The sequence below is a fragment of the Serratia sp. X10 genome (assembly GCF_017811775.1).
Lineage (GTDB): Bacteria > Pseudomonadota > Gammaproteobacteria > Enterobacterales > Enterobacteriaceae > Serratia > Serratia ureilytica.
Genome location: NZ_JAEIOH010000001.1, coordinates 788,045 through 903,387, shown reverse-complemented (window position 1 = coordinate 903,387; position 115,343 = coordinate 788,045). Strand labels below are relative to the sequence as shown.

General features: G+C 59.5%; 98 protein-coding genes (2 of these 98 running past the window's edge). 52 read left to right on the top strand and 46 right to left on the bottom strand.

Features of this window, described 5'->3' with window-relative positions; all coding sequences use genetic code 11:
* Positions 1 to 546: the 5' portion of a TonB-dependent siderophore receptor gene (locus J9788_RS04515; RefSeq protein WP_182264446.1), read on the bottom strand. 1,644 nt of this gene lie to the left of the window's left edge; only the first 546 of its 2,190 coding nucleotides appear in the window; its start codon is at positions 544 to 546; its stop codon lies beyond the left edge, outside the window.
* Positions 547 to 748: 202 nt separating this feature from the next.
* Between J9788_RS04515 and fes the strand changes: the two genes are divergently transcribed.
* Genes fes through entS form a run of 4 tightly spaced genes read left to right on the top strand, consistent with a single transcriptional unit; the run spans position 749 to position 12,213 of the window.
* Positions 749 to 2,056, top strand: coding sequence for an enterochelin esterase (fes, locus tag J9788_RS04510; RefSeq protein WP_241427812.1), 1,308 nt, complete (start codon positions 749 to 751; stop codon positions 2,054 to 2,056).
* A gap of 29 nt (positions 2,057 to 2,085) precedes the next feature.
* The gene (locus J9788_RS04505; protein WP_033643114.1) at positions 2,086 to 2,310 is read left to right on the top strand and encodes an MbtH family protein; all 225 of its coding nucleotides are present in this window, start codon (positions 2,086 to 2,088) and stop codon (positions 2,308 to 2,310) included.
* Positions 2,311 to 2,361: 51 nt separating this feature from the next.
* Positions 2,362 to 10,872, top strand: coding sequence for a non-ribosomal peptide synthetase (locus tag J9788_RS04500; protein WP_182264447.1), 8,511 nt, complete (start codon positions 2,362 to 2,364; stop codon positions 10,870 to 10,872).
* A 57-nt stretch (positions 10,873 to 10,929) separates the two neighbouring features.
* A complete protein-coding gene (entS, locus tag J9788_RS04495; RefSeq protein ID WP_182264448.1) occupies positions 10,930 to 12,213 on the top strand; it encodes an enterobactin transporter EntS in 1,284 nt (427 codons plus the stop codon).
* Between the two features lie 4 nt (positions 12,214 to 12,217).
* On the opposite strand, the gene J9788_RS04490 is transcribed toward entS, so the two are convergent.
* A complete protein-coding gene (locus J9788_RS04490; protein ID WP_182264449.1) occupies positions 12,218 to 12,577 on the bottom strand; it encodes a helix-turn-helix domain-containing protein in 360 nt (119 codons plus the stop codon).
* Positions 12,578 to 12,678: 101 nt separating this feature from the next.
* Between J9788_RS04490 and J9788_RS04485 the strand changes: the two genes are divergently transcribed.
* On the top strand, positions 12,679 to 13,233 hold the full coding sequence (locus J9788_RS04485) for an NAD(P)H-dependent oxidoreductase (protein ID WP_182264450.1): 555 nt from the start codon (positions 12,679 to 12,681) through the stop codon (positions 13,231 to 13,233).
* Between the two features lie 269 nt (positions 13,234 to 13,502).
* Here the strand turns inward: J9788_RS04485 and J9788_RS04480 are convergent, their stop codons facing one another.
* From J9788_RS04480 to J9788_RS04470, 3 genes are all read right to left on the bottom strand, one after another.
* Positions 13,503 to 13,664, bottom strand: coding sequence for a hypothetical protein (locus J9788_RS04480; RefSeq protein WP_171403660.1), 162 nt, complete (start codon positions 13,662 to 13,664; stop codon positions 13,503 to 13,505).
* Positions 13,665 to 13,951: 287 nt separating this feature from the next.
* Entirely contained in the window at positions 13,952 to 15,229 is a 1,278-nt protein-coding gene (locus J9788_RS04475) for a citrate:proton symporter (protein WP_351131544.1), read from the bottom strand.
* Positions 15,230 to 15,534: 305 nt separating this feature from the next.
* Positions 15,535 to 16,341 (bottom strand): SMP-30/gluconolactonase/LRE family protein, encoded by an 807-nt coding sequence (locus tag J9788_RS04470; protein WP_209333051.1) that lies wholly within the window; start codon positions 16,339 to 16,341, stop codon positions 15,535 to 15,537.
* A 236-nt stretch (positions 16,342 to 16,577) separates the two neighbouring features.
* On the opposite strand from J9788_RS04470, the gene J9788_RS04465 reads away from it, so the two are divergent.
* The 4 genes from J9788_RS04465 (at position 16,578) to J9788_RS04450 (ending at position 20,286) form a co-directional block, all read left to right on the top strand.
* The gene (locus J9788_RS04465) at positions 16,578 to 17,516 is read left to right on the top strand and encodes a hydroxymethylglutaryl-CoA lyase (RefSeq protein WP_182264451.1); all 939 of its coding nucleotides are present in this window, start codon (positions 16,578 to 16,580) and stop codon (positions 17,514 to 17,516) included.
* Complete coding sequence (locus J9788_RS04460) at positions 17,516 to 18,721, top strand: CaiB/BaiF CoA-transferase family protein (RefSeq protein ID WP_182264452.1); 1,206 nt, start codon at positions 17,516 to 17,518, stop codon at positions 18,719 to 18,721. Before J9788_RS04465 ends, J9788_RS04460 begins: the two co-directional genes overlap by 1 nt.
* A 214-nt stretch (positions 18,722 to 18,935) precedes the next feature.
* On the top strand, positions 18,936 to 19,382 hold the full coding sequence (locus tag J9788_RS04455) for a hypothetical protein (RefSeq protein ID WP_182264453.1): 447 nt from the start codon (positions 18,936 to 18,938) through the stop codon (positions 19,380 to 19,382).
* Between the two features lie 130 nt (positions 19,383 to 19,512).
* Positions 19,513 to 20,286, top strand: coding sequence for an IclR family transcriptional regulator (locus J9788_RS04450; RefSeq protein ID WP_182264454.1), 774 nt, complete (start codon positions 19,513 to 19,515; stop codon positions 20,284 to 20,286).
* A gap of 139 nt (positions 20,287 to 20,425) precedes the next feature.
* Here J9788_RS04450 and J9788_RS04445 read toward each other — a convergent pair whose 3' ends face one another.
* The 4 genes from J9788_RS04445 to J9788_RS04430 form a co-directional block, all read right to left on the bottom strand.
* The gene (locus tag J9788_RS04445) at positions 20,426 to 22,492 is read right to left on the bottom strand and encodes a TonB-dependent copper receptor (RefSeq protein ID WP_094142572.1); all 2,067 of its coding nucleotides are present in this window, start codon (positions 22,490 to 22,492) and stop codon (positions 20,426 to 20,428) included.
* A 223-nt stretch (positions 22,493 to 22,715) separates the two neighbouring features.
* Entirely contained in the window at positions 22,716 to 23,117 is a 402-nt protein-coding gene (locus tag J9788_RS04440; RefSeq protein WP_182264455.1) for a DUF2946 domain-containing protein, read from the bottom strand.
* Positions 23,118 to 23,454: 337 nt separating this feature from the next.
* Positions 23,455 to 24,756, bottom strand: coding sequence for a sorbosone dehydrogenase family protein (locus J9788_RS04435; protein ID WP_182264456.1), 1,302 nt, complete (start codon positions 24,754 to 24,756; stop codon positions 23,455 to 23,457).
* A gap of 10 nt (positions 24,757 to 24,766) precedes the next feature.
* Entirely contained in the window at positions 24,767 to 25,192 is a 426-nt protein-coding gene (locus J9788_RS04430; protein WP_033650381.1) for a DUF2231 domain-containing protein, read from the bottom strand.
* 168 nt (positions 25,193 to 25,360) lie between these two features.
* On the opposite strand from J9788_RS04430, the gene J9788_RS04425 reads away from it, so the two are divergent.
* Complete coding sequence (locus tag J9788_RS04425; RefSeq protein WP_182264457.1) at positions 25,361 to 25,819, top strand: YbaK/EbsC family protein; 459 nt, start codon at positions 25,361 to 25,363, stop codon at positions 25,817 to 25,819.
* A 78-nt stretch (positions 25,820 to 25,897) separates the two neighbouring features.
* Here J9788_RS04425 and J9788_RS04420 read toward each other — a convergent pair whose 3' ends face one another.
* Positions 25,898 to 26,275 (bottom strand): VOC family protein, encoded by a 378-nt coding sequence (locus J9788_RS04420; RefSeq protein ID WP_182264458.1) that lies wholly within the window; start codon positions 26,273 to 26,275, stop codon positions 25,898 to 25,900.
* 24 nt (positions 26,276 to 26,299) lie between these two features.
* Between J9788_RS04420 and J9788_RS04415 the strand changes: the two genes are divergently transcribed.
* A complete protein-coding gene (locus J9788_RS04415) occupies positions 26,300 to 26,515 on the top strand; it encodes a hypothetical protein (protein WP_182264459.1) in 216 nt (71 codons plus the stop codon).
* A gap of 137 nt (positions 26,516 to 26,652) precedes the next feature.
* Here J9788_RS04415 and J9788_RS04410 read toward each other — a convergent pair whose 3' ends face one another.
* The 8 genes from J9788_RS04410 to opgC all read right to left on the bottom strand — a co-directional run bounded on the left by J9788_RS04410 (position 26,653) and on the right by opgC (position 33,094).
* Positions 26,653 to 27,090, bottom strand: a complete 438-nt coding sequence (locus J9788_RS04410; protein WP_182264460.1) for a hypothetical protein — start codon at positions 27,088 to 27,090, stop codon at positions 26,653 to 26,655.
* 6 nt (positions 27,091 to 27,096) lie between these two features.
* Entirely contained in the window at positions 27,097 to 27,477 is a 381-nt protein-coding gene (locus tag J9788_RS04405) for a DUF4440 domain-containing protein (protein ID WP_182264461.1), read from the bottom strand.
* Positions 27,478 to 27,882: 405 nt separating this feature from the next.
* Positions 27,883 to 28,209 carry a hypothetical protein gene (locus J9788_RS04400; RefSeq protein WP_227414465.1) on the bottom strand — a complete coding sequence of 109 codons (327 nt, stop codon included), beginning with the start codon at positions 28,207 to 28,209 and terminating at the stop codon, positions 27,883 to 27,885.
* A gap of 37 nt (positions 28,210 to 28,246) precedes the next feature.
* Entirely contained in the window at positions 28,247 to 29,782 is a 1,536-nt protein-coding gene (locus J9788_RS04395) for a phospholipase D family protein (protein ID WP_046898347.1), read from the bottom strand.
* 86 nt (positions 29,783 to 29,868) lie between these two features.
* The gene (locus tag J9788_RS04390) at positions 29,869 to 30,660 is read right to left on the bottom strand and encodes a helix-turn-helix domain-containing protein (protein ID WP_033650400.1); all 792 of its coding nucleotides are present in this window, start codon (positions 30,658 to 30,660) and stop codon (positions 29,869 to 29,871) included.
* Between the two features lie 356 nt (positions 30,661 to 31,016).
* Positions 31,017 to 31,334: a cupin domain-containing protein gene (locus tag J9788_RS04385; protein ID WP_033643078.1), complete on the bottom strand. Its 318-nt coding sequence runs from the start codon at positions 31,332 to 31,334 to the stop codon at positions 31,017 to 31,019.
* Positions 31,335 to 31,736: 402 nt separating this feature from the next.
* Positions 31,737 to 31,877: a hypothetical protein gene (locus tag J9788_RS04380; RefSeq protein ID WP_162488771.1), complete on the bottom strand. Its 141-nt coding sequence runs from the start codon at positions 31,875 to 31,877 to the stop codon at positions 31,737 to 31,739.
* A 14-nt stretch (positions 31,878 to 31,891) separates the two neighbouring features.
* Positions 31,892 to 33,094 carry an OpgC domain-containing protein gene (gene opgC, locus J9788_RS04375; protein ID WP_182264462.1) on the bottom strand — a complete coding sequence of 401 codons (1,203 nt, stop codon included), beginning with the start codon at positions 33,092 to 33,094 and terminating at the stop codon, positions 31,892 to 31,894.
* Between the two features lie 305 nt (positions 33,095 to 33,399).
* On the opposite strand from opgC, the gene J9788_RS04370 reads away from it, so the two are divergent.
* The 7 genes from J9788_RS04370 to J9788_RS04340 are packed head-to-tail and all read left to right on the top strand — an operon-like array spanning position 33,400 to position 44,875.
* Positions 33,400 to 35,232, top strand: coding sequence for a glycosyltransferase (locus J9788_RS04370; RefSeq protein ID WP_182264463.1), 1,833 nt, complete (start codon positions 33,400 to 33,402; stop codon positions 35,230 to 35,232).
* A gap of 2 nt (positions 35,233 to 35,234) precedes the next feature.
* The gene (locus tag J9788_RS04365) at positions 35,235 to 36,599 is read left to right on the top strand and encodes a DUF3131 domain-containing protein (protein WP_182264464.1); all 1,365 of its coding nucleotides are present in this window, start codon (positions 35,235 to 35,237) and stop codon (positions 36,597 to 36,599) included.
* Positions 36,600 to 36,618: 19 nt separating this feature from the next.
* Positions 36,619 to 38,187 carry a DUF3131 domain-containing protein gene (locus J9788_RS04360; protein ID WP_182264465.1) on the top strand — a complete coding sequence of 523 codons (1,569 nt, stop codon included), beginning with the start codon at positions 36,619 to 36,621 and terminating at the stop codon, positions 38,185 to 38,187.
* A complete protein-coding gene (locus tag J9788_RS04355) occupies positions 38,172 to 39,554 on the top strand; it encodes a DUF3131 domain-containing protein (protein ID WP_182264466.1) in 1,383 nt (460 codons plus the stop codon). Before J9788_RS04360 ends, J9788_RS04355 begins: the two co-directional genes overlap by 16 nt.
* 1 nt (position 39,555) lies before the next feature.
* Complete coding sequence (locus J9788_RS04350; RefSeq protein WP_046898354.1) at positions 39,556 to 40,008, top strand: hypothetical protein; 453 nt, start codon at positions 39,556 to 39,558, stop codon at positions 40,006 to 40,008.
* Positions 40,005 to 42,695 carry a response regulator gene (locus J9788_RS04345; protein ID WP_046898355.1) on the top strand — a complete coding sequence of 897 codons (2,691 nt, stop codon included), beginning with the start codon at positions 40,005 to 40,007 and terminating at the stop codon, positions 42,693 to 42,695. Before J9788_RS04350 ends, J9788_RS04345 begins: the two co-directional genes overlap by 4 nt.
* Positions 42,692 to 44,875 carry a sugar-binding domain-containing protein gene (locus tag J9788_RS04340; RefSeq protein ID WP_182264467.1) on the top strand — a complete coding sequence of 728 codons (2,184 nt, stop codon included), beginning with the start codon at positions 42,692 to 42,694 and terminating at the stop codon, positions 44,873 to 44,875. Before J9788_RS04345 ends, J9788_RS04340 begins: the two co-directional genes overlap by 4 nt.
* 11 nt (positions 44,876 to 44,886) lie before the next feature.
* Here J9788_RS04340 and J9788_RS04335 read toward each other — a convergent pair whose 3' ends face one another.
* The 8 genes from J9788_RS04335 to J9788_RS04300 form a co-directional block, all read right to left on the bottom strand.
* On the bottom strand, positions 44,887 to 46,665 hold the full coding sequence (locus J9788_RS04335; RefSeq protein ID WP_182264468.1) for a sensor domain-containing phosphodiesterase: 1,779 nt from the start codon (positions 46,663 to 46,665) through the stop codon (positions 44,887 to 44,889).
* 4 nt (positions 46,666 to 46,669) lie between these two features.
* Positions 46,670 to 48,550, bottom strand: coding sequence for a diguanylate cyclase domain-containing protein (locus J9788_RS04330; protein ID WP_182264469.1), 1,881 nt, complete (start codon positions 48,548 to 48,550; stop codon positions 46,670 to 46,672).
* Between the two features lie 40 nt (positions 48,551 to 48,590).
* Positions 48,591 to 49,043: an ATP-binding protein gene (locus J9788_RS04325; protein WP_046898358.1), complete on the bottom strand. Its 453-nt coding sequence runs from the start codon at positions 49,041 to 49,043 to the stop codon at positions 48,591 to 48,593.
* Between the two features lie 25 nt (positions 49,044 to 49,068).
* Complete coding sequence (locus tag J9788_RS04320; protein ID WP_089194747.1) at positions 49,069 to 49,410, bottom strand: STAS domain-containing protein; 342 nt, start codon at positions 49,408 to 49,410, stop codon at positions 49,069 to 49,071.
* 27 nt (positions 49,411 to 49,437) lie between these two features.
* A complete protein-coding gene (locus tag J9788_RS04315; RefSeq protein ID WP_046898360.1) occupies positions 49,438 to 50,673 on the bottom strand; it encodes a PP2C family protein-serine/threonine phosphatase in 1,236 nt (411 codons plus the stop codon).
* Positions 50,674 to 50,685: 12 nt separating this feature from the next.
* Complete coding sequence (locus J9788_RS04310) at positions 50,686 to 51,573, bottom strand: hypothetical protein (RefSeq protein WP_227414466.1); 888 nt, start codon at positions 51,571 to 51,573, stop codon at positions 50,686 to 50,688.
* A gap of 1 nt (position 51,574) precedes the next feature.
* Complete coding sequence (locus J9788_RS04305; protein WP_046898361.1) at positions 51,575 to 54,016, bottom strand: glycogen/starch/alpha-glucan phosphorylase; 2,442 nt, start codon at positions 54,014 to 54,016, stop codon at positions 51,575 to 51,577.
* A 302-nt stretch (positions 54,017 to 54,318) separates the two neighbouring features.
* Positions 54,319 to 54,726: a MerR family transcriptional regulator gene (locus J9788_RS04300; protein ID WP_046898362.1), complete on the bottom strand. Its 408-nt coding sequence runs from the start codon at positions 54,724 to 54,726 to the stop codon at positions 54,319 to 54,321.
* 70 nt (positions 54,727 to 54,796) lie between these two features.
* On the opposite strand from J9788_RS04300, the gene J9788_RS04295 reads away from it, so the two are divergent.
* From J9788_RS04295 to J9788_RS04280, 4 genes are all read left to right on the top strand, one after another.
* The gene (locus J9788_RS04295; RefSeq protein WP_182264470.1) at positions 54,797 to 56,017 is read left to right on the top strand and encodes an NADH:flavin oxidoreductase/NADH oxidase family protein; all 1,221 of its coding nucleotides are present in this window, start codon (positions 54,797 to 54,799) and stop codon (positions 56,015 to 56,017) included.
* Positions 56,018 to 56,522: 505 nt separating this feature from the next.
* The gene (locus tag J9788_RS04290) at positions 56,523 to 57,905 is read left to right on the top strand and encodes a diaminobutyrate--2-oxoglutarate transaminase (RefSeq protein WP_004937838.1); all 1,383 of its coding nucleotides are present in this window, start codon (positions 56,523 to 56,525) and stop codon (positions 57,903 to 57,905) included.
* Positions 57,906 to 57,923: 18 nt separating this feature from the next.
* Positions 57,924 to 59,393 (top strand): aspartate aminotransferase family protein, encoded by a 1,470-nt coding sequence (locus J9788_RS04285; protein WP_042785705.1) that lies wholly within the window; start codon positions 57,924 to 57,926, stop codon positions 59,391 to 59,393.
* A gap of 139 nt (positions 59,394 to 59,532) precedes the next feature.
* A complete protein-coding gene (locus tag J9788_RS04280; RefSeq protein WP_182264471.1) occupies positions 59,533 to 60,438 on the top strand; it encodes a LysR family transcriptional regulator in 906 nt (301 codons plus the stop codon).
* A 40-nt stretch (positions 60,439 to 60,478) separates the two neighbouring features.
* Here J9788_RS04280 and J9788_RS04275 read toward each other — a convergent pair whose 3' ends face one another.
* Complete coding sequence (locus tag J9788_RS04275; RefSeq protein WP_182264472.1) at positions 60,479 to 61,120, bottom strand: TetR family transcriptional regulator; 642 nt, start codon at positions 61,118 to 61,120, stop codon at positions 60,479 to 60,481.
* 94 nt (positions 61,121 to 61,214) lie between these two features.
* On the opposite strand from J9788_RS04275, the gene J9788_RS04270 reads away from it, so the two are divergent.
* The 9 genes from J9788_RS04270 to J9788_RS04230 all read left to right on the top strand — a co-directional run bounded on the left by J9788_RS04270 (position 61,215) and on the right by J9788_RS04230 (position 71,242).
* Positions 61,215 to 61,877 carry an O-methyltransferase gene (locus J9788_RS04270; RefSeq protein ID WP_182264473.1) on the top strand — a complete coding sequence of 221 codons (663 nt, stop codon included), beginning with the start codon at positions 61,215 to 61,217 and terminating at the stop codon, positions 61,875 to 61,877.
* An 81-nt stretch (positions 61,878 to 61,958) separates the two neighbouring features.
* A complete protein-coding gene (locus tag J9788_RS04265; protein ID WP_182264474.1) occupies positions 61,959 to 63,008 on the top strand; it encodes a dipeptidase in 1,050 nt (349 codons plus the stop codon).
* Between the two features lie 117 nt (positions 63,009 to 63,125).
* Positions 63,126 to 63,203 carry a pyrroloquinoline quinone precursor peptide PqqA gene (pqqA, locus tag J9788_RS04260; protein ID WP_004937827.1) on the top strand — a complete coding sequence of 26 codons (78 nt, stop codon included), beginning with the start codon at positions 63,126 to 63,128 and terminating at the stop codon, positions 63,201 to 63,203.
* A gap of 58 nt (positions 63,204 to 63,261) precedes the next feature.
* Positions 63,262 to 64,173, top strand: coding sequence for a pyrroloquinoline quinone biosynthesis protein PqqB (gene pqqB, locus J9788_RS04255; protein ID WP_182264475.1), 912 nt, complete (start codon positions 63,262 to 63,264; stop codon positions 64,171 to 64,173).
* Positions 64,174 to 64,182: 9 nt separating this feature from the next.
* Positions 64,183 to 64,938, top strand: coding sequence for a pyrroloquinoline-quinone synthase PqqC (pqqC, locus tag J9788_RS04250; RefSeq protein ID WP_182264476.1), 756 nt, complete (start codon positions 64,183 to 64,185; stop codon positions 64,936 to 64,938).
* Entirely contained in the window at positions 64,938 to 65,216 is a 279-nt protein-coding gene (pqqD, locus tag J9788_RS04245; protein WP_033643059.1) for a pyrroloquinoline quinone biosynthesis peptide chaperone PqqD, read from the top strand. Before pqqC ends, pqqD begins: the two co-directional genes overlap by 1 nt.
* Complete coding sequence (gene pqqE / locus J9788_RS04240; protein WP_033643058.1) at positions 65,209 to 66,345, top strand: pyrroloquinoline quinone biosynthesis protein PqqE; 1,137 nt, start codon at positions 65,209 to 65,211, stop codon at positions 66,343 to 66,345. Before pqqD ends, pqqE begins: the two co-directional genes overlap by 8 nt.
* A gap of 2 nt (positions 66,346 to 66,347) precedes the next feature.
* Positions 66,348 to 68,657: a pyrroloquinoline quinone biosynthesis protein PqqF gene (gene pqqF, locus J9788_RS04235; protein ID WP_182264477.1), complete on the top strand. Its 2,310-nt coding sequence runs from the start codon at positions 66,348 to 66,350 to the stop codon at positions 68,655 to 68,657.
* A gap of 149 nt (positions 68,658 to 68,806) precedes the next feature.
* Positions 68,807 to 71,242, top strand: coding sequence for a glucose/quinate/shikimate family membrane-bound PQQ-dependent dehydrogenase (locus J9788_RS04230; RefSeq protein ID WP_182264478.1), 2,436 nt, complete (start codon positions 68,807 to 68,809; stop codon positions 71,240 to 71,242).
* A gap of 445 nt (positions 71,243 to 71,687) precedes the next feature.
* Here the strand turns inward: J9788_RS04230 and J9788_RS04225 are convergent, their stop codons facing one another.
* Both J9788_RS04225 and J9788_RS04220 read right to left on the bottom strand, forming a co-directional pair.
* The gene (locus J9788_RS04225; RefSeq protein WP_257713109.1) at positions 71,688 to 74,618 is read right to left on the bottom strand and encodes an autotransporter domain-containing protein; all 2,931 of its coding nucleotides are present in this window, start codon (positions 74,616 to 74,618) and stop codon (positions 71,688 to 71,690) included.
* Positions 74,619 to 75,187: 569 nt separating this feature from the next.
* Positions 75,188 to 75,400 (bottom strand): hypothetical protein, encoded by a 213-nt coding sequence (locus J9788_RS04220; RefSeq protein WP_209333050.1) that lies wholly within the window; start codon positions 75,398 to 75,400, stop codon positions 75,188 to 75,190.
* Positions 75,401 to 75,642: 242 nt separating this feature from the next.
* Between J9788_RS04220 and J9788_RS04215 the strand changes: the two genes are divergently transcribed.
* The 7 genes from J9788_RS04215 to J9788_RS04185 all read left to right on the top strand — a co-directional run bounded on the left by J9788_RS04215 (position 75,643) and on the right by J9788_RS04185 (position 85,020).
* Complete coding sequence (locus J9788_RS04215) at positions 75,643 to 77,748, top strand: bifunctional diguanylate cyclase/phosphodiesterase (protein WP_047026120.1); 2,106 nt, start codon at positions 75,643 to 75,645, stop codon at positions 77,746 to 77,748.
* A 276-nt stretch (positions 77,749 to 78,024) separates the two neighbouring features.
* On the top strand, positions 78,025 to 79,401 hold the full coding sequence (locus tag J9788_RS04210; RefSeq protein WP_182264480.1) for a glycosyl transferase family 2: 1,377 nt from the start codon (positions 78,025 to 78,027) through the stop codon (positions 79,399 to 79,401).
* A gap of 76 nt (positions 79,402 to 79,477) precedes the next feature.
* Positions 79,478 to 80,755 (top strand): glycosyltransferase family 2 protein, encoded by a 1,278-nt coding sequence (locus tag J9788_RS04205; RefSeq protein WP_046898373.1) that lies wholly within the window; start codon positions 79,478 to 79,480, stop codon positions 80,753 to 80,755.
* Positions 80,755 to 82,203 carry a radical SAM protein gene (locus J9788_RS04200; protein WP_182264481.1) on the top strand — a complete coding sequence of 483 codons (1,449 nt, stop codon included), beginning with the start codon at positions 80,755 to 80,757 and terminating at the stop codon, positions 82,201 to 82,203. The genes J9788_RS04205 and J9788_RS04200 overlap by 1 nt, the downstream gene beginning before the upstream one ends.
* Positions 82,204 to 82,206: 3 nt before the next feature.
* Positions 82,207 to 83,016 (top strand): hypothetical protein, encoded by an 810-nt coding sequence (locus J9788_RS04195; protein WP_046898375.1) that lies wholly within the window; start codon positions 82,207 to 82,209, stop codon positions 83,014 to 83,016.
* Entirely contained in the window at positions 83,013 to 84,185 is a 1,173-nt protein-coding gene (locus tag J9788_RS04190) for an MFS transporter (RefSeq protein ID WP_182264482.1), read from the top strand. Before J9788_RS04195 ends, J9788_RS04190 begins: the two co-directional genes overlap by 4 nt.
* Before the next feature lie 22 nt (positions 84,186 to 84,207).
* Positions 84,208 to 85,020, top strand: coding sequence for a hypothetical protein (locus J9788_RS04185; protein WP_046898377.1), 813 nt, complete (start codon positions 84,208 to 84,210; stop codon positions 85,018 to 85,020).
* 30 nt (positions 85,021 to 85,050) lie between these two features.
* On the opposite strand, the gene J9788_RS04180 is transcribed toward J9788_RS04185, so the two are convergent.
* Entirely contained in the window at positions 85,051 to 86,244 is a 1,194-nt protein-coding gene (locus tag J9788_RS04180; RefSeq protein WP_182264483.1) for an MFS transporter, read from the bottom strand.
* Between the two features lie 149 nt (positions 86,245 to 86,393).
* Here J9788_RS04180 and J9788_RS04175 point away from each other — a divergent pair, with 149 nt between their 5' ends.
* Entirely contained in the window at positions 86,394 to 87,311 is a 918-nt protein-coding gene (locus tag J9788_RS04175; protein ID WP_139285524.1) for an ABC transporter substrate-binding protein, read from the top strand.
* 52 nt (positions 87,312 to 87,363) lie between these two features.
* On the opposite strand, the gene J9788_RS04170 is transcribed toward J9788_RS04175, so the two are convergent.
* Positions 87,364 to 89,139 carry a sigma-54-dependent Fis family transcriptional regulator gene (locus tag J9788_RS04170; protein ID WP_182264484.1) on the bottom strand — a complete coding sequence of 592 codons (1,776 nt, stop codon included), beginning with the start codon at positions 89,137 to 89,139 and terminating at the stop codon, positions 87,364 to 87,366.
* Positions 89,140 to 89,415: 276 nt separating this feature from the next.
* Here J9788_RS04170 and J9788_RS04165 point away from each other — a divergent pair, with 276 nt between their 5' ends.
* Positions 89,416 to 90,936, top strand: a complete 1,521-nt coding sequence (locus tag J9788_RS04165; RefSeq protein WP_046898381.1) for an aldehyde dehydrogenase family protein — start codon at positions 89,416 to 89,418, stop codon at positions 90,934 to 90,936.
* A gap of 60 nt (positions 90,937 to 90,996) precedes the next feature.
* Here J9788_RS04165 and adhP read toward each other — a convergent pair whose 3' ends face one another.
* The 3 genes from adhP to J9788_RS04150 all read right to left on the bottom strand — a co-directional run bounded on the left by adhP (position 90,997) and on the right by J9788_RS04150 (position 94,302).
* A complete protein-coding gene (gene adhP, locus J9788_RS04160) occupies positions 90,997 to 92,013 on the bottom strand; it encodes an alcohol dehydrogenase AdhP (protein ID WP_182264485.1) in 1,017 nt (338 codons plus the stop codon).
* Between the two features lie 197 nt (positions 92,014 to 92,210).
* Positions 92,211 to 93,500: a bifunctional sulfur transferase/dioxygenase Blh gene (blh, locus tag J9788_RS04155; protein WP_182264486.1), complete on the bottom strand. Its 1,290-nt coding sequence runs from the start codon at positions 93,498 to 93,500 to the stop codon at positions 92,211 to 92,213.
* A 16-nt stretch (positions 93,501 to 93,516) separates the two neighbouring features.
* Positions 93,517 to 94,302, bottom strand: a complete 786-nt coding sequence (locus J9788_RS04150; protein ID WP_182264487.1) for a sulfite exporter TauE/SafE family protein — start codon at positions 94,300 to 94,302, stop codon at positions 93,517 to 93,519.
* Between the two features lie 191 nt (positions 94,303 to 94,493).
* Here J9788_RS04150 and J9788_RS04145 point away from each other — a divergent pair, with 191 nt between their 5' ends.
* Complete coding sequence (locus J9788_RS04145) at positions 94,494 to 95,729, top strand: FAD/NAD(P)-binding oxidoreductase (protein ID WP_182264488.1); 1,236 nt, start codon at positions 94,494 to 94,496, stop codon at positions 95,727 to 95,729.
* Positions 95,730 to 95,863: 134 nt separating this feature from the next.
* The gene (locus J9788_RS04140) at positions 95,864 to 96,157 is read left to right on the top strand and encodes a SelT/SelW/SelH family protein (RefSeq protein WP_025159743.1); all 294 of its coding nucleotides are present in this window, start codon (positions 95,864 to 95,866) and stop codon (positions 96,155 to 96,157) included.
* A 6-nt stretch (positions 96,158 to 96,163) separates the two neighbouring features.
* Here J9788_RS04140 and J9788_RS04135 read toward each other — a convergent pair whose 3' ends face one another.
* Positions 96,164 to 97,105, bottom strand: a complete 942-nt coding sequence (locus J9788_RS04135; protein ID WP_046898385.1) for a LysR family transcriptional regulator — start codon at positions 97,103 to 97,105, stop codon at positions 96,164 to 96,166.
* 97 nt (positions 97,106 to 97,202) lie between these two features.
* On the opposite strand from J9788_RS04135, the gene J9788_RS04130 reads away from it, so the two are divergent.
* The 7 genes from J9788_RS04130 to J9788_RS04100 all read left to right on the top strand — a co-directional run bounded on the left by J9788_RS04130 (position 97,203) and on the right by J9788_RS04100 (position 101,816).
* The gene (locus tag J9788_RS04130) at positions 97,203 to 98,402 is read left to right on the top strand and encodes an MFS transporter (protein WP_046898386.1); all 1,200 of its coding nucleotides are present in this window, start codon (positions 97,203 to 97,205) and stop codon (positions 98,400 to 98,402) included.
* Between the two features lie 94 nt (positions 98,403 to 98,496).
* On the top strand, positions 98,497 to 98,991 hold the full coding sequence (locus J9788_RS04125; protein ID WP_004928561.1) for a TIGR00645 family protein: 495 nt from the start codon (positions 98,497 to 98,499) through the stop codon (positions 98,989 to 98,991).
* Between the two features lie 186 nt (positions 98,992 to 99,177).
* Positions 99,178 to 99,633, top strand: coding sequence for a 3-hydroxyacyl-ACP dehydratase FabZ (gene fabZ / locus J9788_RS04120; protein ID WP_182264489.1), 456 nt, complete (start codon positions 99,178 to 99,180; stop codon positions 99,631 to 99,633).
* A 34-nt stretch (positions 99,634 to 99,667) separates the two neighbouring features.
* On the top strand, positions 99,668 to 100,456 hold the full coding sequence (locus J9788_RS04115; protein ID WP_182264490.1) for a spermidine synthase: 789 nt from the start codon (positions 99,668 to 99,670) through the stop codon (positions 100,454 to 100,456).
* A gap of 80 nt (positions 100,457 to 100,536) precedes the next feature.
* A complete protein-coding gene (locus J9788_RS04110) occupies positions 100,537 to 100,731 on the top strand; it encodes a ribbon-helix-helix protein, CopG family (RefSeq protein WP_004928567.1) in 195 nt (64 codons plus the stop codon).
* Positions 100,732 to 100,878: 147 nt separating this feature from the next.
* A complete protein-coding gene (locus J9788_RS04105; RefSeq protein ID WP_182264491.1) occupies positions 100,879 to 101,280 on the top strand; it encodes a VOC family protein in 402 nt (133 codons plus the stop codon).
* Positions 101,280 to 101,816 (top strand): dihydrofolate reductase family protein, encoded by a 537-nt coding sequence (locus tag J9788_RS04100; protein WP_182264492.1) that lies wholly within the window; start codon positions 101,280 to 101,282, stop codon positions 101,814 to 101,816. The genes J9788_RS04105 and J9788_RS04100 overlap by 1 nt, the downstream gene beginning before the upstream one ends.
* Here J9788_RS04100 and J9788_RS04095 read toward each other — a convergent pair.
* From J9788_RS04095 to J9788_RS04085, 3 genes are all read right to left on the bottom strand, one after another.
* The gene (locus J9788_RS04095) at positions 101,801 to 103,195 is read right to left on the bottom strand and encodes an MFS transporter (RefSeq protein WP_182264493.1); all 1,395 of its coding nucleotides are present in this window, start codon (positions 103,193 to 103,195) and stop codon (positions 101,801 to 101,803) included. The two genes, J9788_RS04100 and J9788_RS04095, sit on opposite strands and share 16 nt — an antisense overlap.
* A gap of 113 nt (positions 103,196 to 103,308) precedes the next feature.
* Entirely contained in the window at positions 103,309 to 104,376 is a 1,068-nt protein-coding gene (locus tag J9788_RS04090; RefSeq protein WP_182264494.1) for an oxidoreductase, read from the bottom strand.
* 12 nt (positions 104,377 to 104,388) lie between these two features.
* Positions 104,389 to 105,138 (bottom strand): DeoR/GlpR family DNA-binding transcription regulator, encoded by a 750-nt coding sequence (locus J9788_RS04085; RefSeq protein WP_046898392.1) that lies wholly within the window; start codon positions 105,136 to 105,138, stop codon positions 104,389 to 104,391.
* 150 nt (positions 105,139 to 105,288) lie between these two features.
* Here J9788_RS04085 and J9788_RS04080 point away from each other — a divergent pair, with 150 nt between their 5' ends.
* Entirely contained in the window at positions 105,289 to 106,164 is an 876-nt protein-coding gene (locus tag J9788_RS04080; RefSeq protein WP_182264495.1) for an alpha/beta hydrolase, read from the top strand.
* Here the strand turns inward: J9788_RS04080 and J9788_RS04075 are convergent.
* Positions 106,091 to 107,308 carry an MFS transporter gene (locus J9788_RS04075; protein WP_182264496.1) on the bottom strand — a complete coding sequence of 406 codons (1,218 nt, stop codon included), beginning with the start codon at positions 107,306 to 107,308 and terminating at the stop codon, positions 106,091 to 106,093. The two genes, J9788_RS04080 and J9788_RS04075, sit on opposite strands and share 74 nt — an antisense overlap.
* Positions 107,299 to 108,465 (bottom strand): serine hydrolase, encoded by a 1,167-nt coding sequence (locus J9788_RS04070; RefSeq protein ID WP_182264497.1) that lies wholly within the window; start codon positions 108,463 to 108,465, stop codon positions 107,299 to 107,301. The genes J9788_RS04075 and J9788_RS04070 overlap by 10 nt, the downstream gene beginning before the upstream one ends.
* A 121-nt stretch (positions 108,466 to 108,586) precedes the next feature.
* Here J9788_RS04070 and J9788_RS04065 point away from each other — a divergent pair, with 121 nt between their 5' ends.
* Positions 108,587 to 109,471, top strand: a complete 885-nt coding sequence (locus J9788_RS04065) for a LysR family transcriptional regulator (RefSeq protein WP_182264498.1) — start codon at positions 108,587 to 108,589, stop codon at positions 109,469 to 109,471.
* 84 nt (positions 109,472 to 109,555) lie between these two features.
* On the opposite strand, the gene J9788_RS04060 is transcribed toward J9788_RS04065, so the two are convergent.
* The 3 genes from J9788_RS04060 to J9788_RS04050 form a co-directional block, all read right to left on the bottom strand.
* Positions 109,556 to 109,690, bottom strand: a complete 135-nt coding sequence (locus tag J9788_RS04060) for an AcrZ family multidrug efflux pump-associated protein (RefSeq protein WP_033643027.1) — start codon at positions 109,688 to 109,690, stop codon at positions 109,556 to 109,558.
* Positions 109,691 to 109,883: 193 nt separating this feature from the next.
* A complete protein-coding gene (locus J9788_RS04055) occupies positions 109,884 to 110,354 on the bottom strand; it encodes an Rrf2 family transcriptional regulator (RefSeq protein WP_046898394.1) in 471 nt (156 codons plus the stop codon).
* A gap of 131 nt (positions 110,355 to 110,485) precedes the next feature.
* Positions 110,486 to 110,881: a DUF427 domain-containing protein gene (locus tag J9788_RS04050; RefSeq protein WP_182264499.1), complete on the bottom strand. Its 396-nt coding sequence runs from the start codon at positions 110,879 to 110,881 to the stop codon at positions 110,486 to 110,488.
* 231 nt (positions 110,882 to 111,112) lie between these two features.
* On the opposite strand from J9788_RS04050, the gene osmB reads away from it, so the two are divergent.
* The gene (gene osmB / locus J9788_RS04045; protein ID WP_004940700.1) at positions 111,113 to 111,325 is read left to right on the top strand and encodes an osmotically-inducible lipoprotein OsmB; all 213 of its coding nucleotides are present in this window, start codon (positions 111,113 to 111,115) and stop codon (positions 111,323 to 111,325) included.
* A gap of 155 nt (positions 111,326 to 111,480) precedes the next feature.
* Here the strand turns inward: osmB and J9788_RS04040 are convergent, their stop codons facing one another.
* From J9788_RS04040 to mrdA, 3 genes are all read right to left on the bottom strand, one after another.
* On the bottom strand, positions 111,481 to 113,106 hold the full coding sequence (locus J9788_RS04040; protein WP_046898396.1) for a methyl-accepting chemotaxis protein: 1,626 nt from the start codon (positions 113,104 to 113,106) through the stop codon (positions 111,481 to 111,483).
* A 333-nt stretch (positions 113,107 to 113,439) separates the two neighbouring features.
* Positions 113,440 to 115,158, bottom strand: a complete 1,719-nt coding sequence (locus J9788_RS04035; RefSeq protein WP_046898397.1) for a penicillin-binding transpeptidase domain-containing protein — start codon at positions 115,156 to 115,158, stop codon at positions 113,440 to 113,442.
* A gap of 107 nt (positions 115,159 to 115,265) precedes the next feature.
* A protein-coding gene (mrdA, locus tag J9788_RS04030) for a penicillin-binding protein 2 (RefSeq protein WP_046898398.1) crosses the window boundary here: on the bottom strand, positions 115,266 to 115,343 show its 3' end. 1,848 nt of this gene lie beyond the right edge of the window; only the last 78 of its 1,926 coding nucleotides appear in the window; the start codon falls outside the window, past its right edge; the stop codon is at positions 115,266 to 115,268.

Genomic DNA, 115,343 nt, shown 5'->3' with positions numbered 1-115,343 from the left:
CATCACCACCACGCCGCCGGGGCTGACCTGGCCGTAAAGCACGCCGGCTGGGCCGTGCACCATTTCCACGCGCTCCAGCAACCAGGGATCGATCTGCCCGGCGCCGCCGTTTTGGCTCGAGAGGCCAAAGTGCAGGCCGTCGAGCAGCTTGGGCGCGTAGCGGAAGCCGCGGCTGATCACTTCGTCATTGCGGTTGGAATTGCCGCGATAGGTGGTGATCACCCCGCTGGTGTAGTTCAAGGCGTCGGCGACCGACGCCGGTTCCTGATCGTTCATTTGCTCGCGCGTCACCACCGAGATGGACTGCGGGGTTTTGCTCAGCGGGGCGGCGGTTTTGGTGCCGGCGGCGCTCTCTTTGGCGACGATCCCTTTGACGGGCGCGGTCACGCTGCTCTGCGCGTCGGCGGTCACCACCATCGTCTCGTCCGCCGCGGCAAAAGCGTTTTGCGCGAAGGGCAGTAGCGCCAGCGTCGCCCCCAGCAACAGCCGGTTGGCGGACATCGCCTCTGCGCTATCGTTTTCTATCCCTTTGTTTCTAATATTCATTATCTCTCCTGCATGCCTACTTTTGTGTGTAATGCCACCCTGATAAACCCCGCAATGCCGATGAATACGCTTTCCCTCGTCGACGCGGAGACGTCGCGTTTGCACGACGGCAAAAATCCGACAAATAGTATTGAAAATGATAATGAGTATCAATACGATTGTCAGGTTTTGTAAAAGTCACGCACGTTATGTAAGGGGCGCTATGGAGTTTTTGCCGGAAAAGAGGCCAGAACACGGCCATGAGGGATTGGCGGCGCACTGGCTGCGTGAGGCGACGGCGGGGCAACCCGCATGGTGGCAGAAGGTTGCCGCTCATGGCACGCCTGTCGTCGACGCGCACGATGAACAGCACGTCAGAATGACCTGGCTATGGCGCGATCCTGCCGGCGACGAGCGGCACTCGCCGATATGCCGGGTCTATGCCGATATCAACGGCATTACCGACCATCACAGCACGACCCCCAGCAGCCTGAAAAGACTCCCCGGCACCGACGTTTGGTACGGCGCGGCCGTTGTCGATCGCCGCTGGCGCGGCAGTTACAGCCTGATCCCGATTACGGCGCGGGATCTTCCTCCCGTCTTCAGCGACGACGAAACGTTGCGCGATCGCCAGCAGCGCGCCTGGTGGGTATCGCTGTTCCCGTTGGCGATCGCCGATCCGCTGAATCGCACCTCGCTGGGGCCGGCTTATCGCCCGCGCGCCGTTTCCCTGGCTCAGGGGCCGGACGCGGACGACCAAAGCGCCTGGCAGGCCGCCGATCGGCCGTTGGATGAAGCGCGGCTCCAGCTTTTTCACTGGCACAGCGAACGGCTGGGCACCCGGCGGCGCGTGTGGCTGTATGCCGGCGGCGAGGCGGCGGACAACGCGAACCGCCCGCTGGTGCTGCTGCTCGACGGCCAGAACTGGATCGAAAGGCACGCATTGCTGCCGGTGATTGAGAACGAGACCGCAAAAGGGCATCTGCCGCCCGCGTGCTGGCTGCTGATCGATGCGATCGATGGCGAACACCGGGAAAACGAGCTGCCTTGCAACGCCGCCTTTTGGCAGGCGGTGATCGACGAACTGCTGCCGCAGGCGCAGCGGCGCGAACCGTTCAGCGAAGAGGGGGCGCGCACCGTGGTCGCCGGCCAGAGCTACGGCGGGCTGGCGGCGTTATACGCCGGCCTGCACTGGCCCGAGCGCTTCGGCCATGTGCTGAGCCAGTCCGGCTCCTTCTGGTGGCCCACGGTGCAATTCGTTACCCAGTTTGAAAAACGCCACGAGTTGGAGGAAGGCTGGTTGATACGCCAGGTTCGGCAGCGCGGCGCGACCGCGCCGACGCTCACCGTGATTCAGCAAGCCGGCGATCGGGAGGCGGACATCGAATTCGTCAATCGCCAGATGCACCAGGCGCTGACGGCGGCCGGGCACCGTGCCGACTACCGCGTGTATTCCGGCGGACATGACGCGCTCTGCTGGCGCGGCGGTCTGGTGGACGGCGTGCGCCGGCTGCTTTCCGCAATGAAGTAATCCCACATTTTGACAGACAGGTAAGGCAAATGACTCAGGAACAACAAAACCCGTTCGATGACGAAAGTCTCCGTTTCTCCGTGTTGGTCAACGCGCAACAGCAGTATTCGCTGTGGCCGCAGTTTGCCGATACGCCGCCGGGATGGCGCGTGTTGATGGGGCCGGCGTCGCGCGGTGAATGTATCGACTATATCGAAGCGCACTGGCAGGACATGCGGCCGGCGTCGTTGAAAGCGGCGGATGCGCCGCGTTAATCGCCGCACAGCCACATCGCTACATTCCGTTTGAGGAAAAGGACAGACACCATGTCAGAAACGCTTTCATTGCCCGATACTCAGGTCGAGTATCGGGATTATCCGCTGGTTGCGGCGCAACCGGGGATCTGGATTGCCGACCAAATCGCGCTGCGGCGCAACAGCTTCGCCGTGGCGCACTACACCGAACTGCACGGCGATATCGATCGTTCGGCGCTGGAGCGCGCGATTCGCCAGGGGCTGGCGGAAGCGGATACGGTTCAGGCGCGCTTCTTTGAGGCGCAGGACGGCCAGCCGGTGCAACGTTTACCGCTGAACGCGGATCCCGCGCGGGTGCTGGCGCCAGAGTGGTTTGACTTCAGCGCGCGGCCAGACGCCGAGCAGGCGGCGCTGGCGCTGATGCACGACGATCTGGCGCAGGATCTGCCCGCGGACGGCGAGCGCCCGCTCTATCGCCATGCGGTGATCCGCATCAGCGCCGATCGCTGGTTCTGGTACCAGCGCTTTCATCATCTGACCCTGGACGGCTTCAGCTTCGAGGCCATCACCCGCCGGATCGCCGATATCTACCGCGCGCTGCGCCACGGGCTGTCGCCGGCGGCCTCGCCGTTTACCCCGTTCGGCAAGGTGGTGGAAGAGTTTCAGCAATGGCAAACGTCGCCCGCACGCCAGCGGGCGGCCGAATTCTGGCGGCAGCATCTGCGCGATCTGCCGTCGCCGCTGTCATTGGCGACGGAAAACCGCGAGGTCGAACCGGACGCTCGCCCGCTCAAACAGGCGCTGGTGCTGCCGGAGTCGCTGTTTGACGAAGCGCTGCGCGATGCGGCGCTGCAGTCGTTGCAACCGGCCGATATCGTCACGGCGGCGCTGGCGATGTATCTGGCGCGCATGAGCGGCGAAACCCGGTTCTCCATCGGTTTTCCTTTCATGCGCCGCATGGGCTCGCAGGCGCTGGCGGCGGTCGGCCCGGTGGTTAACGTACTGCCGCTGCTGCTGAACGTGACGCCGGAGATGTCGCTGGCGGACGTCTGCCAGGCCACCGCGGCGGAAATCAAACAGGTGCGCCGCCATCAACGCTATGAGGCGGAGCAGATCAAACGCGATCTCGGCCTGGTCGGCGGCCATCAGGAGCTGTACGGCCCGGTGGTCAACGTCAAGGTTTACCACAGCGCCTTGTCCTTCGACGGTCAAGCGGCCGTTACCCATACGCTGGCGATGGGGCCGGTCGACGACCTCGAGTTTGAGATCGGTTTTCGAAGCGGCGTGCTGACGCTGTCGTTGGTGGCCAACCCGGCCAAATACTCGCCGCGTACATTACACTGTCACGCAAAGCGCATCGGCCATTGGCTGCAGCAGCTGGCGCGGCGGCCGCATCAGCCGAACGGTCAACTGGCGCTGGTCAGCGAAGGGGAGCTGCGCCAACTCGCGACCTGGGGGCGCGGCGCTGAGCTGACGCCGCCGGCGGGCATGGTGTCGATCATGGACGCTTTCCAGCGTCAGGTTGAGCGACAGCCCGAGGCGTTGGCGGTGACCTGCGGCGATGTGCGCCTCAGCTACCGTCAACTCAGTGAACGGGTGATGCAACTGGGGCGCGTGCTGATCGAAAGCGGCATCGGCGCCGAAGACGTGGTCGCCATCGGCATTCCGCGCTCGGTGGACACGCTGGTCGCGCTGTTTGGCGTGTTGGCCAGCGGCGCGGCCTACATGCCGCTCGATCTGGATTATCCGCGTGAACGTCTGGCGCTGATGTGCGACGACGCGCGGCCGGTGATGCTGCTGACCCACAGCGACACGCGGGCCAACATGCCGGATCTGCCGCAGGTATTGTGCCTGGACGACGCATCGTGCCTGGCGCGCTGCGCGGCCGCCGAAGCCACGCCGATATCGGACGAAGAGCGGCGTGCGCCGCTGAATGAAGCGCATCTCGCCTACATGATTTACACCTCCGGTTCAACCGGCAAACCCAAGGGCGTGATGTCCACGCACCGCGGGCTGCTGAACCTGTTCTTGTCGCATCAGGCCTCGCTGTTCGGCCCGGCGATTGAAAAATTCCAGGCTCGCCGCGGGCGGCGTCTGCGCGCCGGGCATACCGCTTCGTTCTCTTTCGACTCCTCCTGGGAGCCGCTGTTCTGCATGATGATGGGCAGCGAACTGGTTATCTTCGATGAAGAGCTGCGCCGCGACCCCTGGGCGCTGCTCGAACAAACCCAACAGACCCCGATCGATCTGCTGGACATCACGCCGTCGTTCCTCTCGCAGTTGGTGGATTGCGGCCTGCTGAAGGGACAGTTCCCGCTGCCGGCGTTTGTGATGATCGGCGGCGAGGCGGCGACGCCGACGCTGTGGAACCTTATGCGGCAGCATCCGGAAGTCGAGATCCATAACTATTACGGCCCGTCCGAATACACCGTCGATACCCTCGGCGCGCCGGTCACGGCCGCAGACCAGCCGGTGATCGGGCGCCCTCTGGCCAATACCGAAGTCTGGCTGCTCGACAGTCGCCTGCAGCCGGTGCCGATCGGCGCGGCGGGGGAACTGTACATTTCAGGCAAGGGCATCGCGCGCGGTTACCTGCGCCGTCCGGATCTGACGGCGGCGCGCTTTGTCGCCAATCCGTTCGCCGACGGCGAGGTGATGTACCGCAGCGGCGATCTGATGCGTTGGAGCGCGGACGGCCAGCTGGTGTTCATTGGCCGTACCGATCACCAAATTAAAGTGCGCGGCTTCCGCGTCGAACTGGGTGAAGTGGAGAGCGCACTGGCTGCCTTGCCGGACGTGGGGCGGGCGGTGGTGATCGCCGAGCGGATCGGCGCTACCTATCGCCTGATCGGTTACTGCTCGGTGCAGGATGACGCGCGGCGCGCCTCACCCGCGCTGCAAAACGAACTGCTGGCGCAGTTGGCGCAGCGTCTGCCGGATTACATGGTGCCGGCGATCCTGGTGGTGATGCCGGAGCTGCCGCTTAACGTTAACGGCAAGATTGACCGTCAGGCGCTGCCCAAACCGCAGGAGACGCTGGCGCAAAGCCTGCGCGAGCCGGCCACCGAACAGGAAAGGCTGATTTGCCGCGCCATGGCGCAGCTGTTGGGGATGGAGCGCGTCGGCGCCGACGACGATTTCTTCGCGCTCGGCGGCGACAGCATCTCGGCGATGGGGCTGGGCACCGCCCTGCGGCGCAACGGGTATCTGCTGCGGCCGCGTGAGATCTTCGCGCTGCACACCCCCGCGCGCATGGCGCAGGCGATGCAGCCGCTGGCCGTTGGATCTCAGGCCGCGCGCAGCGTGCAGCAAGGCCCGATCGACGGGCTGCCGATCCTGCACTGGTTTGCCGAGACGGGCGACATGCATCGTCGCTTCGCGCACGGCGTTTTCCTGCGCGTGCCTGCCGAATTGCAACCGGCACAGCTGCGTGATGCGTTGGAACAGCTGCGTACGGCACACCCGGCGCTGGGCGCGCGGATCCACGACGGCCAGTTGGTGGTTGAAACCGCCGCCGCCGGTGAATTGATGCAGCCTCATCCCGTATCCGGCGATCTGGAAACCGCGGCGGAACAGGCGTTTGATGCCGCGCTGGCGCGCCTCAATCCGGCCGAGGGCAGCATGATGCAGGCCATCTTGTTGCAGCGTGACGGGCAGAGCCTCGGGCTGGTGCTGGCGATCCACCACCTGGTGGTTGACGGCGTTTCCTGGCGCATCCTGCTCGACGAACTGCGGCAAGCGGCCGACAGCGCCATGCAGGGGCAGCCGATCGCGCTGCCGCCGGAGGAAACCTCACTCTATGAGTGGTCCGCGCGTTTACGGGCCGACGCCGAACGCCGGGAAACCGAGCTGCCGTTCTGGCGGCAGATGCTGGCGGACGGCGTGCCGCGCTTGGGGCGACGCGCGCTGGATCCGCAGACCGATCGTCTCGCTTCGGTGAGCGAACGGCGCACGCTGCTCGACAGCCGGCTGACCGCCGCGCTGCTGGGCGCCTTGCCGCAGGGATACCGCGCTCAGGTCGAAGAGATCATGCTGTGCGCGCTGGCGCTGGCCTGCCGGCGTCATTTCCAGGCCGCTTCACTGCGTTTTTCGCTGGAGTCGCACGGCCGCGCCGAACTGGACGATAGCCTCGATCTGGCGCGCACCGTCGGCTGGCTGACGGCGGAGTACCCGCTGTGCATCGAACTGCATGACGCCGAACACCACGAGGCCGTGCGCGCGGTGAAACGGGTGACGCGCGCGGTGGCCGATCGCGGCATCGGCTATGGTCAACTGCGCTATTTGCATCCGCAGCGTGACGAACTGGCCGCGCTGGCGCAGCGCAATGCGCCGGAGATTTTGTTCAACTATCTCGGGCGCTTCGGCCAGGATGAGGGACACTGGACGCCGCAGCGCAGCCGGACCCGTTTCCGCGACGCCTTCGCCGTGGCGCAGGATGCGCAGCAGGCGCTGTGTTACGGGCTGGAAGTGAACATCTTTGTCGAAGAGCGGCGCGACGGCGCGTGTCTGGCGATCAACTGGAGCTGGCTGGAGGGGATTTTCAGCGCGAGCGACATCGAGGCGTTGCATAGGGGCATCGAGCAGGCCGTGCGTGCGCTGTGCGAGTTTGCCGAACGGCATCCCGAACGCGCAGCGGCAACGTTGACGGCGGCCGAGATCGCCCAACCGAACGTCGACGATGAAACGCTGCGCGCCTGGGAGCGGGAGTATGGGCCGTTGGCCGATGCGCTACCGCTGTTGCCTTTGCAGCACGGCCTGCTGTTCCATGCCCAGACGGCGCAGCAGGGCGGCAGTTATAACTCGCTGACGCGCCTGAGCCTGTGCGGCGAACTGGATGCGCCACGGCTCCAGCAGGCGCTGGATGCGGTGATCCGCCGCCATCCGCAGCTGGCCGCCCGGTTCAACCGCGAGGGCGAACCGCTGCAGCTGATACCGCAGGAAAGCCATTGGCCACTGGACAGCCACAGGCTGCCGCCGCTGTCCGCCGAACAAGAAATGCAGGCGCTGAATGAGCTGGAGCAGAAAGAGCTGCAGCGCGATCTGTTTAACCAGCCGGGCGCGATGCTGCATGCGCTGTGGGTCAAACACGGCGAGAGCGAACGCTGCACGCTGTTCCTCAATGCCCACCACCTGATCGTCGATGGCTGGTCGACGCCGGTGGTGCTCAACGATCTGATGCTCGCATTGCGTGAAGGGATAACGGCGTTGCCGCCGCTGCGTTCGAACTATGCCGATATCGTGCGCCGCCTGGCCGCGCGGGATGCCGACGCCTCGCGCCGCATCTGGCGCGAGACGCTGCAGGACGTGCGGCCAACGCTGCTGTTTGGCGAGACGCAGGACGACCGCGTGTTTGAGCTGGAAATGACGCTGCCGCCGGCGGAGGAACAGCGTTTGCTGACCCTGTGCCGCGAACGCGGGCTGACGCTCAATACCGTGATGCAGGGCATCTGGGCGCTGCAGCTGGCCGGCTGTTGCGGCCATCAGGACGTGGTGTTCGGCTCGCCGGTTTCCGGGCGGTTTGGCCAGATCGACGGTGTGGAAGAGCACGTTGGCCTGTTCAGCAACACGCTGCCGGTACGCGTACGGCTAGAAAACGGCCGGCCGTTGACGGAACAGCTGACCGCTCTGCAACACCGGCAGATTGAACTGCTGGAGCACGACGATTTGGGATTGGGTGAGATCCAGCACCTGGCCGGCGCGGGCACGCTGTTCGATACGCTGTTGGTGGTGGAGAACTACCCGGACAACGACGCCTTGCTCGGCGGCACAGGTTCCCTGCGCTGCGACGCCATCCGCAACAAAGGCTATACCCACTATCCGCTGACGTTGCTGGTGCTGCCGGGCGAGCGTCTGCGTCTGCTGATGGAGTATCGTGACTCGGTGCCGCAGCCTGAACGCTTCGCCGCGCGGCTGATGGCGCTGCTGCAACAATGGATTGCGCAACCGGATCTGCCGTTGCCGCGCTGGCAATTGCAAACCCCGCAGGAACAGGCGTTGATCGCGGCGGTCAACCGCACCGCCCAGGCGGTAGCGGACACCACCTTGCATCAGGCGATCGCCGATCAAGCGCGGCGCACGCCCGAACGCATCGCATTGCAGGATGCCGGGCACAGCCTCAGCTACCGTGACATGCAGCGCCAGGCCGCGCTGTTGGCCGAACGGCTGACCGCGGCGGGCATTCAGCCGGGCGATATCGTCGCGGTGGCGTTGCCGCGTTCCGTGCGCCTCAGCCTGGCGCTGACGGCGATTGTGCAAACCGGCGCCGCCTGGCTGCCGCTGGATACCGGTTACCCGGATGAGCGTTTGGCCTACATGGTGGCAGACGCCAAGCCACGGCTGATTATCACCGAGAGCGCCCTGGATGCCCGTTTTGCCGCGCTGGCGCCGACGTTGCGGTTCGATGCGCTGGACGACAGCGGGCGCGAACCGATGCAGCGCGCACCGGCGGGGAACGGCGATTATCCCGCCTACGTGCTGTATACCTCGGGCTCTACCGGGCGGCCGAAAGGGGTGGTGGTGAACCACCGGGCGATCGTCAACCGTCTGTTCTGGATGCAGCATGAGTATTCGCTCGATGCGCAGGACGTGGTATTGCAGAAAACGCCGTGCAGCTTCGACGTTTCCGTCTGGGAGTTCTTCTGGCCGCTGATGGTCGGCGCGCGTCTGGTGATGGCGCCGCCGGAGGCGCACCGCGATCCGCAGGCGCTGACGACGTTGATCGACGACTATGGCGTAACCACGCTGCATTTCGTTCCGTCCATGTTGGCTATCTGGGTTGAAGCGCTGAACGAACGTGCGCCGCAGCGCGCCGCCGCCAGCCTGAAGCGCGTGTTCTGCAGCGGTGAGGCGTTGTCGTGTGAACTGGCATCCCGCTACCAGGCGTTGGTCGCCGCGCCGCTGCATAACCTGTATGGCCCGACGGAGGCGGCGGTCGATGTCACCTATCAACCGGCGTCCGGCGAGGCATTGGCGGCGGTGAGCGGCGCCGGCGTGCCGATCGGCAAACCGGTCTGGAACACCCAACTGAGCATTCTCGACGCCATGCTGCGGCCGGTGCCCGTCGGCTGCGCCGGCGATCTCTACCTGCGCGGCATTCAGCTGGCCGACGGCTATCTGCATCGGCCGGGATTGACGGCACAGCGGTTTGTCGCCGATCCCGCCGGCAACGGGGCGCGCATGTATCGCACCGGCGATATCGCCCGTTGGCTGGAAGACGGCAGCGTCGAGTATTTGGGGCGCAGCGACGATCAGCTGAAGATCCGTGGCCAGCGCATCGAACTGGGCGAAATCGAACAGGCGCTGCTGGCGCAGCCGGGAGTAGCGCAGGCGGCGGTCCACGCCATCGAACTGGGTGAGGGCGCGACGGGGCTGGGCGGCGCCGATATGCGGCAGTTGGTTGCCTGGCTGATCGCCCAGCCGGGCGTGACGCTGGATACCGCCGTCCTGCATCAGGCGCTGGAGGCGCGTTTGCCGGCGCACATGATGCCGGTCAGCTATGTCATGACCGACAGCTTCCCGCTCAGCGCCAGCGGCAAGCTGGATCGCAAGGCGTTGCCTCGGCCGCAGCTGAGCCCGCAGAGCGGCCGCGTGCCGCATAGCGACAGCGAGCGCCTGCTGGCGGCGCTGTTCAGCGAACTGCTGGGGCGCGAGACGGTGTATGCCGACGACGACTTCTTCGCGTTGGGCGGCCACTCGCTGCTGGCGATGCGCCTGGCGGCGGAGCTGCGTCGGCGCGTCACCCGGCCGCTGAGCGTTGGGCAGATCATGTTCGCCCGCAGTCTGGAGAAAATGGCGCACCTGCTCGATGACGCGCAGGCCGCCGACTCGGCCGAGAGCCGCGGCGTCGGTGAGTGCCTGCAGCTGCGGGCGGGCCAAGGCCCGGCGCTGTTCTGCCTGCATCCGGCTTCCGGTTTCGCCTGGCAGTACTCGGGGCTGAGCCGGTATCTGCCGGGGAGTTACCCGATCATCGGTCTGCAGTCGCCAAGACCGGACGGCGTCATCGCCACCTGTGAGGACATTGAGCAGATGGTCGATCGTCATCTCGCCACTCTGCGCCGCCTGCAGCCGCAGGGGCCTTACTACCTGCTGGGCTATTCGCTCGGCGGCACGCTGGCGCATTCGATGGCCGCGCGTCTGCAGCAGCAGGGTGAAGAGGTGGCTTTCCTCGGCATGCTGGATACCTATCCGCCGGAAGGCCAGGACTGGACCGGCCCCACCGAGGAAGAGGCGCAGAAGGAGGTGGCGCAGGAACAGGCCGAGTTTATGGCGGAAGATCATGGCGATCCGGCGCTGATGGCGGAGAAGGCGGCGATGTTCGACAGCATCGTCGCCAACTATCGCGACGCGGTGCGCCTTCTGTCTCAGGCGCGCAGCCGGCGTTTCCACGGCACGGCAACGCTGTTTGTCGCCGACCGGACGCTGCCGCCATTGATGGATATCAACGCCGTGTGGGCGCCGTATCTGGATCGGCTGATCTGTCATCACCAAGGCTGCGAGCACGCGGACATTCTGTCGCCGGTCTCGCTGGAGACGCTCGGGCCGCTATTGCATTCGCTGCTGACGCGGCAATACGGGTTGGTATAACGCAACCGGGCCGGGCGTGCGCCACGGCCCGTACTAAAACATGATATGCAGGACACTATGGCCAGACCTTCTTTTTTTCTTGATTTCAGTTTGCTGAGAAGCAATGCGCATTTTCGCGCGATTTTCTGCGCCCGCATGCTGTCGGTGTTTTCACTCGGCATGCTGGCGGTGGGGGTGCCGATTCAGATCCAGGCGATGACCGGCTCCACGTTGCAGGTGGGCGTGGCGGTGGCGCTGGACGGCGCAGGCATGTTTATCGGCCTGATGTTGGGCGGGGTGCTCGCCGATCGCTACGATCGCCGCAAGCTGATCCTGTTCGCGCGCGGCACCTGCGGACTGGGCTTTGTCGCCCTGAGTCTGAACGCCTTCGCGCCGGCCCCGTCGCTGTGGGCGCTCTATCTGCTGGCGGCGTGGGACGGGTTTTTCGGCGCGCTCGGCATGACGGCGCTGATGGCGGTGATCCCGCTGCTGGTCGGGCGCGAAAACCTGGCGGCGGCGGGGGCCTTGAGCATGGTGACGGTGCGCATCGGCGCGATCCTGGCGCCGGCGCTGGGGGGGATCATCATCGTGTTCGGCGGCGTCGGTCTCGCTTTCGCCGTCGCGGCGGCCGGGACGCTGGGCACCCTGGTCCCGCTGGTGCGCTTGCCGACGCTGCTGCCGCAGCAGCAGGAGCCGGAACACCCGCTGCGAGCGCTCGCCAGCGGCTTCCAGTTTGTCTGGCGCAATAAGGTGGTCGGCTCGGTGGTGTTGCTGGGGATGTTGATGAGCATCGTCGGCGCCGTCAGGATACTGTTTCCGGCGCTGGCGCAGGACGCTTACCACGTCGGCGCGTCCTCTATTGGCCTGATGTACTCCGCAGTGCCGCTCGGTGCGATGCTGGGCGCGCTGACCAGCGGCTGGGTGGGGCGTTTCCCTCGCCCTGGCGTGCTGATCCTGATCGCCGCTATCGTCGCGTTCACCGCCATCGCGTCACTGGGGCTGTTCAGCCACCTGGCGCCGGCGCTGCTGGCGCTGGTGTGCTACGGCTACGCCAATGCCATCGCCTCGCTCTTGCAGTTCATGCTGATCCAGAGCAACACGCCGGATCATCTGCTGGGGCGGGTTAACAGCCTCGGCACCGCGCAGGACGTGACCGGCGATTCGATTGGCGCGCTGGGGCTCGGCGTACTGGGCAGGGTGTTCACCCCATTGATGAGCGTGCTGTCGTTTGGCGCATTCGCCGCAGTGCTCGGCGTGCTGGTGGCCTTCAGCGTGCGCACGCTGCGCCAGTGCCGGCCGGCGGACGCGCTGGTTGAGCACGATGAACCCGCGCCGGCAACCTCAGCGGCGGCGGACAACTAACCCCTCACGGCACCGGCGATTCCGGCCGGTGCCGCTCCCCCCAGTCGCACATCATGTCGATCACCGGGATCAGCGAACGCCCGCACTCGGACAGGCTGTACTCCACCTTGGGCGGGATCTGCGGATACTCCTTTCTCACCACCAACCGATCTTTTTCCAGCTCTTTCAGCGTCGAGCTCAGCGTCTTGTACGAAATGGTGCCGATGCAGCGCTGCAGTTCGTTGAACCGCAATACCGGCTTATACAACGCCAGCCAGTAGAGAATAATCATTTTGTATTTGCCGTTGATCACCGACAGGGTGTAGCCATAGCCGGTGTCTTCAAGGCTGATGCCCGTAGGGCTGCAGTGGGATTCGGCGGTCATTTACACTTTCTCCAGGGTAAGTATGTATCGTGAGTGTACGTATTTTACATTCTGTCAGCATACCCTAAGATGCGTCGAAACACCTGACTGGAGAGATCAGTATGAAAACGTTGGTGATAGTGACCCATCCCGATATGGCGAACTCGGTGGTCAACAAACGTTGGCTGGAGGAACTGCGCCGCTATCCGGAGCGCTATACCGTGCACGAACTGCATCAGGCCTATCCGGACTGGCAGATAGACGTCGCCAAAGAACAGCAGTTGATTGAAGCGCATGACAACATCGTGCTGCAGTTCCCGATTTACTGGTTCAGCAGCCCGCCGCTGCTGAAAAAATGGCTGGACGACGTGCTCACCTACGGCTGGGCCTACGGTTCCCGCAGCGGCTATAAGATGCAGAACAAGAAACTGGCGCTGGCGGTCACGGCGGGCGTGCGCGCAGAAGATTACGCGCGTGAAGGGCGTTATCGCTACTCGCTGGAGGAAATCTTCCGGCCGTTTGAAGTGACCGCCGATTATGTGCGGGCCGACTATGCTTCGTTCTTTGCCTTTTACGGCAAGGAAGCTGCTTCGGACGGGACGGCAGAGCAGGTTCAGCAACACGAGTTGGACAGCAGCGCGCAGGACTATCGGGCATTTCTCGCCGCTCTGAATTAAAGAGACTCTCCGGATGCGCCAGGGAGTGCGCATCCGGTTACTTGATGTGAACGCCGAAACCGTCTTGCCCCGGCGCGAGATGCGCTTTCAGGGGCAGCTGATTAAACGGAAAAGCGCTTTTTGATTCTGTCGACCGGCGTGCCATCGCTGAGCGGCACCTGCAGCAGACGATCGTAATCGCGAAAGCCCATTTTTTGATGAAAGAAGATAGACGCAGGCGCCAGGTAATGAAATACCGGAACGTGCGGGACAAAAAACAGCGCGGGAAATTACATGAACAGGAAGCGGTCGGCCAGCGGAACGCCACGCTCGAGGCGCGGTGGCAACGCGTCGTCGCGATCGTCAGGCTGAGCAGCCTGCGGCGCGGTGTCTTCGGCTTTTTCGATCATCAGCTCGCCGAGCAGGGCCAGAAAACGAGTGAGCTTTTGCATATTCCCTCCGGATCGTTGATTACGTTGAGGGTGATAGTAATCGCCGCTAAACCGAATGGGAAAAACTTAAAACTCATATCCTAAGAACCGGATCGCATATCGCGTAACCGGGCGACGGTTGCCCATCGCCCGGTGGATGGCTTAGAAAGGGTCCGCTTGGAAAACGGAAAATATCCTACGTTAAGCCTGTTTTTTGAGCCGGCATAACGGGCAGGTATGAGCAAAAGCGTGCCCTCATAATGATGAGGGCAGCGCTAGATCATCGAAAATTAATTAACGGGTGCAGATCAGCTGTGTAGCGGCAATGTGCCAAGCACGATAGCGCCTGACAGCATGCACAATACTGTTCCCACCGCCCATTTAAGGCTTGCACGCTGATTCAGCCCGTAATCCAGATTAAGAATACCGACAAGAAGGTACGTTGACGCAACAAGCGGGCTGAGCAGATGTACAGGCTGTCCAATCAATGAAGCAACAGCCATCTGCATAGGTGAGATTCCGTAGCTGGCCGCTGTCTGCGCAAGAATGGGTAAAACTCCAAAGTAGAAAGCATCATTTGTCATGAAGAAGGTAAACGGCATGCTGATTACCGCCGTAAGAATGCCGAGCCAGGGGCCAGCTGAGGCAGGCAGTGAATTTACAAGACTGTTAGACATGGCATCTACCATACCGGTGCCGGACAGGATGCCGGTAAAAATACCTGCTGCAAAAATGAGAGAAACAATGGCAAGCACGTTCTCAGCATGTTTTGCAAGGAGGTCTTTCTGACACTTCAGGTCAGGAAAATTCACCAGCATCGCCAGCGCAAAGGCGATCATAAACAGTGTTGCCATAGGAAGAATGCCCAGAATTAACATAACCAGCAGGGCAATAGTCAGCGCTGAATTAAAAAGATAACGATAATTAGTTACAGAAGTAAGTTGTCCGGTCTCTTCACTGAGATCGATTTTAATTACCCCAAGCCGGCGACGTTCGCGCAGTCCAAAAATAACGGCAACCAGCACGACCCAGATAAGCCCACAAATCATAATGGGCAGAAGCAGCATAAAGAGCTCTCCAACGTCTACTTTCATAGCGCTCGCAGCGCGCGCCGTAGGTCCACCCCACGGGAGCATGTTCATTACGCCGATTGAAAGCAGCAGTACGGTGGCCATGTACTGAAGCTTTATTCCGAGCCGACGATAGAGTGGAAGAAGTGCAGCTGTACAGATGAGATAGGTAGTGGCACCGTCGCCGTCGAGTGCCACGCTGATACCAAGGATAGCGGTACCAATCATTACTTTAAGCGGATCGCCTTTTACAATGCGGACAATGAGGCGGATAAACGGATCAAAAAGCCCGGCGTCGGTCATGACACAGAAATAAAGAATGGCAAAAGTCAGCATGACGCCCGTCGGGGCAAGCAGCTTAATTCCGTCCATCATCATTTTGCCGAGTTCAGTATGGAAGCCTGCTACCAGGGCGAAAAACAGCGGCACGAGGATTAACGCAAGCAGGGCGGACAGTCTGCGAGTTATGATCAGGAACATGAACACGCCTATCATGAGGTAGCTCAATATTGTCACAGTTGCACCTTCTTAGTTATCATTATAATTCCGCCAGACAGAACGGCATTTCATTTAATCGATGCTAACTTTTGCGGTGAAGAGAGTGAGGCGTCAAGAAAGTATGTAAACAGGATGTGAAATTATTGAGCCAGATCGAATTTATGATGGATTTGTGAGCATGCTCATATCGGCATGCTCCGGGTTTCAGATGTGAGAAAATAATCTGCGGCCAGGTGCCAGAGCGGGAAATTGCTGGATGGTTCCGGTAGAAGAGTCCGTTACGAACGCGGTGGCGTTTTCCTGGCCGCCAAATGCGATATTGGTCAGGGTACGGCCCCGGTGCAGCTGTCATAGCGGAAAAGCGGCACGCCATAGCGGCTGAAAATCCAAACACATCCATGTCCCGCATCACATACGTAGACGTTACCGTCTGCATCAAGCCCCATACCATCTGCACCGCTGATGCCCCCTGCCATGGCCGTGAAAATGCCCACTTTAGAAGAGGGCCCATGTTCAGTAACAGGCAGCCGCCAGACGGCATTTCCGCGGGTCATGGCGACCAGCAGCGCCTTTCCGTCAAGGTCCAGAAGCAGTCCGTTCGGGCTGGGGCCATTTGATAACAGACATTCAATCGTGTTTTCCTCAGGTGCATAGCGATAAACCCGCCCGGTTGGGTCCTGCATGCCCGTCTGCCCCTGATCGGTAAAATAAAGCCGCCCGGACTCATCAAAAAACAGGTCATTCACACCTTTGAAACTCTCGCTTCGTATGTGCGTCAGTATGGGACACATATCAGTTAAGGACGGATCGAGTGCTAGTATGCACCGCCTGTAGTCTGCGACAAAAAGGCGTCCATCCCGATGAAACGCCAGACCATTCGGCCATCCGTCGTATTCAGTTACAAGGGACCACCCGCCCTGTTTATCAACTTTGAAAATCCTGCCATAGGGAATGTCCGTGACATAAAGCTCCCCGTTCCGGTCAAATGCGGGCCCTTCAATAAATGACGTTATCTGCTGCCCGGGCTTATTTGCGCGTACCCAGTCTGAATCACCGTCACGATAAAACTGTTCAGGCATTGTGCTGAAAATGCTGCATTTTTTTGGCGTTGGCGCCGCAAACAGGCTCATTAATTTTAATCCTTAAAAATATATGTTGCTGAATAAGGTATTGATCCCCCCCCCCCTTGAATCATCCCAGCGCACATGTTTATGAATGTGATTTAACTCGCAGTAATGCATCGCGGGGTTAAACGCTGGTTGACTCCTGTTCAAATTACAACAAAATTATAACAGAACAACGTTTCGTCAGGCAGAACAAACAAATCTGTGATGCAGGTTCACCTGACCGTACCGGAGCAGAGGCAATGAGTCATAACAGCAATATTGATATTCTTATCAGTGAAGTGGGCCCGCGAGATGGACTACAGAGCGTTTCTGCGGTCATGCCGACCGACCTGAAAAAGCAGTGGGTTAGTGATTTAGCCTCCGCGGGGTTAAAGGAAATAGAGGTCGGCTCGTTTGTGTCACCAAAGCTTCTGCCTCAGATGGCCGATACAGGCGAACTCGTCGGATATGCGCGCACGCTGCCGGATCTGTTTGTCACCGCGCTGGTCCCCAATCTGCGCGGCGCAGAGACGGCATTCAAAGCAGGCGTACAGAAAGTCACCATCCCGGTTTCAGTCAGCGAACCTCACTCGCTTGCAAACGTCAATAAAACCCATAACCAGATTTTTGCTGAGGTGGGGAAAATCATCGCATTTCGCAATGAATACTATCCCGGAGTAGAAGTCGAAGCAGGCCTTTCCACCGTGTTTGGCTGCACCATCCAGGGCGTGGTGCACGAAGATGACGTTATCAGTATGGCCAGCATGATGGCTGAACTAGGCGTTAATGAAGTCGGACTGGCTGACACCGTTGGTTACGGGACGCCGGTACAGGTAAAGCGCCTTTTCCTCAGGCTGAAAGAAGAGGTCGGCGAACTGGCCGGCAGCGCGCATTTTCACAATACCCGGGGACAGGGTCTGGCAAATGTTCTTGCTGCTCTGGATGCCGGAGTAACCACATTTGATGCTTCGCTCGGTGGTATTGGTGGCTGCCCGTATGCGCCTGGCGCTTCGGGCAACATTGTTACGGAAGACCTCGTCTATCTGCTCGAATCAATGGGGCTTCGTACCGGCGTCAATATAGACAGGCTGCTGATGGCCCGTGAAACGCTTAAACGCGGTTTACCCGGGGAGCCACTCTATGGCTTTATTCCCGATGCCGGAGTTGGAAAAAACTTTCACTATGCAGGTAGAAAATAATGTCCGTTCAGAATGAGAAAAAACTTCCCCTTGAAGGCGTCCGCGTCATTGAGTTTGTCCACATGGTGATGGGGCCGACCTGCGGTCTGCTGCTGGCTGATCTGGGTGCAGAAGTTATTAAGATTGAGCCAGCACCAAAAGGAGATAATACCCGGCGTCTGACGGGATCAGGCGCGGGCTACTGGATGACCTATAACCGGAACAAGAAAAGCCTGGCTATTGATATTAAAACTGCAGAAGGTCTGGAAGCTGTTAAAAAGCTGATTGCCACGGCCGATGTATTTACTGAAAATTTCCGTCCGGGTGCCATGGAAAAAATCGGTCTCGGCTACGATGCCGTAAAAGCCATTAAGCCCGATATCATTTACAGCTCAATGAAAGGCTTTCTGCCGGGGCCGTATGAAAACCGGACGGCACTGGATGAAGTGGTGCAGATGATGACCGGACTGGCCTATATGACCGGACCGGAGGGACGCCCGCTGCGGGCGGGTGCCTCGGTAAATGATGTCATGGGCGGAATGTTCAGTGCAATAACCGTACTGGCAGCCCTTCTTCAGCGCGGACAGAACGGACAGGGACAGTTTGTGCAGACAGGGCTCTATGAGAACTCTGCCTTCCTGGTGGCCCAGCATATGATGCAGAAGGCCGTAACAGGTAAATCAGCCGCACCGATGCCCAGCCGGCTGTCTGCCTGGGCCGTCTATGACGTATTCACCACCCGCGAAAATGAGCAGGTTTTCATTGGAGTGGTGAGTGATACGCAGTGGACGGTATTCTGCGAAGCCTTTGGCATGCATGATTTTGCAGTGGATGAAAGCCTTGCCACGAATAACCAGCGCGTGCAGGCCCGGGACCGGATTTTGCCGGTTATCAGAGAACATCTCCTGTCGATGCCAAAGCAGGACATCATGGAACTGTGTGAGCGATTCGGCCTGCCGTTTTCTCCAATTCGTCGCCCGGACGATCTTTTTGAAGATGTACATCTTACAAAGTCCGGCGGGATGACAGGGGTCATGCTGCAGGATGGAACCAGTGTCAGTATCCCCATGCTGCCTTTTGAGATGGACGGACATCGTTTCGGCACCCGAATCAATGTGCCTGATATTGGCCGCGACTCGGCATCAATCCTTGAAGAGCTGGGTTACTCATCAGAATCGATAGCACGCCTGGAAGAATGCGGCGTCATTTCCTGTCCGGCCAGATAATAATTCAGCCTGCATCTGCAGGCAAACCCCCGGCTTCTGTATCTACATTGAGGCACTGTATGTCAGCTACATCATACTCAGCAGTGAATTTGCGGAGCGGCCTCATGCCGCTTACTGCCGAAGAGCATCGGGTATTAGTAAAAGCCGCATGGCGGCTTATACCGCTGCTGGGCCTGGCTTATTTTTTCAACTACCTTGACCGCACAAGTGTGGGATGGTCCCTTATTTCTTTTCAACCATTGGGCTTATTTACTGGGCGCGTTTGGTCGATAAATCGGGACGGGGCGTGCTTCACCTCATCTGCGCGCTGATGCTGGCTGCGGTCTCGCTAATGCTGTCTCTGTACATAAACAGCCTGCTGCCCGCAATGCTGGGGATCACACTTGCCCTTGTTGGCACCATCTCAGCTAAAACAATTTTTTATACACTGCCCGGCAAGTTTCTGAGTGGTAAGGCGGCCGCAGGCGGGATTGCCCTCATTAACTCGATTGGCGCTTTTGGTGGGTTTGCCGGGCCTTTCCTGATGGGCATGGCAAAAGAAATGACGCACTCGTTCACTGCGGGGATGATGCTTATGGGATGCATTATCATGTTTGCGGCATTTCTGGCTCTCCTGCTTATGTTTATGATAAACAACAGGCATGTGACGAGCGGCATTTAGTACGCCGACTGATAACAGTTTTTCTAATCAAGCACCTCAAGTATGGCCTTGTAATTCCTTATTGTGTTCATTAAGTTATGAACCATTCGCCCCGGCTTACAGGGGCTTTCTTTTATCTGATGAGGCCTGCATGTCAAGCGATAACGGTGTACCGGAAAAAAATCCGGCTGGAAAGAAACCGGCAGCTGAAAACGGCGCTGCGGCTGTGGATCGGGCATTTGCCATTCTCGCCGTATTTGATAAAGATGCCTTCCAGCTTACGCTTGCAGAAATAGCCCGGCGCACCGGCTTTTATAAAAGTACGATTCTCCGACTGTTAAACTCACTTGAAAAAGCAGGTTTTATACGCAAATCCGCAGATGGACGGTATTGTATCGGACCTGAGCCGCTGAGACTGTCATCCCTTTATCAGGCGTCATTCCGCTTACGGGATGTATTGCTGCCACATCTGGAACACCTTTCAGACCTCAGCGGAGAAACGTCATCATTTTACATTGCAGACAACGACTGGCGGGTGATTCTATATCGTGTAGAACCTCAACGTGCAGTGCGTGTTTCAATACGTGAAGGCGATCGTTTTTCTGTTAAATACGGCGCGTCCGGGAAAATACTTAGTGCGTTTACCTATACTGATGACTCTGTTTTTGATGAAATCCGGAAAAAATTATGGGCAGAATCTTACGGTGAGCGAGATCCTGAAACCGCTTCAGTATCAGTGCCAGTTTTCGGAGTAGGCGGGGTCTTACTGGGGGCTATTACACTTTCAGGCCCCAGGGAGAGGTTTACCCCACAAAGCATCAGAAGCATTCTGGGTACCCTTTTCCAGAGTGCTATTCATTCGACAAAAGAACTGGGTGGAGATTATTCCCGACTGGTTGAAGCCCGTCAGATACTTGAAGAATAAAACGGGAAAAATACCGTTCGTTACGCTCAGTAGATAGCGGCCTGTACAAAAAACAGGCTTGGCGTAGGGTGTTGTCCGTTTTCCAAGCGAACCCCTATCGCGTAACCGGGCGACGGTTGCCCATCGCCCGGTGGATGGCTTAGAAGGTGACGTTAACCTTGGCCCACAGGGTGCGGCCCGGTTCATTCACCGCGCTGTTGGCCGAATAGCCGAAGGCGCTGTTGCCCGCCAGGTTGAGGTGCTCGCTGTAGGTCTTGTTCAGGATATTATCCAGACCGGCGCTCAGCTTGACGTTTTTATTCACCTTGTAGGCGGCGTTGGCGGAGAGCACGCCGAAGCCGGCGCTTTCGGCAAAGTCTTTGCCCACCACGTTGCCTTCGTTGATCGCCACGCGGTGCTGGCTGCTGACCAGACGCCACAGGCCGGTGCCGCTCCAGTCGCCGTACTCATAGGTCAGCCCCAAGCGTGCCTCCAGCGGCGGGATCTGCGGCAGCGGGCGACCGTCGCTGGTGTTTTTCCCCCAGGAGTAAGCCAGGCTGGCATCGGTTTTCCAGTGTTCGCTCAGTTGATAACCCATGCCCATTTCGCCGCCCATGATGTTGGCGTTGACGTTATCGGCCTGGCTGAGACGCGCATTGTGCGGATCGTATTTGAACAGGATGAAATCATCGACGCGGCCCACATACGCGGAGACCCAGCCGTTGAAGCGTTTGCCATTGTACTGCGCGCCGATGTCGAGCTGCGTGGTTTTCTCGCTCTTGACGCTGGAGAACGGATCCTTGCTGCCGTTCGGGCCAAGCTTCGGCGAGAACAGCTCCCAGTAATCCGGGAAGCGCTCGGTATAACCGACGCCGGCATACAGCATCAGCGGCAGCTCGGCCAGCGTATGCTCCAGACGCATAAAGCCGCTCGGCAGGGTGTCTGAACGTTCCACATCGCTGCCGCTGCGGAAGTTCTCCACCAGGGTGCGATCGAGACGCGCGCCGCCGATCAGTTTATCCTGATCGCTGGTGGACCACGTCAGCTCGCCGAAGGCGCCGTAGCTGTTGAACTGGGCGTCTTTTTCCCAGCTGCCGCGGCTCATGCTGCGGTGGGTGTTGGTTTGGGTGTCCAGGCCGCTTTCAAGCTTCACGTCCTGCCACTGCCAGGTGCCCATCACGCGGCCGCCGACGGTGCGGCGATCGAGCTGCATCGTCATGCCGGAGGACATCATATGCCCGCCGTGGCCGCCCATGCTCATGCCGCCATGGCCACCGTGGCCGCCCATGCCGCCGCTGCCCGGCGAGCGCAGGGTCACGTTGTCCATCACGTGGTTGGCGTAGTTGTAGTAGACCTGCGCTTCCAGCTTATCCAGCACCTCGCCGATGTTGGATTTTTCCACCCGCATGCCCAGGCTTTCGCGCTTGAACTGCGAACCGTCCATGCTGCGGCCAGCATAGCGCGCTTCGCCGTTGCCGCGGCCCATGGTCACTTCCAGCAGCGTATCGTTGTCCGGCGTCCAGCCGAGCGCCAGATCGCCGTTCCATTTATCCCAGCGCGACGGCACGCGCGTATTGGTGCCGTCCTGATAATCGTTGGAACGAGATTTGTTGGCCATCACCCGCAGATAGCCTTGCTCGGCGCCGAGGCTGGCGTCGATATTCTCGTCCCAGCGGCCATTGGAGCCGGTCAGCACGCTGGCGTTGCCCTTGATGCCCGGCTTGTCGAAGCGCGGACGTTCACGTTCGAAACGCACCGTGCCCGCCGACGAACCCGGCCCCCACAGCACCGTCTGCGGCCCTTTGGTGATGGTCAGCAGATCGAAGCTTTCCGGCGAGATGTAAGAGGTGGGCGCATCCATTCTCGATGGGCAGGCGCCGAGCATCTCCGAACCGTCAGTGAGAATTTTCAGCCGTGAACCGAACATGCCGCGAAATACCGGATCGCCGTTGGTGCCGCCGTTGCGGATCTGCGAAAAACCGGGGATGGTTTTCAGATAGTCCGAACCGTCGCTGGCGGGCACCGGCTGACGCGGGGTTTTCGGTGACGTCACGATGGTCAGCGGAGAGTAGAGCGGTGCGGTGACGGTGATCACGTCGCCATCATTAACCTGTGCGTCGGTAGGGTGCTGATGCGCCTGCGCCGCGTGGCCGGCCAGCAGGAACAGCGGCATGGCGGTGGTGATTGCGCGGGTGACGGCGTTCTTTTTATAAGCGGGTTTAAACATCATCTTTCCTTAAGCTAACTTTTTTCCATTATTCTCCGGCGATTTATTCAGGCGTGGGGATGCCTGGCGAAAATCACCATCGGAAAATACGGGGGTTAATTCCCTCAACGTGGAAATAACCGGGCTAATAATGTCGTCTCGATGCATAACCATTGGGCGAATTAATTCCGCCATGTTGAAACGATCAACGGCAATACAGAAACGGCAATGGGGTATTGTTAAATCAGAGGAGAGAGACGGGCGGCGCGCGCGGTTGTAATTCGGTATGAACGACGTGGGCAAACAGGGGAACGAGATAATGAGTCGGCGGCGGGCGCGAGGCCAGAGATTGAGACCAGAACAGCGGGGCGTGGCTCACGTCCAGCAGCGGCGCGTGCAGCAACAGCACGCAGTAGCCGCAGGCGCTGTCGTCCATCATCATCGCCATGTTGTGGTGGCCGCCGCCGTGCTGCATCAGCGGCGCTGCGGCCTTTTCCGGCGCGGCCGGCGGCGAATGCATCTCATGATGCATTGGCATCGCCATGCCGCAGTCCGCCATGACGGTCGTTTCAGCACTTCCGGCGCGCGCATGCTCCAGGGATCGCGAGACCACCGGCGCAATGAACAACATCAGAATGGCGAACATCCCTAACCAGGCGGCGGCCCGGTTACGTGATGCAGGGGGCTGAATTAACGACACAATCAACCTAAAAAAGGGTTAACACAAGGGAGGGAATTGTACTGGTTTATGTCGAAATGTTAAAACCTTTTATTTCTGGTCAACGCCCTGTTGATGAATATATTATCGGATAAGCGCTTTAATTCTGACCAAAGGCTATTTTCTTACGCCAATACCGTGACGGGGACAATATTAATGACGGAAAAACTGGCGAGCACGATTATTCCGCTTTATGACGATCTGGCTGGCGCAGAGGGGTGAGTGACAATGTCACGGGCGAGCTCATCGGAACCCGCCCGTAACCTTACTTCGCGCTGACGCGCCAGACAGTGTTGCCGACGTCATCCGCAACCAGCAAAGCGCCGGTCTTGTCGACAGCCAGCCCCACAGGGGCGCCATAGAGTTCCTTCTCATCACCGGAGACAAAACCTGTTACCACGGCCTTGAGCTTGCCGACCGGTTTGCCTTGCTCAAACGCCACATAGCTGACCCGGTAGCCGTTCAGCGGCGAACGATCCCAACTGCCGTGTTCGCTGATAAAGGCGCCGCCGCGATAGTCGGCCGGCAAAGCGCTCGCGGTGTAGAACAGCAGCCCCAGCGGCGCGACGTGCGAGCTGAGCGCGTAATCCGGCTTGATGGCTTTCGCCACCCGATCCGGCCGCGGCGGCTGTACCCGCCGATCGACATGCTGGCCGAAATAGCTGTAAGGCCAGCCGTAGAAACCGCCGTCCTGCACCGAGGTCAGGTAATCCGGCACCAGATCGGCGCCGATTTCGTCACGCTCGTTGACAATAGCCCACAGCTTGCCGCTTTGCGGCTCCCACTGCAGCCCGGTCGGGTTGCGCAGGCCGCTGGCGAAGATGCGGCTGGCGCCGGAGGCGGTGTCCACTTCCAGCACAGCGGCGCGCCGGTACTCTACGGCCAGGCCGTTTTCGGTGATGTTGCTGTTGGAACCGACGCCGACATACAGCTTTTTCCCGTCCGGGCTGGCCAGCAGGGCCTTGGTCCAGTGATGGTTGATAGTGTCCGGCAGATCGGCCAGTTCTTTGCCCGCATCACTGATGCGCGTTTCGCCTGGCTGATAGGTGTACTGCATGATATTGCCGGTATTGGCCACGTACAGCGTATTGCCAATCAGCTGGACGCCGAACGGGGAATCGAGCCCCTCGAGGAAGACGTGCTTTTCCCAGTTGCCGCCAGCGGTTGGGCGCAGCAGGGTGATGCGATTGCCCCCTTTGCCGCCTTTACCGGACTGGCCTTTCACCAGGCCGGCGATCAGCTGCTTGGGCGTGCTCACCGCTTCGGTGCCCGGCCCATTGGCCTCCACGACCAACACATCGCCATTGGGCAGCGTGAGCAACTGACGCGGATGAAGCAAATCGTCCGCCACCTTATCGATTTTCAAGCCTTCCGCCACTTTCGGCGTCTGATCTTGTTGCCAGCCAACGCCCTTAGGCACCTGCATCGGCGGCATCAGAAAGTCCTGCGCCGCCGGCAACGTCGGGTCCGGGCCCATTTGTTGCTCTGGCGAAATGACGGCGCTGTTATCGCAGCCGGCCAAGGCCAAAACGGCGGAAAGAGTGAGCGCCAGAGATGAGAGCTTCATGAAAACCTCCTTATTTTGCGCGGGCGCCAAGGGCCAGCAGAATGTTCGCCAGGCTGAGCAGCGCGACCACGATCGCAGACAGCACCAGGCCTTGGGGCACCACGGCATACGCATCCCGGCTATGCACGAAAGCGTTGATAATGGCGAGAACGATGGCCAGCAAATTCAGCCAGAAATGGAGTTTGACCGACGATCCCCGCAGCCGAGCGCTGCCGAACCATACCTGTACCAGGTTAATCAGGCGGGGAATGATGGCAAAAATCAGCCCGATGGCAATTAGCCAACTTGCGCCATTGACCCACTGAATATTAGCGGTACAGGCATAAATGATGTCGAAAATCAGCGCCGCGGTGAAAAATCCGTAAGGTATCGGGTTGAGCCATTCATAGACGGCCACTGCGGCCGCTGAGGGCCTTGCTGTCGTTTGCGTGGTCATGCAGGCATCTCCATGAAAAATGATGGGTAAAAAGGCCATTGGCCCCTTAAAGCTTTGTTCAGATCCAGCGATTTGAACAATTTTGATTCTCATTTTTAGCATGCGATGTTAAAACCGAAACCATCACTTCGGCATTATCAATGGTTTAGCAATATCAGGAGGCAGGGCATGAGCATAGAACGCGTTCAGCGTTTTCTGGCCGATCACGCACCGGAGACGACGGTAACGGTGCTGGCAAAGAACACCGCAACGGTGGCGCTGGCGGCAGAAGCCTTTGGCGTGGAGAGCGGGCAGATCGCCAAGACGCTTTCGTTTCGCGTTAACGGCGATGTGGTGCTGCTGGTGATGGCGGGCACTGCCAGAATCGACAACAAGAAGTATAAGCAATTCTTCGGCGTGAAGGCGCGAATGCTGCCGGCGGAAGAGGTTGAAGCATTAACCGGCTATCCGCCCGGCGGCGTTTGTCCCTTTGCCGCACCGGAGGCGGTGAGGATCTACTGCGATCATAGCCTGCGCGCTTTCGATGAAGTGCTTCCGGCAGGCGGCAGCGATAACTCTGGCGTGAGAATTGCGCCACAGCGGCTGGCCGGCATCACGGGAGCGGAGTGGATTGACGTGACGGGGTAACTAATAGTGACGTCGTCACAATAACGTTATGTTAAATTCATAGTCTTTATTTATAATTATCTGTTTTAAAAGAAAAAACTAGTCTATCGCGTTGTGGCAAACCGCCTCGATATTGTGGCCATCCGGACCAATCACAAATGCCGCATAGTAGTGGGCATGATAATTGGGGCGTAAACCGGGCGCGCCATTGTCTTTGCCGCCGGCGCTTAACGCGGCGTGATAGAACGCATCGACCTGTTCACGGCTGCTTGCGGCAAATGCCAGGTGCAGATGCGCCGGTTTTTCATCGGTCTGAAACAGGCATAATGACACGTTACCCCGATCGGGACACAGCTCAACGCCATAATCGGGTTCACCTTCGGCAACGATCTTTACGCCCAGCGGCGCCAGCGCATTAAGGAAAAACGCTTTGCTCAGAGCAAAGTCGCTGACGCCAAATTTCACATGGTCAAACATGGGGATGTCCTGGAGTGTGGAAGAATGTTCCTATTCAGTATAGCCAACGTCATGAAGGCTGCCGGAAACGGTGAAGACGAACGCCAGTACGCATTTGGCAGGCAGAAGTTGTTCATTTTTATGGCGCGTTTTGGTGAAATCTGCAGTATAGCAGTAGCCATGTTTTATCAGATTTCACGTAGCGCGATCAAAAAAGCGGGGGGATTTCGCCTCAACATCCCCAGAGATGCATCGACATAAGCATGCCCGGTCATCATTAATGGCAGAACGCATTTATCTATGATCCTCAGTGGGTGGAACGTGATAAAGCTGAAACTTCGCGAGATATTGGCTGGCGTGTTAACGGCAGTCCATCACGTCGGCAGAGCTGCTGGCGGTCAAACCAACGATTGATAATTTTGCTGGGTGGTTAAGCGGCGTTGGAACGCCAAGTGCCGAAATCCTGGGAAGCGGCAAGCGCACGCCTCAGATGTTTGCGCAAACATCATGGTGTCGCTCAGCAATAGGCGGCAATGGTAATGAAGCCTGCAGCGAAAGCTCGACGGCTGAAGACCAGTTGAAAAACGAATTCGTTCAACGACATAAGCAACGGACGCTGGAATGGTTGGCCACAGGAGAAAACCCATGATCAAGCCAGGACGCCAGAATCCACGTAGAACCATATAGGTGCGCATAATGTATATTATGTTAAATTTCATTATTGGGTACGCACCGCGGTTAGCCTGGCCGTCCTTTCTCACCTCACCTTCAAGCCTTATCAGGCTGCTATCCTTTTTTATGTTTAAGCCCATCATCAGCCCGTTCAGTTTCAGCACCTCCGTTTAATCCTCGGTCGGTGTGCCCTGATGAAACCGCATCTGCCAACCCGTCTTTTCCGTCAGCATCCAAATCGACGACCGTGCTGTGCAACGAATGGCGTTGCCCTGCGCGTTGCGTTGAAAACTCTTATACGTCAGCAACACGGCGCCTTCACTGATTTTCATCAGCGCAAAACCTTCGGCAACAATCTGCGGATGCTCAGTTTCCATTTCCAGCGCCGCAACGGTCTGGCGTTTGTCATAACGCAGACCTGAGCGAGCAATCTCTTCAAAGTCTTCATGCAGCAATGCCGCGACGCGCTGCGGATCGCGGCGCACCGTTGGCTGATGCAGCTCAACCTCAAGCGTCTGGATTTGGCTAAACAACTCTGCAGAATGCGTCAAAATGCCCTCCTTTTTGATCGCGCTACGTGAAATCTGGCAAACTTCGGGGCACGAGTTCCCCGTTGAACGTATAGGTACAACAACGGTATCTCACCGGCACATCTTCTGCGGTGAATGCCGGCTTCACTTTCTGCAATATCCCGTGCTCAAGGCGCTTCTTTATCCAAGCGACTAATCGCTTCGCTGCGTACTTCATTCCAGGGTTGGCCCACTTTACTGAGCAAAATCCGCCTGTTTGCCATGGCGCTCCCAGCGGTACTCGCCACCGCTGGCGATGGGCTCTCTGGAGGTAACACTTTCTCTTCTATAGAGTTTTTTCTTTTTATCTCGATGCGCTCTCATCAAACATCAATAGTGACATTGTCACGAAAATGGGAAGCCTCACGCCTATTTCCCCCCAAAATGTTACGGGGTTATCGCCAACTTAATCACGCCATCATGCTTTTCCGAGAATAAACGATAAGCCTCTGCGATATTCTCCAGCTGAAAACGATGCGTTACGAACGGTGTGAGATCCAACCCGCCATGCTGGATGACGTTCATCATTCTGCGCATTCGCTCCTTGCCGCCTGGGCACAGTGCCGTACGAATCGTATGATCGCCCAACCCATAGGCAAACGCCTCTACGGGCAATTGAATATCGTCACTATAGACGCCAAGGCTGGACAGCGTGCCGCCCTGTTTGAGGATGCACGCCTCATCGCAATCATCGCGGGCGAGATTCCCTTGCAACGGCTGTTACACCAGGTGGCGACGGCCTTCGCCGGCGCTACAGCATCCACTCGATAGGCAGCCAGCCGGCCACGGTAAGAACGATGCGTTTTACCCAGCCGGCACCGGGTTCTTGCTGGTGCACCTCGGTGTGGCCGTCTTCGAAGGCTTCTTTCCACACCATTTTGCCTTCGGGCGTCAATACCGGCCGATATGCGGCGTATTCGAGCGGGCCATCAAACAGTTGGCGGGTGTCGGCCGCCAGTGACGGGCTATCGATCAAGAATCCCATTTCGCAGTTCAGGTGCGCCGAGCGCGGATCGAAATTGAACGAGCCGATAAACACCCGTTTGTCATCGATGGCGAAGGTTTTGGCATGCAGCGCCGCACCGGACAGCCCCAGCGGCTTGAGTTCCTTGCGCCCCGTCGGTTGCCCGGCGCGCAGCTTCAGCTCGAACAGCTCGACGCCCGCCTGCAGCAGCTCACGCCGGTATTTGGCATAGCCAGCGTGGACCACCAGCACGTCGGTGGTGTTCATCGCGTTGGTCAGCACGCGGATGGATTTTCCCTGCTTGGCGAGCGATTCAAAGAAGGTTGCCCCTTCCCGCCCCGGCACGAAATAGGCAGAGACCAGATCCAATTGCCGGCTGACGCCGCCGATGATCTTGCCCAGCTGCGTCACCATCAAGCGATCGCGCGACGCTTTGCCCAATCCCTTCGCCGGATCGTCGGCTACCAGCTCTACCTGGGTGAATTCCGGCTGCACGGCGCCATCGCGAAAGCGCACCGCACTGGTTTCCAGCTGCACCGCCAATTTACGGGCGCGCTCGCTGGTTTCGGTTGCGGCAGCCTGCGTCAGGAATGCCGAGAGGTTGCCCTGGCCTCGGATAATTTGCTCAACGCCGAATACCGAGGCGCTGTTCCAGTAGCGATCGAAGACATCAGCGGTCTCCGCCACCACGCTGCCGACGCTCAACACGTCGAGATCGAGGAAATAGTTCTCGTCGCCGACCTGGAAATACTCATCGCCAATGTTGCGGCCGCCGATGATCGCCACGGCGCCGTCGACGATGTAGGACTTGTTATGCATGCGTCGATTCATGCGCATAAAGTCGAAGGCGTAACCGGCCAGCTTCGGCGTACGCACGGTAGACGGGTTGAACAGACGGATTTCGATGTTTTTCTGCGCGTTCAGCGCCGCCAGCGTCTCATCCATGGCGACGCCGTTATCGTCCAGCAGCAGCCGCACACGTACGCCGCGTTGGGCCGCGTCATACAGGGTTTTCAGCAGGATCTGCCCGGAGGTGTCGTTATGCCAGATATAGTACTGGGCATCGATCGACCTTTCCGCCATCCGCGCCAACGCCAGGCGGCTGGCGAACGCATCGTGGCCGCTGACCAGCGGCACCACGCCGCTCAGGCCGGGATGCGCCGCCATCTGTTCGGCGGCTCGCGCCGGCAATAGCGCGGCAGGATCCGCCGGCATTGCCGCCTGGGGCAGACGCTGCGAAATATCCGGCAAACGAAAGATGACTCTTGCCGCAATAATGGCGATCGTCACGGCGATAATCAGATACACGACAATTTTTATCACGGGAAGCGGCCTCGGAGGTTGACTGCTTTGCTTTATACGTCATTAGGTTGCTTCAATCTATAGGAGAAGCTCGCTCTGCAATACGGCTATAGCGTAAAGCGCGAAGGCGAAACGCCAAACAGTTTTTTAAACGCCACCGAATAGGCGCTGTGACTCTCATAACCGCTTTCGAAAGCGGCGTGTATGATGGAGTGGCCGGCCAACAGCAGCGGAATGGACGATAGCAGCCGCAGACGCTGTTTCCACTGGCCAAAGGTGATGCCGGTTTGTTGAGTAAAGTGACGCTGGAAGGTTTTCGCGCTGATCGACAGTGAATCCGCCCAGATCTCAATGCCGCGATCGTCGGCCGGCGTGATGACCAACTGCCGGCAAATGTCGGCCATTCTCGCTTCCATCGGCCAGGGGAGATGCAGCGCCAGCTGCGGCTGCAGGCTCAGTTCCTCGAGGAACAGCGCTCTGAGCAGCGCGTGGCGTTTGGTTTCCTCGCCCTCGGGTGCCAGCGTCGCCAGTTGGGCGATCAGCTCCCGCAGCAGCGGTGACACCTGCAAAACACCGTCGCGCAACGGCAATCGCGCGGCGGTGAATTCATCGACAAAAATCCCGTAAACGCAGATATTGCTTTGCATGACCAGCTGATGCTCTACCCCCGGCCGCAGCCAGACCGCGGTGGTTGGCGGCACGATCCAACGCCCGCTGCCCGCTTCGACCGCCATCACTCCCTGTTGCGAATAGAGCAAATGGCAACGTTTATGCGAGTGGAAAGGAACGACAAAGCCTGCCGGATAGTGTTTCACCAGCCCTGTCACCTCGAACGAGGAATTCTCGTGACTGCTGAGGTTGATGCGTTTCGTTTCGGCGTTGTCGACTTCGAATCCCATGGTCGTTTGTCCCTTTTGATAACGCGAATGTCTTTTATTTGATAGAGAGGCCGCATGATCCTCCATATAGTGACGTTCTCGCAAGCCACACCAGGGGCCTTATGCGAATAAACTCACTATGACACCCACATTTCATCGTTCTGCGTGGTAACGGGGCGATGACATTGTGCATGCGCTGCACAATGGCGGCAACGTTGCGGGGGCGACGGCGGCCGAAAGTGATGGAAAGGGAAAGCGCGATGGATTGAATCAGGAGGTTTATGCCTAATCAGCAGGTAGCTTAGCCTGGGGGCGGTTCAATGCTGAAGGGATAGGGAGAGCGCCTAGGCTCTCCGCTATCCCTTCTTGTCAATACGTCAACGGGCCAGTTCGGCGCCGTCCAGCTCGGAAATCGCCAGACAAATCACTTCCGTTATCGCCTCTACCGTATAGGCGGTATTGGCAGGAATGATTAACATCTCATGAGGTTGCAGCGTCTGATCGTCAACCTTCAGTTCACCGCTCAGCACCATCAGTTTCACCCATCCCGGATGAAAACGCGCCGGTTGTCGGCTGCCCGCATCCAGCTTCAGCAACGCCGTATGGCCCGGCGTCTCCCGTTTCAAAATATGAAAGCGCACCCCATCGTAAGGCATGTTTTCGTAATGCAGTGACGCCAGTGTTCTCTTATGCATGGTAAGTGTCCTCGTGACCTGTGAGTAGCTGCTCCGCCTTCGGTCGCCGTAAAAACGTTTGGCGGCTGTCCCTACCGAAAGCACCGTCTCGCAGCCTCTTGGCGAACGGATTAACTGTCGTGCTTGCAGCGGCCTGTACGGCCACCGCTTCATGCCTAACCTGCCTCAGGCATGCTAATAAATATATAAGAGCCTCGCCAACGGCGCAAAAAACCACTAGCGGCGGCTGCGCGGTATCCAGCGAGAACCGACCGGCAATCGCGATGATATCCACCCCTTCACCCCCATCATCAATAAATCGCGCCGGGCGGTAACCGTGAGGAATGGCGGGATTAACGCCGTGCAACAGCTCGTCGCTGACCAGCCGACCCAACGTCGGAGCGCACATCACGGCCGGATGCATCACCGCCACATAGAGACAGGTGGCGCCCAGCGGCCCATCAGCGTGGCGCTCATGCCGGCCAGGTGGATCACCGCCGCGACGATCAATCCGGCGCTGAGCGGATCCAGAGAGAAACCGCTCAACGCCTTTTCTTCCCCCATTTGGTTGAGCTCGTTTAGTTGGGAACAATCTTCTTCAACAGGCCGTAACGCGCCATCACCCACAGCACCAGCAGCCCGGCGACATGCACCGCCGTGTTAAAGAGCCAATGCTGCGTCCAGAGATCGAAGGTCACAAACTGGCTGATGAACAGTACCAGATAGACGTGAATGATGAAGGTATACAGCGAGTTTTGCCCCAGCACGATCAGGAACCACCCGACGGCCTTGTTGATCGGCTGCCAGCAGACGGTCAGCAGCCAATAGACGCTAGCGATCAGGCAAAAATCATTCAGGATGCGCATAGGGCCCAGTGCATTCTTAGCGGCGAGATGCTGATAAAACCAGTTGAATTCCGCCGCCGGGATCACGTGCAGCATTAACGCCGGCGGCATAAAGGGATTGGTATGGTTTTGCGCGACGAACAGCATTATCAGCGCCACCGCCGCCATGCCATAGCGCGCAATCTTGCCTGCCTGAGTGCGGGCCAACGACGCGAGCTCCTCTTTGTACCATCCGCAGCACAGGCCAAGTATGTAGATCAATTGCCACGCCAGGAAAGGAAAAGCGAACTCGAACTCCGCCGAAGTCATCGGCATGCCGCTGATTTGGTAATAGCCGTAAGCGATGAGCGACAGTGCCAACAGCCCGGCGCCCCTGCCCGTATTCAATAGCCAGAGGAACAGCGGGCTAAACAACAGCAGGTAAAAATAGAGCCCCAGAATTTGCGTCTGGTGTGGCCCTATCTGCAAAAAAATAATCTCGTTGAACCAGGCCTCTTTGACTTGTTCATTAACCGGATACATCGAATATACCGCCCCTGAAAAACGGTCAACGAAATGTGTCACTTCAAAGGTATCGATAAAATCCAGCATTTGCAGCAGCAAAATACTTATAATGATAACGATATTAACAATATATAGTTTAGCCGCGCGCCGCACCAACGAATAGGCCACCGTCAACATGGATTCAGTTTGTAACTGTCGCCGTTTCATATTGCCAAGAATAAAACCCGACAAGATAACAAAACCTTCAGCGCCGGTAGTCAAACCGAACCGCTCCCAGGTAAAAACATTCAAAACCGACATCACCTCTACGTGCGCCACCACCATCATCACCAGCGCGATGCCGCGCAGCATGTCGATACGCAAATCACGTTTCCCAATGGCGACATAGTGAAGCGTTGCCGTAGAAGATTCACTAACTTGCTGTAAATTCATTCGGTTATCTCATGATGAATCGGTTCAAAAGACAGCGCCATATGGTTTGTTTAATTTGTAATTAATTTAGATTAAATATATAACTCACTAATCATTTTTCCTTAGGCAGGCGTATAGGAATTTTAGATGAAAAAATAAATTTATCCGCGCGTCACGTATTTTTTTGATGAGGAAATGCTCATTATTGCAATCATATAAAAAACAACAGAATGTCTGTTTAATTTTAAATCCACCATCTTGCTAATCTTCCATGCTTAACTAAACTCTCTATCTATATCATGACCTCCTTGCCGGGAATGAAATGCATGGCGCATTTTTATTTTTCATCTTTTGAAAAAAGGAGCCCCCCTGCACCGCTAAAAACCTCGCGGGCAATAGAGTTCCTTTGGCAAATCCTCGCCGTGGCCGCTCTGTTGGTCGGCGCCAATTACATTCGCTGGCGTTGGATGGCGTCACTCAATTATGACGCCTTGTGGTATGCCGTTCCTTTGGTGATAGCGGAAACCCTGGCCTATTGCGGCACAATTCTGTTTACCATCAACCTGTGGCAAGTGCGCGATGTCAAACGCCGCCCCCCGCCGCGCGACATCCGTCAATGTCTCGATTCGGATGAGGCGATCGCACCGCGCCCGGTCAAAGTCGACCTGTTTATCGCCACTTATTCCGAAGATACCGAACTGGTCCGGTTGTCGATTCAGGATGCCAAACGAGTCACCTATCCCTTCCCGCTGGACTACCGCATTCACGTGCTGGACGACGGCAAACGCCCCGAGATGCGACGCGTCGCAGAACAAGAAGGCGTAAATTATCTGTCGCGCGAGAACAACATCGGTTTTAAGGCCGGCAATCTGCGCAATGGACTGGAACACACGGACGGGGATTTTATCGTCATCTGCGATGCCGATACCCGTGTATTCCCGTCCATCTTGACCGACACGCTGGGTTATTTTCGCGATCCCCTGGTGGCCTGGGTGCAAACGCCGCAATGGTTTTACGATCTGCCCGCCGGAAAGCGTTTGCCGCACTGGTTGAAGGACAAGCTGGGGCGGCCGGGCTATGTCGTCGGGCGCGCGTTTGAAGGGGTGGTTGGGCCCCTCACCGTCGGCCAAGATCCCTTTTTCAACGATCCCAAGATGTTTTACGACGTGATATTGCGCCGCCGCAATGCGGCCAACGCCGCCTTCTGTTGCGGCGCGGCGTCAATTCATCGGCGCGAGGCTATCATGCAGAGCGCATTGCGCAGCTATGCGCGCGCCGTCGAAAATGAAATCGATCGCTATACCCGCGACGTCACGGATGCCGGCCTGCGCGACGATCTTGGCCGGGCGATGAAACCCCAGATTGCGTTCGATACCGAATTGACGCCGTATAAATTCCACGTATCGGAAGATATTTACACCTCGATCGTGCTGCACGGCGATCCCGAGCGACGCTGGCGTTCCGTCATGCATCCCGAGGTGGAATCGAAAATGCTGTCGCCGCAGGATTTGTTGACCTGGATGATTCAGCGTTTCAAATATGCGGCGGGATCGCTGGACATTGCGCTGCATGATGCAGTCTTCAGCGCGAAAAACTTCAGGCTGAGTCTGGCGCAAAAGCTGATGTACGGCACCACGTTCTGGTCATATCTTGCCTGCCTGTGGAATACGGTGTTCCTTATCTCGCCGTTGATCTATCTGTTTACCGGCATTCCGCCGGTATCCGCTTACTCGTTGCCCTTTTACCTGCACTTTTTACCGTTTTTCCTGCTGTCTGAGCTGGCTTTCATGTTCGGCACCTGGGGGATCTCTGCCTGGGACGGAAAGGCGTCCTACCTTTCGCTTTTCTCGATGAATCTGCGCGCGCTGGATACGGTGCTGCGCGGTGAAAAGATCAAGTTCCACGTTACGCCCAAAGAGCGCCAGCAAGGCAACTTTCTGACGCTGGTCAAACCGCAGTTGGCCATCATCGCCCTGACGCTGTTGGGGCTGTTATGGGGCGGCGCGCAGCTGTATCTCGGCAAGGTGGACGATCCGGCCGGCTATGTGATCAATATCTTCTGGGGCGGCGTAAACGTGATGGCCATGTTGCCGATGGTGTTCGCCGCGCTGTGGCGCCCTGAGTCGGAGCCCCCTTCCGAACAGCAGGAGGCCGGATAGACATGGCGTGGAAACACTCACTGTTGCAGGCGCGCAGCTATATTGCGGTCATCCTTGGCTTCCTGCTGGCCTTCGGCGTCGTAGTGTATGTTGAGATGAAGATGCCCCCCGCCCCGGCGGAAAGCGCCGAGTTGGCGCTGAGCGCCGATTTCCCCACGCTGCCCGCGCCACGTGCGCTGACCTTCGACGAGGCCGTCTGGGCGCGCATCGCCTGGCAATATTTTGTCAACAACACCCAATCCAGCGGGCTGGCGAATGCCATCGACAACCAGCCTTACACCACCATGTGGGACACCGGCAGTTATCTGATGGCGACGATCAGCGCACAACGCCTCGGGATCATTACGCAGGACGAGCTGAATGCGCGCGTGAATGCCGTTTTGACAGCGTTGTCTTCGTTACCGCTGGCCGACGGTCAGTTGCCGTCGCTGTATTACCATACTCAGCGCCCTATCAGGCTGAATAGCCTGGGCCAAAACGAGAGCCAATCCGATTGGTCTGCCGTCGACCTCAGCCGTCTGTTGATGGCGCTGGATATCGTCGCCTGGCTGTACCCGGAACAGACCGGCGCGATCGCCCGTTTAATCGCCCCCTGGCAGTTCGACGCCCTGTTCATGCAGCAGGAGCAGCGACAGCCGCTGAATTTCCGGGCGGCAAAAAAATGGCTGCTCGTCACTCAAAGCAATCGTGACAGCTATGGTTACCAGCTTTACGCCGCCCACGGACTGCGCCGCGTCAGCCCTCTGGCCGGCATCGTTCTCGGCACCCAACCGCCATCAGCCCGCACCATCAGCATTGACGGCCTGCGTATTCCCTACGACAGCCAGGCCAAAATCGGCAAGGTCGATCACCCGGTCGTCACTACCATGCCCTATTTACTGACCGGTCTGGAGGTCGGGTTCGACATCCGGTCGGCGGAAATCAGCTGGCGAGTGATGAAAGTACAGGAAAGCCGCTATCGCAGCCGCGGCGGTGACGCCTATGTGAATACCGACAATGAAGAGCAATTGCCGCGTTTTATCGACGACGCGGTCATCAGTCGATTCCCGGCGCAGATCGACAAGTCGCGTGCGGAAATCAAAGAGGCGGCGCTGCAGCTGTCGACCAAGTCGGCATTCGGTTGGTACGCGCTGTTTCGTACGTCGTGGAGTGACGAAATGCGGCAGCGCGCCGGCGTCCTGTTCGAGCCGGGACGCGGCTGGTATGACGGCATCATCGCCGCCAATGGGCAGCAGAGTCGGGTGATCGGCGCCAATACCAATGCCCTGATATTGGAAAGCCTGGTCTACATCGCGCAAGGTCCGCTGTTTTGCCAAAACTGCGCCTCCGCGCCCGCCGCGAATCTTGCCGACGATCAACGGCCGTAATCAGTTATAAGGAGCCACTATGCCTCATCATTATTTCACCAGGCCGTTTATCACGCTAGTTGGGCGCGCGCTGTGCGGTTGCCTGCTACTGCTGCTGATGTCGCCCGCGGCCGTGGGCGACACCCAGTTGCCCGCCGCCGCCTACCCTCAGCGCCACGGCGACCTGACGGCGCGTGAACAGGCGATGGCGGTCAAGGCCTGGCAATATTTCGTCACCAACTATCAACCAGCGACCGGTTTGGTCAACGCCGTCAACAACTATCCCTCGACCACTATGTGGGATAGCGCCTCCTACCTGGCCGCGCTGACGGCCGCGCGTGAACTCGGCATCATCGACAAGGAACAGTTCGATCAGCGTCTGATCAAGTTTCTCGCCACGCTAAATACCGTGCCGCTGTTCCAAAATCAGATGCCCAACAAAGCGTACAACACCATCACCGCGCAAAAGGTCGACTACCTCAATAAGCCCGGCGAGATCGGCTTTTCATCCATCGACATCGGCAGAATGCTGCTGTGGTTGAAAATCATCAAAGAGCGCTATCCCGAATTTGCCAACGACGTCGATAACGTCGTGCTGCGTTGGGATTTCAGTCATATCATCGACGACTGCGGCACGCTGTATGGCGCCAATCTGGATGCCAATAAACAGCCGGTTTACGTCCAAGAAGGCCGGCTGGGTTATGAAGAGTACGCCGCCAGCGGTTTCCAGCTGTGGGGGTTCTCCACCTGCCAGGCCGCCCGCGCGGAGCCTTACCAGTTGGCGGACATTTATTGTGTTCTGGTGCCCTATGATTCACGCGATCCGCGCACCACCAGTCAGCATAACTATGTGGCCACCGAACCCTATGTGCTGCACGGGCTGGAGATGGGCTGGAACACCAGCGACGATCGCAGCGCCGACCTCGCTAAACACAGCCATCCCTGGATGCAAGACTTCGCCAATCGCGTCTATCAGGCGCAGGAGAATCGCTACCAGATTACCGGCCGCCTGACGGCGCGTTCCGAACATCAGCTCGACCGCGCGCCGTACTTCGTGTACGACACCGTCTATTCCGACGGGTTTGACTGGAACACCATCACGGATAAGGGCGAGTATGTGCCCGATACCGCCGCCATCTCGCTCAAAGCGGCGCTCGGCATGTGGAGCCTGTGGCAATCTCCGTATACCGATCGGCTACTCGACGTGATTGAGAATGCCGGCGAAAAAGACAAAGGCTTCTATGAAGGGTTGTATGAAAACGGCGCCGGCCCGATCCGTGAATTCACCGCCAACAACAATGGCATCATGCTCGAAGCCCTGCTGTTTAAAAAACAGGGGCGCCTGTTGAAATTCAATACCAATGACCAGAGCGACGGCAAATACGCGCCGGCGCTGTGGGATAAAACGCTGGTGAACGTGTTTGACACCAAAAACACACCGTTTAACCGCCCCTTTATCACGCCTGACGCTAACCTGAAGAGCTGGTGCCAACAAACGGGGGTCGCACTGCGCAACGCGCCATCCTGCAAAGCCTGCAAATGCCCGCAGTGTCAAAATGACGCGCCCGTGAAACTGCCCCCGGTAGCGACATCATGCTTAAAACCCTAACGTTGATCGCCTCCGTCGTCATCGCCCTTGCGCTGGTCGTGTTGCTGGGCGTCATGGCGCGCCCCGACAACGCCGGTGCCCTGTGGGAGCGCTGGCGGCAACAGCCTCGCCACGGCGCGTTGACCGAAGAGCAACGGCAATGGGCCGACGTCGCCTGGCGCTACGTGCAGAACAACACGCAGCCCGGCTCCGGTTTGGTGAACGGCAAAGATCGTTATCCGGTGGTCTCGCTGTGGAACATTGGCGACAGCCTGATCGCGCTGACCGCCGCGCGGCGTTTGAACCTGCTCCCGCAACGGGAATTCGACGCCCGTTTGGCGGCACTGCTGACGACGCTCGATCGTTTACCGGTAACCCGCATTGGCGCGCCAGGTGCGCTGTATGACGCCGCCAGCGGCGCGTTCAGCCAGAACGGCGGCGCCGTCAGCGAAGCGCAAGGCATGGCCCGTCTGCTCACCGGCATGCGTTTCACGGCGCAAAGCTTTCCCGAATATCGCACCTTTCTCGAACGAATCGCGCTGCGATGGAACTTCTGCAACCTGCTGACCCAAGACGGTCAGCCGCTCGACGGACGAGAGCAAAACGGCGCTTGGCGCAGTGCCACAGCCAGCGACGTCGGCTATGCCGACTACAACAGCGCGGCTTTCCGCCTGTGGGGGTTTCAACGCTCGTCTCCCCGAATGGCGCCATTCAAAACGGCAATCGTCTATGGTGAGCCCATCGCCGTGACGGCCCGCGATCCGCGCCTCACCGGCACCCCCGCCGGCATCGAAAGCACGCCGTATCTGCTGACCGGGATCGAGATGGGATGGCCGGCGCCCAATGCCGGCGATGCGGCCGACGTCAGCATGGCGCAACGAGCCCAACGTCTTTACCAGGCGCAGGAAATGCGCTGGCAGCGGGAGAAAATCCTCACTGCGCGGGCGCAATATTCACGCAGCACGGCGCCGTGGGAGATATATGACAGCCTGTTCGCCAATGGTTACGCCTGGAATACCCTCACAGACGACGGCCGCTACGCCCCCGAGCTGGCGCTGCTTTCGACCCGCGCCATTTTCGGTCTGTGGGTGCTGTGGGATACTCACTACACCGACGCGCTCATGCAACTGGGGCGGCTGCATCAGGATGACAAACGCGGCTGGTTCGAAGGCCGCTATGAAGCGAACGGCGGCTATAACACCACCTTCACGCTCACCACCAACACCGTCGTGCTGGAGGCGCTGTTGTTCAAACAGAATCGCGGCCCGCTGCTGCAGGCGCCGCTCAACGACGGCTACCTCGGCGCTCGCATGCAAGACGTTTTCAACTGGCCTCGTCACTGTCTGCCGCAGGAGCGTCATCCGCTCCCCAGTGCGAAAGGAGAATGACATGGGGATTAACTATGAAGAGCTGTTCAATAACAGCTACAGCCGCATCACTCAGGGCGATAAAGGCGATCGGTTCTTCGCCCATTTCTACGCGTTGTTTATCGGCAGCACCGAGGATCTCAATTCACCGGGCAGCATCGCCCAGCGGCTGGAAAAGCAGAAAATCATCTATAAAACCTTTTTCTACATGCTCTCGGTCGCCAACACGCATATCGTGGCGGATTACCTGGTACAGGTAACGCAGGAAGGCAGCCCGCAGGGCCTCAACCTGCCGCCGTCGATTTATGCGCTGTGGCGCAAAGCCGTGCTGCAAACCGTGCGGGACCTCGATCCTGAATGCGATGAAGAGATCCTGACCGCGTGGGCCATCGTGCTGGCGCCGGGGCTCGAGTTCATGCGGCGTCAGGCCGAATTGCATCACAATCCCGCCGCGCAGTCGGGGCTACCGGGATGAACAAGCCGACGCTGCTTTCCGCGCTCAACGCCCCGCCTATCGCGCTGGCCATTTATGACGCCGAAGAGCGGTTGGTCTACTGGAACCGGCGCGTGAACGACTATTATCCGGGGCTGGAACCTTGGCTGAGCGTCGGGCTTACGCTCGCCGACGTCTTGCGCAAGATGATCGATATCAGCTATCCGGCGCTGCATGACGAAGCCCAAAAGCGCATGGCGGCTTCCTTACTGGCCAACTACCGCCGGCCAGACCATTACGAGGTGAGACGGATAACCGATCGCACCCTGTATATCCAGCACCAGCGAACGCCGGAAGGCGGCGTGATCAGCTCCCACACCGATATCAGCCGCTATGCCGACGTCATCAAGGCCGAACAGCGGCTGCACAGCGATTTTATCCTGGCGGCGGAAACCTCGCGCATCGGCATTTGGGAGTGGGATTTGGCGACCGACGAATTGCAGGTCAACGACGCGTTACTGCTATTGCTGGAAATTCCTCGCACGCATTCGACGCTTTCCGGCTCACTGTGGGCGCAGGCCTTTCCGGCCGACGATCTGGCGCATTTCACTCAGTGTATCCTTCAGGCGAACCAGGCTATCTTGCCGATTTTCGCCTGCGAAGTGAAAGTGCAGCGCGCAGACGAGCGGTACGGTTGGGTATCGCTGCAGGGCCAGATCGTGCAACAAGGCCTTAAAGGCGAAGTACAACGGGCGATCGGCACCCTGCAGGACATTACGGAATACAAAGAAGCGGAAGCCTCATCCCGCCAATCGGTTGAGATGGCCAAAGCGGCCAGCCTGGCGAAAAGTGAATTTCTCGCCAATATGAGCCACGAAATTCGCACGCCCATGAACGGCATTCTCGGCATGACCCAACTCTGTCTTGAGACCGAGTTGAATCATGAACAGCGCGACTACATCTCAATGGCTTACAGTTCCGCGCGCGCGCTGTTGAAAATTATCGATGATATTTTGGACTTCTCCAAAATCGAAGCGGGCAAGATCAGCCTGGATCCGGAGGACTTCTCTCTGCGGCCGTTGGTGCAGGAGATCACCCGCCCGCTGACGCCCAAGTTCTCCGAAAAAAACGTCGAGCTGCTGGTGGATATCCACCCTGACGTCGCCGACAAGATCTTTGGCGATCCGCTGCGGTTGCGCCAGGTTTTGACCAACCTGATTGGCAATGCGCTCAAATTTACGCCTGCAGGCGAAGTGGTGCTGCGTATCGAACCGGTGGTCAACGATGCGCACCGTTTGTTGTTCAGCATCCGCGACAGCGGTATCGGCATCGCTAAAGACAAGCAGAAAGTCATTTTCGAATCGTTCAGCCAGGCGGATAACTCGACGACGAGAAAATACGGCGGCACCGGTCTCGGGCTGACGATCTCCGCCAGGCTGGTCGCGATGATGGGGGGAGAATTGCAGGTAGACAGCGACGCCGGACGCGGCAGCTGTTTCTATTTTTCACTGCCGGTGTTGTCAGGCGCGCGCAGAGAAAGCGTCGGCTGGTCGCAGACGCTGGCGGGCATCGAGGTGCTGGTGGTGGACGACAATGCCACCAACCTGCGGCTGCTGTCCGATCTGCTGCGCAATATGGGCCTGAAGCCCGTCACCGTCGGTTCGGGGAAAGAGGCGCTGGCGCTGATGAACAGCCGCGCGCCCTTCCCGCTGGTGCTACTGGATGCGCAAATGCCGGAAATGGACGGCATGGCGCTGGCGCTGGAAATCATGTCCACCCCGTCGTTGCGGCACTGCACGCTGATCATGCTGAGCTCGACGGGAAGCCGTATCGACAAGGCGGTGCTGCAAAAAGTGGGCGTTTCCTTTTTCCTGACCAAACCCATCGACGCCGGGGAACTGTTTGCCGCCATGGAACAAGCGCTGGTGCCGATGCTACCGAAAACGGCCCTCATCGCGCCAGTTGCCCGCACGCCGGCGGTGAGCGCCAAGTCGCCCCATTATCATTTGCTGATCGCCGAAGATAATCCGGTCAACCAAAAGCTGGCGCTCAGCTTTATCGGCAAGCTGGGGCACAGCGCCGAGCTGGCCGGCAACGGCGTCGAGGCGCTGGCTCGGCTGAAAACCGCGCGCTACGACGTCATTTTAATGGATTTGCAGATGCCGGAGATGGGCGGCATCGAAGCGGTGCAGGCGATTCGTCAGGCGGAGCGGCGGCAACCGCCGGGCGAACCGACACAGCGGATCATCGCCATGACTGCTCACGCCATGAAAGGCGACAGAGAGAAATGCCTGCAGCTCGGCTTTGACGGCTATATCGCCAAGCCTATCCTGCTGGACAAACTGGCCGAAGAAATTACGCAGGTCGTCGCCGCGGCGCCCGCGCCGGAAGCCGCCTTCGACTATCCGCTCGCGCTTGCGCAGTTGGACAACGATCCGGCCCTGTTCAACGAACTGGCGACGATGTTTATCGACGAACTGCCTGGGCTGCTGCAAGCCCTGCAAACGGCGATCGACGATCAGGCATGCGACGAGATCAAACGCTGTGCGCATCGCCTCAAAGGAGAAACGCTGCACTTTGCCGGTTCGACGCTGGCGCCCTGTCTGCAAGCCATTGAGCAGGCCGCCGGCGCCCGCGATCTCGCGTCGATACCCCCACTGCAGTCGCAGTTGGCGCCGCTGAGCCGGCAGTTACGCGACGCGCTGCTCGCCATCGTGGAGGCAACATGAAGACAAGAATCTGGCTCTCGCTGGGGCTGTTGGTTTGCGCGTCAAGCCCCCTTGCCCAGACGCCGCGCAGCGTTTCTCTCGACGGCATCTGGCAATACCAGAACGCCAACCCGCCCCATGACGACCGGCAGCGCCTGACGCCGAACTGGCACCCCTTGCGAGTACCGGCAAACTGGTACAGCGACGGCGTCGATCATCAGGGCGCACTGTGGTACCGCACGACATTCACTCTGCCGCATCTCACCCGAGATCGGTTGGCTACGCTCACTTTCGACGGCGTCGATTATCGCGCTGACGTATGGCTCAACCAACGCTTTGTCGGCCAGCATCAGGGCTATTTTCAACGTTTCCAGTTCGATGTAACCCAGGCGGCTCGCCGCGAAAACCACCTGCTGGTCAGGGTGGACAGCCCATTCGAGCGTCCCGGCAGCGTTTGGCCCTTGCACAAGCGCGCGATTAAAGGCGTGCTGTCGCAGCACGATACCCGCCCCGGCGGCGCCTGGTCGCCGCAGGGCCAGGACGCCAATTCAGGCGGCATTTGGCAACCCGTCACGCTTCGCCTCAGCCGCGGCGCAGCGATCGACAACCTCACGGCGCTGCCCGATTGGCGCCAGGGACTGGAGAAGCCGGCGCTGGACATCCGCCTCGATTATCGGGTCAATCGGCCAAGAAAAGCGCGCCTGACACTGCGCCTGACGCCGCTTAACTTCACCGGCAAAAGCTATCACCTTTCCCGCCGCGTGGTGTTGACCGGCGGCGCGCCGCTCGCCGTTTCGCTGCCGATGCCGGGCGCCGCGCTCTGGTGGCCGTACGGCCATGGGGCGCAAAATCTGTATCGCATCGAGGCAACGCTGTCCGATGCCGAAGGGATATTGGATCGGCGCACCGCACAGACCGGCTTGAGAGAAGTCCGTGAGCTGGCCTCAGGCCACGGCTGGACGATCAATGGCCGCCGCCTGTTTATTCGCGGCACCAACTATATCGGTTCACCGTGGCTCGGCAGCATGACCGCCGCGCTTTATCGCCGGGATCTGCTGCTGATGCGCGCGGCGAACATCAACGCGGTGCGGGTGCATGGGCACGTGGCCGGCCGGGCATTGTATCGCGAGGCCGACGCGCTGGGCATGTTGTTGTGGCAAGACATGCCGCTGCAATGGGGGTATGACGACAGCGAAGCCTTCGCCGCCGAAGCGGCGCGCCAGGCCGGCGACCTGCTGAAACAACGGGGCAACCACCCTTCGGTGATCGTGTGGGCCGGGCAAAATGAGCCGCCTTTCGACGCGCCGTGGATGAAACAGCGGTTTACCGACTGGACGCCCACGCTCAACCGTCGGTTGGCGCACCGCGTGGCGGACGCACTGAGCGAAGATCGCAGCCGCATCGTGCACCGTTGGTCTACCGTGGCGGAGCATTATTGGCAGGGCTGGTATTTCGGCACGATTGCCGATTTTCTCAAGCCGGCGACCAGTCCGATCATCAGCGAATTTGGCGCGCAGGCGCTGCCTCGTCTCGCCACGTTGCGCACTATCATTCCGGTGGCGCACCTGTGGCCCGCCAGCACCTCGCCTGACGACCCGGGCTGGAAGGTTTGGCAGTATCACAATTTCCAGCCCGAGCAGGCTTTCGGGCTGGCCAAGCTGTCGCGCGGCGCCACGATCGAGAGTTTTATCGCCAACACCCAGCGCTATCAGGCGGAAGGCATTCAACTGGCGGCGGAAAGCTATCGGCGTCAACGCTATCAGCCGGTCGCCGCCCTGTTCCAGTTCATGTTCAGCGAGACCTGGCCTTCGATCAACTGGGCGGTCATCGACTATCAGCGCCATCCCAAAACAGGTTACTACGCCTTGCAACGCGCCTATCAGCCGGTACTGCCCTCCATTGAGCCTATCTCGCTCAACTGGCGAACGGGAGAAAGCGGCAAGATAGGCCTGTGGGCGATCAACGATCGCTGGCAAGATTACCCCGCCGCCACGCTGCGTTGGCGAGTGACGCAGGGGGAGCACGAACTGGCTCGCGGCGAGACGACGCTCGACCTGCCGGCGGACAGCGGCCGTAAATTGAAGGAGCTCAACCTCACGCCGCGCTCGACGCTGCCTCTGCAGGTGGTGACGGAATTGACGGACAGTAATGGCCTGCGCCTGGGTGAGAATCGCCGGCGATTTCCGGTTGGCGCGCCATGAGCGGCGTTGCCTCAGGCATTTCGTCGCTGCTGCCCGTGAATGTCGACGAGCGCGCACAGCTTTTCCAACGTCACCGCCGGTGAAAAATAGAAGCCCTGTACGACATCGCACCGATACTCGGTCAGGTAGTGGAGCGACTCCAGGTCTTCCACCCCTTCCGCCAAGACTTCATAGTTGAGTTTATGCAGCATATCGATGATGCTTTGTACGATGATGCGGCTGTCCGCATCGCTCTTCAGCAGTCTTATCAGGGAGGCGTCCAGTTTGACGACGTCGGCGGGGATATGGCGCAGATAGTTTAAATTGCTGTAGCCGGCGCCGAAATCATCCAGCGCGATGCGATGCCCGTTGGCCTTGAGCGCATGCAGACAGGCCAACGCCGCGCTGCTTTCCTGAATGCGTTGCGACTCCAGGCACTCTATCTCAATGTCCCCCGCCTGCAGCCCGCGCCGGGTGATGGCTTCATTCAACCGCGCCGCAAAGTGCCGCTCGGCCAGATTGCCGGCCGTCACGTTGATCGAGATGGGAAACGCGATCCCCGCTTCACGCATCAACAACAACTGTTCAATCGACTGCGCGATGACAAACTCGGTCAACGGTTTGATCAGCGAGGTATTTTCCACCAGCGGAATGAACTCCCCCGTCGGGATCGCCCCCCAACTTTCATGCCGCCAACGCAGCAATGCTTCCGCGCCGACGATCCTGCCGCTCGCCAAATCAATCTGCGGTTGGTACTCCAAAAATAGCCCGCGATTATTTTCCTTCAGACTCTGCGCCAACTCATTAAAAATATTGAAATTATGCTTGCGCACCGCATCCTTCGGCTCGCTGTAGAGGGAGACGGCTCGCCCCTCGTCGATCGAATCATGCAGCGCGCTGGTCGCCTGGCGCAAAATCTCGGGAGGATCGGCATGCGGCGCGGAAAATAACGCATAACCGGCATTAAGTTCCAGGCGCAGCGGCACGGCGCCTCTCACTTCGTGATGCAAACGGTCGGCGCAACGCAACAGATCGCGCTTCGCCTGCGGCATGTGCTGCGCCTCGATAATGACGGCGAAACGTCCAGGCGCGATGCTGTACAGCATGCGCTCACTGAGAAACGTCTCTTTCAGGAAATGGCTGATATTCCCCAGCAGTAACTCTACCGTAGACAGGCCGAAAGAACGCGCCATCTCGTAGGCGTATTGGATATCTATCGTATCGAACAGCAATAACGCGTATTTGCCCGCGTCCGGTAAATTGCCGAGTTCACCCATCAGCCGCTGCCGATTGGGCAAGCGAGTGATGGCATCGACCAGGCCGATCTCACTCTGCGCTTCAATCAGCTCGCCGACGATGGTGGCCATGCTGCGCAGCAGTTCGACCTGACGGCGAGTCAGATGCTTTGGCTGCGAACCCACGAGGCAGAACGCGCCGATCGTATAGCCTTCGCGGGTGCACAGCGGGATGGCGGCGCAGTGGCGGATCGCCGCGGCGCCGTTGACCATGGGATCCGAGACAAAGCGTTCATCCGCATGGGTGTCCGGACAAATCAACGCCTCGCCGCTCAGACGAACGAAATTGAACAAGGGGCTGACGAAGTCGATCTCCTCGAACCCGACGTCAATGTGCTCGCGGATCCAAATCTTGCGCGTTCCGTGCAGGTAAATGAGGCAGCCCTCGGCCTGTAACAGCTTGCGGGTGATCGTCAGCACCTGATGGATCGCGTCGTCATGGCCGGCGCCCAACCCCGCCAGCGCATCGATGGCCGCCAGGCGCTCGTCTTCGTTCTTACTGAGATGTCGTAACATTGGCTCACAGCTCACAGATGGCGTAAGTGCCTTTGCCGGCGGTTTTCGCCTGATACATCGCGCCGTCGGCGCTGGCCAGCAGCATTTCCGGCGTCACGTCCCCACTCGCAGAGATAGCGGCGCCAATGCTGGCGGACAGGCAGACCTTCTGCTGACCGATCTGCGAAATACCGGCCAGCTCCGCCAACACCTTTTCGCAAAACGCGCTGACCTCAGGCCGCGGCGCTGTCAGCGGCCACAGGATCACCGTGAACTCGTCGCCGGCCAGGCGCGAGACGCTGTGCCTTTCGTCGGCGCAAGCGCTGAGCAAGTTGGCGAACGTCTTCAGGATCAGATCGCCGAAGTCATGGCCGTAACTGTCGTTCATGCCCTTAAAACCATCGAGATCGATGAACAACAGGGCCATCTGCCGCTGATGACAGCAGACTTGCAACGTGCCCGACAACCGGCGCAGAAATGCGCGTCGGTTAGTCAACCCGGTCAGCATGTCGTGCGTGGCGTCATATTCCAATCGTTGCTGCAGCCGCTTCAACTCGGTGATATCCATGGAGAGAATGTAAAAGCCCTGAGCCTCGCACGGCACCAGCGTGGTGTGGATCATCAGCAGCCCCTGCTGGGTCTGCAATTCGTTTTCGAAGCTGACCATTTCGCCCGCCAAAGCCCGCGCGATCATCGGCCGGGCCATTTGATACACGCTTTCCCCCATGAACTCGCGCACCGTCATGCCCTGCAGGCTGGCCTCTTCCAGACCAAACCAGGTCTTATAGGCGCTATTGGCGAACAGGTAGCGTTCATTGGCGTCGATTTGGCTGATTAACGCCGGCATATTGTCGGTAATGGCGCGCAGGCGTTCTTTTTCCGCACTGAGCTGAGATTCAGCGAGCACCCGGGTTTCTATCTCTTCGTTAAGCTGTTTGACCACTGCGTTAAGCTCATGCGTACGAATTTCGACGCGTTCTTCCAGCTCATGCTGCAAGGCATACAGGTCGGCCTCCGCCGCCTTGCGCTCGCTGATGTCGACGATGACCGAGATGAAATGATCCGGCTTGCCGTTCGGCAGCCGATTGAGCGCCACCGTCAGTTCCACCCATACGATCGTGCCATCGGCGCGGAAATAGCGTTTCTCCAGCGAGTAGGTGTCGATCTCGTTTCTCAGCAACTGCTGCAGTTTTTCCAGATCGGTGTCGAGATCGAGCGGATAGGTAATGTCCTGAAAGGTGCGATCCATCAGCTCGCGCTCGGAGTATTGCAGCATTTCGCAGATGCGCGGATTGACCCGCAGCCAATACCCCTGCAGCGAAACCAGCGCCATGCCCACCGCCGCCTGAGAGAAAGTCTGTTCGAATAACGCCTCCGTGCGCTGCAGATCGGATTTCAGGTTTTCGGTATAGACGTTGCGTTCGATGCTCTGCAGATACTCTTCCACCACCGCGGCGAAGTCACGCAGGTCGACCAGTTTATCTTGAGGAAACGGCTGCGGGTGACTGTCGATAATGCATAGCGTGCCGAGCGGCAATCCGTCGAGCGACAGCAGCTGTTGCCCGACGTAGAAGCCGATGCGCGGGCCGCCGACCACCAGTGGGTTATCGAAAAAGCGCGGATCCTGCGCGGTATCGGGCACCACCAGCGCTTCGCGTTGCAGGATGGCATGGCCGCAGAACGAGATGTTGCGCGGCGTTTCCCGGACATCCAGGCCATAGCGCGATAAAAACCATTGACGATCGCGGTCGATCAGTGACACCAGCGCAATGCTGACGCCGAAATATTTCGCGGCCAGCCGCGTGATGCGATCCAGCTTTTCTACTGAGTTCGAATCCAGCACGTTCAGCGAATTCAATACCGACAGGCGTTCGGCTTCGTTTTCGGGGAAGCATGGCTCGAGCATGTTGACTCCTGTAGCGTCTCCAACGGGCGCGTCCCGCCTTTCAGGTTCGCTCGCCCATCGTATTTTTAGTCAGAATCAGCTCGTTGCGTCCGTCGGCGGTACGGTAACGAACTTTGTCCATCATGGAATAAATCAGTATCAATCCGATTCCGCTTTCTGGCCAATTTTCCAGGGCGCCGGGCTCGGGGAACGACCGTTGCTTATCCGTCACCGCCTGCAGAATGTCCGCCGGTATCGGGCGCCCCGTGTCGATGAGCGTGAGAGTGATTGCGCCGGAAGAAAGTGACATAGTCACCTCAATCGTTTGCCGAGCGTCGTAATCGACGCCGTGCCGGACGATGTTGCTGAATGCCTCGCTGGCCGCCAAATCCAGCTGATATATCGCCGCGGGATCAAGCGCGAACGGCGCCACGAAACGTTGGAGGGCACGGCTCAACGTCTCGAGGTTCTCAAGCGTCGCGCCCAGGCGCAGCGCGGTGGTGGCAGTCTCCATCAAGGCCTCCCGGCAAAGCGCCGCACTATTCGCGGGCGAGGATGTTCATCGCGTCCTGACGCGTGGCGCCGATGGTAAAAATACGGTCCATGCGGGTCAGTTTGAACAGATGCTGGATATTGCCGTTCAACGAACACAGCACCAGCTCCCCTTTGCCGTTCAACGTTTTGAGTATTGACACCAGGGCGCCCAAACAGCTGCTGTCGATGAAATCGACCCGGCTGAAGTCGAGCAGTACGTGATGGCCATGACGCTCGATCACTTCCAGCACCTGTTGCTTGAACGCCAGCGCGACGGAGGCGTCGAGACGACGCACCAGCGGCACCACGATCTCAATGTCATTTTCGGTGTGCATTTCAAAATTCATAGTCTTCCTCATCGATGTTGTCGGGAGTTATGCGGTGCGCTCTATCGCCACCAGCGAAATATCGTCATTAAAGAAACGGCCGTACTCTGCGAGCCCGTCGGACTCCGGCTGGCTCCAACTCACCAGCTCGCGCTCAACGCATTGGAAAACGGCCGAGCGCGGCTGCCTACGCTGCGCGATCAGCAACTGCTGCAGCCGCGTTTCCCCATAAAGCTCGCCTGCGCGGTTCTCACATTCACTGATGCCGTCGCTGTAAAGATAGAGCCGTTCGCCGGGCGCCAGGCAAAACTCGCTGCTCTGATATTCCGACTGCGGAAACAGCCCTACGGGCACGCCGCCGAGGCCGACGGTGCGCAGCTCGCCGTCCTGACGGATAATGAACGGCGTCGGGTGCCCGGCCTGACAGAGCGCGCCCAACCCGGTTTGCGTGTCGATAAAACCGTAGATGAGCGTGAAATAGCTGGTGATCTCTTCGTTATCCAGGCAAAAACGCCGGTTGAGCGCAGCGACCACCTGATGTGGCGCGACGATGTTCCCGTCGACGATCAGCAATCGCTCATCGATCCGTCCGGTGAGAAACTCTCTGGCCACCGCCAGCGACAGCATCGCCGCGCTGACGCCATGGCCGGCGACATCAATACAATAGAACGCCAGATGACGGCTATCGAGCGCAAAATAGTTCAGCAGATCGCCGGAAACGTACGCGGAAGGCAAAAACATCCAGTCCGCCTGATAACCGCTGAACGCCAGCGATGCCGACGGCAACACGCTGCGCTGCAATCGCGCGGCGGCCTGCAGATCCTGCTCAATCTGTTGGTAGGCACTGCTCAGGCGCTGGTTGCGCACCGCCAGCGTGCTTTCCAGCGTCAGGACGCGTTCCGCGGCATGCAGCCGGGCGCGCAGCTGGCTCTGATTGACCGGCTTGGAAAGGAAATCGTCAGCGCCGGACTCCAGCCCCTGCACCAGATCGTCGATCGATTGGCGCGCCGTCACCAAAATGGCATAAATGTAATGGCCGAAGTCACGCTGGCGAATTTGACGGCACAGCGCCACACCGTCCATTTGCGGCATTTCCCAATCGCTGATGACGGCGTTGATGTTCTGCGTCTCCAACATTGCCAGCGCGTGTACGCCGTCCTGCGCCTCCAGCACCCGGTAGCCCCATTTGCTCAGCATGCTGCCCAGCAGGTGTCGGTAACTCCTGGAGTCATCGACGATCAGGATAGTCAGAGAGAACGCGCTGTCTTTGTCCGTCGGTTCCACAGTCACACTCGCTTAAAACGGGAGCGTCCAGCTCAGGTTGATCGTCCCGCGACGAAAATTGGCATTGGCATCGCTGCGCCACGGGTAGCGCGTGCCGGAATAGTTGTCGTAATGCACGGAAACCGCGCCCGGCAAATAGCTGGACACATAGCCGATACTGTAGGTGTAATCGTAATCCCACGGCTGCTGTTGCCGGCTATCGGGATAATAAAACGACGACACGCGCAGGAAATAGTGTTGCAGCAGCGTGTAACCGCAGCTGGCCAACAGCGAGCTTTTATTGCGCTTGATGCCGCTGTCGGCCAGAGAATAGTAACGCGGGACATAGCTATACCCCACCTGGCAAATCAGCGCGTCCTCTTTGTTGATCAGCAAGTGTTTTTCGAGGCTGCCCGGCAAGCTGAATTTATAAGCGAAAGTCCAGGCTCCCCGCTCGAAGTAGGTATGTCTGGCGCCGCTAGCGGGATAAAAATGGTTATCCTCGCTGTAGTTGCCGTACACCAGGCTGAAAGTGCCCGGATGCCAGTCATCGTAACCAAAGCTGTACACGAAGTCGGTGCTGTATTTATTGGTGTCCTGCAGCGGCACACGCACCGTCATGTTGGCAAAAAAATAGCTCATCGGTGAATACTGCATGCTCAGCAACAGGCGCTGGTTGTATTTATCATGGATCTCGGAAGCGTCCCGTCCCGTCGGCACATAAACCGGATGACGAGCCAAATCCGAGTTGTAGGTCAGCGCCGTGGAAAAAGATGACTCGCTGCCCGAAAACAGACGCGCCCAGGGGCTGGTGAATACCCTTACCGCCGGCTGGTTAGGCACGGTGTCCGCCGCCCAGCCGCAAACGCTGAACAAACAGCCGGCAAGCGGGGACAGGCGCCGAAATAAACGGGTGGTCATGTCAGTAATTCATCCCCCAAATATCCCTGGCGTAGCCGCGAATGGTGCGATCGCTGGAAAAACCGCCCATGCGCGCGATGGTCAACAGTGCGCGACGGTGCCACTGCCCCGGCTCATCGAAATCGGCCGCCGCCCGCTGCTGGGCCAGCCGATAACTCTCGAAGTCCTGAAGATGACAGAAATAGTCGCCGGTGAGCAGGATATTGCGTAACGGCGCGAACAGCTCGTTATCGGCCGAGAACAGGCCCGAAGTCAGCGAATCCACCACGCGCGCAATGCGCGGGTTGTTGAGATAATGATCGCCGCCGTGATAGCCATGGCGTCTGATATCGTCGATTTCCTCGGCGGTGGCGCCGAACAGATAGAAATTATCCGCCCCAACTGCATCGCGGATTTCGATGTTCGCTCCATCCAGTGTGCCGATGGTCAGTGCGCCATTGAGGGCGAATTTCATGTTGCTGGTGCCCGAGGCCTCGGTGCCGGCGGTCGATATCTGCTCGGACAGGTCGGTCGCGGGAATGATATGTTCGGCCAGTGAAACCTTATAGTCTTCGAGGAAAGCCACTTTCAGCTGGCCGCCGACGCGAGAGTCCCGATTAATGCGCTGCGCCACGGCGCCTATCAGCTGAATAATCAGCTTGGCCACCGCATAGCTGGGCGCCGCTTTGCCGGCGAACAGATGCACTTTGGGCGCGATAGTCTTACCGCCCTCTTTGATCTCCAGATAAAGGTCTATGACGTGCAGAATATTCAACAGCTGGCGTTTATATTCGTGGATCCGCTTCACCTGACAGTCGAACATCGCCATCGGATCGAGTTGTATGCCGTGACGCTGTGCGATTAATCGACATAAGGCGCCCTTATTCGCACGTTTTATCGCGCGTATCTCGTCGATCGCACCAATATCGTCGGCCAATTTCTCGAGCCCCGCCAACTGCTGCAGATCCGTCGGCCATTCGTCACCCAGATGCTGATGCAAAAACGCCGCCAGCGGCGGGTTGGCCTGCTGCACCCAGCGACGTGGCGTTACGCCGTTGGTCTGGTTAATGAATTTTTCCGGCGAGATAAAATAAAAGTCCGGCACCAGGCTTTTCTTGATCAACTCCGAATGCAGTTTCGCCACGCCGTTAACCCGATGACTACCGACGATCGCCAGGTTAGCCATCCGCATCTTCTTGTCGTTATCGCCCGCGAACAGGGAAAGCGACGGCAATAACTGCGGCTTATCGGGCCATCGCGCGGCGACGTGCGCCAGAAAACGTCGGTTGATCTCATAAACGATCTGCAGATGACGCGGCAGCAGTTTTTCAAACAGGCTCACCGACCAGGTTTCCAGCGCCTCCGGCATCAGCGTGTGATTGGTGAAAGCGCAGGTTCGCTGCGTGATGTCCCAAGCCTGCTCCCACGGCAGTTGGTGCTCATCGACCAACAGACGCATCAGTTCCGCCACCGCCAGGGCCGGATGGGTGTCATTGAGCTGGATCGCCACCCGCTCCGGCAGTGCCGTGATAGATGCCTCTTCCCCCGCATAATCGGCCAGCACATCGCGCAGAGTGCAAGCGACCAGGAAATACTCCTGCGTGAGACGAAGCTCCTTGCCGGTCAGAGCTTCATCGGCCGGATAGAGAATCTTCGAAATGTTCTCCGAGGCGATTTTCTCGCTTACCGCCTTGATATAGTCGCCCCGGTTGAAGATATGAATATTGAAGGAGTCTGAAGCCAGCGCGCTGTAAAGGCGCAGCTTATTGGTCGCCGAGCCCTGATAACCGGAAACGAAATAGTCGTGCGGGATCCCGACGAGGATCCGCCAGTCCATCCACATCGGGTTATAGTTGCCTTCGGCGTCTTCGCCATGTTCAACGCGGCCGCCGATCGGGATCAGCATTTGTTGGGCATGATGCTCTACCAGCCACGGCGAGCGTGTAGAGTGCCAGTCATCCGGCTGTTCTATTTGCCTGCCGTCGTGGATTGCCTGTTTGAAAAGCCCATACTCGTATTTGATGCCGTGTCCGGAGGCAGCGATATCCAATGTGGCCATCGAGTCGATGAAACAGGCGGCCAAACGCCCCAGACCGCCATTGCCTAAAGCCGCGTCGGGTTCCTCATCCACAATGCGCTCGAAATCGAATCCCAGTTCGGTGACCGCACGCTGCATATTCGTCAACAAGCCGGTATTGATCAGGTTATTGCGCAATGACTGGCCTAATAAAAACTCCATCGACAAATAATAAAGGCGTTTCTTTTTCTCCGCCCGCTGTCTTTGTTGTGAAATTAGAAAGTCATCATATTGATAATGACGAACGGTCAGCGCCACCGCATTGAAAACGTCGCTTTCAGTTGCCGTGGGCAAGGTCACACAAAGTTGATATTTAAGGTTATTTTCAATTTGTGCACTCAATTCGCTAACGCTTGGTGCATTGGCTACAGGCTTCTTGGATTTCATTGCACTTCCTTTCAGGAATGATGTTTAACGATATATTCGTTAAACGGCAATAAGTATCAGATAAATTCTAGCGCCTTTTTTTATAATGTCTTTTTTTTACCGGATTTATTTTTAATTCAAAATGAAATGGTATGGATGTTAATTATATTAAGGCGGTTCCCGCTATCTAAATGGGGAAAGCCAAAGGGATGTGGGCGCGGCTGCGGATGATATAGGAAACATGGCGGTTAAAACTGAACCCGCCCGGATCCGGGGCGAAAGGTGCTCACCGCACAGGCCGGGCGCTCCGCCTTTAAACGCCGCTAATCTGTGCAGGCCGGCCACGCACCGGCCAACTTTTCATTTTTGACTTGGCATAACCCCGCCACGCCGGATTCCAGCAAGGTAAGTCGGGTCGCCAGCAATGCTTCTCGCTGCTCATTCAGCGTGACCAACATCCGCTCGATTTCCGCCAGACGGGTCTCGACGCCCTGTATCAACCCATCCTGATAGGCGCTGCCCTGCAGCGCCAATACCCCACGGATCGCCTGCAGCGAGAACCCTAGATTCTGGCCGATTTGGATCAGATGCAGCCGCTCCAGCGCGCTTTCGCTATACACCCGATATCCGTTAACGCCGCGCACCGCTTTGGGCAGCAGACCCTGCTGCTCGTAGTAGCGTATCGCCGAGGCGGCCACGCCGGCCCGTTCCGCCAATTCTCCGATCTTCATGCCCTATTGACCTTAAAGTTAACTTTAAACCTAGTATAGCGCCATTCCCCCTGCGACAGGAACGTACCCGATGTTTACCCCGCTGATTCTGCCTAACGGCAGCCGCTTACCCAACCGTTTGGCCAAAGCCGCGTTGGAAGAAAATCTGGCCGATGAAGGCCAACTGCCCGGTCCCGCGCTATGGCGTCTGTATCGCCACTGGGGTATCGGCGGCGCCGGCCTCATCATCACCGGCAACGTGATGATCGACGGACGCGCCATGACCGGCCCCGGCGGCGTGGTGCTGGAACAGGATACGCCGCTCGAGGCGTTCAAAACCTGGGCGGCGGCCGCGCGCCAGGAAGGCGCGCAGGTATGGATGCAGCTCAGCCACCCGGGCCGTCAGGTGATGGCCAACATGGGCGGCAACGCCTGGGCGCCCTCCGCCATCCCGATGGCGATGGGCAAGTACAGCAAGGCGTTCGCGCAGCCGGAGGCCATGAGCGAAGCGCAGATTGCCGAGGTGATCGCCCGCTTCGCCGCCAGCGCGCACGCCGCCGAAAAGGCCGGGTTTACCGGCGTGCAGATCCACGCGGCGCACGGCTACCTGATCTCCCAGTTTTTGTCGCCGTTGGCCAACCAGCGCAGCGATCGTTGGGGGGGCGAACTGGCGAATCGCGCCCGTCTGCTGCTGGAGGTGGTGCGCGCGGTGCGCCAGCGTGTCTCGCCAGACTTTTGCGTGGCGGTAAAGCTCAATTCAGCCGATTTTCAGCGCGGCGGCTTTTCGCCGGACGAGGCCCGACAGGTGTTGTTGATGCTCAACACACTGCCGGTCGATCTGGTGGAGTTGTCGGGCGGGAGTTATGAAAGCCCGGCGATGCAGGGGGAAGCCGCAGACGACAGCACCCTGGCGCGCGAAGCCTATTTTCTGGCCTTCGCCCGCGATCTCGCCGCAGTAGCGCGCATGCCGGTGATGACCACCGGCGGCATCGCCCGCCCGTCGGTGGCGCAACGGGTGCTGAACAGCGGCGTCGCGGTGGTCGGCATCGCCACCGCCATGGCGGAAATTCCCGATCTGCCGCGCCGCTGGCAAACCGGTGAAGTCCCTCATGCGTTGCCCGCACCGGTAAAATGGCGCGACAAAACGCTGACGCTGCTCGCCCGCATGGCGCTGATCAAGCGCCGCATGCACGCTCTGAGCCGCGATCGGACGCGCAACGTGCGTTACTCCCCGCTGTGGTCGCTGCTCATCGATCGGTGGCGCACCCGCCGCACTCTGCGGCGCTATCATGCCTGGTTACGGCAACGTTAATGACCGCGGCGCCGGCAGACACGCCGGCGCCGCACAAAAATCCCGCTGTTTTGATCGCGCTACGTAAAATCTGCAAGAAATCACCACTCTGGATACTGCGCTTTTAACGCTCGGCTGCTTATATTCATCACAAATTTTGTGTATATAACCGCTATAGGACTTAAGGTGGTGAATAGATGAAAATAAGCCGCTATTTTCTATTTATGTTATTAATCGGAAATTCACCTTAATAATAAATGCATTAAAGAAGCAGCCAAAGGAAAGCAGAAAAGGATTTTTACGCAATGTTAAAGAAATGTTGTTTTTTGCCGGCAAAACCAACGGTCAACAAATCAACAACATATTGATGAGCCTAAGAAAAAACTAAACAATTCAAAACAAAATCGGCTATTGAGTCCCAGGCGAAAAAGCCATATATTGGTCGCGCTTTTCACAAGGCAGTTACTTTTCTAATTCATTAATTCAATCGTTGCGTCTTGAGACCTTCGGTTGTAGGAGAGATATGATGACGGATAAAGTCCGTATTGATACTTTAGTTGCAAACTCATTAAACGGAAACAATGAAACCTATTTGGCGCGTCAAGCCGAATTTGAGTCGAATGTTAGGAGTTATCCGCGCAAATTGCCGTTGGCAATTGCGAAAGCCCAGGGCGTTTGGATCACTGATGTTGAGAATAATCAATATCTTGATTGCCTGGCCGGGGCGGGAACGTTGGCTCTTGGACATAATCACCCCGACGTCCTGCAAAGCATCCAAAATGTCATTACCAGCGGCTTGCCGTTACATACTCTCGATCTCACGACCCCGTTGAAAGATCGTTTCTCCGATTACCTGCTCTCTCTGTTGCCTGGCGAAGGCAAAGAGTATTGCCTGCAATTCTGCGGCCCGTCCGGCGCCGATGCGGTGGAAGCCGCGCTGAAGCTGGCGAAAAAGCACACCGGCCGTTCCGGTGTGATCAGCTTCTCCGGCGGCTACCACGGCATGACCCACGGCGCGCTGTCGGTCACCGGCAACCTGTCGCCGAAGGCGGCGATCAACGGCATGATGCCGGAAGTGCAGTTCATGCCTTATCCGCATGAATACCGCTGCCCGCTGGGCATCGGCGGTGAAGCCGGCGTCAAGGCGCTGACCTACTACTTCGACAACCTAATCAACGACGTGGAAAGCGGCGTGCGTAAACCGGCTGCGGTGATCCTGGAAGCCGTTCAGGGCGAAGGCGGGGTTAACCCGGCGCCGGCCGAGTGGCTGCAGCGCATCCGCAAAGTGACCCAGGAACACGGCATTCTGCTGATCATCGACGAAGTTCAGGCCGGTTTCGCCCGTACGGGCAAGCTGTTCGCCTTCGAACACGCGGGCATCGAGCCGGACATCATCGTGATGTCGAAAGCGGTCGGCGGCGGCTTGCCGCTCGCGGTGCTGGGCATCAAAAAAGAGTTCGACGCCTGGGAACCGGGCCACCACACCGGCACCTTCCGCGGCAACCAGCTGGCGATGGCCACCGGCCTGACCACCCTGCAGTACCTGAAAGAGCATAAGGTCGCCGACAAAGTGGCCGCTCAGGGCGAATGGCTCAAAGGCAAGCTAGCCGAGCTGCAGAAACGTTATCCGGTGATCGGCCACGTCCGCGGTCTGGGCCTGATGATCGGCATCGAGATCGTCAAGCCGAACGAAGCGCAGGATCACATGGGCTGCTACCCGGCCGATGGCGAGCTGTCCGCGCTGCTGCAGAAAAAATGCTTCGAATCCGGCTTGATCCTGGAGCGCGGCGGGCGCAATGGCTGTGTGCTGCGTCTGCTGCCTTCGCTGCTGATCACCAATGATGAGCTGGGTATTTTCCTGGATAAATTTGAGCAGGCGCTGTTGGCCGCCGGCGTCAAGCCAGTCTGATTGGAGCGAATGACCGCGATGTCCAAGTTAAACCCGATTCTGGCTTCCTCGGCGCACAGCGCCGAGGCTTACCGCCAGGCGATCGCACAGAGCAGTGAAGCCGTCGTGCAGTGGCTGCAACAGCCCGAGATGTATCAGGGCAAAAGCGTTGCCGAACTGCGCGAGCGCATCCAGCTCGACTTTACCCCGCAAGGCCTGGGCAACCAGGCGGCGATCGAACGCGCCATCGAGTACTTTTTAAAAGACAGCCTGTCGGTGCACCACCCGCAGTGCGTGGCGCACCTGCACTGCCCGAGCCTGGTGATTAGCCAGGCCGCCGAAGTGCTGATCAACGCCACCAACCAGAGCATGGACTCCTGGGATCAGAGCCCGTCGGCCACGCTGATCGAAATGAAGCTGATCGAGTGGCTGCGCGCCCAGGTCGGTTACCAGCCCGGCGACGCCGGGGTGTTCACCAGCGGCGGCACCCAGAGCAACCTGATGGGGCTGATGCTGGCGCGCGATGCCTTCTTCGCGCGCCAGGGCCACTCCGTGCAGCAGGACGGTCTGGTGGGCGATCTGCGCAAGCTGAAAGTGTTCTGTTCTGAAAACGCCCACTTCTCGGTGCAGAAGAACATGGCGCTGATGGGCCTCGGCTACCAGTCCGTCACGCTGGTGAAAACCGATCGCTTCGCCCGCATGGACGTGAACGATCTGGCGGAAAAACTGGCGCAGGCCAAGGCTAACGGCGAGCAGGTGATGGCGATCGTCGCCACCGCCGGCACCACCGATGCCGGCGCGATCGATCCGCTGCGCGATATCGCGCGGCTGGCGGCGGAGCAGAAAATTTGGGTGCACGTGGATGCGGCCTGGGGCGGCGCGCTGCTGCTCTCCGAGCAGTACCGCGACTACCTGGACGGCCTGGAGCTGGTGGACTCCATCACTCTGGACTTCCATAAGCAGTTCTTCCAGACCATCAGCTGCGGCGCCTTCCTGCTGAAGGACGAGCGCCACTACGAGCTGATGCGCTATCAGGCTGCCTACCTGAACTCCGAATTCGACGAAGCGCAAGGCGTGCCGAACCTGGTCTCCAAATCGCTGCAGACCACCCGCCGCTTCGATGCGTTGAAGCTGTGGATGGGGCTGGAAGCGCTGGGGCAGAAGCAGTATGCCGAGATCATCGATCATGGCGTCTCGCTGGCGCAACAGGTGGCACGTTACATCGCCGACCAGGAATCGCTGGAACTGGTGATGCAGCCGCAGCTGGCCAGCGTGCTGTTCCGCTACCGTCCGGCTCAGTTGGCGGCGAAAGGCGACGCGGCGGTCGCGCTGTTCAACCAGCGCATCGGTGACGCCTTGCTGGAGTCGGGCCGCGCCAACGTCGGCGTGACCGAGTTCGATGGCGTGACCTGCCTGAAGATGACGCTGCTGAACCCGATCGTGACGCTGGAAGACATCAAGCTGCTGCTGGCGCTGGTCGAGAAAACCGCGCAACAGCTGCCGGCGTAACGTCGTCCCCCTGCCTGTAAAGCCGATAACGTTTGTTATCGGCTTTTTTATTGCCCATCAGAGAGCAAGTGACGCAGCGCTTACGCTGATATACTGCAGCAAACCCCTTCTCTTATTTCCGGCGCCACAGGATAAATGCATGACCGACCCTGATTTCAACCTGCTGACCGCGCTCGACGCGCTGCTGTCGACGGGCAGCGTAGCCGGCGCGGCGCGACGTCTCGGTTTAAGCGCCTCGGCGATGAGCCGCACCCTCAGCCGACTGCGCACGGCCACCGGCGATCCGCTGTTGGTGCGCGCCGGGCGTCATATGGTGCTGACGCCTTATGCCGAAACGCTGCGCGAACGGGTGCGAAACGCGGCATTCGAAGCTCGGGCGCTGCTGCGTCCAACGCCGAACGCGCTGGATCCCGCCACGCTCGACCGGACCTTTACGCTGCGCGCCAACGACGGCTTCGTCGAGGCCTTCGGCCCGGCGCTGATCGCCGCCGCTGCGCAACAGGCGCCGCGGGCGCGGTTGCGCTTTGCGCCCAAGCCGGAAAAAAGCGACCGCCCCCTGCGTGAAGGCCTGGTCGATCTGGAGATTGGCGTGCTGGGCGAAATGGGGCCGGAAATCCGCCTGCAGGCGCTGTTTCGCGACCGCTTCGTCGGCGTGATGAGAAGCGCGCACCCGCTGGCGCAGCGGCCCAAGATAGGCGCCGCCGAGTACGCCGCATGCGGCCACGTGGTGGCCTCGCGCAGCGGGCGCATTCTCGGGCCGGTAGACGCCGCGTTGGCGGAGCTGGGGCTGACGCGCCAGATTGCCGCCGTGGTACCGAGCTTTCCGGCCGCGCTGGCGGTGGCGCAAGCCTCAGACCTGCTGGCGCTGTTGCCCGCCTCCTTTCTGCATGCTCATCCGGGCGACGGCCCGCTGCGCATGTTCGAGCTGCCGGTGAAAACGCCGCCCATTACCGTCTCGCAAATGTGGCACCCGCGCCTGGACGCTGAAGCGGAGCACCGCTGGCTGCGGCAGTTGGTGTTGGCCGTCTGCCGTCAACGGGCGTAGGCACCGCGCACACCAAGTGACAATGTCACCAAACATTCCCTTACGGCGCCGCTCGCCCGTTTAAATCGGCCAGATAGGCGCAAAACATGTCCGCCATCGCATCGGCATAAGCCACAATTTCCGCATCGCTGCGCGGCGTTTCGGAGAATTGCTTGCCCGCCGCCCCCAGCGTGCCGACGATCAGCTCGCCTGCCAACTTACGGACGCCTTCCGCCGCATCGGGCAGCGCTTCGCCCATAAACACCTGCACGATACCCTTGCCTGTGGCCTTCGCCGCCTGCGCCTCCGGCGCATCGCGGTACAACGGCGCCGCATCGTTCAGCGCCACACGCATCTGCGCCTCTTCACATTCCGAACGGATAAATGTCTGCACCAGCAACCGTAAACGCTCGAACGGCGCAGTCTCTCGATCGGCCAGAATGCCGCTCAGCATGGCGGTGGTCTGCCGCCATTCGTCGCTTTGCAAACGAAACAGGATCGCCGCTTTGTTGGGAAAATACTGATAAAGCGAACCAATACTGACGCCGGCACGTTCAGCCACTCTGGCGGTAGTGAAACGCGCGGCGCCCTCCTGCGCCAAAACCTGAATAGCGGCGGTCAAAATGGCGGAGACCAATTCGGCGGATCGCGCCTGTTGCGGTTGTTTTCTCGAGGAAATTTGCTTACTGCGGCGTTCAGTCATAGCGGGCGGCCAATGCGAATAGTGAAATGCGAATAGTTCGTCATATTATAGCGGCACGCGCTTTCGCGCTCACTTTTTCTACGGGAGTTTTGCCATGAGTACCCTGACCACTGCGCCGTTGGCGCCGCTGCTAAGCACCCTGTTCCAGCAGGCCGCTGGCCGTTCACCGGCGCTCGTCGCCCTGTTCCGCGACGTGCCAGACGAAGAGCAAAATCGACTGATGCAGAGTAAAACCGATTATCGTGAACTCTACCATCGCCTGAAGGATTTCCCCCTGGCGGTGTCGCCGGAAACCGGCGCATTGCTGTACATGCTGGCGCGCGGTTGTCGGGCGCAAAATATCGTCGAATTCGGCACGTCGTTCGGTATTTCAACGCTGCACCTGGCCGCCGCGCTGCGCGACAACGGCGGCGGCCGGTTGATCTCCTGCGAATTTGAACCGAGCAAAGCGGCGCAGGCGCGCCACAACCTGACCGAAGGCGGCGTCGTCGATCTGGTGGAGATCCGCGTGGGCGATGCCCTGGAAACGCTGCGCGACGATCTGCCGGCCACTGTCGACCTGTTGTTGCTGGACGGCGCCAAGGGGCTTTACCCCGATATCCTCGCGCTGCTGGAAAATCGTCTGCGCCCCGGCGCGCTGATCGTCGCCGACAACGCCGATTACAGCCCGGAATATCTGGCGCACGTGCGTTCTCCAGCGTCGGGTTATCTCTCCACGCCGTTCGCGGATGACGTCGAGCTGTCGATACGCCTTTAAATCCCTCATCGCGCGGGGGTTGTTACCCCTCGCGCGATCGTACAACATAGCGTGCATGATGCCTGACACAGAGAAACGCCCATGACGCTTCCCCCTCTTTGGCCGGTGTTCGACGGCCATAACGATCTGCTGCTCAACCTGTGGCTGCAGCACGATGACGATCCGGTCACCGCCTTTTATTCGCACGTCGCGCCGGGCCACCTCGACTTTCCACGTATGCGGCGCGGCGGATTCTGCGGCGGGCTGTTCGCGGTGTTTATTCCTCCGGTCAGCTATATCGCCCAAATGCGTAATCAAACGCTGGAGGAAGCGCAGGCCGCGTTCGATCCGCTGGCGATAGCCGAACGGCAGATAGCCATCCTGCACCAGTTGGAACGCGCCTCTCAGGGGCAGTTGCGCCTCTGCCGCACAGCTACCGAGATAGAACAGTGCCGCCTCGACGGGCAAATCGCCGCGGTGCTGCATATCGAAGGCGCCGGCATGATCGACGCGGCGCTGACGCAGCTGGCGGCCTTCTATCGGCTGGGCGTGCGCAGCATCGGGCCGTTCTGGAATCTGCCGAACGCCTTCGGCACCGGCGTCAGCGGGCCGTTCCCCGGCTCACCCGATACCGGCCCCGGCCTGACGCCGGCCGGTGAAGCACTGATCCGCGCCTGCAACCAGCGCCGCATCATGATTGACGTCTCGCACATGAACGAGAAAACCTTCTGGCAAACCGCCGCGTTGAGCACCGCACCGCTGGTCGCCACCCACTCCAATGCTCACGCCCTCTGCCCGCAGCCGCGCAACCTGACCGACGCGCAGCTGGACGCTATCGCCCAGAGCGACGGTATGGTCGGCGTCAATTTCGGCACCGCCTTCCTGCGGGCTGACGGAAAACGTGACAGTGCAACGACCGGCTTAACAGAAATTGTTAAACACGTTGAGTATTTGATCGCTAAACTTGGTGAAGATCGCGTGGGATTTGGCTCTGATTTTGACGGGGTTAACGTACCGCAACCGCTGGAGGACGCCGCAGGCCTGCCGCGCCTGACGCAAGCGCTCAAGCAGGCGGGGTTTGACGGCCGGCTGCTGGAGAAGCTGACCTGGCGCAACTGGCTGAACGTGCTCTCCGCCACCTGGGGTGAATAACCCGGTTACGCTTTAACGGTTGCGATCTCCGTCACATTTCGTCAACATTGAGCCAGCCGAATGCGAATTTTTCTCATTGGCTTCGAACTATCATGATGCATGCAAAGGAGCACCGCTATGACTACCTGGACCAAACCTGAGTTTGTTGACCTGCGTCTGGGGCTGGAAGTGACGCTGTACATTTCCAACCGTTAATCGCCTGTCTGCCCGCCTTTCGCGCGGGCATTTCTTTCCTTCTTTTTCTGGTTCAGACATGCAGATAAAAGTTCTCGGCTCGGCAGCGGGCGGCGGCTTTCCCCAGTGGAATTGCAACTGCGACAACTGCCGGGGCGTTCGCAGCCACAGCATCAACACCACGCGCCGCACGCAGTCTTCCATCGCCGTCAGCGACGACGGTAAAAACTGGGTGCTGTGCAACGTTTCCCCGGACATTTGCCATCAGCTGCTGGCATCGCCCGAATTGAACAATCCCGACGTGCTGCGCGGCACCGGCATCGGCGCGATCGTGCTGACCGACAGCCAGATCGATCACAGCGCGGGCTTGCTCAATTTGCGTGAGGGCTGCCCGCATCAGGTCTGGTGCACCCCTGAAGTACACGACGATCTCAGCACCGGTTTCCCGGTGTTTCCCATGCTTTCTCACTGGAACGGCGGGTTGATCCATCACCCGGTGACACCCGGCGAACCGTTCCACACGGCGGTCTGCCCAAACGTGCGCTTCACCGCCATTCCGCTGCTCAGCAACGCGCCGCCCTATTCACCGTACCGCGATCGCCCGCTGCCGGGTCATAACGTGGCGCTGTTTATCGAAGATATCGCGCGCGGGGTCGGTCTGCTGTACGCGCCGGGCCTGGGTGAGCCGGACGAGGCTTTGATGCCCTGGCTGCGCCGGGCGGATTGCCTGCTGATCGACGGCACGCTCTGGCGCGACAACGAGCTGGCCAACGCCGGCGTGGGGCGCAATACCGGCAAAGACATGGGGCACCTGGCGCTGGCGGAAGAGCACGGGCTGGCGGCCCTGCTCAGCACCTTGCCCGCCAAACGCAAGATCTTGATCCACATTAACAATACCAACCCGATCCTCAATGAAGACTCCGCGGAACGGCAGAGCCTGAGCGCCGCCGGCATCGAAGTGAGCTGGGACGGCATGAATATCGAACTGTAGGGAATCGCCATGACGCAACCACTCCCCCTGACTCCGCAGACATTTGAAGCGGCGCTGCGCGCCAAAGGCGCTTATTATCATATCCACCACCCGTATCACATCGCGATGCACAACGGCGAAGCGACCCGTGAGCAGATCCAGGGCTGGGTGGCCAACCGTTTCTACTATCAGACCAGCATTCCGATCAAGGATGCGGCGATCATGGCCAACTGCCCGCAGCCGGAAACCCGTCGCAAATGGGTGCAGCGCATTCTGGATCACGACGGTTACGGCGGCAGCGAAGGCGGCATTGAGGCCTGGCTGCGCCTCGGCGAGGCGGTTGGGCTGCAGCGCGACGCCCTGCTATCCGAGCAGCTGGTGCTGCCCGGCGTGCGTTTCGCGGTGGATGCCTACGTCAACTTCGCGCGCCGCGCCTGTTGGCAGGAAGCGGCCTGCAGCTCGCTGACCGAACTGTTCGCGCCGCAGATCCACCAGTCGCGCCTCGACAGCTGGCCGCAGCACTACCCGTGGATCGACGCCGCCGGCTACGACTATTTCCGCAGTCGCCTCGGCCAGGCCAACCGCGACGTGGAGCACGGACTGGCGCTGGCGCTGGACTATTGCGATACCGTTGAAAAACAGCAGCGCATGCTGGAAATCCTGCAGTTCAAGCTGGATATTTTGTGGAGCATGCTGGACGCCATGAGCATGGCCTATACCCTGAACCGCCCGCCTTACCACAGCGTGACCGCCGCGCGGGTCTGGCACAATCAGAGGCTGGTGTAATGACGCTGAATCCTGAACACACCCCCGTCTTCCGCCGCGGCTACCGCCTGCAATGGGAGCAGGTGCAAAACAGCCACGTGATCCTCTACCCGGAAGGCATGGCCAAACTGAACGACAGCGCCGCCGCCATCCTGCAGCTGGTTGACGGCAACACCACGCTGAACGGCATCATCGCGCAGCTGAACGCCCGCTTCCCCGGCGCCGAGGGGCTGGCGGACGACGTGCTGGCGTTTTTCCAGCGCGCCTACGAACAAAAATGGGTGACCTTCCGTGACTGAGCCACGTGCGCCGGCGGTAAATCCGCCGCTCTGGCTGCTGGCGGAGCTGACCTATCGCTGCCCGCTGCAGTGTCCCTATTGCTCCAACCCGCTCGACTTTGCCGCGCAGGAAAAAGAGCTGACGACCGAGCAATGGATCGCGGTGTTTCGCCAGGCGCGGGCGATGGGCAGCGTACAGCTCGGTTTCTCCGGCGGCGAGCCGTTGGTGCGTAAAGACCTGCCCGAGCTGATCGCCGCCGCGCGCGATCTCGGGTTTTACACCAATCTGATCACCTCCGGCATCGGCCTGACCGAGAAAAAGCTGCAGACCTTCGCCGACGCCGGGCTGGATCATATTCAGATCAGTTTTCAGGCCAGCGATGAAACGCTGAACGCCGCACTGGCGGGTTCCGCCAAGGCGTTTCAGCAGAAGCTGGCGATGGCCAAGGCGGTCAAGGCGCTCGGCTATCCGATGGTGCTCAACTTCGTCTTGCATCGCCATAATATCGGCCAGATCGACCGCATCATCGAACTGGCGATCCAGCTGGATGCCGACGATGTCGAGCTGGCGACCTGCCAGTTCTACGGCTGGGCGCACCTGAACCGTGAAGGCCTGCTGCCGACCCGCGAACAGATCGCCGATGCGGAAGCCGTGGTGAAACGCTATCGCGAGCGCATGGCTGCCGACGGCAAGCTGGCCAACCTGCTGTTCGTCACGCCGGATTACTATGAGGAACGCCCCAAAGGCTGCATGGGCGGTTGGGGGGCTATTTTCATGAGCGTGACGCCGGAAGGCATGGCGTTACCCTGTCACAGCGCCCGTCAGTTACCGATCGCCTTTCCGTCGGTGCTGGAGCACGATCTGCAGCATATCTGGTATCACTCCTTCGGCTTTAACCGCTATCGCGGCTATGACTGGATGCCGGAGCCCTGCCGTTCCTGTTCGGAGAAAGAGAAAGACTACGGCGGCTGCCGCTGCCAGGCGTTCATGCTGACCGGCGACGCCGACAACGCCGACCCGGTGTGCGGCAAGTCGCCGCACCACGGCACCATTCTGGCGGCGCGAGAAGCGGCGAATCGCTCGCAGATCGGCATCGATCAGCTGCGTTTTCGCAATCAGACCAACTCCCGATTGATCTTCAAGGGCTGACGATGGCACTCGCCGCCTCGTGGCAGCTCGATAACGGTTTGGCCGTCAGGGCGATAAGCACCCCTGACGCCGAGGCCGCCGCCGCGCTGGTGCGCATCGAGGCGGGCAGCTTTCAGGCGCCTGCCGCCTGGCCAGGTCTCGCGCATCTGCTGGAGCATATGCTGTTTCGCGGCAGCGTGAACTTCAGCGCGCAGGATGGGCTGATGGGCTGGACGCCGGCGGTCGGCGGCCGGTTAAACGCCACGACCCAGGCCACGCAAACCGCGTTTTTCTTTGAGGTGAGCGCCGAACAGCTGGCGGAGGGGTTGGCCAGGCTGATCGATATGCTCGCCGTCCCACAGCTGGCGGCTGAGGCAATCGCCCAGGAGATCGAGATCATCGACGCCGAATATCGCCTGCTGCGCGCCGACGGTGAAACCCGCTGCGAAGCGGCGCAGCGGCAGATGTTCAGCGGCATTGACGCGTTGCACCGCTTTCATATCGGTAGCCGCGCCGCTTTCGGCAGCGATATTCCCGCGTTGCAGCGGGCGCTGCGGCAGTTTCACCACCACTATTACCGCGCGCCGAACATCACGCTGTGGCTGCAAGGCCCGCAATCGCTCGAGCAGTTGCATGCGCTGGCGCAGCGCTACGGCGGCGCCTTGCCACCGGGCAGCGTCGCGCCGCCCGAGGCCTTGCCGCCGCTGGCCGCCGGGCAAGATTACACGCTGTCTCTCCCCGGTGCGCCGCAGCTGCGGTTGGTGTTTGCCCTGCCACACTCCCGTTCACGCGGCTGGCTGCGGCGGCTGGAGCGCTTATTGCTGGACGAAGCCCCTGGTGGGCTGCTGGCACGGCTGCGCGCTCACGCGTGGGCCGACGCCGTTAGGCTGGATTACGCCCGCTGCGCTGAAAACAGCGGCCTGCTGAGTTTTATTTTTACCGTCAATCACGGCTCGGCGTCTGAAGCCGCCCACATCGAAAGCGCCTTGCTGGCCTGGTTGCAGGCGCTGATGGCGCTGACACCGCCTCAGCTTGCGCATTTCGGGCAACTGGCAAACCGCGATTTCCACCGTTTGACGCCGCTCGATCAGTTGCGCGCCAGGGCATTTGGGCTGCCGCCGGTGGAGCCGAACGACGATTGGCCACGGCATATTTCGGCGCTGATTAACGCGCCGCATCGCCGTCTGGCCGTGCTGCCTGAGGGAGGCGGTGAAGCGCGTGAAATTCAAGGGCTGCCGTTGGCGCTCGCGCCCTTCGTCCGCAGCGTGCCGACGCCCACGATAGCTCCTTTCCGCTTTTTCTCCACCTCGGCGGCGCTGCCGATCCCGCCCCTGCCGGCCGGCCAGGCGCCGCTGCGGCATCTGCACCCCGACGAAGCGCAGCCGGTGCTGCTGCTGCGCCCATCAACGCATGGCGCTCTTAGCGAAGAACAGGCCTGTGGTTTGCAGGCGGCATTGCGCCCTGGAGCGGCCGAGTTAGCGCATCGGGAGGGACATTTAAGCTTCGAGCGCCACCAGGGCGTGTGGTTGTTACAGCTGGCGGGTAGCCCAGCGCTGATCTGCCACGGTCTGAACGTCGTTAATCGGGCCCTGGCGGCGCTGCCGCCGGCCGTCATCAACGAGGCGGCGAGAAACCTGCGCCTCGCGCAGCTTAAAGCGCAAAACGATATCGCCATTCGCCGCCTGTTAGCCCAATTGCCGGCGGCGTTGAGCGTATCAATGGCAACGGCCCCACTCTGGCATGCCACCCTGGTCGGCGGCGACGGCGAGTTAAAGCGGCGGCTGTCGCATTTGCTGTATGACTTTCCTTTTCCCATAACCGACGAGGTTCAGCGGCCGGCGCCTCTGCATCGCCACCCCGTCACCCTGACGGAAAGCGGCGCAGAACACGCCTTGCTGCAATTTTACCCGCTGCCGAACGATGAAGCCGAAGGCCGTTGGGCGCTGCGCGTGCTGGCCCGGCTTTACGCGCCGCGTTACTTCCAGCAGTTGCGCGTCGAGCGCAACGTGGGTTACGTGGTGCAATGCGCCTTTCATCGCAGCGCCGATGCCGAAGGCCTGCTGTTTGCGCTGCAATCCCCGACGTTCGCCGTTGCGCAGCTGCGGCAGCTAACCGACGAATTTTTGCTGCAGATGCGCCATGAACTGGCGCACCTCGGCGCCGGCGAACTGGAGCTGGCGCAACAGGCGCTGCGGCAAAGCATGCAGCGCCTCAGCGCCGAGCCGTTGCAACGCGCCCGGGAAATCGCCCTGGAAAATCGCCATCGGGTGGCGCAGGTTGACTCTCTGCCTGCCGCGCAGCTCGTACACTGGCAGAAACGGATATTCCTCTAAGCCAAACCGAGGTTGTGCCGATAACATCGGCTTTTCCCTCATAAAAACAGTTACATATCCTTAACAAGCGCACCTCCATCAATGTTACAATAGTCGCCAATAACGACCTTTTCACCTTTAAGAATCAGTATGTTATTGGAGATTATTCAATGTCAGATGCCAATGCACGTTCGGGCATAAAACTTACGCTGTGGTGTTGCCTGTTGGGCATCATCCTGGCCGCCACCGGCCTGTTCTTCTCCGTCGCCGGCGGCAAACTGCTCTCGCTGGGCGGCAGCGCCTACTTCCTGATTGCCGGCCTCGTCATCCTGCTGTCGGCCATTCAGTTTTTCCGCCGCAAGTCTTCAGCGGTTTGGCTGTTCCTGGCGCTGTTCATCGGCACCCTCATCTGGGCGCCGTTGGACGCCGGTTTTGATTTTTGGCCGTTGATTTCCCGCCTGATGGTGCCGACCGGCCTGATGCTGCTGGCCTTCCTCACCTGGCCGGCGCTGCGCAAGCGCGAAGGCAAAGCGCCGTTGGCCAAGCCGGCTTATCTGTTCTCCGCCTTGCTGGCGGTCGGCATGGTCGGCGCCTTTATCCAAATGTTCCAGCCGCACCCTACCGTTGCCTTCAGCGGCCAGCCGCTGCCGCTGATCCCGGTTGATAAAGCGCAACAGCAGAAGGATTGGGATAACTACGGCAATACGCCGGGCGGCAGCCGTTTCGTCGCGCTGGATCAGATCACCCGCGATAACGTGCGGGAGCTGAAAGTCGCCTGGACGTTCCATACGGGTGACATCCCTATCAGCCCCGATGGCAACGGCGCGGAAGATCAGCAAACGCCGCTGCAGATCGGCAATCGCATTTTCCTGTGCACGCCGCATAACAATGTGATCGCCGTCGACGCCGACAGCGGCAAAGAAATTTGGCGGCGAGAAGTCAATGCCAAGTCGCAGGTATGGAACCGCTGTCGCGGCCTGGCCTACTTCGATATCAACAAGCCGTTGCCCGCGCCGAGCGTGCCGGGTTCAACCCCCGCCGCGCCCGTCGCGCTGGCGGCCGGCGACAGCTGCCAACGGCGCATATTGATGAACACCATCGACGCGCGCCTGATGGCGATTAACGCCGACAACGGCGAATTCTGCCAACACTTCGGCAACCAGGGCGTGGTGGACCTGAAGGCCGGTCTGGGCGACGCCGCCGATCCGAAATATCAACTGACGTCGGCGCCGACGCTGGCCGGCACCACCGTGGTGGTCGGCGGGCGCGTTGCCGATAACGTGCAAACCGATATGCCCGGCGGCGTGCTGCGCGGCTTCAATGTGATCACCGGCGAAATGCGCTGGGCGTTTGACCCGGGCAATCCGCAGCCGAACGCCGCCCTGAAACCGGATCAACACTTCGTGCGCAGCACCCCGAACTCTTGGGCGCCGATGTCGTACGATCCGGCGATGAACACGGTCTTCCTGCCGATGGGCAGCTCCTCCGTCGATCTGTGGGGCGCCAACCGCAACGCGCTGGATCACCGATACGGCGCCTCGGTGCTGGCGCTCGACGCGACCACCGGCAAAGAGAAATGGGTCTATCAGACCGTGCATAACGATCTGTGGGACTTCGATCTGCCGATGCAGCCCAGCCTGCTCGACTTCCCGATGCAGGACGGCACCACCCGCCCTGCGCTGGTTATCGGCACCAAAAGCGGGCAGATCTTCGTGCTGGATCGCCATACCGGCAAACCGCTGACTGAAGTGAAGGAACTGCCGGTGAAGACCCGCACCATTCCGGGCGAGCAATATTCCGCCACGCAGCCGTTCTCCGTCGGCATGCCGCAGATTGGCGCGCAGAAGCTCAGCGAGTCCGACATGTGGGGCGCTACGCCATTCGATCAATTGATGTGCCGCATCAGCTTTAAATCGATGCGTTATGACGGCCTGTTCACCGCGCCGGACACCGACGTTTCCCTCAGCTTCCCCGGCTCGCTGGGCGGCATGAACTGGGGCGGTCTCTCTACCGATCCGAACAAGCGTTATATTTTCGCCAACGATATGCGTCTGGGCCTGTGGGTGCAGATGATCCCGCAGAAAGCCGACGCAGGCGCGCCGGCAGGCAACGGTGGTGAAGCCGTGAATACCGGCATGGGCGCGGTCCCGCTCAAAGGCACGCCGTATGCCGTCAATAAGAATCGCTTCATGTCGCCGCTGGGCATTCCTTGCCAAAAACCGCCGTTCGGCACCCTCTCCGCCATCGATTTGCAGACGCGCAAAGTGGTGTGGCAGGTTCCGGTAGGAACCGTGCAGGATACCGGGCCGTTCGGCATCAAAATGCGCGCGCAGATGCCGGTCGGCATGCCGACGCTGGGCGGCACGCTGGCGACTCAAGGCGGCCTGGTGTTTATCGCCGGTACGCAGGATTATTATCTGCGCGCCTTTGATTCGTCCACCGGGCAAGAGCTGTGGAAAGCGCGCTTGCCGGTCGGCAGCGGCGGCACGCCGATGAGTTACGTCTCGCCGACCACCGGTAAGCAGTATGTCGTCATTTCCGCCGGCGGCGCACGCCAGTCGCCGGATCGTGGTGATTACGTCATCGCCTACGCGCTGGATAAATAATCGCCGGAACGCCGGTTAAATAAAGCGGCGAACCGCGCTCAATGAGGCATTTCGAGGGAGACGTTACATGACGTCTCCTTTTTTTGGGGTTTATTGCCTGAACAGCTGAATATTAACCATCCGTTTTATTTTCATGCCTTTTCTTCTATTTCTCTTACGGCGATACAGCACGCGCCACCGGCGCCGGTGATACTCACAGGCAATTGATATGTATAAGGTAAAAAATAATAAAATGAAGAGAAATTCCATGTTTCGGCCTAAATCCTTTTAGTCATTTCAGATGATTATCATCAATTTTGCTAACCAAAAGAATTAGAAACATCCTGTTCTAACGCTCTTTTATCCTGTGAAGACACCGCCGCCCGGCCTGTCGCTTCCGCGCGCCCCATAAAAAACCCCCATCGTTGCGATGGGGGCTGAGTAGCATGAAACGGCTCAACGGCTATCAGAAGCGCCAGGTCAGACCGGCATTGACGCTGTTGTCCTGATGGTTGGACGACAATTGCCCGCCGTAACCGAGGGACAACACGGCGTTTTTGTTAACCCCAACATCGATGCCCGCCTTCAGAACCGCCCCGTCACGGGAAACGGGGACGCTGTTCACGTCGAACGCCGCATCGCTGCGTTTGAACATCAGCTGTGTTTTACGCTCCAGCTTACCGTACTGATGCTGCCAACCCAGCTCGCCGCGCAGCGCGATCGCCACGCTGTCGGTCTGCCATTGCGTATCGGCGCGCAGGCCCAGCGTCGAAGCGGTGGCGGACTGACTTTGCTTATCGCCGCGCAGCGCCGCCGCCCCGCCTTGCTCGTTGATCCCCTCGTTGCGATAGTGGGTGTACGCCAGGTTGGCGAACGGCTCAAGATTGGCCGCGTCGTTGCTCCAATCGTAACCGCTTTCGATAAACAGCTGACCGGTGCGCGCGTTATAGCGGGCCTTTTCGCGATCCGCCTGCGCGCCGTAGTTTACCGAGCGCGACGTGTCGATGCGATGCCAGGTATAGGTGCCGCCCGCTCGCAGCGCCAACGCGCCGAAACGTTTGTCGCCGTACAGCCCCAGATGGTAGTTGTCGCTGTGAGCATCTGACTGATAGCCGCCATCCAGCGACGTGCGGGTATACCCGGTCATCACGCCAAGCCGGCCGTCGTCAAACAGTTCGCTGTCCAAACCCAACAGCACGCCATAGGTGGATGTCTGGTAACCGGTGGCGTTGTCGTTGCCGGAAGCATGCCCCCAGTTGCCCAGCAGTTTCGCCCAGGCGCCATTATCATCCGCTTTGATATCGGAAGCGGTGCGGCGGCCTTCAGCCTGGCGCAAGCGCTCGGTGGCGGTATCGCGCAGATTACGGCTTTCGTTGATCTGGGCGGAAGCCATATCCGCGTGGATCTGGCCGGACAGTTGACGAGTCGCCTGCTGCAATTCTCTGGCCGAAGTGAAGCCGAGGAAGCTTTCATAAACCGGGTGGCCGACCACGGGGCTCGTCGCTTCGGTAACGGCTGTCGCCTCGCCTTCAACGCCCTGCAGTGCGGTTAGCGCTTCAGCGGTAGGCGCCGCGACGCTGCGTTTGGCCGTTTCCGTGACCGGTTCCGTGGCGTTGAGCGTTTCCACCGCGCGGGCGACCGCTTTCTCGTTTTCGGTGCTGGCCAGGCTGTCAAAACGGGCGGCGGTGCGCGTGATCCCAAGGCCGACGTCATTGCCCTGATAGTCCAGCGTCACATTGACAAACGGATACGAAGGATTGGCGTTTTCGAAGCGGCCGGTCACGCCATCCGTCGTCGTCAGGATGGTGTATTTGTTGCCCAGCAGGCTTTGCGCCTCATTTTGCGACAGCAGGTTTTTGCTGTGCTCCAGGCTGACGTTCACACTGCCGCCGTAGAGGAAAGCGCGCCGCGCTTCGATTCTATCGCTGCGGCCATTGTCTGCGACCTCGACGTTATACTGCGAGCCGCGATCAAACACGGCGTCATGCAACACGTGCAGCGTACCGATGCCATTTCCCGGCGTCACGCTACCGCCCCGAACCGCTCTGAACGCCCCCACCGTGCCGTCGCCGGCCAGCGTGCCGCTATTTTCGATATAGACATTGGACGCCACCGAACCGTTGACCGCCAGCACGCCCTGTTTCACCCAGGTGTCACCGCTGTAAGTATTATTGCCCAACAGCGCCAGCGTACCGGCGCCCGTTTTGGTCAACCCGCCGTGGCCGCGGATGTCATTGCTCCACGAATCGAAGTCGCATTCACCCGACGAGCAACGCCGCTCAACCGGGGTTCCGGCTTCGACGATATTCCCAAGACCGGGGATATTCACCACGAACTGTTTTTCACTGTAGGAACCCGGCACATAGAATTCCTGCGGAATATCCTCTTGGGTGATAAACATCTTCGGCCCGTTGATCGCATCGCGTAAATTGACGCGGCCCCAGCCGAATAAATGATCAATGCCGGCCTCACCTAAATCGGTGGCGGTAGTTTTGATGACCGCGGATATTTGAGCGGCGCTCATATAAGGGAAGCGCTGCATCAATACGGCGGCAAATCCGGTGACGTGCGGCGCCGCCATTGAGGTGCCCGACATATTTCCGTAATCGGGTTTAACCGTCAGCTCGCCCTTATTATAGGCTTCGCGGTTCACCGCCCCGCCGGTATTGGAAACCAGCTCTCCTACGCTGCTGTAAATACTGCTGCCCGGCGCTGACACGCAAAAACTGGCCGTATGTCCGCAGCTGGTTGAGGAAACGCTTAACTTATCGTTATTACTCAGATTGGTCACGATCAGATAATTGTTCAATACCTCAGGGAAAGCATAGGGAAGTGACTTTTGCGCCTCAGGAATATTGTAGTTATTGTAATTGCCTGCCGAGAAAACGATCAGCTTGCCATGCTTGGCGGCGCGCAGCAGCGTCGCCATGGCGCTGTGCCCGCCGGTGGGTACGGGTTGCTCGCTGCCCCATTGCAGGTTGGACTTATTGCGCATCACTTCATTGATGACGTCGGTTTTCACCCACGCCACATAGTCAGGCCGCCCGTTCGGCAGCCAAATGGTGTTGCCATTGGCATCCTTTCTGACCGCCGGTGGGATACCCCAGCTGTTATTGATAACCCGGGCTGGACTCTGGATCAGTTCTTCGCGGCCGTTGCGATTGCCGAAGTCATTCAACTTGGCGCCGATAATGTCCGCGTCGTAGGCGACGCCATGCATACCGGAGCCGTCTCTTTTGGCGGCTGCAATACCGGCGACATGCGTGCCATGCGTGCCGAATGACATATTATCTTGTTTATCATACGAGAAATTATAGCTGCCGTTATCCAGCCGCGTCAGTTTACCGGCGAATTCCGGATGAGAGAGAATGGCATCATCAATAACGCCAATCGTCACGCCCTTACCGGTATAGCCTCTGGCATAGGCGAACTCGGCGGAAATAGCCTCAAGCCCCCATTGGCGATTAAATTCTGCGGTTTTCCAACTGTCGGGCGAACCTAATTGTCCTGGTTCCCGATAAGCGGCAAGAGATGAATGAAGAGATAAGCCATAACAACCCAGAAACACGCAATACGCTAACTTCAATTTTTTATTAAGTATCATTTTACGCTCCATGTTTATTTATACCCAGAAGAAAACTGACGTTTTAACCGCGCTGAAACCTCCTATGATCGTGAAACGACAGATAACGCATGCCTGCCCGACGCGGGCCGCATAAAACAGGCTGAGTGATAAAAATTCGGGCGTGCGGACATGAAGATGTCACCACGCCATACGCTTAGGGCGCAGAAGTGCAGACAGGTGGCGAATGTACGTTTGCCGGCGATAACCCCGGCGCCGTTATACCGGCACGGCTCGGCCATCCGGCCGAAACGCGAGAATCAGGCTGTGGGTGCATCCTGCTCAATCATCCAGTTTTGTTAATGATTTTCATTCGCGAGGCTATCTTATACGTAAGCAAAGTGTCAACAGATGAAACAAAACATTTCTTGATTTGCATCATAACTTTCACCGCAAACGTCGGCGACAGGTGCGCCGGCCACCGCTGAACCGGGGATAACATGGCGTTTTTTACCGTCCGGCGTGCGGATTTTGTCAGTCATGGTGCATAAGAGAGGCGCTATGACGAGTGAAAGAGCAGCAGAAAGACTGAACATTTCCTCAAAAAGAAACATCAAGTTTGATTACTTTTTTGCGGTTATTAAACCGCCTGGTCGGAGCACTTATTTTTCGATGCAATATAAGAGGGGCTTATAAATAACAGGAGTATTCCTAATGCGTTCTTGCGTAATCTATTTCATGCTACCAGGCCGATTTTTAGCCGCGCCCGCTGGCTATTCCCATTTTCATTGGCAAGACTATATTGAAAGAGGCTCTGCTATAGAGCAAGAATATGGGTAATTTTCCGAGGAAATACCGCATGAGCCTGTTGCCCGAGCAGACCAATAACAAAAATCCGATCGACCTCTACAGCGAAATCGTAGATGACTTGCCGGGTCTGATTTGCTTCGGCAACCGCCTTGGCGGTTACTTCAACAAGCAGTGGCGCGACTATACCGGCGCAATCGCCGGTGAGCACGGCGCCGCAGACTGGCTCGAGGCCCTGCACCCTGACGATCGCGAACGCCTGGCCGCGCAATGGCGCCAGGCCATCGTTGCCCTCTCCTCGTTCGCCGGCGAAGCCCGTCTGCGCGAGCGCAGCGGCGCCTACCGGTGGTTTATGCTGGCGTTTAACGCCCGCCAGGACGGCAAGGCGCTGGAGCCCAGCTGGTACCTCACCGCTACCGACATCCATCCGCAAATGCTGCAACGCCAGCAAAACGTTCAGGCGCTCTCTATCCAGCAAGACATGCTGGACGCCAGCGTCGACTGCATCAAAGTGATCAATCGCGACGGCACGCTGCGCCACATGAACCGCTCCGGCAGCCTGGCGCTCGGCCTCGATCCGGCGCAAAAAGAATTTGGCATGCCCTGGCTGGGGCTGTTGTCGCCCGAAGTTCGCCGCCGCGGCAGCAAAGCGTTGCGCAGCGTCAAAGCCGGTAAGAATGCGCGTTTCGCGGGATTGAGCGTGACGCCGCAGGGCAAAAAACAGCATTGGGACAACATCCTCTCTCCCGTCAGCGATGAGCACGGGGCCGTGGCCGAGATCTTGTGCGTCTCACGGGATGTGACGTCGCAGCGCGTGATGGAGCAACGCCTGCTGCTTGCCAGCGAGTATGACGAACTGACCGGCCTGCCCAACCGGCGCCTCTTCAAGAAAAAGCTGAAGCAAGAGATGAAGCGCGCCCTGCACGGCAACAAGTCGCTCGGGCTGATGCTGCTGGATCTTGACCATTTCAAACTGGTGAACGATACGCTGGGCCACGCGGCGGGCGATCATCTGCTGCGGGTGCTGGGCAAAAGGCTCAGCGCCTGCATGAATACCCATTCGTTCGTCTCTCGCCTCGGCGGCGACGAGTTCGCCGTGGTGATCAGCGACGTCGAAAACGAGCAGGATATTTTCCGCATCGCCAACAAGTTTCTGCTGCAGTTGGAGACGCCGATCACCCACGGCGGCAAGACGTTGCATTGCGGCATGAGCATCGGTGGCGCCATCTATCCCAAAGATGCCCGCGATGCGTCAGAGCTGATGAAGTGCGCCGATACCGCGCTGTATGAACTGAAAGAAGGCGGCCGCGGCGGCGTCTACATGTTCGACAGCAAGATGATGGACAAAGCCCGCGCCCGCGCCAGTCAGCTCAACTACGCGCGCCAGATCGTGCGCGATAATTGCATTCGCCCCAACTACCAGCCGAAGGTCAGCCTCGCCGACGGCAGCATCGTCGGCTTCGAAGCGCTGCTGCGCTGGCATTGCCCGCAAAACGGCATACAGCTGCCGGCGACGGTCAGCGAGGCCTTCAACGACTACGAACTGGCGACCAAAATCAGCGAAGCCATGCAGCTGAAAGTCTTCGCCGATATCGCCCGCTGGCGCGCGGCCGGCGTGGCGGTGCGGCCTGTTTCTCTGAACGTGTCGCCGATCGAGTTTTTACGCGACAACTACGCCGAAACCTTCCTGCAACGCCTGCTGAAGTTCCACATTCCCCACCACCTGATCGAACTGGAAGTGACCGAACACGCGTTCAACAAGCACGGTTCGAAATACGTACTGCGCGCGCTGCACATGCTCAAAGAGATGGGTATCCGTATCGCGCTGGACGACTTCGGCACCGGCCACTCCTCGTTCAGCCATATCATGGACTACCCGCTGGACTGCATTAAGCTGGACTGCGACTTCATTCAACGCATGAACACCGAACCGGCGATCCTGGCGATCGTGGAAAGCATCGGCATTCTCGGTCAAAAGCTGTCGATCGATATCATCGCCGAAGGCGTGGAAACCGAGCAGCAGCGCCAAACGCTGTGCGAAGCCGGTTTCCATATCGGCCAGGGTTTTTTGTTCAGCCCGGCGGTGGGATCCCAGCAGGTGCCGACGCTGCTGCAGGCGATACTTCAGCCTGCCGAAGGCGGCATGGCGAATCGTTAAATCGGCATCGCATGCCCCACATTCGGGGGGGTGATCCCCCCTCTTTTCCTCTGCTTGTTTCACGCCTCCCGCACCGGAATATTTGTGAGAGCCCTCACAAAGCATAAACGTATCTTTACATTTTTGAACGGTTAAGCTTCCGTTCTGTCAGATTTGAGTGTATTCCAGAGCGTCAAAACGATTCTTTTTCCACTCAATTGGGAACGTTACCGGAGACTTGTTAAGAAATAGTTAATTTAAATCAATGCACTACAAATAATAGCAGGAGGTACTGCGATGCACGAAAGGCAAGAGAAGAATGCAATGTTCATTTCGTTCGATGCCGTCTCGGTCTCGGGGATCACGGTGGAAGCAATGAAGATTGCCAAGCGACTGCAAGCCTGTGGATTTCGCTCTTATCTAGATCTGGGATACGACATCAAGATTGATAAGGGAAACTTTAATAAACCCTATCAGCATGAGCATGACATCTACCGCGATGTCTTTACGCTGGTCCGCCTGGACGACATCACGTCGATTCCAGATTACCACCCTGCCTTTCTCGACTACGCACACGCGGCGTTGATCGGCCAGAAAACGCCCATTGACGAGCAAGAAAAAGCCGCTTTGTTGCATACCATCGCGCTGACGGCGCGGCAGCTGGCGGATCGCCTCATCGCCCAATGGGAAGCGCTCGCAATCAGCCATGTGGTGGTGGAAAACGGCACGCTGCCGGAAAACATCATCTATACCAAAGCGCTGTATCTGGCGATCGAAGATTATGGCCGACGTTATCGACTGACGCGTTTCGTCATCTGGCGCGATCATGACCTGATGTGGAACAGCGAAAAAAAGGTGCTCAAATACGGCCCGCCACCTTATTCTCACGCCATCAAACCTATCCCTTCAAAATACATTACCTATGTCACGCTCAATCACGATCTGAAGCAAAAGCTGGAGGCCTGGTGCAATCATGATGTCCATGTCGAGGTAAAGAAAAATACCTATGACTTCTCGGACAGTCACGAAAGAACGAATGTCAGAAAGCAGATGAATATTCGCGATAATGATCTTCTCATCGCCAGAACCACCCGCATCATCCCTCAGAAAAGATTGGACCGCGATATTATTCTGATCAGCCGGCTTAACGATTTATTTATCCGCGACCACAACACTCGACGCGCCTATTTGGCGATCGCCGGCAATGAATATGAAAATCCGTCATGTTATCTGCAACTCGCCAAATTGGCGCAGGAACTGAATGTTCTCCCCTATGTCAAATTCGTCGGCATGCTTCCCCATGTCGATATGCGCTCGGAAAACGACGCGTTTTGCATAGAGGACCTCTATCACTCTTGCGACCTGGTCTCTTTTCTCACCTCATATGATTATGATAGCTATGGCAATCCTATCGGCGAAGCGATCAGTTGCCGCCGTTGCTATATCACCACTCGCTACGAATATTATCACGAAGTCTACGGCCGGCATGGGTTTGAAGCGCCCGTCATGCCGATCTCCGAGTTACAGGATGGGCCGCCGAACGACGAATTCATCCAGGAAGTCTACCGGTTCATTAATAACAAGGAGCAGATGAAGCGCGTGGCGGAAAAGAATTACGCGCTGGGCAAGCGGATTTTATCCAACAACGTCATGGAGTTCTTAAATATCAGCTAATCATCGAATAACGTGACATTTCATTTTCAGACAAGCCATTTCTAACTGTGGACTTTCATTAGCCCTTGGAGGATCTATGCGTGATACTGTTTTTGTGTCTGTCGTACTGCCCGTTTATAATGAAAGCGACCGTATTGAGGCGGTTTTACTTTCGCTGTTCAATCAACACACCAAGAATGAATTAATCACCCACGACACTTACGAACTGATTGTCGTTGATAACAACTCCACCGATGATTCCGTCGCTAAAATAAACGCGTTTAGTGAAAGGCATCCGGCTATGGCCATTCATGTTATCGCCGAAACGGTGCAGGGTGTCTCCTCGGCCAGAAAACGCGGCATGGACTATGCGTCGCTGCGTTCTAAAGCCCGCGACAGCCGGCTGGGAAATAAACGCAAGCACTATATCGTTTCCGCCGATGCCGATTGCACCGTGGATGCATTTTGGCTTTACGAGCTGGTGAATACCATGATCGAGCAACAAGGCGACCTGGGCACCTGCAACTATTACTACCCTCCCGCAGAGTTTGAGCACCGCCCCAACCTGTTCCGCGAGATCCAAAAAACGCTGCGTCTGCGCGAATTTTCGTTCTCCCTGTTCGGCGGCTTCCCCGACGGCAAAGGGTTCGGGGTGGAGCGCAGCCTGTATGACGCGGTAGGCGGCATCGAAATCTTCTACCAGCTCAACCATGGCCGCTTTGTCGAACACCTGTCCGACGACTGGGACTTCGGCATTAAGGTCATCGCCTACGGCGGCAAGCCGGTTTACGCTCGCCATGCTTACGTTGAGATCAACAGCCGCCGGGTGGACACCATTCTCGATGAGGTGATCAACGGCATCGCCTACGGCAAGGACGGCATCATTATCATGAAGGACGTCCGGCCGGACGTTGAGCGGCAGAAAACCGCGCTGGCGGACGCCACGCCGGCGGAGGCGAAACTGGCCTGGGACTACTCGGTCAAGGACTACACGCCAAAGAATATCTTACTGCCGGTGCTGCTCAATCCGTATCTGCTGTTGGAAAACAGCGAAGTGCGCGATTTCTTCTCCGGCCCGCTGGCCGACAGCCTCTACCGCCGCATTCACGAACTGAAACACGAGATGCGCATCATCGATTTCAAACCGATCCATGCCTACAAAACCCCCGCCTATCGGCTCTACCTCGAATTTCGCGATGCGCTGTTTGCCGCCATGCGGCGCGCCGTCGGTGACGATATCGGCTTCCCACCCGCATTGCCGGCCTGCTTCGATACGGTCAAAGACGAGGATTTCACCCGCTTTGTTTATTACTTCTGTGAAGACCGCGAGTCCGGCGAAGCCCACAACTATTTCGGCAACGGAGGGGTATTCTGATGAACGACGAAGCCTTGCACTCATTGCTGGATATCGATGAAAACTATCCCACGCCGCGGGTGAACGCGTTCCTGGCGCAACCGGAAAACCGGGCCTTTCTGGAGTACGTCCATAAGGATCCGTTCGGCTGTCACGTGTTCCCCGGCGATCTCGTCGACTACCCGCTGGCCGCGTTTTTTGCCGATATGGAGGCCGACATTCGCCAGGCGGGCAAAATCCATCTCTGGGCCTATATTCCGACCTGTCGCTATCGCTGCCATTTTTGTCAGTACCCCACGGTGATACTCAATCCCAAGGCGCCCGCCTCTCAGGCGGTATTCCGCGATTTGGTCGATTTCAACATCAAGGAGGCGCAAATGTGGCTGGCGCGCGTGCCCAGCCTGGCCGAAGTGGAAATCGGCGAATTCAACGTCTTTGGCGGCACGCCGTCCTTGCTGCCGGAGCCGGAACTGCGCCGCATGATGGCCTTCTACTTCAGCCACTTTAACTTCGCCAACGCCACCCTGCGCTTCGAAGGGGAGCCCGGCACCCTGAACAAAGCCTATCTGGCGCTGCTGAAAGAGCTCGGCTTCAGCAAAATCAGTTTCGGCACCCAATCCTTCAATGACGACATCATCACCGCCTGCGGGCGCATGCACTCTGCCGAAGAGTGCGTGGAGACCATTCATCATGCGCGCGCGCTCGGCATTGATTGGGTCAGCGTGGATCTCATTTACGGCATGCTGGGCCAAAGCGTGGACGACGTGAAATACGACATGGAAAAAACCCTCGAGCTGAATCTGTCGCACGTCGTCTGTACCAAGCTGCACATGGATGAGTTTATTAAAAATCGCACCGGCGTCTCGGGCGAGCGCGAAAGCCTGTGGCAGAAAAAGGGGCTGATCAGCATCAACAACCTGCGCTTCCCAGGGCTGGGCAAACAGTACCAAATGCGCGAGCTGGTCGAGAACTACCTGAATGGCGGCTATACCGAACACCCCACCATGTACTTTCACCGCAATGATCAACAGCCGGAAAAGTGGAAAGCGCTCATCACCGATCTCGACAAGCAGTATCCGGAAGTGGCGATCGGTTTGGGCGGCAGCTCCAAATCGACGCGATCCGAAGCCATCAACATCACCGGTTACAAGAAGTACAAGGAGGCGCTCAACCAAGACCGCCTGCCCATCGAGGAAAGCCGCGGCTTCTCCCCGATCCAGCGTGAAGTGAACGCCTTCAAAATGGCGCTCTCCACCTTGCTGCCGGTGGACGATCAGGTGTTTAAACGGCGCTTTGACGGCAACAGCCTGTTTGCTAACCCGGTCATCCGCCGCACGTTGAAAACCCTGGTGGATAAAGCGCTGGTCACCGTCGATGGCCCGTGCGTTACGCTCACGCCCATCGGCGTCACGCTGGTCGAAGCCATTATCAATACCCAATTTTCCGCCGCATTCGCCAATCAGGAGTGAAAGATGACGACGAAAGTCTCCGATCCCAAACCGGTATTCAGCTTCTATTACATCGGCATCGATACCGAAGCCGGCGTCACGCCACAACAGTTTGAAACCTTCGTGCGCGAGCAAGGCGTGCATATCCCCTGTTATCCCGGCTGGCGCTGGACGTTGCTGCGCGGCCTGCGCGGCGAACGCGTCGGTCAATACCTGATGCTGTACGAGATTGACAGCGCCGAGCAGCGCGATCGTTACGTCACCGCCACCGGGCAGCGAACGGCGCACGCGCTCGAATTCTGGCGGCGGCACGCCGCCGCGCAGGAAATCCTCGCCGAGTGGCGAAAACTGGGCACCTACAGCCTGCTGCCGACGCTGTTCAGCGATTATCGCCTGCTGGCTGAGAACAGAAAAAGCGACGTGCCGCCCGGCCCGCGCTACCGGGAACGGCCGGGCGAACCGCCCGAGGCGCGCATTATCGGCATCCACAATCTGGCGCTGCGCGAAGGCGTGACCCCGGCGCAATTCGAACGCTTTATCGCCGAAAATCACCATCGCATTGAGGATTATCCGGGCTGGAAGTTTCACTTGCTGAAGGGAGAACGCGGCAATCGGCTCGACCAGTACGCAGTGATGATGGAAATCGTCAGCCTGGCGGCGCTGGACGTGTTCTATCCGGAGCCCGATATCGCCACCGCCGAAGCGGCAACCTTCGCCAAAGCGCATCGCGACACTAAGCAAATGTATGAAGAGTGGAAGCAACTGGCGTCATTTTCCGGTTCACCGCAGATTTATACCGATTATCTGTCCGTCGCACAGAGCCGATCGTCATGATGCTGCCTTGGCTAACCGGCGAGGCCGCAGAGAATCATCGCCGGCAAATCGCCACCCGAGCGATCTTCTTCCTCGCCGGGTTGGGCATGGCCGCCTGGGCGCCGTTGATCCCTTTCGTGAAAGCGCGATTGGGCATCGATGACGGCGCGCTCGGTTTGCTGCTGTTTTGCCTCGCCGCCGGCTCCATGGCGATCATGCCCTTCGCCGGTTATCTGATCGCCAAACTGGGGTGCCGCGCCGTGTTGCTGGGCGCAGGCGCCTTGCTGTGCATCGACTTGCCGCTGTTGGCGTTACTCGATGAGCCGCTGTTGATGGGGGCGGCATTGGGGGTATTTGGCGCCGTCAACGGCATCATGGATGTGGCGATGAACTCACAGGCGATAATCGTCGAGCGGGAGAGCGGCCAGGCGAAAATGTCCGGTTTTCATGGCTTCTACAGCCTTGGCGGCATTGCCGGCGCCGGCGGCGTCAGTCTGTTGCTGCTGGCGGGCCTCGCCCCGGCCCAGGCCATCGGCCTGATCGCCCTCCTCATCGCGATCCTGCTGCTGATCGTCGCCGGCGATTTACTGGCGCACGGCGGCGTCGGCGAGCGGCGACAGGGCGGCGCGCGGTGGGCGCTGGCCCACGGCAAGATCCTGTTTATCGCCCTGCTCTGTTTCTTCGTGTTCCTGACCGAGGGGGCGATGCTCGACTGGTCGGCATTATTCCTGCATGCCGAGCGCGGCGTGGCCAAATCTCAAGCGGGGATCGGGTTCACGCTGTACGCCGTCGCCGTGGCCTGCGGGCGGCTGTATGGCGACAGGCTGATCGGCGCAATCGGGCGCTTTCGCACTCTGTTGCTCGGCAGCCTGTGCGCCGCGGCGGGCGTGCTGTTGACCGTCACCGTCCCTCTGGCATCGGCCGCCTTTGGCGGGTTGATGCTCGCCGGCCTGGGCATCGCCAACATCGTTCCCATTCTGTTCAACGCCGTCGGCAATCAAAAACAGGTGCCGCCCGGCCAGGCGTTTCCGGCCGTGACGCTGGTCGGCTATCTCGGCTTATTAACCGGCCCGGCGCTGATCGGTTTTATCGCCAATTACACCAGCCTGGCCCTGGCTTTCGGCTGCACGCTGCTGTGCCTGTTGCTGGTCAGCATCAGCGCCAAAGCCGTGACGAACACATCTCACTAACTTAACTTGCGAGGATCGTTTAATGCATGCATCAACCACACCGGTTTTCTCCCTGCACTACGTGGGAATCAACCTGAAACGGGGCGTCGCCTCGGAGCGTTTCGAAGCGTTCGTTCGCCGTAAAGGCGTCGCCATCCCGGCCTATCCCGGCTGGCGATGGACGCTGCTGCGCGGCCTGCGCGGCGAGCGTGAAAATCAGTACCTGATGGTTTATCAGGCTAAAGACGCCGCCACCTACGCGCGCTATATCGACGGCAACGGCGAGCTGACCGACGAGGCGCACGCCTTTTGGCGGCAGCGTCCGGAGGCCGCCGCGCTGATTGAGGAGTGGAAAACCTTCGCGACCTTCGCCGAACTGCCGACCCTTTACACCTGTTACCGTCTGGTGGCCGAGAATAGCCGCAGTTCATTGCCGCCCGGTCCCAATTACCGCAGCGAACCAGGGAAGGAAAGCATTCAGCGTGTCATCGGCATTCATAACCTGGCGCTTAAAGCGGGCGTCTCGCCCGAGCAGTTTGAACGGTTCATTACCGACAACATCCACCGCGTGGAAGACTACCCGGGCTGGAAGTTTCACCTGCTGAAGGGCCAGAGCGGCAACCGGCTGGACCAATACGCGGTGATGCTGATCATTGAAAGTCTGGCGTCGCTCAACGCGTTCCATCCGGAGCTCGATGTTTCAACCGAGCAAGCGCTCAGGTTCGTTGCCGAGCATCAGGACACCGAACGCATGTACGACGAGTGGAAAACACTGGCGTCGTTCTCCGGCGCGCCGCAAATCTACACGGATTACCTGGCGATTGGCGGCAACGAGAATGACGCCCATCCGGCGTAAACCGCGCGGCGGCGTTGAGCGCCGCCGCTTTCACGGCCGCCGTTCGCCGAACGGCGCCAGCTTCATGCCGATAAGCGTCACCACACAGATGAGCGCCCCGGCGTAGAAGGTGTAGGCGGAACCGAACAGCTCCCACAGGGTTCCGGCCCCGAGACTCGCCAGCAGCAACGCCACGCCGCTGATCAGATTGAACATGCCGAACGCGGTGCCGCGCAGGTGCGCCGGCGCGGTATGCGCCACCATCGCCGCCAATAGCCCCTGGGTCATGCCCATGTGCACGCCCCACAGCGCGACGCCAAAAAGCACCCCGCCCCAATGATCGCTCAGCGCCAATACCAGGTCGGCGGCGATCAGCACCAGCAACCCGGCTTTCAGCAATCCTTCATGGCTCATGCGGTCGGACAGTTTTCCGAACGGATAGGCCGAGCAGGCGTAGACCAGATTCATGGCGACCATCACCAGCGGGATCAGCGCCAGCGGCGTGCCGCCTTGCTGCGCCTTCAACACCAGGAACGCTTCACTGAAGCGCGCCAGCGTGAAGATCGCGCCGATGCTCACCACCCACCAATAGCTGCGCCCCAGCAGCCGCAGGTTGGCGCGAGTGATCGGGTTAGTGCGCTTGTGGGTTATCGCGGCGGCCGGCTCTTTCAGGCCGAAGAACAGCAGCGCAATCGCCAGCGCCGCCGGGATCGCCGCCACCCAGAAGATGGCGCGAAAATCGTTGTGCCACAGCAGCATCAGACCGACGGCCAGCAGCGGCCCTAAAAAGGCGCCGACGGTATCCAGCGACTGGCGCAGCCCGAAAGCCGCGCCGCGAATTTCCGGCGGCGTCACGTCGGCCACCAAGGCATCGCGCGGCGCCCCGCGAATGCCTTTGCCCACGCGATCCAGCAGGCGCGCGCTCATCACCATGCCGGACGACGTCGCGATGGCGAAAAACGGTTTGCTGATGGCGCCCAACCCGTAGCCCAGCAGCGCCAGCCCTTTGCGTTTGCCGAGGTAATCGCTGAGCACGCCGGAGAACACCTTGACGATCAACGCCGTCGCCTCCGCCAGCCCTTCGATCAGACCGATGACAATCACGCTGGCGCCGAGCGTCGTCGCCATAAACAGCGGCAACAGGCTATGGATCATTTCCGAGGAAACGTCCATCAGCAAGCTCACGCCACCCAATACCCACACGCCGCGCGGTATGCGGCCCAACGTAGCGAAACGCGACGACATGGTGCATCCTCGATCGATTCAGCGCCGCCAGAGGCGCCTCATGATTTTTCCAAGATTGGTTAGTTGATTTTGTTCGTTCACAGATCCGCAGCCTTTAGAGATAGTGCAACGACCGTGTGACCCCCATAATAATGAAGGTAATTAACATAATGATAGATAGCAAAAAGATGATAGCGATTGCGGCGCTGCTGAGTTTTTCCGCCGCCGCCGCACCGGGCGTTGATCTCGTCGCCAACGAAACGCCGATCCACACGGTGAAGAGCGCCGAAGCCGTGGCCAAAATCCCCGCCGGCTTCCGGTTCGTGGAACCCGGCACGCTGACGGTCGCCATTTCCCTGCTGGGCAGCGGGCCGCCGTTCGGCCTGTACGCCCGCGACAATAAAACGGTGATCGGCAGCGAGGCGGACATCGCGCGCCTGGTGGCCGACGGTTTGGGGTTGAAACTCAGGCTGGTGCCCACGTCGTGGGAAGACTGGCCGCTGGGGGTGGCCTCCGGCAAATATGACGCCGCGGTTTACAACATCACCGTGACCAACGAACGCAAAACCAAATTCGATTTCGCCACCTATCGGCAGGATACGCTGGGCTTCTACGTCAAGTCCGACAGTAAAATCACCCAGATCAAAACGGCGCCGGATATCGCCGGTAAAAAGATCATCGTCGACTCCGGCACCAATCAGGAAGCGGTGCTGCTGGCCTGGGACAAGGAGAACCGCGCCAAGGGATTAGCGCCGCTGCAGCCGGTGTACGTCACCGATAAGGCCGCCTCCACGCTGGCCATTCAGTCGGGCCGCGCCGACGCCACCTTCGGGCCCAACGTCTCCGGCGCTTATCAGGCGCGGCTGACCGGTAAAACCCGGCTGGTGGGCATCGTGCCCGGCGGCTGGCCGAAGACCGCCAACATCGCCGTCACGCTGAAGAAAGGCAACGGCCTGGTGGACGCGGTGCAGGCTTCGCTCAACAGCGCCATCGCCAACGGCAGTTATCTGCAGGTGTTGGATCGCTGGGCGGAGAGCGACGAGAAGATTGCCCATTCCGAGATTAACCCGCCGGGACTGGGGGATTGAGAGAGCAACAGGCCCCGCAGGCGGGGCCTTATCGCCGGTCAATCGAGAAATGTCATTCCTCTGCCGCTCTTCGTCTCCCCAGCTTGCGGTACAGCGTGCTGCGCGAAACGCCGAGTGCCTTCGCCGCCCGGCTGAGATTGCCGCCCGCTCTGTCGATCGCCGCCTGCAGATCCTCGCCGCCGGCGTCGGCGCATGCCTGGCGCGGCGACAGCACCGCGATCGACTGCGGCAGATCGTCCAGGGTGATCACCGCGCGATCGTCCGCCAGCGCCAGCAGCACCTTGAGCGTACTTAACAATTGCCGCACGTTGCCGGGCCACGGATAGCGCGCCAGCATCGCCAGCGCCTCCGGCAACAGGCGAATGTCGCGCCGCTCGCCGCCCAGCTCCCGCCACAGCTGCAGAATGAACGCCTCCAATTGCGCCCGCTCTCTGAGCGGCGGGATGCGCAGGCTGTATTCCTGTATGCGATACAATAAATCTTCGCGAAACGCCCCCGTTTGCACCTGCCGATGCAGATCGTGGTGCGTCGCGCAAACCAGCGCAAAATCGACCGCATAGGCGCTGCGGCTGCCGAGCGGCGTGACCGTTTTCTCCTGCAACACCCGCAGCAGGCGCGTTTGCAGGCCCGCCGGCATGTCGCCGATTTCATCGAGGAACAGCACGCCGCCATCTGCCTCGCGGATCTTGCCGATATAGCCTTTGGGGTTGGCGCCGGTAAACGCCCCCGGCGCATAGCCGAACAGTTCGGACTCGATCAGCGGTTCCGGCAGCGCCGCGCAGTTGATCGCCACGAAGTTGCCGTTGCGCCAGCGACTTTCCTGAAACAGGCGGCGGCTGAAGTGCTCCTTGCCGCAGCCGGTTTCGCCGGTCACGCACAGAGAAAGGCCGGCGTTGAGAATGCGCAACGCTTTCTGATGCTGCTCGTCGTGCCGTTCCGCCGGCGGCGTCGAACGCAGAGCGCTGACGCGACGCTGGGGCGCCTCGAGCAGCGAATAATAGTGCCGTTGATTGCCGGCCAGCGTCTGGCGCGGTGCGCCGGAGGGTTGCCGCAACAGATCGGGGAACAGCTGAGCGAATTCAAGCGAGCCGAATGCGGCCGGCGAGAGTTGGAACTCGACCATCGCCAGCCGATTGGCGGCGATCAGCACTTCGTCGTGAAACACCAGCAGCAGTTCCTGCGCGCTGCCCAGGCGGCCAGCGTCGGCGTGCAGGCGCAGCGTCCAGTGACGATCGGCGATCGCGCTTCTGACCCAGCGATGTTCGATATGGCGCACCGCCTGCATGATCAGACGCTGCGCATCAGGATACGGGCGCTGGGCCGGGGCAGAGAGATCCAGTATGCCGGCAATATGGCCATCCGGCCGGTAGATCGGCGCGGCGGTGCAGTTCAATCCGGCGTTTTGGTTGAGAAAATGCTGATCGCCGCGCACTTCGCAGAAAGCGCCCAGCGCCAGCGCAGTGCCGATGGCGTTGGTGCCCCGCTCCGCTTCTCCCCACTGGTTGCCCGGCGCCAGCGCAAAGCGCGACGCCTTGTGCAGAAAATCGTGATTGCCACGGGTTTCCAACACCAGCCCGTCGGCGTCGGCGATCACCACGATGGCCGGTTGACGCGTAATTTGCGCGCCCAACTGTTCGATCAGCGGCTGTACCCGCTGCGGCACCCAGTCGTTGCGGTTGCGCAGTTCTTCGAGCAGGCCGGCTTTGATAAACGGGATATGTTGATCGGCGCGCGTCAGGCCGTAACCTCGGCTGCGCTGCCAGGATTCCGCCAGCGGGTGGGTCAGCAAACTGGCGCTCTCAGTGAGCAAGCGGTCGTCAGGCAACATGCGTTTCTCCCCCCGGCTGCAAGTGTTGCAAATATGTATCACATATGTGTATCAGGCGTTGCGACACGGAACACAAAAAATCATCGGCGGCCGCGAAACCGCGCGATTGACTTACCCTCCTCAGTGTTTAACGTTTTAATAAATAGCTCTTTTTTTGCGAACACTACGTCCGTCGCTAATCTGGCACGGGGCGTGCTTCTCTGTGCTGCGGCGACAGGCCGCACTCACAGGCGCAGCGCAATAGCGCCGGTTATCATCTGCAGAGAGGTGCTTCACATGAAATATGTTCACCCCGGTTTGCCTGGCTCGCTGGTTTCGTTCCGTCAACGCTATGGCAACTACATTGGCGGCGCATTTGTCGAACCGGTATCCGGCAACTACTTCACCAACACCTCGCCGGTGACCGGCCAGCCGATCGCCGAATTCCCGCGTTCCGACGCCAAAGACATCGAACTGGCGCTTGACGCGGCGCATGCGGCGGCGGACGCCTGGGGTAAAACCAGCGTGCAGGAACGCGCCAATGTGCTGTTGGCCATCGCCGATCGCATCGAGTCGCGGCTGGAGATGCTGGCGCTGACCGAAACCTGGGACAACGGCAAACCGATCCGCGAAACCCTGAATGCCGATCTGCCGCTGGCGGTCGACCATTTCCGCTACTTCGCCGGCTGCCTGCGCGCGCAGGAAGGCACCGCGGCGGAGATCGACCAAAATACCGTGGCCTACCATATCTATGAACCGCTGGGCGTGGTCGGCCAGATTATCCCGTGGAACTTCCCGCTGCTGATGGCCGCCTGGAAACTGGCGCCGGCGCTGGCGGGCGGTAACTGCGTGGTGCTGAAACCGGCGGAACAGACGCCGCTCGGCATCAGCGTGCTGATGGAAGAGATCGGCGATCTGCTGCCGCCGGGGGTGCTCAACGTGGTGCAAGGTTTCGGCGCCGAGGCCGGCGAAGCGCTGGCGCGCAGCAAACGCATCGAAAAAATCGCCTTCACCGGCTCCACGCCGGTCGGCCGCCACATTCTCGCCTGTGCGGCGGAGAACATCATCCCCAGCACCGTCGAGCTGGGCGGCAAATCGCCGAACATTTATTTTGAAGACATCATGCAGGCGGAGCCGGCGTTTATCGACAAGGCGGTTGAGGGGTTGGTGCTGGGCTTTTTCAACCAGGGAGAGGTTTGCACCTGCCCTTCACGCGCGCTGATCCAGGAGTCCATCTACCCGCAGTTCATGGAGAAAGTGCTGGCGCGTATCGCCACCATCCGCCAGGGCGATCCCTTCGACACCGAGACCATGATCGGCGCCCAGGCGTCAAAACAGCAGTACGACAAGATCCTGTCCTATATCGACATCGCTAAAAACGAGGGCGGCAAAATCGTTGCGGGCGGCGAGCCCGCTCAGCGCGGCGACGAAGTGCAAAACGGTTTCTACCTGCAGCCGACGCTGATCACCGGCGACAACAGCATGCGTTTCTTCCGCGAGGAGATCTTCGGGCCGGTGATTGGCGTCACCACCTTCAAGGATGAGGCCGAAGCCCTGGCGCTGGCCAACGACACCGAGTTCGGGCTGGGCGCCGGGCTGTGGACCCGCGACATCAACCGCGCCTACCGCATGGGACGTGCGATCAAGGCCGGCCGCGTATGGACCAACTGCTACCACCTGTACCCGGCGCACGCCGCGTTCGGCGGCTACAAAAACTCCGGCATCGGGCGCGAGACCCACAAGGCGGCGCTGTCGCACTATCAGCAGGTGAAAAACCTGCTGGTCAGCTACGACGCCAAACCGCTGGGCCTGTTCTGACGCCAGCGTAATGAGATAACAAGAAGGCCACCCGCAGGTGGCCTTCTTTTTTCGCGTGGCCTACTTCGCCATGCCGAGATCGATCACCATGCGACCGCGAATGGTGCCCGCCTTCATCTCGTCGAAGATGGCGTTGATATCCCCTAGCGGCCGCTTGGTCACTTTCGGCGTCACCTTGCCTTCGGCGGCGAACTGGAACGCCTCCTTCAGATCTTCGCGCGTGCCCACCAGCGAACCCACCACCTGAATGCCGTCCAGCACCAGGCGCGGAATGCTCAGATCCATGCTCTCCGGCGGCAGCCCCACGGCCACCACTTTACCGCCGGCGCGCACCGCATTCACCGCCGAGTTGAAGGCGGCTTTCGCCACCGCCGTCACCACCGCCGCGTGAGCGCCGCCGGTTTGCTGCTGAATGATCTCCTCCGCGTTTTGCGTTTTGGAGTTGATAGTCAGATCGGCACCGATCTGTTTGGCGAACTCCAGCTGGCCATCATTGACGTCGATGGCGATCACTTTGGCGTTAAACACGTTCTTGGCGTACTGCAACGCCAGGTTACCCAGCCCACCCAGGCCATAGATGGCGATCCACTGCCCCGGCTTGATATCGGAAATCTTCACCGCCTTGTAGGTGGTGACGCCGGCGCAGGTGATGCTGCTGGCGGCGAAAGAATCGAGCCCGTCCGGCACTTTCACCGCGTAGTCCGCCACCACGATGCACTCTTCCGCCATGCCACCGTCAACGCTGTAGCCGGCGTTTTTCACCGAGCGGCACAGGGTCTCGTTGCCGCTGACGCAGTATTCGCAGTGGCCGCACCCCTGGTAAAACCAGGCGACGCTGGCGCGGTCACCCACTTTTAACGAGGTGACGCCCTCACCGATGGCGGAGACCACGCCGATGCCCTCATGCCCCAACGTAATGCCCGGCACCTCGCCGAAATCGCCGTTTTTCACGTGCAAATCGGTGTGGCACACCCCGCAACACTCCATTTTCAACGCCGCTTCGCCGTGCTTCAGCGGGCGCAGCACTTTATCCTGAATGTCTACGGTATGGTTTTTCGTCACTACGGCAGCTTTCATGGTGTTTTCCTTAGCAGTGTGGGAAGTACAGTTGTTAATGTAGTGACTGTATTCGGCGAGGGCAAGCGCCGCGTGTTTTGTGTAAAAACAAATAATTAAATATGAATCAGTCTGATTATTTCATAAAAAACCATTAACAGACGGCGCGATCGTCTTGAGATTGGCAGCCGTGAACGATCGCGCCTCTCTGGCTTGATTTACCCCTTGAAGCGATTAACAGGGATTTTGAGGTAGTGCCGCCCATCATCTTCGCAATCAGGCAGAACACCGCCGCGAATGTTGACCTGCAGCGCCATCAGCATCAATTCCGGATGCGGCAACGTGGCGTCTCGCTGCTTTCTTTGCGCGATAAATTGGGCTTTATCCATGTTGGCCACCCAGGGGTTGTTTTCGCGCTGCTCTCGCACGGTGCTTTCCCAGCGGGCCTCACGCCCCGCAGGGCGATAATCGTGGCCGGTAAACAGGCGGGTCTCCGCCGGCAGGCTCAAGATCCGCTGCAACGAATCCCACAGGGCTTCCGCATTTCCGCCGGGGAAATCGGCCCTTGCGGTGCCGCTGTCCGGCATGAAAAACGTATCGTGAATAAACGCCGCATCGGCAATGTGATACGTGACGGAAGCCAGGGTGTGGCCAGGAGACAGCAAGACTTCAGCGCGCAGGTTGCCGATAAAAAAGACGTCCCCATCCGCAAACAGCGCATCCCACACGGTCTCGGCGGGAGGCAGTTCCTTCAAATTATAGATGTCTTGCCACAGCCCCTGCACGACGGTAATTTTCTCGCCTATGCCGCTGAGGGCGCCGGTTTTCTGCGCCAGCCAGGTTGCGGCAGAAAAATGGTCGGCATGCGGATGCGTATCCAGCACCCAGGCCACGCCCCATCCTTGCTGCCGGATAAAGCTCAAAATGGTGTGCGCCTGCTGATGCGATACCGTGCCCGAGCGGCGGTCAAAATCTAGCACCGGATCGATGATCGCACAGCGACGCGCCTCGGGATCGGCGACGACATACTGCAGGCTGCCGCTTTCCGGCTCATAAAATGCGTGCACTTGCGCATGAGACTGAACGGACTGATGCCGGCGATACCAGCTGAGCGCCTTATCGGCATCCGCGCCATATTCTTCGCACTGGCTGCGGAATCGCACTTCATCGATCCGCCCTTCTCGCAGCGCATGCAGCAGAGCGAGGCAGGCTGAGCGCGCCCCGCTCCGGCAGTGCGCCAGAGTCTTCTTGCCCCGCCGCAACAGGTAATGGAAGGTATAAACGGTCTCCCAGGTCAGCGTGTCGAACGTGTAAGGAAGATAGACGTAGTCTATGCCCATGCCTTCAGCCAGCGTTTTCTCTTGCTGATGGGATAGATGCTCCCCCGGTTCTTCATCTGGCCGGTTGTTGACGATAAGCCGGTAGCCTTGTTGATGCAGGGTAGCGAAATCACTCGCTGCGGGGGCCCCCGAAAAGGAGAGCTGATGATGGTATGTACGGATGCGCATATTTTTTCCTTCTGTCTTATAAGCTTTTAAAAAGCATATAAAGGGCCAGCACCAAGAGCATGGCGGCGTAGAGCACACGGATAATGTCCTCGCGTTTCTTCAGGCGCTCGGTGAGCGCAACCCCCACGACGCCCCCCAGAACACCGCCGACGATCAGCCAGCACGTGATGACGAGCGACACCTTGCCGGACAAGGCATAGCTTGCGCTCGTCGATAAACCCATGGCAGAAACCACCACCAGCGAGGTGGCCACCGCTTCAAGCAGCGAAAAGCGGAAAAACCAGAGCAGCGCCGGCACCACTAAAAATCCGCCGCCGATCCCCAGAAAGCCGGCCACCGCGCCCAGCGCCAACACGCAGGGCCACACGATGGCGGGATGAAAGGTTGCATCCGGGGAAGCCAAACCGTTGCCGGCCCGGTGATTTTTTTTCAGCGTTAATCCGGCGACAATCAGCATCAGCAAAGCGAAAGGCAGGGTTAGATAGCGCCCGTCCGTGATTTTTCCCATCTGTGAACCTGCCAGCGTCCCGGCCACCGCGACCAGCGAAACGACAATGCCGGTTCGCCACCGGACGTTTCCTTTGGCGGCGTGCGCAAAAAGGTTGAGCAGCGCACTGACGGCGACGGACATGGCACTGGTGCCTATCACCAAATGCGTATCCGGGATTTGCACCATATACAGCAGCAGCGGCACACAAACGATGGAGCCGCCTCCGCCGGTCAGGGCCAAGAGAAGTCCGACTATTCCTCCGGTTATCACCAATAACATCAGGGTATAAAAAGTAAAATGGAAAAAATCCAATGCGTTAATTCCTGAACGGTGTTTGTGGTATTTATTAACGATCAGTTCGCATTAATTGTCAAATAACTTATTACATTTAGCTATTACATATAACTAAATCGAATATGTGATTTTCAATATAACAATAAGTTCTATGAATTCCCTTTTAATTTGGGCATCAACCCCCTACTTTCTTATGAAAGGAGGCCTGCATGAAATCGGAAAAAATAAACACCCAGAAAAAAGTTGTTGTTATTGGCGGTGGTTCATCTGGAATAAGCGTCGTGGCAAGCATAAGGAAGCGAGTTAAAGGCATTGATATAACGGTAATTGAACCTGGCGACTGTCATTATTATCAACCGGCATGGACCCTGGTGGGCGGCGGGCTCTTTGATATCAATAAAACGCGGCGTTCGATGCGCGCCGTCATCCCCCCAGGAACCGCATGGATTCAGGATAGCGTGGTCAGGGTGGAACCCGGCCAAAAATATGTCGAGACCCGCCAAGGGCAGAAAATAAACTACGACTTCCTTATTGTTGCCTGCGGCCTCGTTTTACGTTGGGATAAAATAGAGGGTCTTGAAGAAACGTTGGGAATGAATGGCGTCACCTCTAATTATCGTTTTGATCTTGCGGAATACACCTGGAAACTGGTTCGTGAAATGCAAGGCGGCGAGGCGATATTTTCTCAACCGCCGATTCCGATAAAATGCGCCGGCGCGCCGCAAAAAGCCTTATACCTTTCATGCGATCACTGGCGGCGACAAGGTGTCCTTAATAATATTAACGTCAATTTTTGCCTGGCGGGCGCGGCGGTATTCGGCGTGCCGCAATTTGTTCCTCCGCTGACCGATTACTTGAAAAAATACCGCGCACAGGTCAACTTCCGGCATAATTTAGTTCGCGTTGATGGGCAGCAGCGGCAAGCGACCTTTTCTCTGGACGGTGATGAAGAAGGCAAACGCGAAGTGACACTGCCCTTCGATATGCTGCACGTAGTGCCGCCGCAATCTGCGCCGGCGTTCATTTCGCAAAGTGGGTTGTCTGACGAGTCAGGTTGGTGCGACGTGGATAAATTCACCCTACGGCATAAGCAGTGGCAGACGATTTTTGCGGTTGGCGACTGTTGCGCCACGCCAAATGCCAAAACCCTGGCGGCGGCTCGCAAACAGGTGGTGGTGGTGGCAGAGAACATCGCGGCGCAGCTTAACGGCGTTCCTGATGCGGCACAGTATGATGGTTATGGTTCCTGCCCATTGACGGTAGAGAAAGGCAAGGTTGTTCTGGCGGAGTTTGGGTACGACAGTAAATTGCTCCCCACCTTTCCTCTGTTCGACAACACGCATCCCAGCCGTATGGCATGGTGGCTGAAGGCCTGGTTTTTACCCAAATTTTACTGGGCGGGCATGTTGCGCGGGGTCGAATGGTTTGCCAAAAGCAAACCATAGCGACCGTCATCGTTATCCGCGCCTCGCGGCTTGCGGCTTGCGCAGGCGCTTGACTATTTGGCGATACACAGCCACCATCGCTTGCGAGCCATCAGGCTGATGGCAAGCCATCACCACTAACCGGTCGATCAACGATGAAAAACGCACCCGCCGTTACGATTCACTACTGTTCACAATGCAATTGGTTGCTGCGCGCCGGTTGGATGGCGCAAGAGCTGCTCAATACCTTCGGCGACGATCTCGCCTCCGTCACCCTGATGCCGGGCACCGGCGGGGTGTATCAAATCAGCGTCGATGGCGTGATGATTTGGGATCGCAAAATTGACGGCGGCTTCCCCGATGCGGCGCAGTTAAAGCAGCGGCTGCGCGATCACAGCTTTCCCGAGCGTTCCCTCGGCCACAGCGACGGCAAAAAAGCCCGGCACTGAACGGCGTCAGCCCGCCGCCGGCGGCCGCGCGCCGAGAATGCGCGGCATCACTTCCTTCATCATTTCCATGAACTTGCGCAGGCGAGCCGGGTAATAGCTGGCGTAGGGATACAGCAGGTAGATAGGCAGCGGCGCGGCGCGCCAGGCCGGCAACACGGTTTGCAGCGCCCCGTCGGCCACATCGTCCCGCACCAGCCAGGAGGAGACAATCGCGACGCCCAGCCCCTCCAGCGCCGCCTTGCGCACCGCGTACAGGCTGTCGGTGCTCAACCTCGGCGTGATATCGAACCGCCCCTGCTCGCCGCGCTCAACATGGGTCAGCACCACTTCATTGCGATAAAAACTGTTCAACGCCAGCCACGGCAAGCGCGCCAAATCGTCAAGACAGCGGACCGGCTCTCGGCTCTTCAGCAGCGCCGGCGACGCTACCGTGCTGCGCGGCACCTCCGCCAGCAACACCGCCACGACCGACGGATCGGTCACCGCACCGACGTGAATGGCGCAATCCACGCCTTCGGGAATAAAGTCCGGAGAATGATCGTTCAGCGTCCACTCAACGTAAGCTTGCGGGTAGCGCCGCAAGTACTCGCCCAACGGACCGATCAGCTGATCCTGGCCGAAAGCGTGCGGCGCCCGCACGCGCAACACCCCGACCGGTTCGTCGCGCGCGCCGCCCAGCCCTTCTTCCAGGCTTTGCCATTGTTCGATCAGCCCCCGCGCCTGGCGGTAACAGCGCTCGCCGTCATCGGTCAGTTTGAGAGCGTGAGTCGTCCGCTGGATCAGTTTGGCGCCCAGCAGCTGCTCCAACGCCTGCAGACGCCGACTGATCGTCGGTTGTGAGGTGCCCAGCTGCTGCGCCGCTGCCGACAGGCTGCCGCTTTCGACGATGCGCACCAGCGTATGCAGCAAAGTTATGCGGTCGCCGTTGGGTAAATTAATTTTATTCATACGTTAAGTGTATAACAGTTTTACCTGCGAGGGGGCTACAGCGGAATGAAGCAAGCGGTAAAAATGGCTGCACATTCACTTTGCAGGGATCTTTGCCATGAGCACCACCGCCACCCACGGCGCCCCGTCCGCCAACGTCGTGTTTCTGCTGGCCGCCGGCGCCGGCCTCAGCGTCGCTTCAATCTATTACAGCCAGCCCATGCTCGGCATGATGGGCGCCGATTTCCACGCCGGCGTCGCCGATGCCGGCATGGTGCCGACGCTGACCCAGCTGGGTTATGCGCTGGGCATTTTACTGTTGGCGCCGCTGGGCGACCGGTACGATCGCCGACGGATCATTCTGATCAAAGGCGCGCTGCTGACGCTGACGCTGCTGCTTTGCGCGTTTGCCGCCTCATTCCCGCTGTTATTGCTCAGCAGCCTGGCGATAGGCCTGACCGCCACCGTCGCGCAGGACATTATCCCCGCCGCCGCCACGCTGGCGCCGGAGGCCAGCCGCGGCAAAACCGTCGGCGCGGTGATGACCGGGCTCTTGGCCGGCATTCTGCTGTCGCGCGTGTTCAGCGGCGCGCTCGCCGAGTTCGCCGGCTGGCGCAGCGTTTACGCGCTGGCGGCGCTGGGCGTTTTGCCGATCACGCTGGCTATCTGGCGCATGTTGCCGCGTCTTCGCCCCCATAACGCGCTGAGTTACCCCGCGCTGCTGCGCTCGCTGGGGCATCTGTGGGCCGCGTATCCCGAGCTGCGGCGCGCAACGCTGGCGCAAGGCTTTCTGTCATTGGGCTTCAGCGCTTTCTGGTCAACGCTGGCGTTGATGCTGGCGGAGCGCTACCAGATCGGCAGCGCGGCGGCCGGCGCGTTTGGTCTGGCGGGGGCGGCGGGTGCGCTGGCGGCGCCGTTGGCAGGAAGCCTGGCCGATCGGCACGGCCCTGACGCCGTGACCCGCATCGGCGCGGGATTGGTCCTGGCCGCCTTCGCCCTGATGTTTCTGCTTCCGCTGTTGCCGCTCCCGGCGCAGCTGGCGCTCATTGCGCTGAGCGCCGTCGGATTCGATCTGGGCATCCAGGCGACGCTGATCGCACACCAGACCATCGTCTACGGTCTCGATCCGGCGGCGCGCAGCCGCTTGAACGCCCTCTTGTTCACCGGCGTATTCATCGGCATGGCGACCGGGGCCGCCCTCGGCAGCCGCATTCTGGCAAGCGCGGGCTGGCCGGGCGTCGTGGCGCTGGCGACGGCGGCGGGGGCCGTAGCGCTGTGGATCCGCTGCGGGCGCAAAACGGCGCGCGTAGCGGCCTGATATCGCCCTCTACTGGCGCAAGCGGTTGATTTCACCCAGGCCTCTTGCGCTATACTGAGCGCCCTTTTTGCTACGCATTCAAAACAATTTTATGATGGAACGCTTGCTAGAAAACGCGATGTACGCCTCCCGCTGGCTGCTCGCGCCGGTTTATTTCGGCCTTTCGCTCACTCTGGTCGCCTTGTCGATCAAGTTTTTTCAGGAAATTCTCCACGTCCTGCCAAATATTTTTGCCGTTACCGAAGCCGATCTGGTGCTGACCCTGCTGTCGCTGATCGACATGGCGCTGGTCGGCGGCCTGCTGGTGATGGTGATGTTCTCCGGCTATGAAAATTTCGTCTCGCAATTGGATATCACCGAAGGGAAAGAAAAGCTGAGCTGGCTGGGCAAAATGGATGCTACCTCGCTGAAAAACAAAGTCGCCGCGTCTATCGTCGCCATCTCCTCCATTCATCTGCTGCGGGTGTTTATGGACGCCAAGAACGTGCCCGACAACAAGCTGATGTGGTATGTGATCATCCACCTCACCTTCGTGCTCTCCGCCTTCGTGATGGGTTATTTGGACAAGGTGACCCGCTCCAAGCACTAAGCTCGCCGCCACGCCCGATCGTCAGGATCGGGTGTTTTCCCCTCCTTCGCTGTTTCCCCCCGTCGCCGCCGTCATGTCTTTCATCTGGCACATCTGATGATAATTTTATTATAATGTTATTACACTCATTATGGACCGAACGTCGGCCATCGCGCCGGATTCGCCGCAGACAGGATCACGCTCCCCATGCCATTACATGGTCACCCCCTGCAATTCCACGATATTCAGGCGATTCTGCCTCATCGCTATCCCTGTCTGTTGGTCGATCGCGTGCTGCCCGCCGGCACCTGCATCGACGAAGGGCGGCTGAGCGCCATCAAGAACATCACCGCCAATGAGCCGACGTTCTGGAGCGGCCATGCGCGCTTCGCCGGTTTTCCTGGCGTGCTGTTGGTGGAAGCGCTGGCGCAAAGCACCGGTCTGCTGGCGCATTACTATCTCGGGGCGCTGAACGAAGGGGAACATTACTACTTCGCTTCCATTCAGCGGGCGCGGTTTTATCGCGCCGCCCGTCCCGGCGACCAGGTGTTGATGGAGGTCGCCTTTGTACGCCGGCGCGGCGCGATCGCCCGCTTCACCGGCCGTGCCAGCATCGATGGCCGGCGCATTTGCACCGCCGATTTCATGTGCGCCCGTAAGTAAACAGGCCGCTTGCCAAAGGAGCCCTGCGAATACCATGTCTCTGGTTGACAGCTTACTCAGAACCCTCGATTTCTCCCCGCGTGGCCAGGTGATCGCTCGCGAAGCCGACGCCTGGGGTGAAATCATCGTTTCCGATCACAAGGACTACCGCACGCTGCGGTTTGACGGCATCTGCGAGCAAAGCAAGATGAGCCTTAGCAACCCCGCGCAGCCGATCCACAACTACATCAAAGCGATGCTGATGGCGGTGGCCTGGCAGCCGCCGACGTCGGCGTTGATTCTGGGGTTAGGCGGCGGCAGCCTGCTGCGTGCGCTGCACGCGCTCGATCCGGCTATGCGCCTGGAGGTCGTCGAGCTGCGCGCCGCGGTGATCGCCGTCGCGCGCCGCTATTTTACGCTGCCGGCCACCGACACCATCAGCCTGCGCACCGCCGACGCCATGGACTTCGTGCGCCCGCCCGCCGAAACGCGTTACGATCTGATTTTCTCCGATCTCTATTCGGCGTTCGCCATGGATCCGCAGCAAGGCACCCAGACATTCCTGGAGAACTGCGCCGCGCGGCTGAATAACGGGGGCTGGCTGGTGCTGAATTATCACGATCTGCCCGACGAAAACAGCCTGCTGTACCACAGCCTGCACCGGATATTCGCCACCGTGCTGTTTTGCGTCGCCCCCAGCGGCAACGTGATCATTTATGCTACGCCGGCCCAGGTGTCGCTGCCGCTTAGCACGCTGCGCACGCTGGCCGCCGGCAGCGGCGAGCTGTTCAACTGCGAACTCGGCTACCTGTCACGCAAGATAGAGCGGCTGCATTTCCGCTAAAGACGAGCGGCCGCGCGGTCTGGCTGGCCGCTTCGCTCACATGGTATTATCATTCAGTCATCATTCTCTGGAGGATCCTGATGGAAAAGAAAACGGCGCGGCTAACGGTGCTGATTGACCCGGACAAGAAGAAAGCCCTGGAAGAGCTGTGCCTGCAGCAGGACGTCACCCCTTCCCAGGTGGTGCGTCAGCTGATACGCGATTATCTGCACAAGCATCAGGTGGATTATCCCAGCCAGCCGACCCACGCCAATCCTCGCGTCGAGAGCAATTGAGGCGGCCCGCCCTACAAACCGTGAAGCGCGCTTTGTCCCCCTGCGCGCGTCCCTAATCCGAATCCTCCTCGGCGGTCTGTCCATCCTGCGCTATCGCTGCTACTGTTTTATCCGTTCATTATTCTCACTTGGGGAAGGAAACGCGCCATGTTCAGCCACATTACCGTCGGCGTCAGCGATCTGGACGCCGCCGCCGCGTTCTACGACGCCATTTTGCTGCCATTGGGTTTACAACGGCGGGAAGTGACGCCGGACGGCGGCCCCGCCGCCCGCTGCTGGGTGATGCCGGGCCAAACGCTGCCGCGGTTTTATGCCTACCAACCCTTCGACAGACAGCCCGCCAGCGCCGGCAACGGCAGCATGCTGGCCTTTCTCGCCGCCGACGAACTGGCGGTTAAACGCGCCTACGCTGCCGGCCTGCTGGCGGGCGGCAGCAGTGAAGGCGAGCCCGGCGAGCGCCCTCACTACGGCAAAGGCTATTTCGGCGCTTACCTGCGCGATCCCGACGGCAACAAGATCCATGTGGTTTACCGCGGAGATCTCGCCTGATGAAATGCTCGGTTTACATCGCCACCAGCGTAGACGGATTCATTGCCGGCCCGGACGGCGACATCGATTGGCTGCTGCGGCCCGAGTACGCGGTTTCGCTGCTCAATGGCCTGAGTTTTGAAGCGTTTATCGCCGACATCGACGCGCTGGTGATGGGCCGCCATACCTATGAAAAAGTCCGCGCCTTTCCCGAATGGCCCTATGGAGAACTGCCGGTGGTGGTACTGTCGACGCAACCCGCACCGCACGGCGCAGAGCCTGTCCGCTGGATGAGCGGCGAACCGGCCGGCATCGTGGCGCGGTTGGCCGAGGCCGGCTGCCGTCACCTGTATATCGACGGCGGCCAGACCGTGCAGCGTTTCCTGCAGGCCGGGTTGATCGACGAATTGACGATTACGCGCGTGCCGCTGCTGCTGGGCGGCGGCATTCCCTTGTTCGGCGTCGATGCCCCTGAGCAGCGCCTGCGTCTGCTCGCCGTCACCCAGTCGGACAACGGTTTCGTGCAAGAACGCTACGCCGTTCAGCGCGCGTCATAACGCAGCGCCAGTCGGCGGCCGCCGAAGGCGATAAGCAATGCCGCCAACGCCAGCAACGCCGCCGCGCCGTAGGTGACGCGCATGCCGTAAGCCGCGGCCGCCGCGGCGCCCGCCACCCGCTGCGAAGCCAGATAAAACAGCGCCCCCATCGCCGACGCGCCGGTGATCGCCCCCAGATTGCGCGCCAGATTGACCATGCCGGCGATCAACCCGCGTCGTTCGGGAAACAGATCCTTCATCAGCACCGTGTTGTTGGCCACCTGAAACAGCGCATAACCGGCGGTCAACAGCGCGATCGGCGCGACATAGCCGAGTACGCCCCAGCGGCCCAGCAGCGACAGCAATCCCGCCCCGGCGGCCACTGCCGCCAGCCCAAGCTGGGCGATGCGTTGCGATCCAAAGCGATCCACCAGATAACCCGCCGGAATACCGGTCAGGATCGCCACCGCCGGCCCCGCCGACATCACCAGCCCCACCTGCGCGGCGCTTAAGCCCAGCGCGCGCGCCAGATAAAACGGCCCGACCACCAGCGTGGCGGTCATCACCGTCATGACCAACGCGCTGGCCGCCAGCCCCGCCGTCAGGGCCGGATGGCGGAACATCGTCGGCGCCAACAGCGGCGACACGGCGCGGCGCTCCACGCAGATAAACAACCCTGCCGCCAACAGAGCGCCCAACATCAACGCCAGGTTAAGCGCGCCGAAATCACCGCGTCCCAGAGTCATCGCCAGCGAGTAGCAAAGCAATGCGCTGCCCAGCAGCAGCGTGCCGGCGCGGTCGAACGGTTCAGGGCGCGTCGCCGCCCGCGCCCCATCCGGCAAGTATCGCCAGGCGAGCCACAGCGCCAGCAGGCCCAGAGGCAGGTTGATCAGGAATATCGTTCGCCAGCCGAAGCCGGCGATCAGCGCGCCGCCCAACGACGGCCCCAGCGCGGTGCCCACGGCCGACATAGTGCCGAGCAGCCCCATCGCGCGGCCGATCTTTTCCGTGCCCAGCGCCTCGCCCGCCAGCGCCATGGTGATTGACATCATGACTGCGCCCCCCAGCCCCTGCGCCAGGCGCGCCGCCAGCAGCAGCCAAAGCTGCGGAGCCAACGCACAAGCCAGCGAAGCGGCGGTAAACAGCGCGATGCCCGCCAGCAGCAGGCGGCGACGATTAAGGCTGTCGCCCAAACGGCCGATGCCGATGATGCAGGTGGTGACGGCCAGCAAATAGCAGAGCAGCACCCACTGCACCGCCTGGAACGACGCATGGAATGCGGTGGCGAGCGCCGGCAGCCCGACGTTGGCGATGCTGATGCCGAGCGATGACAGCAGCATACTCAGAGAAAGTGCGGCCAGTATGCCGCGGACGCCCTGCGGCGAAGGATGAGATAACATGATTAGCACTCCTGACATAGACTGAGGGGTAGCCTATGTCAGGGGATGGGATGGCGGAAGACGCATGTGATGCACTGTATCAATGCATCTGACGCCTTATCTGGCGCGATGCGTTACCAGGCGGCGATCTCCGCCTCGGTGAGCGGCAGCGTTTGGGTTATGCCGGTTTCCGCCGCCAGGGTGGCCGCTTCCAGCACCGCCATCACCGCCAACGCCTGCGATGCGGTGACCGGGTTGGCGCCGGCGCCGCGCAGCGCGTCACGCACCTGGACGTAATATTGGCGCTGATCGCCATTCGGCGTCGGCAACGTACGCACCGGCTCCGTGCCGATAAACAGGCGCATCGCGTCGTCGTCTTTACCCCACTCAGCCGATCCCGGCGTTACGCCGGCCAGCAGTTGGCTCTCCTGCCCGTCGGCGCGCGCTTTGACCACGCTGCCTTTATCGCCGTGCACGGTAAAGCGCGCGACGCCGCCCGCCACCAGCATGCTGCCATGCAAAATCACGCGGTGCGTCGGGTAGTTCAGCACCACATGCGCCCAGTCATTGATCTGCGCATTGGCGCGCAGCGTGGCGATGTTGGCCTGCACGCTGTGCGGCAAACCGAACAGCTGCAGCGCCTGATCGACCATGTGCGGCCCCAGATCGAACCACAGCCCGCTGCCCGGCAGATTCTGCTCGCGCCAGCGCACCCGCACTTCGGGACGGTAGCGATCGATGTGCGACTCAAAGTGCGTTACCTTGCCGATCAGTCCCTGCTCGATCACCTGCTTCACGCCCAGGAAATCGCTGTCCCAGCGGCGATTCTGGAATACCGACAGCAGACGGCCGTGCTTCTCCGCCGCCGCAATCAGCGTGCGCGCCTGCGCCAAATCCAGCGTAAACGGCTTATCCACCACCACGTGCTTGCCCGCTTCCAGCGCAGCCAGCGCCAGCGGCGCATGGGTGGCGTTCGGCGAAGCAATCACCACCAGGTCCACTTCCGGTAAGCGGATCGCCTCCAGCGGATCGGCGATCACGCGCACGTGCGGCAGATCGGCATGGACTTTGGCGGCATCGCGCGAAGCCACCACGCTCAGCGCCAGACCCGGCACCGCGTTAATCAGCGGCGCATGAAACGCCTTGCCGACAAAGCCGTAACCAATCAGCGCCACCTGCAACGGTTGAGCGTTATCGTTCATCAGTGTTCTCCTCTAGCGGTCGTCGGCGACGACACAAAGTTCAATCATTGATTGCTCGTCCAGGTTATCCCACGGGCGATCGGTAAACAGGCGTTGGATTTGCGCCAGATCCGCCACGTGATGCGGCTCGCAGCGATCCAGCTTCATATGGTCGGCCACCAGCCAGCGCTCGCCGCTGTTGGCCAGCATGGCGCGTTTGACCTCTGCATCGGCCTCTTCGCCGGCGCTCAGCCCCAGCTGAGCATGCACCGCGCAGGCGCCCAGCAAGGCGATGTCCGCGCGGTAGCGTTCCAGCAACGCCAGCGTCGCGCTGCCGGCGAACAGCCGTTGGCGCGCGTCCCACTGGCCGCCGAGCAAGATCAGTTGGATTTCCGGCTTATCGCTCAGGCACTGCGCGATATCCAGCGAGGCGGTGATCACCGTCGCCGGGCCGCGCAACGCTTGCGCCACCGCCAACAGCGTACTGCCCGCATCCAGCATCAGGGTGCTGCCGGGCGGGATCTGCGCGGCCACCGCGCGGCCGAGCCGCTGCTTGACCTGCGGCAACAGCGCCGCGCGCGCCTGGCGCGGCATGCCGGACGGTTCGAGCGCTATCGCGCCGCCGTGATGTTTCTGCGCCAGCCCCTGCCGCTCGAGATCGGCCAAGTCGCGGCGCACGGTATCGACGGAAACGCCGATGGCGCTGGCCAATTCCGCCACCGCCGCCTGCCCGCGTTCGCTGAGCAAATCCAGTAAATGGCGCTGTCGTGCCGCTTTGTGCATGGGATTATTCCGCATTAAAAAAGCATAAAACGGCAATATACAGCAGATAACAGCATTGGAGAAGCCGCAATTGTGCGCACCGAAGATCAAACATCTTTTCCCCTGCGGGACGATGATGAAGACATAACGCATAACAATCCGGAGAAACGCATGAACATCGATCTGACGTTTGAAGACCTGAGCGCCCGCGCCGCGCAATACAACGCCCGCGCTTCGGTGGAGGATTTTGACGCCTGCATGGCGGACTATGCCGCGCTGGCGCAGCGCGCCAAAGCACAGACGCCGGGCATTTACGATCTGCGCTACGGCATGAGCGCCGCCGAGCGTCTCGATCTGTTCCCGGCCAGCGCACAGCCCGCCCCGCTGCTGATCTTTATACATGGCGGCTACTGGCATTCACAGCGCAAAGAGGAAGCCTGCTCGATGGCCGCGGCCTTTGCCCATCGCGGCGTAGCGGTCGCCACCCTGGAATATACGCTGGCGCCGGAAGCGACGCTGGCGGAAATCGTGCATGAGGTGCGCAGCGCCGTCGCCTGGCTTTATCATCACGGGGCGCCGTTCGGCATCGATCCGGCGCGCATTTTCGTCAGCGGCAGTTCGGCCGGCGGCCACCTGTGCGGCATGCTGATCGCCGACGGCTGGCAACAACGCTATCGCCTGCCGCCCGACGCGATCAAAGGCGCGCTGGCGCTGAGCGGCCTCTACGATTTGCGTCCGCTGTGCGATATCTACATCAACGACTGGCTGCATCTGACGCCCGAACAGGCGCAAACCCTCAGCCCGCTGTTTTTGCTGCCGGCGAAAGTGCATGCACCGCAGATCCTGCTCGACGTCGGCCACCGCGAAACCCAGGGGTTCAAAAACCAGACGCAGGCTTATTATGACGCCTGCCTGGCGCGCGGTCTCGACGTCCACCTGCTGGCCGACCGCCACTGCAATCACTTTACGCTGGTCAACGAGCTGGCCGATGCGGAAAGCGCGATGTTCCGGCAGGTGATGACGATGATCGACGCAACGCAACGGTAGCCTGCCGCTGCAACCGCAGCCTGGCGGCGATCGTAATCACCGCCAGCGCGGCGAACAAGGCTCCGCACAGCAGGCTGCCCTGTAGCCCCCACGCGGTGATGAACCAGCCGCCCGCCAGCGAGCCCAGCGCCACGCCCAGATTGATAAAGGCGATATACAGCCCGGTGGCGAACGCCGGTGCCTCGGGGGCTTCGGATGTCAGCCAGATCTGCGTCACGATCAAACAGCTGGTGTGCGCCGCTCCCCAATACAGACAAAGCGCCGTCATCGAACCGATATTCGCGCTGCCGTAGTGATACAGCAGCGCATAAGCCGCAATCAAGGCTAGCGGGTGCAGCAGCACCGTCAGCGCTCGATGGCGGCTCAACCCCTTGCCGGCCAACAGGTTGCCCGCGACACCGCCCACGCCGAACGCCACCAGAAGAAAGCCGATGGCGCCGCCGCTGAGGCCGATTTCACGGCTGAGGTACTCGGCCGCGTAAGCATAGACGGCAAACATGGCGGCAAAGATCAGCACGCAGGTGATGATATTCAGCCACAGCGTCCCGCTGCGCAGGATCATCAGCTGTTTGCCATAGCTGAGGCGCTGAACGGCGACGTCGGGCAACCGCATCAGCAATCCCGCCGCTGCCAGGAGATTGACCCAGGCACAGAACCGGAACGAGGCTTCATAGCTGAACTGCCCGGCGATCCATTGCGTCAACGGTATCCCCAACACCATACCCATGCTGGTGCCGATGAACGCATAGGCGGTTGCTTTGGTGGCCTGATGCGGGGGATAAAGCGCCGCGGCCGCCACCATGGCCAGCGAAAAATAGATCGGATGAAACAGCGCCGGCACAATGCGCAGCAGCATGAGCATGGCGAAACTGTCCGTCTGAGCGGACAGCGCGCTGGCCGCCGCGAACACGGTCAACGCGATCAACAACATGCGTTTGCGATTGAATCGCGACGCCAGCAGCACCAACAGCGGCCCGAGCAGCGCGATGGTCAGGGCGAAGATCCCGACCAGCCAGCCGGCCTGCGCCGTAGAGATGCCATACCGTGCGATGATCTGCGGCAAAATGCCCACCACGCCGAACTCGATGCAGTAGACGCCGAACAACCCCAGCGCGATAAAGAAAATCGGCTGCATCAGGCGCATTGCATCGCTCCCGTCGCGGCATAGACCGCCTGACAAATCTCGCCGACAAAGGCGCCGGACATGCCCTCCAGCGCCGTGTTGGTAAACGCGACGACGCTGAGCTGCCGGACAGGATCGACGAACCAGGAATGGCCATAGGTGCCGCCCATTCGCCAGGTCCCCACGGACTCCAGCGTTTGCGCGGCGATGGGGTCTTTCAGTACGGTAATGCCGAGGCCGAAACCGCGCCCCGGCCAAAACGGCATCGGCAAATCGCCGATCTGGTTGCTGGTGAACGCCGTCACCCAATCGGTTGGCAGCACCGGCGCTCCTCCCTGGCGCAACGCTTCCAGCAGGCGCAGGAAATCCTCGGCCGAGCCGACCATGCCGGCACCGCCTGAGGCGTAAGCCAACGGATCCAACGCTCGCGCCGGCGACAGATGAAAACCGGCGCTGCCATCGATAAACGGTAAATGATCCGGTTGGCGCAGGCGGCGCGGCTCGCCGGGATGATCGGCGTAAGCGGCCGCCAAACGTGCAGGATCCACCGCCAGGAAATCGGTATCCGTCATCGCCAGCGGCCCGGTCACCCATTTTTTTACTGCCTGCGCCAGCGGCAGGCCGCTCGCCTGTTCGATCGCCGCGCCCAGGACATCGGTCGCGATGGAATAGCGCCACGCCTCGCCGGGCGGTGTCAACAAAGGGGCGCAGGCAATACGCCGCACGTTCTCCTGCAGGCTGACAGACGCCTCATCCATGCCGTCGGAGACCGCCGATTGAGCGTAGAATCCCCCTTCCGGCTGGAAAAAACGGTAGCTTAGTCCGGCGGTGTGGGTCATGAGATGCCGTAGCGTCATCAACGGCGTGGTGCCATCCGCCAATCGCGGACGAAAATGCGGCAGCCAACGGGTGATGGGATCCTCCAGCTGCATACGGCCTTTCGCCATCAATGCCAGCGCCGCCGTGGACACGATCGGTTTGGATACCGAAGCCAGACGGAACAGCGTATTGAACGCCATCGGCCGGCCGGCTTCGCGATCCGCCAGCCCCGCCGCGCGGCGATAAAACGTATCGCCCCCCTGCGCCACCAAAACCACTGCGCCAACCAGCCGTTTTTCCGCCAGCGCGTTATCGATCGCCCAGTCTATCACGCCCGCGGTATGCCCATATGCACTCATCGTCATTGCTCCAGATAATCAGCCCATGCTGTAGTCACCGAGCATAGGGCCTGGCGAATAGCGGAAAAACAGGCTAGATTTCCCTTCATAACGGACATTAACGTCCGCAATAGGACAAACGATGGATAACTTAGCCGGCGTGAGCGCCTTCGTGCAGGCCGCTGAAACTCTCAGCTTCGTTGACGCCGGCCGCGTGCTCGGCATCTCGGCCTCGGCGGTGGGGAAAAGCATCGCCCGCCTGGAGAACCGACTGGGCGTGCGTCTGTTTCACCGCAGCACGCGCAGCATGACGCTGACCGCCGAGGGGCGGCGGTTTCTGCTGCGGTGTCAGCGCATTCTGGAGGAGATGGCGGCGGCGGAACGGGATATCAGTGATACGCATAGCGCGCCGCGCGGCAAACTGCGCGTCAGTCTGCCGCTGGTGGGAGGCCTGTTAAATCCGGTATTGGCGGAATTTGTCCGGAACTATCCCGATATTGAGCTGGAAGCCGATTTTTCCGACCGTCGGGTCGATGTCGTAGAAGAAGGTTTTGACGCCGTGATTCGGGTCGGCGAAACCGAGGACTCACGCCTGATGAGCCGCCGGTTGGGCACGTTTCATCTGCAGTTGGTGGCCGCGCCCGATTACCTGCATCGTGCCGGAATCCCGCTTCAACCGGCGGATCTGCATGGACATGCCGGTCTGTTATACAAATACCCCTCTACCGGCAAAGTGGAACCCTGGCCGCTTGAAGGCTGGGAAAAGCGAATCGAGACGCTGGCGCACCGGTTGGTTTGCAACACCGTCGATACCCTGATTTATCTGGCGGAAAGCGGCCAGGGCATCGCCTGTTTACCGGATTTTTCCGTAAAGCGCTCGCTGGAACAGGGACGATTGCAGCAGATATTGCGCGAGCATTGCCGCCACAGCGGCAGCTTTAAAGTCCTGTGGCCTTCCAGCAAACACCTGACGCCGAAACTGCGGGTGTTTATCGATACGCTGAGCGCGCGGCTTTTTCGGGATTAGATGGGGACTTTCACCAGGAAGCAATCAGAGAGAAAAGAAATGTGAGGGAGCCGGAGGGCAACAATCGCCCCCTGGCGCGCTGATTCAGCCGTTTTTGCGGCCGATAGCGGAAAAGACGTTGAACACTTCACCCAGGCCGTAAATCGCGCCGAGCAAGACGGCCACCATTACCGGCACCAGGACCACCACGGTGGCCAAGCTTTCAATCATTTCTAACATCGTTCTCTCCTGGTTTATAAGCACAGCGAATCTGCGCCGGAAGAAAAGGTTTCCGGCCAAACGGTCGATTATCGTGGGGAGGCAGTCTAAAACGTGAGCTACATCACACTTGATGCGAGCTAATGTAACTTACACAATTACATTAACGCAATGCAAAAAATGCTCTGTGCGGAACGGGGTTTGGCGTGATTTTTTATTGCGTATCTGCTTGATATTGCGGTGAACAAGGGACGAAGGGATAGCCGGCGCGCAGCTCGACCTGCCCGGCCATTTCGGCGATGCTGGTCTGCGCCAGGCTGGCTTCCAGCGCGTGACCGACACGCGCAAACTCTTGCTCCAGCACCGGGGTAATAGCGTGGCCGATATAGCACGCCTCGTTAGGCCGGGTGCGGTGCAGCGTGAAATAAGGTTGCTCCTCCACCGCGCGATACACGTCCAGCAGAGAAATCGCTTCCGCCGGCCGCGCTAACAGCGCCCCGCCGCCTTGCCCCATCTGCGAATAGGTCAGCCCCGCCTCCGCCAACGCCCCGAGGATGCGTCGCACTACCGTCGGATTGGTGTTGACGCTGCGGGCGATATCTTCGGAACGCACCGTCTGGCCGCGACACAGCGTGATGTTGGTCAGAATATGGATGGCAACGGCAAATCGCGTAGAGGTAGACACCTTGGCACCTGCTCAGAGTTTCGCTTATGTCGGATTAAAACATAAGGAAAGCGTATCAATTTCCGGTAATACACATAATGAGTAGGGATAAGTGGAATGTCAACCTGCCCCCGCCCGAAGGCGGCGGCTCCTCAGGCTTCGGTACGGATCGCCGTGACTTTGTCGGGATAAAATGCCAGATGATCCTTGATCGCCACCACGGCGTTGTAAGGCATTTCATAGCTCCAGGCCACATTGTCTCCCTGTGGGCCGTTCAGCGTGAGAGAGAAATAACTGCAGTCGCCCTTATAAGGGCAGTAGCTCACGTGCTCGTTTTTCTGCAACAGCGCCATATTCACATCCTCACGCGGAAAGTAAAACACCGGCGGATAGTTGGCTTCCTGCAAGATGAGCACATGACGGCTGTCGGCCAGGATTTGGCCGGCGCCGCGCACCACGACCCGCGTCGGATGGCGGGTCAGCGTAATCGGATGGTCCGGGCCGGGAATTTTCACCGGTTTGCCGGATGCGGAAACGAGCTCGGACATGGCGGCCTCCAGCGTGTGCGCCCCGCCCCTCATGAGGCGTCTTCCCAGTATAGCCGAACGGTTTTGCCGACGGCCGCACATTCGGCGAGCGATCGCTTTTCACCGCGCCAAAATTAAGAATTTTTACCTGTTCGATTTTCTTTCGGAGGAATACATTCATCCCAACTTCTACCGGCGAGTTAATCGGATTATTTTTAATCCATTAATTAGCCAATTTACCAGGAACTCATTATGAATATTAAACGTGCCGCGGGTGTGTTGGTGGTGGTGATGGCGACGCTTTCCGTTACCGCATGTGGGCATATGTCCAATCGCGATCGCAACACGGCGATCGGTGCGGGCGTCGGCGCCGTGGGCGGCGCGGTATTGACCGACGGCAGCACGCTGGGCACCCTCGGCGGCGCAGCGCTGGGCGGCATCATCGGCCACCAGACCAGCCGTTAATTCTCCCGCCCAAAATAACCTTCGCAGGCCGGCGTTTTTTTAATCCATGCGCGCCGGCCTGTTTTTATTTACTCCGCTGAAATTCCTCAGGGAGCGAACCTAAATAAATAACGTTAAGCGCGGCTTTATTATTCATTAACCTGCGCCAGGGTTATTTATTGCGCCGGCAGCCTGAAACGTGCCATCGCTTTTTCCAATCGTTCCGATTCGCCCTGCAGCAACTGCGAAGCCTCGGTCACCGCGTTCACCACGGCGCCGGTTTGCCGCGCCACCTGATTCAGCCCGGCGATGCGCGCCGTCACGTCCTGAATGCTCTCCCCCTGATTGAGCGACGCCAGCGAGATCTCCCCCATCAGCGCGCTAAACGTGTTCACCAGATCGATAATTTGACGCAAATTGCCCGCCAGCAGATCCACCGCTTGCGACCCCTGATCGATTTGCTGCAACGAGCGGTTGATCAGCTGCTGAATATCGCGCGTAGACTGGCTGCTCTTCTGCGCCAGCAGGCCCACTTCTTTAGCGACAATGGCGAAACCGCGGCCGTGAACGCCGGCGTGCGCGGCCTCGATCGCCGCATTCAGCGCCAGAATATTGGTCTGAAACGCCACGCTGTCGATCAGCGCCACAATGCCGCGCATCTCGGCCGATTGGTTGACGATCCCTTGCATCGAGACGTTGACGGTTTGCATCATCTTTTCACCGGCGCCGGCGCACTGTCGAGCCTGTTCGGTGCGTTGATTGGCCAGCTGCGCGTATTGGCCGTTTTCTTCCACCCGCGCCGCCAACTGCTGCACGTGCTCGGTCGCCAACTGCAATTCGCCGTCCTGCTTCGCCGACTGCGCCGTCAACTGTCGATTGCCGTCCGCCAGCCGCCCGACGCCGTTCAGGATCCCGCTCGCCGCATCGCGCACCTCACTCACCAGCCGCTGCAGGCCGTTTTGCATGTGGCCAATGCTGGTTTGCAACTGGCGCATTTCGCGGTTAACCGCCCGTTCAGGCGGCAACGGCCGCGAAAGATCGCCGGCGGCCAGCACGTTGAGATGGGCGATCGCCCCTTGCAACGGTGCGATCACCCAACGAGCAACGCCGAACCACACGCCCACGGCGATCAGCGCCAACGCCGCGAGCGCGCCGAGCGCATAGGTTTTGGCCTGCTCCAGCGCCGCCAATTGCCGCACGTTGACGTCATCGCCGCGTCGTTCGTTCAGCGCCTGATAAGCGAGATACTTCTCGTTGAAATCCGCCTGAAAAGCCTGGATCGGCACGGCGAAAAACGCATCGATGCTGTCGCTGCGTTGCAGCCCTTGCGCCTGCTCCTTCAGACCGTCATAGAACAGACGATAACTGCCTTTCAGGGCGTCAGCGGCCTCGGGCATGGTCGCGCTCAGGCGCTCAAACCGAGCGAAGGCCTGCTCTGAAGCCTGCAACGCCGCCAGCGATTCATCCAGCAGGCTGTGCCAGCTGCCGTCGGAGCCGGTGGCTTTATCCTGCAGATAGTAAATGCCCGCACGGTTCAGGGTATCGCTGGCCGTCAGCAGCGACAGCCTGGCGCGATCCATCGCCGCCTGCTGGCGATGCAAGGCGTCGCCCGTCACCAGGTTAATCTTGGCGTCGCGCAGAATATTGGAAATAAATACGGTGGAAAACAATTGCAGCAGAGAAAATAGCGCGATAACGCAAATTACGCCGCTTAATAACCCCATGCTTTTGCCGAAGCCAAACGCGCGCGGCAGCGCCGTCGCAGGTTTTACCCTGCGGCCAAGTGTCAGTTTTATATTCATGATTTTTAGTCGGTAATACCAGGATGCCGCGAGTCTAACGAGCATTGATGACACGACGATTACAGCCGCCCATAGGTGGGTGTTGCCGGGTTAGGAATGCGTTGAAATCATGTTAAGGCTTGAACGAAAGAGGGAATTGTCTTGGTGAGAAAATAAGCTTCTCTGCGAATCGCCAAATAAGAAATATTATTTTAGAAACAGAGAAATTCATTCAAGTCGAATATCAATCAATACTTCAAGGCATATCCATAATAAATACTGCCGTAGGTTAAACTCGTGGTATTGAAGCGTGGGTCAGACATTTTCTGACCCACTCACTTCCCGCTTAAATCCTCACCCTTTAACCGACGACACCACATTGAGCGGCTGGGCATCCGGCAGGATATTCATGTGCTCCAGCACCTGGGCCATGATCTTGCCGAACACCGGTCCGGCTACCGAGCCGCCGAAGTGCTTGCCGGCTTTCGGGTTGTTGACCATCACCACCAGCGCCACCTGCGGATCGCTGGCCGGCGCCACGCCGGCGGTATAGTTGATATAGCCGCCGTCGTATTTGCCGCTGGGGCCCATTTTCTCGGCGGTACCGGTTTTGATCGCCAGACGGTAGCCGGGCACCGCGGCGTTCACCCCGCTGCCGCCCGGCAAGGCGTCGCTCTCCATCATATGCACCACGGTTTTCACGGTATCGGCCGGCAGAATACGTTGCCCCATCACCGGCGGCGTCACCTTGGTGATCGACAGCGGCCGATAAATGCCGAAGGAACCGATCGCGGCATACTCGCGCGCCATTTGCAGCGGCGTCACGCGCAGCCCATAGCCGAAGGAAAACGTAGCGCGTTCGATATCGGCCCAGCGCTCGCGATGCTGCGGCAGGTAGCCGCTGCTCTCGTTGCCGATGCCAAGCTCGGTCGGCCGCCCCAGGCCAAAGCTGCGGTAGACCGCCGGCAGCACCGTGGCCGGCAGCGCCAGCGCAATGTGCGATACCGCGATGTCGCTCGATTTTTGCAGCACGCCGGTGATGGTCAGCTTCGACCAGTGGCCGACGTCCTTGATCAGGTGACCGTTCACCCGATACGGCGTGGTATCCAACACGGTATCCGGCCGGATCAGCTTATGTTCCAGCCCCACCATCACCACGACCGGTTTCACCGTCGAACCCGGTTCGAAGCTGTCGCTGCTGCACACATTGCGGATATCTTTCGCCGGCGTGCTGCCATAGTTGTTCGGGTTGAACGACGGGTAGCTGGCCATGCCGAGGATTTCGCCGGTGTCGATTTTCACCAGCACCGCGCAGCCGGAGTCGGCCTGGTTAGCCACCACGCCGTCGCGGATCTGCGCATAGAGCACGTACTGGATAAATTTGTCGATGCTGAGCGTCACATTCGGCGGCGGCACCGGATCCACGCTTTTAATCACGCCGATAACCGCGCCGCTGCCGTCCTTCTGGTAGACCCGCAGGCCGTTTTTACCCTGCAGCAACGGGTTAAAGCCCAGCTCGATGCCCTCCAGCCCCTGATTGTCCTGGCCGACGATGCCGATCAGTCCGGCCGCGTCCTGGCCCATCGGATAGAAGCGGCTGAAATCCTGCTCGGTGCTGACGCCGGTCAGGTGCAGCTTGCTGATATAAGCGGCGTTGTCGTCCTCCACCTTGCGCGCCAGGTAGACAAAGCGTTTGTGCGCGTTGCTCTGGATCAGATGCTGCACGTCCGCCAGCGGGATCTTCAGCACGTTGGCCATGCTCTGCCAGCGTTCGTTGCCGGTATCGGTCTGGGTATCGAGAATATGCTTCGGATCCAGCACGATGTCTTTCGACGACACGCTGACCGCCAGCGCCTCATTGTTGCGATCGGTGATCATGGCGCGGTTGGTCGGCACCACCTGGGTGCGGATCGAGCGCTGGTCAGCCTGGTTCGCCAACTGCTGGTGTTCCAGCAGTTGCAGGTAACCGACCCTGAACGCCAACAGAAAAAAACAGACCAGCATGCCGGCGCAAATCCAGCCGAAACGAACTGTGGAATAGGTTTTACCGCTCTTTTTGGTCGATGGCGCCACTGTTGTGTTAACCCTGCGTTTTTATTCGGTTTATCGTGTTATTTCAGTCTACCTTGCCGGAAATGGTCAGGAGATTGCAGTTTGTAAGAAAGTAAAAACAAACCGCATCACCGTTGCACATCCGCACTGTCGTTTAACTGCGGTTTAGTTTGCGCCGCGTCGCCGGGCTGCGGCGCGTTGGCCGG

Coding starts and splice junctions, on each gene's coding strand:
- J9788_RS04335 (WP_182264468.1), bottom strand. CDS start 46,665: ATGTTACGACATCTCAGTAAGAACGAAGACGAGCGCCTGGCGGCCATC.
- J9788_RS04110 (WP_004928567.1), top strand. CDS start 100,537: ATGGAAAAGAAAACGGCGCGGCTAACGGTGCTGATTGACCCGGACAAG.
- J9788_RS04465 (WP_182264451.1), top strand. CDS start 16,578: ATGAGTCATAACAGCAATATTGATATTCTTATCAGTGAAGTGGGCCCG.
- J9788_RS04210 (WP_182264480.1), top strand. CDS start 78,025: ATGCACGAAAGGCAAGAGAAGAATGCAATGTTCATTTCGTTCGATGCC.
- fes (WP_241427812.1), top strand. CDS start 749: ATGGAGTTTTTGCCGGAAAAGAGGCCAGAACACGGCCATGAGGGATTG.
- J9788_RS04060 (WP_033643027.1), bottom strand. CDS start 109,690: ATGTTAGAAATGATTGAAAGCTTGGCCACCGTGGTGGTCCTGGTGCCG.
- J9788_RS04325 (WP_046898358.1), bottom strand. CDS start 49,043: ATGGAGACTGCCACCACCGCGCTGCGCCTGGGCGCGACGCTTGAGAAC.
- J9788_RS04095 (WP_182264493.1), bottom strand. CDS start 103,195: ATGTTATCTCATCCTTCGCCGCAGGGCGTCCGCGGCATACTGGCCGCA.
- J9788_RS04285 (WP_042785705.1), top strand. CDS start 57,924: ATGTCCAAGTTAAACCCGATTCTGGCTTCCTCGGCGCACAGCGCCGAG.
- opgC (WP_182264462.1), bottom strand. CDS start 33,094: ATGAATTTACAGCAAGTTAGTGAATCTTCTACGGCAACGCTTCACTAT.
- J9788_RS04185 (WP_046898377.1), top strand. CDS start 84,208: ATGCATGCATCAACCACACCGGTTTTCTCCCTGCACTACGTGGGAATC.
- J9788_RS04460 (WP_182264452.1), top strand. CDS start 17,516: ATGTCCGTTCAGAATGAGAAAAAACTTCCCCTTGAAGGCGTCCGCGTC.
- J9788_RS04435 (WP_182264456.1), bottom strand. CDS start 24,756: ATGAAGCTCTCATCTCTGGCGCTCACTCTTTCCGCCGTTTTGGCCTTG.
- J9788_RS04380 (WP_162488771.1), bottom strand. CDS start 31,877: ATGGGGGAAGAAAAGGCGTTGAGCGGTTTCTCTCTGGATCCGCTCAGC.
- J9788_RS04450 (WP_182264454.1), top strand. CDS start 19,513: ATGTCAAGCGATAACGGTGTACCGGAAAAAAATCCGGCTGGAAAGAAA.
- J9788_RS04305 (WP_046898361.1), bottom strand. CDS start 54,016: ATGAAATCCAAGAAGCCTGTAGCCAATGCACCAAGCGTTAGCGAATTG.
- J9788_RS04090 (WP_182264494.1), bottom strand. CDS start 104,376: ATGAACGATAACGCTCAACCGTTGCAGGTGGCGCTGATTGGTTACGGC.
- J9788_RS04295 (WP_182264470.1), top strand. CDS start 54,797: ATGTTTACCCCGCTGATTCTGCCTAACGGCAGCCGCTTACCCAACCGT.
- J9788_RS04130 (WP_046898386.1), top strand. CDS start 97,203: ATGAGCACCACCGCCACCCACGGCGCCCCGTCCGCCAACGTCGTGTTT.
- J9788_RS04505 (WP_033643114.1), top strand. CDS start 2,086: ATGACTCAGGAACAACAAAACCCGTTCGATGACGAAAGTCTCCGTTTC.
- J9788_RS04275 (WP_182264472.1), bottom strand. CDS start 61,120: ATGACTGAACGCCGCAGTAAGCAAATTTCCTCGAGAAAACAACCGCAA.
- J9788_RS04415 (WP_182264459.1), top strand. CDS start 26,300: ATGTTCCTATTCAGTATAGCCAACGTCATGAAGGCTGCCGGAAACGGT.
- J9788_RS04350 (WP_046898354.1), top strand. CDS start 39,556: ATGGGGATTAACTATGAAGAGCTGTTCAATAACAGCTACAGCCGCATC.
- J9788_RS04270 (WP_182264473.1), top strand. CDS start 61,215: ATGAGTACCCTGACCACTGCGCCGTTGGCGCCGCTGCTAAGCACCCTG.
- J9788_RS04180 (WP_182264483.1), bottom strand. CDS start 86,244: ATGTCGTCGCGTTTCGCTACGTTGGGCCGCATACCGCGCGGCGTGTGG.
- J9788_RS04205 (WP_046898373.1), top strand. CDS start 79,478: ATGCGTGATACTGTTTTTGTGTCTGTCGTACTGCCCGTTTATAATGAA.
- J9788_RS04200 (WP_182264481.1), top strand. CDS start 80,755: ATGAACGACGAAGCCTTGCACTCATTGCTGGATATCGATGAAAACTAT.
- J9788_RS04165 (WP_046898381.1), top strand. CDS start 89,416: ATGAAATATGTTCACCCCGGTTTGCCTGGCTCGCTGGTTTCGTTCCGT.
- J9788_RS04310 (WP_227414466.1), bottom strand. CDS start 51,573: ATGACCACCCGTTTATTTCGGCGCCTGTCCCCGCTTGCCGGCTGTTTG.
- J9788_RS04105 (WP_182264491.1), top strand. CDS start 100,879: ATGTTCAGCCACATTACCGTCGGCGTCAGCGATCTGGACGCCGCCGCC.
- J9788_RS04365 (WP_182264464.1), top strand. CDS start 35,235: ATGGCGTGGAAACACTCACTGTTGCAGGCGCGCAGCTATATTGCGGTC.
- J9788_RS04320 (WP_089194747.1), bottom strand. CDS start 49,410: ATGAATTTTGAAATGCACACCGAAAATGACATTGAGATCGTGGTGCCG.
- J9788_RS04085 (WP_046898392.1), bottom strand. CDS start 105,138: ATGCACAAAGCGGCACGACAGCGCCATTTACTGGATTTGCTCAGCGAA.
- blh (WP_182264486.1), bottom strand. CDS start 93,500: ATGCGCATCCGTACATACCATCATCAGCTCTCCTTTTCGGGGGCCCCC.
- J9788_RS04345 (WP_046898355.1), top strand. CDS start 40,005: ATGAACAAGCCGACGCTGCTTTCCGCGCTCAACGCCCCGCCTATCGCG.
- J9788_RS04290 (WP_004937838.1), top strand. CDS start 56,523: ATGACGGATAAAGTCCGTATTGATACTTTAGTTGCAAACTCATTAAAC.
- J9788_RS04480 (WP_171403660.1), bottom strand. CDS start 13,664: ATGCAAAAGCTCACTCGTTTTCTGGCCCTGCTCGGCGAGCTGATGATC.
- J9788_RS04080 (WP_182264495.1), top strand. CDS start 105,289: ATGAACATCGATCTGACGTTTGAAGACCTGAGCGCCCGCGCCGCGCAA.
- J9788_RS04065 (WP_182264498.1), top strand. CDS start 108,587: ATGGATAACTTAGCCGGCGTGAGCGCCTTCGTGCAGGCCGCTGAAACT.
- J9788_RS04230 (WP_182264478.1), top strand. CDS start 68,807: ATGTCAGATGCCAATGCACGTTCGGGCATAAAACTTACGCTGTGGTGT.
- J9788_RS04340 (WP_182264467.1), top strand. CDS start 42,692: ATGAAGACAAGAATCTGGCTCTCGCTGGGGCTGTTGGTTTGCGCGTCA.
- J9788_RS04265 (WP_182264474.1), top strand. CDS start 61,959: ATGACGCTTCCCCCTCTTTGGCCGGTGTTCGACGGCCATAACGATCTG.
- J9788_RS04445 (WP_094142572.1), bottom strand. CDS start 22,492: ATGTTTAAACCCGCTTATAAAAAGAACGCCGTCACCCGCGCAATCACC.
- J9788_RS04485 (WP_182264450.1), top strand. CDS start 12,679: ATGAAAACGTTGGTGATAGTGACCCATCCCGATATGGCGAACTCGGTG.
- pqqF (WP_182264477.1), top strand. CDS start 66,348: ATGGCACTCGCCGCCTCGTGGCAGCTCGATAACGGTTTGGCCGTCAGG.
- J9788_RS04195 (WP_046898375.1), top strand. CDS start 82,207: ATGACGACGAAAGTCTCCGATCCCAAACCGGTATTCAGCTTCTATTAC.
- J9788_RS04425 (WP_182264457.1), top strand. CDS start 25,361: ATGAGCATAGAACGCGTTCAGCGTTTTCTGGCCGATCACGCACCGGAG.
- J9788_RS04070 (WP_182264497.1), bottom strand. CDS start 108,465: ATGAGTGCATATGGGCATACCGCGGGCGTGATAGACTGGGCGATCGAT.
- J9788_RS04360 (WP_182264465.1), top strand. CDS start 36,619: ATGCCTCATCATTATTTCACCAGGCCGTTTATCACGCTAGTTGGGCGC.
- J9788_RS04500 (WP_182264447.1), top strand. CDS start 2,362: ATGTCAGAAACGCTTTCATTGCCCGATACTCAGGTCGAGTATCGGGAT.
- J9788_RS04300 (WP_046898362.1), bottom strand. CDS start 54,726: ATGAAGATCGGAGAATTGGCGGAACGGGCCGGCGTGGCCGCCTCGGCG.
- osmB (WP_004940700.1), top strand. CDS start 111,113: ATGAATATTAAACGTGCCGCGGGTGTGTTGGTGGTGGTGATGGCGACG.
- J9788_RS04455 (WP_182264453.1), top strand. CDS start 18,936: ATGGTCCCTTATTTCTTTTCAACCATTGGGCTTATTTACTGGGCGCGT.
- J9788_RS04145 (WP_182264488.1), top strand. CDS start 94,494: ATGAAATCGGAAAAAATAAACACCCAGAAAAAAGTTGTTGTTATTGGC.
- pqqD (WP_033643059.1), top strand. CDS start 64,938: ATGACGCTGAATCCTGAACACACCCCCGTCTTCCGCCGCGGCTACCGC.
- J9788_RS04470 (WP_209333051.1), bottom strand. CDS start 16,341: ATGAGCCTGTTTGCGGCGCCAACGCCAAAAAAATGCAGCATTTTCAGC.
- J9788_RS04355 (WP_182264466.1), top strand. CDS start 38,172: ATGCTTAAAACCCTAACGTTGATCGCCTCCGTCGTCATCGCCCTTGCG.
- J9788_RS04420 (WP_182264458.1), bottom strand. CDS start 26,275: ATGTTTGACCATGTGAAATTTGGCGTCAGCGACTTTGCTCTGAGCAAA.
- J9788_RS04385 (WP_033643078.1), bottom strand. CDS start 31,334: ATGCATAAGAGAACACTGGCGTCACTGCATTACGAAAACATGCCTTAC.
- J9788_RS04140 (WP_025159743.1), top strand. CDS start 95,864: ATGAAAAACGCACCCGCCGTTACGATTCACTACTGTTCACAATGCAAT.
- pqqC (WP_182264476.1), top strand. CDS start 64,183: ATGACGCAACCACTCCCCCTGACTCCGCAGACATTTGAAGCGGCGCTG.
- pqqB (WP_182264475.1), top strand. CDS start 63,262: ATGCAGATAAAAGTTCTCGGCTCGGCAGCGGGCGGCGGCTTTCCCCAG.
- J9788_RS04040 (WP_046898396.1), bottom strand. CDS start 113,106: ATGAATATAAAACTGACACTTGGCCGCAGGGTAAAACCTGCGACGGCG.
- pqqA (WP_004937827.1), top strand. CDS start 63,126: ATGACTACCTGGACCAAACCTGAGTTTGTTGACCTGCGTCTGGGGCTG.
- fabZ (WP_182264489.1), top strand. CDS start 99,178: ATGCCATTACATGGTCACCCCCTGCAATTCCACGATATTCAGGCGATT.
- J9788_RS04370 (WP_182264463.1), top strand. CDS start 33,400: ATGGCGCATTTTTATTTTTCATCTTTTGAAAAAAGGAGCCCCCCTGCA.
- J9788_RS04490 (WP_182264449.1), bottom strand. CDS start 12,577: ATGACCGCCGAATCCCACTGCAGCCCTACGGGCATCAGCCTTGAAGAC.
- J9788_RS04430 (WP_033650381.1), bottom strand. CDS start 25,192: ATGACCACGCAAACGACAGCAAGGCCCTCAGCGGCCGCAGTGGCCGTC.
- J9788_RS04215 (WP_047026120.1), top strand. CDS start 75,643: ATGAGCCTGTTGCCCGAGCAGACCAATAACAAAAATCCGATCGACCTC.
- J9788_RS04050 (WP_182264499.1), bottom strand. CDS start 110,881: ATGTCCGAGCTCGTTTCCGCATCCGGCAAACCGGTGAAAATTCCCGGC.
- J9788_RS04170 (WP_182264484.1), bottom strand. CDS start 89,139: ATGTTGCCTGACGACCGCTTGCTCACTGAGAGCGCCAGTTTGCTGACC.
- J9788_RS04175 (WP_139285524.1), top strand. CDS start 86,394: ATGATAGATAGCAAAAAGATGATAGCGATTGCGGCGCTGCTGAGTTTT.
- J9788_RS04075 (WP_182264496.1), bottom strand. CDS start 107,308: ATGCGCCTGATGCAGCCGATTTTCTTTATCGCGCTGGGGTTGTTCGGC.
- J9788_RS04190 (WP_182264482.1), top strand. CDS start 83,013: ATGATGCTGCCTTGGCTAACCGGCGAGGCCGCAGAGAATCATCGCCGG.
- entS (WP_182264448.1), top strand. CDS start 10,930: ATGGCCAGACCTTCTTTTTTTCTTGATTTCAGTTTGCTGAGAAGCAAT.
- J9788_RS04115 (WP_182264490.1), top strand. CDS start 99,668: ATGTCTCTGGTTGACAGCTTACTCAGAACCCTCGATTTCTCCCCGCGT.
- J9788_RS04135 (WP_046898385.1), bottom strand. CDS start 97,105: ATGAATAAAATTAATTTACCCAACGGCGACCGCATAACTTTGCTGCAT.
- J9788_RS04440 (WP_182264455.1), bottom strand. CDS start 23,117: ATGTTCGCCATTCTGATGTTGTTCATTGCGCCGGTGGTCTCGCGATCC.
- adhP (WP_182264485.1), bottom strand. CDS start 92,013: ATGAAAGCTGCCGTAGTGACGAAAAACCATACCGTAGACATTCAGGAT.
- J9788_RS04390 (WP_033650400.1), bottom strand. CDS start 30,660: ATGGGATTCGAAGTCGACAACGCCGAAACGAAACGCATCAACCTCAGC.
- J9788_RS04125 (WP_004928561.1), top strand. CDS start 98,497: ATGGAACGCTTGCTAGAAAACGCGATGTACGCCTCCCGCTGGCTGCTC.
- J9788_RS04280 (WP_182264471.1), top strand. CDS start 59,533: ATGACCGACCCTGATTTCAACCTGCTGACCGCGCTCGACGCGCTGCTG.
- J9788_RS04330 (WP_182264469.1), bottom strand. CDS start 48,550: ATGCTCGAGCCATGCTTCCCCGAAAACGAAGCCGAACGCCTGTCGGTA.
- J9788_RS04100 (WP_182264492.1), top strand. CDS start 101,280: ATGAAATGCTCGGTTTACATCGCCACCAGCGTAGACGGATTCATTGCC.